The 115,343-nt window shown below is 58.9% G+C and carries 94 protein-coding genes and 1 pseudogene (2 of these 95 cut by a window edge); 30 read left to right on the top strand and 65 right to left on the bottom strand.

Annotated elements, in window-relative coordinates; all coding sequences use genetic code 11:
- The 11 genes from C8C92_RS24160 to C8C92_RS24110 all read left to right on the top strand — a co-directional run.
- Positions 1-4,358 carry the 3' portion of a DEAD/DEAH box helicase gene (locus C8C92_RS24160; RefSeq protein WP_116745445.1) on the top strand. The gene continues 2,026 nt to the left of window position 1, outside the view, so 4,358 of the gene's 6,384 nt are visible here — the last part of the coding sequence; its start codon lies beyond the left edge, outside the window; it ends in the stop codon at positions 4,356-4,358.
- Between the two features lie 9 nt (positions 4,359-4,367).
- A complete protein-coding gene (locus C8C92_RS24155; protein ID WP_116745444.1) occupies positions 4,368-6,458 on the top strand; it encodes a UvrD-helicase domain-containing protein in 2,091 nt (696 codons plus the stop codon).
- Positions 6,459-6,548: 90 nt separating this feature from the next.
- Positions 6,549-13,820, top strand: coding sequence for a hypothetical protein (locus C8C92_RS24150; protein ID WP_116745443.1), 7,272 nt, complete (start codon positions 6,549-6,551; stop codon positions 13,818-13,820).
- Positions 13,790-14,098, top strand: a complete 309-nt coding sequence (locus tag C8C92_RS24145) for a hypothetical protein (protein ID WP_116745442.1) — start codon at positions 13,790-13,792, stop codon at positions 14,096-14,098. The genes C8C92_RS24150 and C8C92_RS24145 overlap by 31 nt, the downstream gene beginning before the upstream one ends.
- Entirely contained in the window at positions 14,095-16,752 is a 2,658-nt protein-coding gene (locus C8C92_RS24140; RefSeq protein ID WP_207781042.1) for a DEAD/DEAH box helicase, read from the top strand. The genes C8C92_RS24145 and C8C92_RS24140 overlap by 4 nt, the downstream gene beginning before the upstream one ends.
- A gap of 47 nt (positions 16,753-16,799) precedes the next feature.
- Positions 16,800-20,645, top strand: a complete 3,846-nt coding sequence (locus C8C92_RS24135; RefSeq protein WP_243420343.1) for an AAA family ATPase — start codon at positions 16,800-16,802, stop codon at positions 20,643-20,645.
- A gap of 551 nt (positions 20,646-21,196) precedes the next feature.
- Positions 21,197-25,105, top strand: a complete 3,909-nt coding sequence (locus tag C8C92_RS24130; RefSeq protein WP_116745441.1) for a DEAD/DEAH box helicase family protein — start codon at positions 21,197-21,199, stop codon at positions 25,103-25,105.
- Positions 25,102-27,495 carry a PIN domain-containing protein gene (locus tag C8C92_RS24125; protein WP_116745440.1) on the top strand — a complete coding sequence of 798 codons (2,394 nt, stop codon included), beginning with the start codon at positions 25,102-25,104 and terminating at the stop codon, positions 27,493-27,495. The genes C8C92_RS24130 and C8C92_RS24125 overlap by 4 nt, the downstream gene beginning before the upstream one ends.
- Positions 27,492-28,571: a hypothetical protein gene (locus C8C92_RS24120; RefSeq protein ID WP_116745439.1), complete on the top strand. Its 1,080-nt coding sequence runs from the start codon at positions 27,492-27,494 to the stop codon at positions 28,569-28,571. Before C8C92_RS24125 ends, C8C92_RS24120 begins: the two co-directional genes overlap by 4 nt.
- The gene (locus tag C8C92_RS24115) at positions 28,568-30,412 is read left to right on the top strand and encodes an AAA family ATPase (RefSeq protein ID WP_116745438.1); all 1,845 of its coding nucleotides are present in this window, start codon (positions 28,568-28,570) and stop codon (positions 30,410-30,412) included. The genes C8C92_RS24120 and C8C92_RS24115 overlap by 4 nt, the downstream gene beginning before the upstream one ends.
- Positions 30,413-30,416: 4 nt before the next feature.
- Positions 30,417-31,001, top strand: a complete 585-nt coding sequence (locus C8C92_RS24110) for a 4Fe-4S single cluster domain-containing protein (protein ID WP_116745437.1) — start codon at positions 30,417-30,419, stop codon at positions 30,999-31,001.
- A gap of 217 nt (positions 31,002-31,218) precedes the next feature.
- Here the strand turns inward: C8C92_RS24110 and C8C92_RS24105 are convergent, their stop codons facing one another.
- From C8C92_RS24105 to C8C92_RS24040, 15 genes are all read right to left on the bottom strand, one after another.
- The gene (locus C8C92_RS24105; RefSeq protein ID WP_165829538.1) at positions 31,219-32,244 is read right to left on the bottom strand and encodes a radical SAM protein; all 1,026 of its coding nucleotides are present in this window, start codon (positions 32,242-32,244) and stop codon (positions 31,219-31,221) included.
- Complete coding sequence (locus tag C8C92_RS24100; RefSeq protein WP_116745435.1) at positions 32,244-33,134, bottom strand: cupin domain-containing protein; 891 nt, start codon at positions 33,132-33,134, stop codon at positions 32,244-32,246. Before C8C92_RS24100 ends, C8C92_RS24105 begins: the two co-directional genes overlap by 1 nt.
- Complete coding sequence (locus C8C92_RS24095; RefSeq protein ID WP_165829537.1) at positions 33,118-34,326, bottom strand: hypothetical protein; 1,209 nt, start codon at positions 34,324-34,326, stop codon at positions 33,118-33,120. The genes C8C92_RS24100 and C8C92_RS24095 overlap by 17 nt, the downstream gene beginning before the upstream one ends.
- Before the next feature lie 14 nt (positions 34,327-34,340).
- The gene (locus tag C8C92_RS27605; protein ID WP_165829536.1) at positions 34,341-34,511 is read right to left on the bottom strand and encodes a hypothetical protein; all 171 of its coding nucleotides are present in this window, start codon (positions 34,509-34,511) and stop codon (positions 34,341-34,343) included.
- 58 nt (positions 34,512-34,569) lie between these two features.
- Positions 34,570-36,210, bottom strand: coding sequence for a hypothetical protein (locus C8C92_RS24090; RefSeq protein WP_133250823.1), 1,641 nt, complete (start codon positions 36,208-36,210; stop codon positions 34,570-34,572).
- A gap of 10 nt (positions 36,211-36,220) precedes the next feature.
- Positions 36,221-36,817 carry a hypothetical protein gene (locus C8C92_RS24085; RefSeq protein ID WP_116745432.1) on the bottom strand — a complete coding sequence of 199 codons (597 nt, stop codon included), beginning with the start codon at positions 36,815-36,817 and terminating at the stop codon, positions 36,221-36,223.
- On the bottom strand, positions 36,818-37,003 hold the full coding sequence (locus C8C92_RS24080) for a hypothetical protein (protein ID WP_116745431.1): 186 nt from the start codon (positions 37,001-37,003) through the stop codon (positions 36,818-36,820). It lies immediately after the preceding gene.
- Positions 37,004-37,126: 123 nt separating this feature from the next.
- On the bottom strand, positions 37,127-38,344 hold the full coding sequence (locus C8C92_RS24075) for a hypothetical protein (protein WP_116745430.1): 1,218 nt from the start codon (positions 38,342-38,344) through the stop codon (positions 37,127-37,129).
- Positions 38,345-38,445: 101 nt separating this feature from the next.
- Positions 38,446-39,282, bottom strand: a complete 837-nt coding sequence (locus tag C8C92_RS24070) for a hypothetical protein (protein WP_116745429.1) — start codon at positions 39,280-39,282, stop codon at positions 38,446-38,448.
- Positions 39,283-39,299: 17 nt separating this feature from the next.
- On the bottom strand, positions 39,300-39,941 hold the full coding sequence (locus C8C92_RS24065) for an XRE family transcriptional regulator (protein WP_116745428.1): 642 nt from the start codon (positions 39,939-39,941) through the stop codon (positions 39,300-39,302).
- A 749-nt stretch (positions 39,942-40,690) separates the two neighbouring features.
- Complete coding sequence (locus tag C8C92_RS24060; protein WP_116745427.1) at positions 40,691-41,188, bottom strand: hypothetical protein; 498 nt, start codon at positions 41,186-41,188, stop codon at positions 40,691-40,693.
- Between the two features lie 39 nt (positions 41,189-41,227).
- On the bottom strand, positions 41,228-41,431 hold the full coding sequence (locus tag C8C92_RS24055) for a hypothetical protein (protein WP_116745426.1): 204 nt from the start codon (positions 41,429-41,431) through the stop codon (positions 41,228-41,230).
- Positions 41,432-42,194: 763 nt separating this feature from the next.
- Positions 42,195-43,028 (bottom strand): HNH endonuclease signature motif containing protein, encoded by an 834-nt coding sequence (locus tag C8C92_RS24050; protein ID WP_116745425.1) that lies wholly within the window; start codon positions 43,026-43,028, stop codon positions 42,195-42,197.
- Between the two features lie 1,115 nt (positions 43,029-44,143).
- A complete protein-coding gene (locus tag C8C92_RS24045) occupies positions 44,144-44,533 on the bottom strand; it encodes a type II toxin-antitoxin system death-on-curing family toxin (protein WP_099762282.1) in 390 nt (129 codons plus the stop codon).
- Positions 44,530-44,757 (bottom strand): transcriptional regulator, encoded by a 228-nt coding sequence (locus tag C8C92_RS24040; RefSeq protein WP_099762283.1) that lies wholly within the window; start codon positions 44,755-44,757, stop codon positions 44,530-44,532. Before C8C92_RS24040 ends, C8C92_RS24045 begins: the two co-directional genes overlap by 4 nt.
- 184 nt (positions 44,758-44,941) lie before the next feature.
- Here C8C92_RS24040 and C8C92_RS24035 point away from each other — a divergent pair, with 184 nt between their 5' ends.
- A complete protein-coding gene (locus C8C92_RS24035) occupies positions 44,942-45,265 on the top strand; it encodes a DUF1496 domain-containing protein (RefSeq protein WP_165829535.1) in 324 nt (107 codons plus the stop codon).
- Between the two features lie 273 nt (positions 45,266-45,538).
- Positions 45,539-45,874: an FKBP-type peptidyl-prolyl cis-trans isomerase gene (locus C8C92_RS24030; RefSeq protein WP_099762285.1), complete on the top strand. Its 336-nt coding sequence runs from the start codon at positions 45,539-45,541 to the stop codon at positions 45,872-45,874.
- Positions 45,875-45,965: 91 nt separating this feature from the next.
- On the opposite strand, the gene C8C92_RS24025 is transcribed toward C8C92_RS24030, so the two are convergent.
- Positions 45,966-46,679 carry a YjjG family noncanonical pyrimidine nucleotidase gene (locus C8C92_RS24025; RefSeq protein WP_099762286.1) on the bottom strand — a complete coding sequence of 238 codons (714 nt, stop codon included), beginning with the start codon at positions 46,677-46,679 and terminating at the stop codon, positions 45,966-45,968.
- A gap of 128 nt (positions 46,680-46,807) precedes the next feature.
- Here C8C92_RS24025 and C8C92_RS24020 point away from each other — a divergent pair, with 128 nt between their 5' ends.
- Both C8C92_RS24020 and C8C92_RS24015 read left to right on the top strand, forming a co-directional pair.
- Positions 46,808-47,542: a pyridoxine 5'-phosphate synthase gene (locus C8C92_RS24020; protein WP_116745423.1), complete on the top strand. Its 735-nt coding sequence runs from the start codon at positions 46,808-46,810 to the stop codon at positions 47,540-47,542.
- Positions 47,539-48,054 (top strand): DUF2947 family protein, encoded by a 516-nt coding sequence (locus C8C92_RS24015; protein WP_165829534.1) that lies wholly within the window; start codon positions 47,539-47,541, stop codon positions 48,052-48,054. Before C8C92_RS24020 ends, C8C92_RS24015 begins: the two co-directional genes overlap by 4 nt.
- 15 nt (positions 48,055-48,069) lie before the next feature.
- Here the strand turns inward: C8C92_RS24015 and C8C92_RS24010 are convergent, their stop codons facing one another.
- On the bottom strand, positions 48,070-48,561 hold the full coding sequence (locus C8C92_RS24010) for a DUF4265 domain-containing protein (protein ID WP_099762289.1): 492 nt from the start codon (positions 48,559-48,561) through the stop codon (positions 48,070-48,072).
- Positions 48,562-48,683: 122 nt separating this feature from the next.
- On the opposite strand from C8C92_RS24010, the gene C8C92_RS24005 reads away from it, so the two are divergent.
- Complete coding sequence (locus tag C8C92_RS24005) at positions 48,684-49,076, top strand: GFA family protein (RefSeq protein ID WP_099762290.1); 393 nt, start codon at positions 48,684-48,686, stop codon at positions 49,074-49,076.
- A 108-nt stretch (positions 49,077-49,184) separates the two neighbouring features.
- Here the strand turns inward: C8C92_RS24005 and C8C92_RS24000 are convergent, their stop codons facing one another.
- Both C8C92_RS24000 and C8C92_RS23995 read right to left on the bottom strand, forming a co-directional pair.
- Positions 49,185-49,847, bottom strand: coding sequence for a hypothetical protein (locus C8C92_RS24000; RefSeq protein WP_180287867.1), 663 nt, complete (start codon positions 49,845-49,847; stop codon positions 49,185-49,187).
- Between the two features lie 176 nt (positions 49,848-50,023).
- Positions 50,024-50,743, bottom strand: a complete 720-nt coding sequence (locus tag C8C92_RS23995) for a Crp/Fnr family transcriptional regulator (protein WP_035828139.1) — start codon at positions 50,741-50,743, stop codon at positions 50,024-50,026.
- Between the two features lie 550 nt (positions 50,744-51,293).
- On the opposite strand from C8C92_RS23995, the gene C8C92_RS23990 reads away from it, so the two are divergent.
- Positions 51,294-52,973, top strand: coding sequence for a methyl-accepting chemotaxis protein (locus C8C92_RS23990; RefSeq protein ID WP_099762291.1), 1,680 nt, complete (start codon positions 51,294-51,296; stop codon positions 52,971-52,973).
- A gap of 8 nt (positions 52,974-52,981) precedes the next feature.
- Here the strand turns inward: C8C92_RS23990 and C8C92_RS23985 are convergent, their stop codons facing one another.
- Positions 52,982-53,200: an oxidoreductase-like domain-containing protein gene (locus C8C92_RS23985; protein ID WP_116745421.1), complete on the bottom strand. Its 219-nt coding sequence runs from the start codon at positions 53,198-53,200 to the stop codon at positions 52,982-52,984.
- Between the two features lie 375 nt (positions 53,201-53,575).
- Here C8C92_RS23985 and C8C92_RS23980 point away from each other — a divergent pair, with 375 nt between their 5' ends.
- Positions 53,576-55,141 (top strand): DEAD/DEAH box helicase, encoded by a 1,566-nt coding sequence (locus C8C92_RS23980; RefSeq protein ID WP_116745420.1) that lies wholly within the window; start codon positions 53,576-53,578, stop codon positions 55,139-55,141.
- A gap of 411 nt (positions 55,142-55,552) precedes the next feature.
- Here C8C92_RS23980 and C8C92_RS23975 read toward each other — a convergent pair whose 3' ends face one another.
- The 20 genes from C8C92_RS23975 to C8C92_RS23885 form a co-directional block, all read right to left on the bottom strand.
- Entirely contained in the window at positions 55,553-56,776 is a 1,224-nt protein-coding gene (locus C8C92_RS23975; protein ID WP_099762294.1) for a lipopolysaccharide biosynthesis protein, read from the bottom strand.
- A gap of 270 nt (positions 56,777-57,046) precedes the next feature.
- Entirely contained in the window at positions 57,047-58,987 is a 1,941-nt protein-coding gene (locus C8C92_RS23970; protein WP_099762295.1) for a nucleoside-diphosphate sugar epimerase/dehydratase, read from the bottom strand.
- A 445-nt stretch (positions 58,988-59,432) separates the two neighbouring features.
- On the bottom strand, positions 59,433-59,918 hold the full coding sequence (gene rfaE2 / locus C8C92_RS23965) for a D-glycero-beta-D-manno-heptose 1-phosphate adenylyltransferase (RefSeq protein ID WP_099762296.1): 486 nt from the start codon (positions 59,916-59,918) through the stop codon (positions 59,433-59,435).
- Between the two features lie 58 nt (positions 59,919-59,976).
- Positions 59,977-60,537, bottom strand: coding sequence for a sugar transferase (locus tag C8C92_RS23960; RefSeq protein WP_099762297.1), 561 nt, complete (start codon positions 60,535-60,537; stop codon positions 59,977-59,979).
- Positions 60,534-61,493: an NAD-dependent epimerase/dehydratase family protein gene (locus C8C92_RS23955; RefSeq protein ID WP_099762298.1), complete on the bottom strand. Its 960-nt coding sequence runs from the start codon at positions 61,491-61,493 to the stop codon at positions 60,534-60,536. The genes C8C92_RS23960 and C8C92_RS23955 overlap by 4 nt, the downstream gene beginning before the upstream one ends.
- Positions 61,490-62,488, bottom strand: a complete 999-nt coding sequence (locus C8C92_RS23950; protein WP_099762299.1) for a hypothetical protein — start codon at positions 62,486-62,488, stop codon at positions 61,490-61,492. The genes C8C92_RS23955 and C8C92_RS23950 overlap by 4 nt, the downstream gene beginning before the upstream one ends.
- Before the next feature lie 21 nt (positions 62,489-62,509).
- On the bottom strand, positions 62,510-63,043 hold the full coding sequence (locus tag C8C92_RS23945; protein ID WP_099762300.1) for a serine acetyltransferase: 534 nt from the start codon (positions 63,041-63,043) through the stop codon (positions 62,510-62,512).
- A complete protein-coding gene (locus tag C8C92_RS23940; protein ID WP_279340948.1) occupies positions 63,040-63,900 on the bottom strand; it encodes an NAD-dependent epimerase/dehydratase family protein in 861 nt (286 codons plus the stop codon). Before C8C92_RS23940 ends, C8C92_RS23945 begins: the two co-directional genes overlap by 4 nt.
- On the bottom strand, positions 63,875-64,174 hold the full coding sequence (locus tag C8C92_RS28015) for an SDR family NAD(P)-dependent oxidoreductase (protein WP_279340947.1): 300 nt from the start codon (positions 64,172-64,174) through the stop codon (positions 63,875-63,877). Before C8C92_RS28015 ends, C8C92_RS23940 begins: the two co-directional genes overlap by 26 nt.
- Positions 64,171-64,746 carry a D-sedoheptulose 7-phosphate isomerase gene (locus C8C92_RS23935; RefSeq protein ID WP_099762302.1) on the bottom strand — a complete coding sequence of 192 codons (576 nt, stop codon included), beginning with the start codon at positions 64,744-64,746 and terminating at the stop codon, positions 64,171-64,173. Before C8C92_RS23935 ends, C8C92_RS28015 begins: the two co-directional genes overlap by 4 nt.
- A gap of 1 nt (position 64,747) precedes the next feature.
- Positions 64,748-66,028, bottom strand: a complete 1,281-nt coding sequence (locus C8C92_RS23930; protein ID WP_116745419.1) for an O-antigen polymerase — start codon at positions 66,026-66,028, stop codon at positions 64,748-64,750.
- Positions 66,025-67,215 carry a glycosyltransferase family 9 protein gene (locus C8C92_RS23925; RefSeq protein ID WP_116745418.1) on the bottom strand — a complete coding sequence of 397 codons (1,191 nt, stop codon included), beginning with the start codon at positions 67,213-67,215 and terminating at the stop codon, positions 66,025-66,027. The genes C8C92_RS23930 and C8C92_RS23925 overlap by 4 nt, the downstream gene beginning before the upstream one ends.
- Complete coding sequence (locus C8C92_RS23920) at positions 67,208-68,443, bottom strand: oligosaccharide flippase family protein (protein ID WP_165829533.1); 1,236 nt, start codon at positions 68,441-68,443, stop codon at positions 67,208-67,210. Before C8C92_RS23920 ends, C8C92_RS23925 begins: the two co-directional genes overlap by 8 nt.
- Positions 68,444-68,450: 7 nt before the next feature.
- Positions 68,451-69,446, bottom strand: a complete 996-nt coding sequence (gene rfaD, locus C8C92_RS23915) for an ADP-glyceromanno-heptose 6-epimerase (protein ID WP_099762306.1) — start codon at positions 69,444-69,446, stop codon at positions 68,451-68,453.
- 8 nt (positions 69,447-69,454) lie between these two features.
- A complete protein-coding gene (rfaE1, locus tag C8C92_RS23910) occupies positions 69,455-70,390 on the bottom strand; it encodes a D-glycero-beta-D-manno-heptose-7-phosphate kinase (protein WP_099762307.1) in 936 nt (311 codons plus the stop codon).
- A gap of 67 nt (positions 70,391-70,457) precedes the next feature.
- Entirely contained in the window at positions 70,458-71,321 is an 864-nt protein-coding gene (gene rfbD, locus C8C92_RS23905) for a dTDP-4-dehydrorhamnose reductase (protein WP_099762308.1), read from the bottom strand.
- A complete protein-coding gene (gene rfbC, locus C8C92_RS23900) occupies positions 71,318-71,863 on the bottom strand; it encodes a dTDP-4-dehydrorhamnose 3,5-epimerase (protein WP_099762309.1) in 546 nt (181 codons plus the stop codon). The genes rfbD and rfbC overlap by 4 nt, the downstream gene beginning before the upstream one ends.
- 3 nt (positions 71,864-71,866) lie before the next feature.
- Entirely contained in the window at positions 71,867-72,760 is an 894-nt protein-coding gene (gene rfbA, locus C8C92_RS23895) for a glucose-1-phosphate thymidylyltransferase RfbA (protein ID WP_099762310.1), read from the bottom strand.
- Positions 72,760-73,842, bottom strand: a complete 1,083-nt coding sequence (gene rfbB, locus C8C92_RS23890; protein WP_099762311.1) for a dTDP-glucose 4,6-dehydratase — start codon at positions 73,840-73,842, stop codon at positions 72,760-72,762. The genes rfbA and rfbB overlap by 1 nt, the downstream gene beginning before the upstream one ends.
- Positions 73,843-74,326: 484 nt before the next feature.
- Positions 74,327-75,223, bottom strand: coding sequence for a sulfurtransferase (locus C8C92_RS23885; protein WP_165829532.1), 897 nt, complete (start codon positions 75,221-75,223; stop codon positions 74,327-74,329).
- A 137-nt stretch (positions 75,224-75,360) separates the two neighbouring features.
- Between C8C92_RS23885 and dnaE the strand changes: the two genes are divergently transcribed.
- Entirely contained in the window at positions 75,361-78,900 is a 3,540-nt protein-coding gene (gene dnaE, locus C8C92_RS23880; RefSeq protein ID WP_243420342.1) for a DNA polymerase III subunit alpha, read from the top strand.
- A gap of 63 nt (positions 78,901-78,963) precedes the next feature.
- Here dnaE and C8C92_RS23875 read toward each other — a convergent pair whose 3' ends face one another.
- From C8C92_RS23875 to C8C92_RS23860, 4 genes are all read right to left on the bottom strand, one after another.
- Positions 78,964-79,194, bottom strand: a complete 231-nt coding sequence (locus C8C92_RS23875) for a DUF6139 family protein (RefSeq protein ID WP_071075660.1) — start codon at positions 79,192-79,194, stop codon at positions 78,964-78,966.
- Between the two features lie 111 nt (positions 79,195-79,305).
- Positions 79,306-80,304, bottom strand: coding sequence for a VirK/YbjX family protein (locus tag C8C92_RS23870; protein ID WP_099762313.1), 999 nt, complete (start codon positions 80,302-80,304; stop codon positions 79,306-79,308).
- Positions 80,305-80,347: 43 nt separating this feature from the next.
- A complete protein-coding gene (locus C8C92_RS23865; protein ID WP_099762314.1) occupies positions 80,348-80,641 on the bottom strand; it encodes a hypothetical protein in 294 nt (97 codons plus the stop codon).
- A gap of 88 nt (positions 80,642-80,729) precedes the next feature.
- Positions 80,730-81,551, bottom strand: a complete 822-nt coding sequence (locus C8C92_RS23860) for a MipA/OmpV family protein (RefSeq protein ID WP_165829531.1) — start codon at positions 81,549-81,551, stop codon at positions 80,730-80,732.
- Positions 81,552-81,707: 156 nt separating this feature from the next.
- Between C8C92_RS23860 and C8C92_RS23855 the strand changes: the two genes are divergently transcribed.
- From C8C92_RS23855 to C8C92_RS23840, 4 genes are all read left to right on the top strand, one after another.
- A complete protein-coding gene (locus C8C92_RS23855) occupies positions 81,708-82,394 on the top strand; it encodes a response regulator (protein ID WP_034786469.1) in 687 nt (228 codons plus the stop codon).
- Positions 82,391-83,779, top strand: coding sequence for an ATP-binding protein (locus C8C92_RS23850; RefSeq protein WP_099762316.1), 1,389 nt, complete (start codon positions 82,391-82,393; stop codon positions 83,777-83,779). Before C8C92_RS23855 ends, C8C92_RS23850 begins: the two co-directional genes overlap by 4 nt.
- 119 nt (positions 83,780-83,898) lie before the next feature.
- On the top strand, positions 83,899-85,494 hold the full coding sequence (locus tag C8C92_RS23845; RefSeq protein ID WP_116745416.1) for an ATP-binding protein: 1,596 nt from the start codon (positions 83,899-83,901) through the stop codon (positions 85,492-85,494).
- A complete protein-coding gene (locus C8C92_RS23840) occupies positions 85,484-86,092 on the top strand; it encodes a response regulator (protein ID WP_207781041.1) in 609 nt (202 codons plus the stop codon). The genes C8C92_RS23845 and C8C92_RS23840 overlap by 11 nt, the downstream gene beginning before the upstream one ends.
- Positions 86,093-86,107: 15 nt before the next feature.
- On the opposite strand, the gene C8C92_RS23835 is transcribed toward C8C92_RS23840, so the two are convergent.
- From C8C92_RS23835 to C8C92_RS23820, 4 genes and pseudogenes are all read right to left on the bottom strand, one after another.
- Complete coding sequence (locus C8C92_RS23835; RefSeq protein ID WP_099762317.1) at positions 86,108-87,208, bottom strand: glycosyltransferase family 9 protein; 1,101 nt, start codon at positions 87,206-87,208, stop codon at positions 86,108-86,110.
- 40 nt (positions 87,209-87,248) lie between these two features.
- Positions 87,249-88,976 (bottom strand): lipid A export permease/ATP-binding protein MsbA, encoded by a 1,728-nt coding sequence (msbA, locus tag C8C92_RS23830; RefSeq protein WP_116745415.1) that lies wholly within the window; start codon positions 88,974-88,976, stop codon positions 87,249-87,251.
- A gap of 51 nt (positions 88,977-89,027) precedes the next feature.
- Positions 89,028-90,242, bottom strand: a complete 1,215-nt coding sequence (locus C8C92_RS23825) for an O-antigen ligase family protein (protein WP_116745414.1) — start codon at positions 90,240-90,242, stop codon at positions 89,028-89,030.
- Between the two features lie 251 nt (positions 90,243-90,493).
- Positions 90,494-91,732 (bottom strand): annotated as a pseudogene (locus C8C92_RS23820) (malic enzyme-like NAD(P)-binding protein); the annotation flags it as partial.
- A gap of 206 nt (positions 91,733-91,938) precedes the next feature.
- Between C8C92_RS23820 and C8C92_RS23815 the strand changes: the two are divergent.
- Positions 91,939-92,964, top strand: a complete 1,026-nt coding sequence (locus C8C92_RS23815) for a LacI family DNA-binding transcriptional regulator (protein WP_116746107.1) — start codon at positions 91,939-91,941, stop codon at positions 92,962-92,964.
- A 429-nt stretch (positions 92,965-93,393) separates the two neighbouring features.
- A complete protein-coding gene (locus tag C8C92_RS23810) occupies positions 93,394-93,933 on the top strand; it encodes a hypothetical protein (protein WP_243420341.1) in 540 nt (179 codons plus the stop codon).
- Here the strand turns inward: C8C92_RS23810 and C8C92_RS23805 are convergent.
- From C8C92_RS23805 to C8C92_RS23740, 14 genes are all read right to left on the bottom strand, one after another.
- Positions 93,909-94,535 carry a LysE family translocator gene (locus C8C92_RS23805; RefSeq protein ID WP_099762321.1) on the bottom strand — a complete coding sequence of 209 codons (627 nt, stop codon included), beginning with the start codon at positions 94,533-94,535 and terminating at the stop codon, positions 93,909-93,911. The genes C8C92_RS23810 and C8C92_RS23805 overlap by 25 nt on opposite strands.
- Positions 94,536-94,614: 79 nt before the next feature.
- A complete protein-coding gene (locus tag C8C92_RS23800) occupies positions 94,615-95,403 on the bottom strand; it encodes an AraC family transcriptional regulator (protein ID WP_116745413.1) in 789 nt (262 codons plus the stop codon).
- Positions 95,404-95,405: 2 nt separating this feature from the next.
- Entirely contained in the window at positions 95,406-96,869 is a 1,464-nt protein-coding gene (gene rng / locus C8C92_RS23795; protein WP_010401074.1) for a ribonuclease G, read from the bottom strand.
- A gap of 43 nt (positions 96,870-96,912) precedes the next feature.
- Positions 96,913-97,533 carry a Maf family protein gene (locus C8C92_RS23790; protein WP_099762324.1) on the bottom strand — a complete coding sequence of 207 codons (621 nt, stop codon included), beginning with the start codon at positions 97,531-97,533 and terminating at the stop codon, positions 96,913-96,915.
- An 8-nt stretch (positions 97,534-97,541) separates the two neighbouring features.
- Positions 97,542-98,012, bottom strand: coding sequence for a 23S rRNA (pseudouridine(1915)-N(3))-methyltransferase RlmH (gene rlmH / locus C8C92_RS23785; RefSeq protein WP_034747108.1), 471 nt, complete (start codon positions 98,010-98,012; stop codon positions 97,542-97,544).
- Positions 98,013-98,018: 6 nt separating this feature from the next.
- Positions 98,019-98,705, bottom strand: coding sequence for a ribosome silencing factor (gene rsfS / locus C8C92_RS23780; protein ID WP_071075674.1), 687 nt, complete (start codon positions 98,703-98,705; stop codon positions 98,019-98,021).
- Positions 98,706-99,389, bottom strand: a complete 684-nt coding sequence (gene nadD, locus C8C92_RS23775) for a nicotinate (nicotinamide) nucleotide adenylyltransferase (RefSeq protein WP_279340946.1) — start codon at positions 99,387-99,389, stop codon at positions 98,706-98,708. It lies immediately after the preceding gene.
- On the bottom strand, positions 99,386-100,300 hold the full coding sequence (gene hemF, locus C8C92_RS23770) for an oxygen-dependent coproporphyrinogen oxidase (RefSeq protein WP_116745411.1): 915 nt from the start codon (positions 100,298-100,300) through the stop codon (positions 99,386-99,388). The genes nadD and hemF overlap by 4 nt, the downstream gene beginning before the upstream one ends.
- A 101-nt stretch (positions 100,301-100,401) precedes the next feature.
- Positions 100,402-101,205 carry a hypothetical protein gene (locus tag C8C92_RS23765; RefSeq protein ID WP_099762327.1) on the bottom strand — a complete coding sequence of 268 codons (804 nt, stop codon included), beginning with the start codon at positions 101,203-101,205 and terminating at the stop codon, positions 100,402-100,404.
- Positions 101,202-101,849 (bottom strand): hypothetical protein, encoded by a 648-nt coding sequence (locus tag C8C92_RS23760; protein WP_099762328.1) that lies wholly within the window; start codon positions 101,847-101,849, stop codon positions 101,202-101,204. The genes C8C92_RS23765 and C8C92_RS23760 overlap by 4 nt, the downstream gene beginning before the upstream one ends.
- Positions 101,850-101,853: 4 nt before the next feature.
- Positions 101,854-103,128 carry a hypothetical protein gene (locus C8C92_RS23755; RefSeq protein WP_099762329.1) on the bottom strand — a complete coding sequence of 425 codons (1,275 nt, stop codon included), beginning with the start codon at positions 103,126-103,128 and terminating at the stop codon, positions 101,854-101,856.
- A gap of 75 nt (positions 103,129-103,203) precedes the next feature.
- A complete protein-coding gene (locus tag C8C92_RS23750) occupies positions 103,204-103,614 on the bottom strand; it encodes a hypothetical protein (RefSeq protein WP_116745410.1) in 411 nt (136 codons plus the stop codon).
- Positions 103,615-103,702: 88 nt separating this feature from the next.
- Positions 103,703-104,971 (bottom strand): phosphoribosylamine--glycine ligase, encoded by a 1,269-nt coding sequence (gene purD, locus C8C92_RS23745; protein ID WP_099762331.1) that lies wholly within the window; start codon positions 104,969-104,971, stop codon positions 103,703-103,705.
- 71 nt (positions 104,972-105,042) lie between these two features.
- Positions 105,043-105,768: a YebC/PmpR family DNA-binding transcriptional regulator gene (locus C8C92_RS23740; protein ID WP_010401062.1), complete on the bottom strand. Its 726-nt coding sequence runs from the start codon at positions 105,766-105,768 to the stop codon at positions 105,043-105,045.
- A gap of 144 nt (positions 105,769-105,912) precedes the next feature.
- Between C8C92_RS23740 and C8C92_RS23735 the strand changes: the two genes are divergently transcribed.
- The gene (locus C8C92_RS23735; protein WP_243420340.1) at positions 105,913-108,396 is read left to right on the top strand and encodes an alkaline phosphatase D family protein; all 2,484 of its coding nucleotides are present in this window, start codon (positions 105,913-105,915) and stop codon (positions 108,394-108,396) included.
- 52 nt (positions 108,397-108,448) lie between these two features.
- Here C8C92_RS23735 and C8C92_RS23730 read toward each other — a convergent pair whose 3' ends face one another.
- Together C8C92_RS23730 and C8C92_RS23725 are read right to left on the bottom strand one after the other, a co-directional pair.
- Positions 108,449-109,333, bottom strand: coding sequence for an IS3 family transposase (locus tag C8C92_RS23730; protein WP_243420400.1), 885 nt, complete (start codon positions 109,331-109,333; stop codon positions 108,449-108,451).
- A 17-nt stretch (positions 109,334-109,350) separates the two neighbouring features.
- Complete coding sequence (locus tag C8C92_RS23725) at positions 109,351-109,701, bottom strand: transposase (protein ID WP_099759988.1); 351 nt, start codon at positions 109,699-109,701, stop codon at positions 109,351-109,353.
- Between the two features lie 133 nt (positions 109,702-109,834).
- Here C8C92_RS23725 and C8C92_RS23720 point away from each other — a divergent pair, with 133 nt between their 5' ends.
- From C8C92_RS23720 to C8C92_RS23710, 3 genes are read left to right on the top strand one after another with little or no spacing between them, the layout of a single operon-like run.
- The gene (locus tag C8C92_RS23720; RefSeq protein WP_116745408.1) at positions 109,835-110,755 is read left to right on the top strand and encodes an EamA family transporter; all 921 of its coding nucleotides are present in this window, start codon (positions 109,835-109,837) and stop codon (positions 110,753-110,755) included.
- 29 nt (positions 110,756-110,784) lie between these two features.
- Positions 110,785-111,174 (top strand): methylglyoxal synthase, encoded by a 390-nt coding sequence (locus tag C8C92_RS23715; RefSeq protein WP_116745407.1) that lies wholly within the window; start codon positions 110,785-110,787, stop codon positions 111,172-111,174.
- A 23-nt stretch (positions 111,175-111,197) separates the two neighbouring features.
- Complete coding sequence (locus C8C92_RS23710) at positions 111,198-112,187, top strand: quinone oxidoreductase (protein ID WP_116745406.1); 990 nt, start codon at positions 111,198-111,200, stop codon at positions 112,185-112,187.
- Positions 112,188-112,491: 304 nt separating this feature from the next.
- Here the strand turns inward: C8C92_RS23710 and C8C92_RS23705 are convergent, their stop codons facing one another.
- A complete protein-coding gene (locus C8C92_RS23705) occupies positions 112,492-113,121 on the bottom strand; it encodes a DUF4136 domain-containing protein (RefSeq protein ID WP_116745405.1) in 630 nt (209 codons plus the stop codon).
- A 197-nt stretch (positions 113,122-113,318) separates the two neighbouring features.
- On the opposite strand from C8C92_RS23705, the gene pepN reads away from it, so the two are divergent.
- A protein-coding gene (gene pepN, locus C8C92_RS23700; RefSeq protein WP_116745404.1) for an aminopeptidase N crosses the window boundary here: on the top strand, positions 113,319-115,343 show its 5' portion. The gene runs 630 nt beyond the window's last position; only the first 2,025 of its 2,655 coding nucleotides appear in the window; the start codon lies at positions 113,319-113,321; its stop codon lies beyond the right edge, outside the window.

The following is a 115,343-nucleotide window of genomic DNA, read 5'->3' as shown; positions in this document are numbered from 1 at the left end:
CGACACCTTGCGTGACATGGTCGGATTTCCTGGCAGGGTTGATCGAACTGACCGGCAAGGAGGGTTCGTCCCTTTGCATGAACCGCGAAACATTGGTGGCCGAATTCATCGGACCGAACATGACTTGGCAGCGCGATTGGCATGAAGAGATGGTGGGCAAGGGCGCGCTGCCGGCCAACAGCCGCTTGCCAGATCGGGTGCGCAAGCGCTTGGGCTGGCAAGCGGTGTCGGAATTTACTTATCTGAGCCATCGCGGCCGCAATCTGGAACGGGTCGGCAAAGCATCGCTGGCCCCGCCCATCGCCACCATCGAAGCCTGCGCCGCGCAATTGACGCCTGTGTTGCGAGAACAGTTCGGCGCTCATGGCCTGGACGAGGCGCTCGTTACCCAATGGTTATGGGGATTTTTGGCGCACTTGCGCCGTAGGGGCGCCGTGTTTCATGCGGAATTAGGCAACTTTGCCAGCGACGGCAATCTGTTCGGCTTTCTTCGGGGGCGTAACGAATGGATGCCGTCTATCGGGAGCTGGACGCCCAAACCCGTCTTTCTGACGCTGGGCCAGCACAAGGAGTTCGACAAGCTCACTGGTCGGCAACAGACCTGGTTCGACCTTTGGGCTGCGGCGACGCTGGGCCGGCAAATGCTGCTGGGCGCCGGCCAAGCCGAAGCAATGTACCTCGAAGCGATAAAGCAGCTGGAGTCGCACGGCTTGCTGGTGCGTACCGTCAGCACGCAGGGCAGCAGCATTGCCCTCGACCCTAACCGCCTGACCTTGTACTCCAGCGTTGCGACGCTGGTGTCGGACCGGGGGCGGCGACGCTTGACCGTGCCCAAGGACGCGGTCGCAGCACTGCTCGGCATGCCTTGCCTGGATGCGATGCAGGAATCCTACGACGACGAGGAGGCCGCCGGCGGCTGGCTGGCCGAGCGCTTCAGCCACGGCGATTTGCGGCGCGTGGTGTCGGCCGAACACACCGGCTTGCTGGAGCGCAGCGAACGCGAAGCGCTGGAAATTCGCTTTAAGTCGAAGTCGCCCCAGCCTTGGTTCGAAAACCTGTTGTCGGCTACGCCGACGCTGGAAATGGGTGTTGACATTGGTGACCTGTCCTCGGTCTTGCTTTGCTCTGTGCCACCGAACCAGGCCAGCTACCTGCAGCGCATAGGTCGGGCCGGCCGACGCGATGGCAATGCGGTGACGACTACGCTGGCCGATGGCGCGAGTCCGCACGATCTGTATTTTTTCGCGGAGACGCAGGAAATGATCGCTGGCGAAGTGACGCCACCCGGTGTATTCCTGAAGGCGGCCGAGGTACTTCGGCGCCAGCTGTTTGCATTCTGTCTCGATGACTGGGTGGATACGACGACCAGTCTGACTGCGTTGCCTGACAAGACCTCGGTCGCCCTGGATGCGGTGGAGAAGGCCAACAGCGAGAGGTTTCCCTATACTTACACATCTCACGTGCTGAAGAACGAGCCTCGCCTGCTGCAGGCGTTTGTCGCCTTGCTGGGCGCTGACATCGATGACAGCGTGACCGACAGACTGACGCAATTTATCCAGGGCACCGGAGATAGCGACGGTTTGCGCATGCGGCTGATGAAGCTGCTCGAAGAGCAGATGGAGGAGCGCAAGCAGCACAAGAGGCGGGCCGAGAAGATCAAGGCCCAGGTCGCTGTCATCAAGCAAAAACCACAGGACGAGTCCACCATAGCGGAAGTCGATCAGCTTACACGCGAGCGCGACAATGTGCTGGAATTGATCAAGGAAATCAACCAGCGCGAACTATTGAATACGCTGACCGACGCAGGGTTGTTGCCCAACTATGCGTTCCCGGAAGCCGGCATCGAACTAAAATCGGTGCTGTGGCGTAAAAAATCGACCGACGATCAAGGCGAGAGGGCTTATGTTGCCTTGCCGGCCATCAAATACGAGCGGCCCGCCAATTCGGCGCTGTCGGAATTCGCGCCGGAAAATCGGTTTTATGCCAATCAGCGGCGGGTCGAAGTCGATCAGATCAACATGGGGCTGGCCAAGCTGGAATGGTGGCGTTTGTGCCCTTCGTGCCATCACATGGAAAACCTTGAAATCCACGCGGACGCTCATGACACTTGCCCAAATTGTGAAGAAGTAATGTGGTCTGATCAGGCGCAGCGCCGGCAGTTGCTGCGTTTTCGCCAGGCGATCGCGAACAGCGACGACACCAAGGTACGCATCGACGACAGCGCGGAAGATCGTGAACCAAAGTTTTACGTGCGCCAACTGTTGGCCGACTTCATCCCAGGGGACATCAAAGAAGCGTGGAGCCTGAAAGCCGCTGACTTGCCATTTGGCTTCGAATTTATCGCAAAAGTAAATTTCCGCGACATCAATTTCGGCGAGTTGAGCAAACCTGGTGACGCCTTCAAGGTGGCGGACCAGGAAACGACGCGCCCCGGATTCAAGCTGTGCCGTCATTGCGGCAAGGTGCAAACAGCCCCGCGCAACCACGCCACAGGGCCGGTTCAGCAACATGCGTTCGATTGCGAAAAGCGAGACCTGGACGCGCCCGAAAGCATCATCGATTGCCTGTACCTGTATCGTGAATTCAATTCCGAGGCGCTGCGCATCCTCGTGCCTTACACCCGTACCGGCATGGATGAAGAAGTGATTCAATCCTTCATGGCCGCGTTGCAGCTGGGCTTGAAGAAACGTTTTGGTGGCAAGGTGGATCATCTGCGCCTGATGCTGCAGGACGAGCCCGGCCGCGATGGCGGGCCGCGTCGCCAGTACGTGGTGCTGTATGACTCGGTACCGGGTGGCACCGGCTATCTCCATCAGTTGCTGGCTCAGGATGCAGGGACCCTGGCCGATGTGTTGCGATTGGCGCTTGCCGCAATCGTCGGCTGTGGCTGCAATGCCGATCCTGAAAAGGATGGCTGTTACCGCTGCCTTTACCAGTACCGTCTGGGTCGCAAGATGGACCTTGTCTCGCGCGACCGGGCAAAAGACGTACTGACTGAACTGGTGGGGGCGTTGGATCAGTTGGTGAAGGTACCGACGATCTCGGATATTTTCATCAACCCGCATTTTGATTCGGCGCTGGAGGCGCGATTCATCGAAAGCCTGCGTCGCCTCGGGGGTGTCAATGGCTTGCCGCTGGTCAAGCTAGTGCAGGAAATCGTGAATGGCAAATCGGGCTTCTTGCTGGAAGTAGGTGAGCGGCGCTATTGGGTGGAGCCGCAGCATGACGTTGGCCCCGACGACGGGGTGGCAGTCGCCAGCCGACCTGATTTCATTCTCTGGCCTGCGCAAGAGAAATCATCACGACGGGCGATCGCCGTCTTTTGCGACGGATGGGCTTATCACAAGAACTCGATGCGGGAGGATGCCAGGAAGCGCAGCGCGCTGGTGGCGAGCCGGAAGTTCTGGGTCTGGTCTGTGACCCATGACGATGTGAAGGCCGCGCTGGCAGGGGACACCGCAACGGACCTGGAATCTCCGTTGACCGCGTTGAACCGGCACGACGGTGCTAATGCGCCCGCCAGCCTTCCCCGTGCGGAAAACCAGGCTTTTGCACGCAATGCGGTGGCCCAGTTGCTGGGCTGGCTCGCTTGCGATGCCGGCGAACAGGCTGACCCAGTTATCGCCCAGCTGCAACGCAACAGCGCATGGGCGACATTTTTGATGGTTGCGATGCCAGGCAGCCCGGCCTTTGATGCCGTGAAGGCGCAACTGGCAGCGTTGCAAACACAGTTGCCTGAGTGGATGCATGGCGTGCCAACATCGCACGTTGCCGCGAGCAGCCGGGACGATGCCCATCCAGCAGTGAAGTTCTGGTGGCCCGCCGCATTGGCAAGTGGCGCGATGGCGCAGGGGCTGACGCCGGGCCTGTTGATCCTTGACGATGACGATGACACCCCAGACGCTGAGCAACACCAGCGCTGGCGGCGCTGGCTGGCCTTGTTCAATACGATGCAGACCCTGCCTGGTTTCCTGATGGCGACGCGGCAAGGAATTGCTGCTGGCGATTGCGCGTTGTTGGCGCCCGCTGTTCTTTCATCGCCTTCCGGCAATAATCAGGGCTCCGCGCTTGCCGCCGCCTGGGTCTATGCGCTGGAGATGGCGGTTGGGACGGTTAAGGATGGCCTGTTGATGCTGGCAAAGGATCACTTTGATGTGCCCGAGGTTGGTTATGAACATGTCGACCCGCGCGGGCAAGTGGTGGCCGAGGCGGAACTGGCTTGGCCTGCTAAAAAGCTGGTTGTCGTGCTCGATGCACAGCATGAATACGATGCTGTGTGGGTTGATGCAGGATGGACATCTGTTTCGGCCCAGGGTGACTGGGTTCTTGCCGTAAAAGCACATTTGATGCACCAATAAAAGGAAATCATGAGCATGAAACCCAAGGTTGCACTGTCCCAGGACTTTTTGATGAATCTGGCAAAATTACCTTCCTCGGTGCACAGCAAGGTGCTGAAGTGGGCCATCAGATTCCAAGCGGACCCTACGTCTACCGGTATCAACTACGAGAAAATTAACGGAGCAAAAGACAATAATCTCAGATCAGTTCGCATAGACCAGGACTGGCGAGGGATTGTGTTCAAGCCCGACAAGGGCGACGTTTACGTGTTGCTGTATGTCGACCACCACGACGACGCATACCGCTGGGCAGAAAACAGAAAATTAGCGATCAACCCTGTGACCGGCGCGATGCAGATGGTAGTGCTGGAGGAAGTGATTGAACAACAGATCAAGCAACTGATCGTTCCGGTCGAGCCCGGCCATCCTGAGAGCATAGCGCCCGCGCTCGCACTGTTTTCCGGATTGACAGACCGGGAACTGATGAGCCTAGGCGTCCCGGAGGAAAGCATCGCACGGGTCAAGGCGATCTGCTCTGAAGCCGAGCTTGACCAAATCCAACCATTTTTACCTGTCGAAGCCTATGAGGGACTGTTCTTGCTAGCGGCCGGAGATACCGTAAACCAGGTGATCGGAGCGCGTGAGACCCGGATCGACCAGGTCGTCGATACCAGCGACTTCTTGAGTTCCTTAGGCACACCAGAATCCCAGGCGCGCTTCGTTGTCGTCGACAGCGATGCTGCACTGACGGCGATTATGAATGCACCATTGGCGCAGTGGCGGGTATTTTTGCACCCGACGCAGCGCAAACTGGCTGCCGGCGACCGCAGCGGGCCGGTGCGGATTCTTGGTGGGGCCGGGACCGGCAAGACGGTGCTGGCGATGCACAGGGCCAAATGGCTGGCGGAGAATCGTACGCCGGATGGCAAGAAGGTTTTGTTCACGACGTTCACTCGAAACCTGGCGTTCGATATTGAAGAAAATCTGAATTCCCTGTGTTCGCCAGCGACGATGAAGAAAATCGAAGTGCGCAACCTCGATTCGTGGGTGCACGGGTTTTTGCGTTCGCAAAGCTACGAGCACACGATCGTGTATGACCGGCGCAAGGACGCAGAAGATGCTTGGCAACGGGCGCTTGCAGTCAAGGATGGAGCGATCGGTATGACGGATGAGTTTTACGGGGAGGAGCTTGACCAAATCATTCTTGCTCAGGGAGTGGGCACAAAAGACGAGTACCGCGCCGCTCGTCGCACTGGTCGCGGCGTCGTCCTCAGTCGCAGCAAGCGCGATGCGATTTGGCCGGTGTTTGAAGAGTACCGTGCCCAACTGGCAAGTCGTAAGCTCAAGGAAGTCGATGATGCTTACAAGGACGCCGCGCTGCTGCTGGCCAATTCATCGGTGGAAAGTGTCTACAGTGCCATCGTAGTCGATGAAACACAGGATTTCGGCCCGCAGGCACTGCGGCTGATCCGCGCGATGGTGCCGGCAGCGCCTAACGACCTTTGTTTCGTAGGCGATGGTCACCAGCGAATTTATAGCCGTAATCGTGCAGCGATGAGCCGATGCGGCATTGACATCAGGGGCCGCTCGAAAAAACTTTATCTCAATTACCGAACGACCGAGCAAATCCGCCTCCAGGCGGTGGCGCTACTGCAAGGCTGTGAAGTCGATGACCTCGACGATGGGCAAGATGAATCCGTACGTTACAAGTCGCTGTCCAACGGCGCCGTCCCTACTGTTGTTACCGAGGTCGGACTCGAATCGGCGCTGGACAGCGCCCAAAAAATTGTCCTCGGCTGGGCGCAGGGGGCTGACGAAGAGCATCCGGTGACCACCTGCGTCATTGCGGCCAGCCGCGCCGTGCGCGACCGCGCTGCGAAACTGTTCGCCGACAGGGGCATGAAGACGCACGTGATCGAGGTCAGCAAGAAGGATATTTCAGATCCCGCAGTCGTGCGTTTTTCAACGATGCACAGGGCAAAAGGGCTGGAGTTCGACCAAGTGCTGGTGCTGGTGCCAGCGGCCTATCTGGAGGCGCCTGCTGATACGGTCAACGAGAGAAAGCTGCTGTATGTCGCCATCACCCGAGCCAAGCGGGCGGCTGGGCTGGTTGTCTATTGAGTTGCAGCGGCAGCAATCTGAGCAAGAAGTCAAGCTCATAGACAGACGCAATATAGAAGTAATCCGGTCCGACCGGCAACGGAGAAGAGCTTGGCAAAGTTTACAACTGATTACATCAATCTGATCGCGAGCAATCTCCGCGATCGCTACAAGACCGGCTTTCCGATTTTAAAAGAGCTGGTTCAAAATGCCGATGACGCTGGCGCGACCGCGCTGGGATTCGGGTATCACTCCGGTTTTTCCGCCTCCGCGGATCATCCGTTGTTGCAGGGGCCTGCATTGTGGATATTGAACAATGGACGCTTCCTGGCGAGTGACAGAGAGGCGATCCATTCCTTCGGGCTCAATGGCAAGGCTGCTGAATCCGGGGCCATCGGTAAGTTCGGGCTTGGCATGAAAAGTGTATTTCATCTTTGTGAAAGCTTTTTTTATGTCGCGCACGACGGTCAAAAGATATTTCGGGAAATTCCGAATCCATGGCTTCAGGATTCGGGGAGCTCAGCGATGCACTTGCAATGGGAAGACATCACCGAGCGCGACCTTGCTTGCTTGCGGGCTGTGGCCGATGCCCAACCGGAAGCCAAACCGGGGACGACCTGGTTCTTTTTGTGGGTGCCATTGCGCATGCATGCCCATATTGCGGTCGACGATGGCCGGGAAACGGCTGCGATCATCGACCGCTATCCAGGCGAGAGCGGCGGGCAAGATCTTGATTTTTTCACCGAACCCAATATTGATCAGCGCATAGGCGCTCTACTTCCGTTGCTGCGTAATCTGCAGCGGGTACGCTTTTGTGGAACTGCTACCTTGCGTGCATTCGATGTGCGACTGGAATTGAGTGCCGGTGCCAGACGCCTCGATCATGTAACGGATGGGGTGCAGATGGCCGGTGTGGTTTGCGATGATCGGCCAGATAACGAAAAGCTACATTTTCTGGCCAGGCAGTACGCTCCGGCACGCGTCGAACCATTGGCCCTGCTGCTGGATGCTCCTGGTTGGCCCAAGTCGATGGCAATGTTGGGAAATGGGAAGCGTGGCCAGGTGCCCGATAAGGCAAGACCGGAAGGTGCAGTACTGCTAGGACACGCTGATAAACGGCAAGGTCGGCTGATATTGCAGTGGGCCGTGTTCCTGCCCACTGAAGAATTGCGTTTCAGCTATGAGGCACGCATACCCAACAGCTTTCGCGAGTACCGCATTGTATTGCATGGCCAGTTCTTCGTTGACGCAGGTCGGCGCGGCATCGAAGACATGGAGGTGCTGCACCAGCCATATGAAACGCTGCCTGTCAATGCTCCGCAGTCTTTGGTGCTGCGCCGCTGGAACCAGACACTGGCGCAGGAAGTGGTTTTACCGCACCTGCTTGAATCATTGTCAGAGTATGTCGCTGCGCATCGACTCAAGGATGACGAGATTCGGGGGCTGACGCAGGCCCTGAAGGACTGTACGACAGCAGGAGATGTTGGAGGCGGCTCGTCATTCTTTGGCCTGTTTCGGAAACATGTATGCCGCGACCATGCGTGGGTGCGGCAGCTTGGTCGCACTGGTGCATCTTGGGATCTGGTGATACCGACAGTACATCGGTTGTTGCAATTGCCGCCTCCGGCAAACCGTGATCACGAACGGCCATGGAGAGCACTGCCCGGGCTTGCGGGCTTGCGCGACACTATTTTTGTCGACAGCACCGCCCCCAGACTGGTCGACTCGATGGACAATTGGGAACCCTCCATGGTGCTCGATGCGCTCGGTGTCTTGAGTGCGGAGACATTGAAGAGCGGTCTCGATCTTGAGTACCTGGTCCAGTTTCTAGAAATGGAGGCGGAGCGCGCATTGAAGACTGGTGACGTTCAGGACGCACTGGTTGACATGCTGCGCAAGGCTCTCCAGCAAGTGTCGCTGACAGAAGTCCGGCAAAATAGAAGTATTTTCAGACGACTGGTGTCGCTGCTGCCAGTGGAGCGGCGTTTCGCATTGGGTACGCGTGATGTCGGGGCGAAAGGTGCATTGTCTGACGCGACTTACCGCGAACTGGTGGCGCGGCCAACCCGGGCGTTGCTGCTGTCGGCCGATCTGGCCCCGGATAGTCCCGCAGGCACGGCGAGCGAGGCCGACCTCGACGAATGGCTTCAGGGCTTGGCCCGTAATATGGAAGTTCAGTCGTCAGAGATGGTCGCCGATGCGGATTCAATTTTGGCGGTAGCGGAGAGTTTGATCAAAGCGGCCGGCGATGTGTTCGCACAGACAGATTTACTGCGACGCAACACGTCGCTGCGTATTTTGAAGGCCATCGATGGCCGCAGTGGCAAGAACATTGCCGTATCGCTGTCCGAACTGGTTGCGATGAACCGGGATCGAAGGTTGTTTAAATTCAATACTCGCAATGAACCACTCAGCCTGATTCTTGATCTTTGCTTAGCATTGCCCGAAGCAAAAGTGCTGGCGGTGTTTGTATCGATCGCAAAATTTGTGGAGTCGGCTGCTGAAACAGGTGCCCATAAAGTTCCAGGGCATGAGGATGCATCGGCGATCTTTGCAGCGGTGGGCTGGACCGATGGAGCACCGTCGCTGGGAGGAAACGATGCACGCTCCAGGTTGCTTGCGGTGGCCGCCAGTGCTGATCTTGGCGATCCATCGATCGTTCGTGGGCTGCGCTACCTGCTGCACGGTTCGTCCCAGCACTATGGCGACACGTCATTGCTGTGGAAGGATCCATCAAGCCAGCAATCTCCATGGATAAAGCTATGGCGCATGGTGGGAGAGAGTACATGGAACGTCTTGCCCTATGACTTGTGCGCCATCATTGCGGATAGGTGCTCTAAGGCGCTACGGATCCAATCGGTCGATGAGGTTTCGGTATTAAATAAATTGAAGGTTTGTCGTGACTTCAGCCAGGTGCGGACCGACGATTTTTCAGTTGAAGATCTGGATCTGATTCTCGGGCGCGTTACCGACGAGATGGCGTGGCGCAATCTGCCGCTGCATCGCGATAACCTCGGTCGCTTCGGCCCGGTGGACGCATCTTGCCACCTTGGATCGGTGCCGCATTTGCCAGCAGGCATTGGAAACGATTTACGGTTCATCGAGCGCTCTGCAGATGAGGCGCATTATCGGCATCAGATCAAGTGGATTTCGCGCTGGACGCCAGCTATTGCGGCACAGGTCGTGTTGAATTCGTCGCATTATGCTCAGCACTGGCGCTTCCTTTTGGATCAACTCGACGTGGACAACGATTTGTGGAAGCATCCTTCGAACGAGTGGACGAGTATTGCCTGGCTGCCGTTAAAAAACGGACAGAGTATCGCTCTGGAAAGCCTAATCGATCTGAAAGGTCTTCAGCCAGACATCACAGAACTAGCCCGGAAGTGTGATTTTTCCTATGCTGGCCTGGATGACTTGGACGATGAAGTTCTACGGCATGCTGGATTTTCGCGTTTGAAGGAGCAAGTGGCGAGCGGCGAACAGGCCTTGCCGATTTTTGGCCAGATGATGTCCGCAGCCGGCCTTTCCATTGGGCACTCGCTGGCACACTTGCCTTCCGGTGGCGCAAACGTCTTGAGCATCTTGAGTCGCCTGAATAACTTGCCTGCATGGACTATCCTGGCAAAGGTCGCGAATTTGATCAGTGCAGAAGCGGTTACCATGCATTTGATGGGTGAAGTCGCCACGCAGCTGTCGACTGATCAAGCGCAGAGTGTGCTGGATGAATTCCAAGGGTTGGGTTGCGATGGTAAGGTGCGCGAGTTGTATTTGCTCTATTTGCAGGAGTGGTGCCGCAGCGGCTCTACGGCCGATATCAAGGACCGGCTGTCGGAAATGCCGCTTCTCTCCGCGGCAGGCACATGGCAGCCCGCAACACTGCTGGTGAGTGGCGTGTTCGGTGTTGAACCTGCCAGGCTACTGGATGAAAATGCGGCCAAAGTTCTGGGAAACTTGATTGTCACCAATAACGAGGCACCGCAAGATGCTCTGCTCAACAACCCTGCCATCCTTGATGGACAGGATGGCGCGACGCTCGGGCAAGACCTCGAGATTGCATTCGATTCGCTGCTTCAGAGCAGCGCCCAGGCAGCGGCCGGCGCAGTGATCGGGCTATTTGGCAGAGCGGCGACGGGACTGGCTACGACTTGGATGGGTGCTATTGCCTATGAGGATTATCTGAGTCATTTGGGATGGATAGATCCGGGTCACGAGAGTGGCTTTGATCAAAAGCCGAAATGGATGAGCGGCAAGACGGTGCTGCAGGCGATGGCGACGTTGAAACCGATACTTAAAATCTTGGCAGGAGACCGTGTCAATGTGCTGTCCGTCTTTGGGGAGCAGCTTGAGGTAACCATGTTGCCCGTCGATCAGGCGAAAACACTACTGGTGGGCAATGTGTGGTGGCAGGGGAGCAATGGGGTGATTGTTAGCGTGCGTCCGCCGGCAACTTTGCTTGATTGTGATCCCGGCGAGCAAAAAATCATACTTCAGCGGACCGCCGAGGATTTGCTTGGTCAGCTTTACAACCAGCCGCACGCTAATCTGTCTGGGCTTTGGGCGTTGTTCGAGAATGCGGATCAGGTGACTCTCGATGTGGCAAGGGCGATGATTCTTGATGGTTTGCCGCAATCGTTGCGCCAACTGGGCAGTGCCAGCAAAAACAAAAAAATTAGTGTGATGCTCAGCGACATGGACAGGGCGCGTCACGACCTGGCGAGTGCCAAAAATGCCCGCCGTGCTACTTCTGGCCCGCAAGACAACATCGACGAGGTACTTTTGAAGCTTGCCGGGTTGGTCGAAAATGATGACGAGGTTCAAGCGGCATTGCTTTCCGGCATACGAGAGCGTGTGTCTCACAACCAATACGAGGTTGACAGTATTCCGTTCGAGTTATTCCAGAATGCGGATGATGCTGTCTCTGAATTGCAGCAGATGCAGCAGGCAGAGGGGCGCCCGGACTTTGACTCTACGATGATAGGGCGTTTTGTGATGCAGCTCAGTCTTAGCATCGTGCGCTTCATGCATTGGGGGCGGCCGGTCAATTACGCCGGGCGTCATGCCAGCCATCGCCCTGATTTTGCCAATGATCTAGAGCGCATGCTGATGCTGGGAGCATCATCGAAGTCCGGCGAGGACGATGTGACGGGTAAATTTGGACTGGGTTTCAAGAGCGTACTGTTGGCAACCGACAGGCCACGTGTGTGGAGCGGTGATTTGTGCTTTGAAGTACTGGCAGGGTGTTTACCGCAGCGCTGGACGGCGAGCGCTGAAACACGGCAGTTTCAGCAAGCACAAAACTCCACTGGTGCGCTGGCGCGGCGCAGTACGCTGATTGAACTGCCTTTGGATGCTGATGGGGGGAGGGACAATCTTGCCCCCCGCTTCACCGCGCTGGCCGGGGTGGCCACGGTATTTTCGCGCCACATTAAACATATCGTGGTGGATGGCGTGTCGCATAACTGGTCACCCACCGTCGTGCTGAAAGCTGGTTTTTGTCGGATTGAAACTGGCGACGTGCAGTTGCCGACTAAAACGGGCTCCTTGCGATCGCGCTTGCTCGTCTTGTGCTCCAGGGACGCCACCATCGGACTGCGCCTGGATGCTACTGGCATCATTGCGTTCGATCATAATGCAAAGCATCCGGTGCCAGCAATATGGGTAACTGCGCCTACGCGGGGAACCGCTGCAAAAGGCTTGCTGATCAATGCTGCTTTCCACATCGATACAGGCCGAGCCAGTTTGGCGCTAGGTAAAACGGCTCAGCGCAATCGGAAATTGATTCGATCGATTGCGGATGATCTTACAGAGGTGATGGTCGCGTTGCAGTTGCGAGTGGAGCAGGACTGGCCTGCTCTTTCCGTCGAGCTTGGATGTTCTCAGCAAATTTCAGGGACAGGGTTTTGGTTTAGCCTTTGGAAGGTGCTTTTTGCTCAGGAACCGGGTCAGGATGCTGCAGAAGACTTGCTCTTAGTTGACGCATTCGTCGGGCGCTTGTTTAGCCGCACTGTTGGAAAGACCGGCAAGGTCGCGACGGGAATGGCTGGTGAAGCAGGTAATTTCATCGGGATCGCTCAATTGTGTCTTTCTCTTAAGCTTGAGCGTATGGGGGCGGTCGTGCCTGCACTGCGGGAATGGCCTGCTTTCCTCGCAGTGTATCCGGTCAATGGCTGGTGTGCCGAGGAAGTGCACGACTGGCTGCAAAGGTCGGGTTTGCGAGACGATCAGCCGCCCCCTCCCAAGCTCGATCCGGCAACCATTTTGCAAATACCGGCACTGGGGCAACTGAGCCCAGAACAGCTTGCCCATTTGGCTAAAGTCATGATGGTGTGGCCCAAGGGGTCTCTAGAAGACCTTGCTTGGGCGGACTTCGGAGATACAAGACTGCATACCAGATCTGGTTCTTGGATGCCGTCCAGATGCCTGCTTCATGGTGACGTGCCGCATTTTGATCTTTTGGCCCGATTTGTGCCGCAAAGTGTTCTGTTGGATGATGAGTATGACTGTAGCTCGCTTGAATGGCGGTTTATCCAAGGCCATTTCCCCAGATTTCATGCTGACTCAAGCAGTTTCGCAAACTGGTGCCTATTTGCTGTAGAAATGGACGCGCGATCGGCGGTGGTGCAATGGTTGCTGCGCAATCAGTATGAGCCGGTGATCGAATTGGTTCGCCGCCGCCGTTTTGAAGCAAGCTGGATCGTCGAACTCAATATGGAGCATGAGTTGCTGCAAGACTTGCCTGACGAGGACTGCTGCTCGTTGCTGGCAAAGCTTGGACTGCTGGATGACAACCTGGCGATCGACGAACCAGTGGTCGAGGTAATCGATTTGCACACCATCCATCGTTGGTGGCAGCAGGCGCGTGAATGGCATTTACCGGAATATGAGAAAAAGCTGTGGCCTGCTCGGGTTGACCGGATGTTGCTGGCTGAAGATCCCTATGATCGAACCGCATGGATGACCCTGTTCAGCTTGGCTATTTTTCGCAGATATGGCCGGACGACCGATGAACAGCATCGCGGTTTCCTGGATTTCTTGTATGCACGTGGCTGGTGGGAAACGGTGTGCCATGTGGCACCTGACGTGGCACCAGACGCCTGGATGAGTATTCTGCGCGAGTATGGGGAGAGCCAAATGTCCACACCTCTGTTCGAACAGTGGATGGATAGTTTTCCACGCCTGTACCGGGTGGCGCGATGGCTGGAGACTTATGTTCATCTGTTTCAAACGCTCGATATGCGTACTGAGAAAGAGGCTGCCGAATTGCTGTCGCCTGGGATGGATGCATCCATGAGCGGCTCTGGCATTGATGCGCCTACCCTCACTGGCATGCTGCGCTTGGGGGGAGCCTTGTCGTGCGCGAACTCCTTCGTGCCGAAGCGCTGAATTCGCCGCTGGCTGAAAGTCTGGCTTACATGCCGCGCAGCAGCCTGCTGACGCTGATGGAAGAGATGGGGTACGTTGAATTGCAGACCAGCCAGGACATTCATGCGGTTCTTGTCAGCGAACTGGGCGAGGACAATGCACGCTTCAACGGCGACTACGACATACCATTGCAATTGCTCGCTTCCAGCCCGCAATTGCAACAGAAAGTATTAGCTTGGGCGTGCGACGAGCAATGGGCCGACGACGAAGACGATTTCATCGAAGAGGAAGTGATATGAGTGACATGAAGTCCGCAGCACCAAAGGATGCAGCAGTCATGCATGCGCGTCACGGGCAAGGGACCGTCATGATGACGGATCGTGATACTTCCGTGGTGCGGTTTGCGCATGGCATCGAACAGGTGTTTACGATCGACTTGGTTGCCGTCACATCGGTGATGGCGGCAGCGAAAAAAGTAGACATTGCTTCGTCGTTGGATGTCGGGTTGAGGGTGCAGGCTGAAGCGGTGATGTCGGTCAATGATGCGTGGGGCGTATTCACGCGTTCGCGGATTTCCTTGCTACCCCATCAATTATGGGTGTGTCATCGTGCCCTTCGCAGCTGGCCATTGCGGCTGCTGATTGCTGACGATGTCGGGATGGGCAAGACGATAGAAGCGGGTTTGCTGCTTTGGCCATTGTTGGCGAGCAGAAAAGCTCAGCGTGTATTGATTCTTGCGCCGGCGAAGCTGGTAGAGCAATGGCAGTCCCGGATGAAAAAAATGTTTGATATTCGCGCTGCCGTGTATCACACGGACCTTGATAGCGAACGATCTGATTTTTGGGGAATTCACCCTATAGTCGTTGCATCGCTACCCACTCTCAGGGCTGATAGGCAGGGGCGCCACGACCGGCTGATTGATGCTGCTGCCTGGGATATTGTGATCGTAGACGAGGCACACCACTTGAATGCGGAGGAGGAATCGGGAAAAACGCTGGGCTTCGAATTGGTGGAGAAGCTTCAGCTTGCAGGCAAGGTTACTTCATGTGTACTTTTCAGCGGCACACCCCATAGAGGCAAGAACTATGGTTTTTGGTCGCTGATGAGCCTTCTGGATGCCGAAGTTTTTGGACCGAAAAAAAATGAGGCGTCCATGTTGGGTGCCTTGCCACGCTATTTGATTAGGAATGCTAAGCAGAAGGCGACCGACATGGACGGTAAGCTGCTGTTCAAGCCTGTGGAACAGTACCCTGAAACTTTCAGATATACCCAGCGGGAGGATGCGTTCTATACGCTTATGTCCGAGTTCATCGTGGCCGGAAAGGCCTATGCGACGTCGTTAGGCAGGCAAGAGGGTGGCCGCGTCATTCTGGTCTTGATCGCATTGCAAAAATTGGCGTCAAGCTCGATCGCCGCCGTAGTCGCAGCTCTCAAGACGCGGCAGGGACGACTGGCCAACGAGGCTGAGAAATCGAGAGCCGAACTGGAGTCAAATTTCGCTATTGAAGGTGAAGACGCGACACCAGAGTTCAACGAGTGGCTCAATGCTGGCAAGCTCGAACGGCTGCAATTGGTGGAGGATGAAGGTCGTCATCTCGGCGACCTGCTGGTAGCCGGTGAGGCTGTCGGCGAGGAGACCCGGATACTGCGGATCATCGATGTCATCAAGGAGCGGTTTTCAGAAGAACCGGTGTTGCTTTTTACGGAATACAAGCGAACGCAGGCTCTTGTGGTCAGCGCATTGTTGGCTGAATTTGGCGCTGGCTGTGTCGGCTTCATGAATGGGGATAACAGGCTGGCAGGCGTTCACCTGCCTGACGGTCGCGTCACTCAAATGGCTGCGCGGCGCGACGATACTTGTGATGCATTCAATGCTGGCAGGTTGCGGTTTCTTGTTTCCACCGAGGCGGGCGGCGAGGGAATCGATCTGCAGGAGCGATGCAGTGCGCTCATTCATGTGGATTTGCCATGGAATCCGATGCGTTTGCACCAACGGGTCGGTCGCCTGAACCGATATGGACAAACTCGTCCGGTAAAAGTCGTTTCGTTGCGTAACCCTGACACGGTCGAATCGATGATATGGGGCAAGCTCGAGGAAAAGCTCAATAGCATCATGCGCGCCATAGGCTCTGCGATGGACGAACCGGAAGATCTGATGCAATTGGTCCTGGGGATGAGCGGTGAGGGTATGTTCCAGCAATTATTTTCCGGTGCCGCAGGTATCAAGCGGGAGAAACTGGATGCGTGGTTCGATCAGACTTGTGGCACTTTAGGTGGAACTTCTGCCATTCAGGCGGTAAGGGATTTGGTCGGCCATGCCGAGAGCTTTGATCTGTCTGCGTTGAAAGATGTGCCGCCGGTGGATCTGCCCGATTTGCTACCATTTTTTCAAAATATTCTTATTTTTAACCGGCGACGCCCAAAAGTGGAAGGGTTGGCGCTGTCTTTCAAGACACCTGACGATTGGCTGACTAGTCATGTCATCAAGCGTTCTTACGATAATCTGCTCTTTGACCGGAAGGCGCAACCTAGCGCGGGTGATTTAATGGGTATCGGACATCCTCTGATGGAAAAGGCGATAAACCAGTCGGTTCGTCTTGACGGTGCTTTTTGCATTGTCGACGGCCTTAAGGCATCTGTCCTAGTGATTGAAGTATCCAGCCTTGTGACCGATTATGCGGGCCAGTCGCGGCGCATTGTTGCTGGTATCACAAGCCATGAAAATGTTTTTGTACTGTTGCGTGATTGGCAAATCTTGCGGATAGTGAATCAATGCAACCTCAAACCAGACGTTCAAACACTTGCCGTCGATGACGTGGAGACGGCGCCGTCGGCGTGGCTGTCAGCAGCGATGGCATCTGCGCCATCGCTGCTCACCCAAATTGAATTGCAATTTGAGTCCGTGCTGATCAAAGAGATTGCTTTGCTTTGGTCGCCCGGATCGAAGATCTGAAAGTAATTTTACGCCAACAAAATCGAAACCATTCGGTAAGGAAAAACATGATTCAAGGTGCCCGCAGTCTGCCCGTTCAACATCTGACTATTCGCGTGCCTTGGCACGACTCAGGCTGGAAGGGCAGCATCTGCCAGCAGTGCTGTGCGAATACGAGTTGCACGGTGCTGCCGCGAATTGCTACAGGTCGCGACGATGCATTTGAAACCCTGCACGCTGGAAAAAGTATCGAGAATTTTGAGCGCGCACAGCTTCCCCCCTGCGTGGATGAACATGGTACTTTCATGGCAGCGTTTCCACTGTCAATGCAGAAGAAGCACCCTTACGCGGAAAGCGCCACTACCACCCATGGCCATTTTACTGATACTCCTTACACAATCCGCCCCTACTCTGCGGCGGGAATTCCGTTTCGATGGATGTTGCGCGAGAAGGTAGAGGGAAATGATAAATACGGGGTAAGTAGCCTAAAGGACACTCTGCAGATTGCGTATCAGGCAGAGCGTGAACCGGATCTCACCTTGAACAAAGGTTGGGAAAAAGACAGCAAGACCTGGGTCCAGGAAGGGGCTAACCAGAGCATTATCTTGGATACCTTTTTCAGTGTTGCTAAGCCAAATGAATCGTTGGTGTTCTTCTATGCCAAACGCACGCCGCTAGTTGAAGATACCCGTCGCGTGATCGTTGGCGTGGGCCGGGTCAAATCGGTAAGTGCTCCGATCGAATACCGCTATGTTGGTGGCCCCAGACCTGCAGGCAAAATCAGTGGCTACCTATGGGAGCGGAATGTTGAGCATTCGATCCGCCCTCAGGGGCGAGATGGCTTTCTGCTGCCATACCAACAGCTGCTGCTGGCCGCTGAAACGGACGAGTCCATTGATCTTGCCGCCTGTACAGCTTTCGCACCGAATGAATACTTTGGCAGCTACTCTTACGGCACCGAGCACCTCGCACATGATGGAGCCATCTCATCCCTGCTGGCCATCGAGAAAGCCATCAAGGCGATGCGCCAACATTTGGCTGACGCACCTTGGAACGAGTATCTGGAATGGATCGATGCCGAGCTGAACCGGCTATGGAGAGTACGCGGAGCCTTCCCCGGACTGGGCGCCGCACTGAATGCATTTGGATTTCCTCATGGCAATCTTCTTGCATGGTATTTGGTCAGTCAGGGGGATGATAAATTTGATCCATGGCCAGCTTTGACTGACGTTCTGAAGAAGCCGGACAGCCTGCCGGAGTATTTACGCGACGGCATTGGCGACGCCATGCGCAAAAAATGGGACAAGCTGCCGCAAGAACGTCGTGCTCTGCTGATGCTGTTGGCACGCTTCAACCTCACTGATGCGCAAACCTTGCGCTGGTATCAGCCGACTGAGCGCGAGAAGGTGAACATCGCCATCAATGATGCGGCAATCCTGGCGAACCCCTACCTTGTGTACGAGGACGACCGGCTACAAACTGATCCTATTGCTTTCGAAATAGTGGACCGTGGACTTTTCCCGGTTGAGTCGATTCGCGCAGATTTCCCGCTGCCAGAACCAAGTCGCGTGCGTGAAGCAATTGACCAACGTCGTGTACGCGCGGCGATGATCCTTACACTGGAAGAGGCGGCGTGTAACGAAGGGCACACTTATCTGATGGCCAACTGGGTGGTGCAGCGCATTCGAGACCGCGCGCTGCAGCCGGAATGCCCGCTAGACCTGGATGCGCTTTCAATCATGGAAGACTGTCCGTTACTCAAAATTGAACTTATCCAGGACAAGGATGGCGTTGTGGCCTACCAACTGGATCGTTACGTCAAAACTTCCGCGCTGATCAGAACCAAGATCAGCAAACGCAAGACCCGCAAGCCAAAAGCCGGTGAGCACAATTGGGCAATGCTGGTTAATACAGCGATTGATGCAACCAGGGATGAATGCGTCCCCAAAACGAAGCCCGGCAAGCGCGACCTTGAAGCCAGGAAAGAGAAATCTGCCGCCCTGGAAGTGCTTTATAGATCTGGGGTTTCAGTGCTCATGGGTGCTGCTGGCACGGGCAAGAGCACGCTGCTGAAGGCATTATGTAGCATTGACAGCGTCAAGAGTGGGGGTATCCTGTTGCTGGCACCCACCGGCAAGGCGCGCGTCCGGCTGGAGCAGACAAGCGGCATGGCTGGCCAGGCAAAAACCGTCGCGCAGTTTTTAAATGGACTGGAGCGTTACGAAGGAAAGACTGGACGCTACTATGTCAACGACAAGGCCGATACTTCTGCTGTGCATGCCACAGTCATTATTGATGAGTGTTCTATGCTCACCGAAGAGCAACTAGCGGCGGTGCTGGATGCGGTGGAAAAAGTTGATCGGCTCGTTCTCGTGGGTGATCCCAATCAGTTGCCGCCGATAGGCGCCGGTCGCCCGTACGTCGACATCGTCAATTACCTGAAACCGGCGAACATAGAAAGTCTGCATACCCGTGTTGCAAGCTGTTTTGCTGAGCTGACAGTGACGATGCGTCAAGACGCAGAAGACGGCGTTGTGCGTGATGACGTGCTGCTTGCGCAAGCCTTCAGCGGACGCCCATTGGATGCGGGAGCAGACGAAATATGGCATACCGTTGCAATGGGGCAATCGAACTTCGTGAAGTTGGTCCGCTGGAACAAACCGGACCAGCTTCATCAATTACTTCTGAGTGAATTGAAAACCGAACTGAAGCTGAAATCAATTTCTGATGAGGTAACATTCGAATGCTCTCTCGGAGGCGTTTATTCGGAATACGACGGTGGATCAACCGTATTTTTTAACACCCAGTACGGAGATCGACCGGGGGCATCAAAGAAGGCGGAAGCCTGGCAGATACTGTCCCCTGTTAAACAATATCAGGCCGGCGTCACGGCGATCAACCGGGCCTTGCAGCAACATTTCAGGAAGACCTTCCTCAACATTGCGTCGCAGACCGGATGGAACAAAAAAATCCCTAGCCCAGCAGGTTCTGAAGGGATCATCTATGGCGACAAGGTCATCAACGTCGTCAATAGTAGCCGGCGCGAAATTTATCCAAGTAAGGATGATGCTTATGTCGCCAACGGCGATATAGGCATCGTCACAGGCCATCGGAAGACTGCTGCCAAAAAATGGAAACCGTATGAAATCGAAGTTGAGTTGGCCTCGCAGCCTGGATTTTCTTATAAGTACAAACCATGGGAATTTGATTCGCAGGAAGGTACGCCCCCTCTGGAGTTGGCCTATGCCCTGACGGTGCACAAGACCCAGGGTAGCGAGTTCGGCACCACCTTCGTGGTGATCCCGAATCCGTGCCGTAACCTGACGCGCGAGATGCTGTACACAGCTCTGACAAGACAAAAAAATAAAGTCATCATCTTGCATCAGGGCGACTTCAAGGAAATGAGGCATTACAGCCAGGAGGCAGCGTCAGAAATCAACCGGCGCATGACGAACCTGTTTGCACCGTCTTCTCCGGTGGAAATAAAGGTGCGCAACAAATCTGTTTTCCTTGACGAAAAATTGATCTACCTGACCGAAAACGGAGATCTGGTGCGTTCAAAATCAGAGTGGATCATTGCGGACAAGCTGAGAGCTGCGGGGATCAAGTACCAATACGAGCAGCCGTTAATGCTTGATGGAATTGAGCGTTTCCCTGATTTTACGATTCGAGACGACGATTCAGATACGGTCTGGTACTGGGAGCACAATGGCATGCTCTCGAATGACGAGTACAAGAAACGTTGGCAACGAAAGGAAGCGGGGTATCACAGGGCACGGATTCTGCCTCCACCGCTGCCGCAGGAAGGCGACGAACGAGAAGGCACGCTACTTGTGACTGAAGAGCACGAAGGTACCGGGTTGGACCTAAATGCGATTATCTCTAACATTAACCTGATTCTTAGACGTGTTTGATACATACAGAAATAAATTTTACGATTGATTGTTGGCGCCGACCGAAAACTGACCCAGCGGGGGGGCGGCGTAATACTTGGACTACTTTTGCCTAATTATTCGGCGGGAGAGCAATGCGATCCGCCAAGGCACGATGCCGCCGCCGCCGCCGCCGCTGGTGGTGTTTTTCGACGGCGTCGACTTCTGGCTGGCGGATACCACCGCTTCCACGCCTACGCGCGGCTGGCTTCTACCAAGTAGGGGCCGAAGTGTGCCCGGCTCGCGACGCGCTGCGGTGCTGTATTCGATTAGCGCCTGCTCCGCATTGGCCTTGTCGAATTCTCCGGCCAGAAAAAGGGGCCGTCGAACGCGGCGCGCAGGGCGTATTTCAATTCTTCCGGAACCGGCGGTGTGCCGCATCTACGATAAAAATGGTTGGATTGTCCGCCGTTTAACCACGCAAATCTGCAAGATTGCTATTTAAGCAGCGCAGGTTGTAATTTGTGAAAAACGGATAGTCTTGAGGTCCGATTTCCTGTTTATAATAAGTTTTTTCTTTTAGGCAATTTTCGATGGGTGACGCCGCTATTCCAGTGCGCGCAGAATTCCTGTACTGGGACTGCACCAATGCTCCCAGCGCCAGGAAAGATGTCCGTGACAGCATGCACGCGAGCCTGAGCGCTTTGGCAAAACGGTACCGCCGTGGCGGGTTTATGCCCGGATGCGACACCGTGGAGCAAATGCTTGACGGCGTATTTTCGCTATTGCTGCCCGAGCGGCGGCCGGTCGATTTTCTTGTTTCCAGGCTTGGTGAGGACCAACTTATGTTTCGCCCGGCAGTATCTCTGCCGAGTCATCAAGGCGCGTGGCCCGACGGTATCGTGTTGGCATTACGGGGACGGGTGGATCGGCGCGCGAAAATGCTGCGCGTGAACGGCTTGGTCAGCCTGCATGACCACCATGCACGCGATTTCGAACAAACAGTCACAGTCGTGCCTGTGCGCGACAGCATTCAGGCGCGCAATCCTGCAGATAACCTGCTCGCTTCGACTTGGTTCGATTCGTTGCTGTCGATGGGGGAGGTTACCAGCACCAAGCTCCAGGAGTGGAGCGACTACCTCGAATGGAAACGCAATCTCATTGATGCTGGAGTTGCTGGCGCGCGCTACGTGTCGCGCTCCCTGGAAATGGACGGTACCTGGACGTTTACCACTGTGCTGGACGATTCGCCCAAACGCAAGTCGATCGAGAAATCACTGAAAAAACGCGATCTGTGCGCCTTTTCGCTCGATCACTCGGAAATGCTGTGGGAACTGAAGTGGGCGGATACGAAGCGCGGTACCCGTTGCTCTCTGGGGGAGATGCATGGTACGCCGACATCTGCTGTCAACGCCGAGGCTTTGCCGCTTGAACTGCAGGAGGCGTTGCCGGCGGCCGAGTTGCACCTGTATCGCTACCTCCTGTCCGACCTTGATAAAGTTGAGTTCGAGAAACTCTGCGAACAGCGCGGCGTGGAAGACGCCTGTAAGACCATGGAAGCGCGCGTCCCCGAACAGGGCTTCATCGCTACCAATGCCGAAGGGGATCGCTCGCTGGTCAAGCGCCAGCAGGGCGAGATCAAGGAATTGCGCGACAACCCGGGGCAGGCGCCATTTCTATCGGCCTACTTGTTCAATATTCGGCGGGCACAGCCGCCCGCTGAAGACGACGACATCGGCGCAGACGGGTGGCTGCGCGAGGGTATGAACGCCGACCAGCAGGCGGCAGTGCGGATGATGTTGAATACGCGCGAGATTTCCTTGATCCAGGGGCCGCCCGGAAGCGGGAAGACCACAATGATCGCCGAAGCGATCTACCAACTGACGCGTCGGGGGAAAAAGGTGCTGCTGGCATCACAGGCCAATTTGGCGGTCGATAACGCGCTAGAGCGTCTGTCCGATGTGCCCAGCATCCGGGCCATCCGCCTGGGAACCAAGGCTGATCAGACTCAGCCTTTCGCGGAGTCGAACGCGGCGACCAGCTATTGGAAAACCGTCGCAACGGCTTGCCAAAAGCGATATGTGGGCGCCTGGGATGCAGACGAAGCGCGCATGCAGGAGTTACGCATGCAGGTCGACCAACTGGTGCTGTTAAGAGACGACATGGCCGTCGTCTTAGAAGGCCGTAGCAAAGCCAGCGAACGCGTGGCAACAGCTGCCGGGTCCCTGACGACGGCACGTCAGTCCCTTGCAGATGCGCGGAAGGAGCACGGCCTCCTGGAAGACGCCCGCCATTTCCTGCGCTGCGTGAATGACACCGATGCGCTTTGGAGTGGCTGCCTTTCGCCATGGCTGTGCGCGCCTTTGCATGCGCAACTGAGCGACGCAAGGCGCTTACTCGATGGCGCAGGCGTCCTTGCCGGTCAACCGTTAGGCATGCTGGATCCTTTGGCCGTGGCTGCGCAATCGCAGGATATGTTCCTGTTCGCCCGCCATCTCGTTCGCCTGGTTCAGATGGTGCCCGGCATTCGTAACGAGATGCAGCGGCTGACGCAAAACACATCCGGGCAGCTACTGACTGCAGAGCAGGAACGTCGGATCTACTGGTTGAAAGAAGAAAAGACCCGCCTGATCCACTGCTTTGCCAGCGGCGACTGCGCGCCCGACCTGCAAACGCGCATGAATGCCTGTAGTGCCGAACTACGCGCGCTCGAATTGTCCGGTGGCTTGGACCGGGACTGGTACGCGCGCGTGTTCCGGCCCGGCCAGGATGTGTTCGACAAGGCAGCGACGCCTGCCCAGATTGCGAACCGTTTGGAGCGTGGAGCGGCGGCAATTGCGGCTGCGCAGGTGCTACTGGCACAATGCTTGGAACATGCGCAAAGCTTGATCGAGAAGACGGCTGAGGCAGCAGGGGGAGATGCGAATTTGTCGGGATTGGTAAGTGAGGTCGCACAGGAAGAGCGCCATTTGCGCGACGCCCATTTCGATGCCGAAACCGGGCATCGGCATCTGGAGGCAGTCCTGGCACGCCTGCGCCGGATGGTACCTGACCTGCCCGTTTCAAGCGACATGGCGCAGAAAACGTGCGAAGACATACTGCGTCTGGCCCGGGAATCGTTCGCTGGTTGCATCGCAGCCCGGCAGCAGAATGAAAGCGTGCGCACCGAGTGGGCGCCGATCTTGCACGAATGGATCTCCAGCCTACAGAAGAGCGCGTCCGGTGTCGCGAGCGGCTATCTGGGTGATACGTTCAAACAGAACTGTAATGTGGTGGCGGTGACCTGCAATGAGTCGCGCCGGACCTTGAACGATGCCGGCCACCACAGTTTCGATGTGGCGATCATCGACGAGGTTAGCAAGGCGACGCCGCCCGAACTGTTGATGGCAATGTCGATGGCGCGGGCGATAGTGCTGGTGGGCGACCACCGCCAGTTGCCCCCGGTATTCAAGGAAGGGGGCTCTGCACAGGAGTTGCTCGAGGAGATGGAAGAACAGGCGGCTGAAGGTGACGCGCAGGAGCGGCAGGAAGTGGCGTTGACGGCCGAGAACATCAAACGCTACGAGCACTTGGTATCGGCCTCGCTGTTCAAGCAGCATTTCGAAGACGCCGCGCCATCACTCAAGGCCTTCCTGTTGACGCAATACCGAATGCATCCGCAGATTATGGATGTCGTCAATAAATTCTACGAGAATCGCTTGAAGTGCGGCCTGGCGGACCCCGACGGCCGGCTCCCTGGCACGCGCAAGCAGGATGTGCGGCTGCATGGGCTGACGCTCGATGGTCCTGGTGGCGCAGCATATTTGTCCCCGGACCAGCACGTCCTTTGGGTCGATTCGAGTCTGACGCCGGCGGGAGAGCCGGCCCTAGAGTCGAAGAGCCTCAGCGGAGGCAAGTCGAACCATACCGAGGCAGCGCTCATCGTCAAGATGCTGCGCGACCTAGATGGCGCCTGCCACGCCCAGGGTTACGGTGTGGGTGGCGTCGCGAAAAAAGATGTCGGCGTGGTCAGTTTTTATAACCTTCAGGTCCGTATCATCAAAGATTTGATGGGCAAAGTCACCCGTGGTGCTCAAGCATTCAAGGCGATCAAGGTCGAGGTCAATACCGCCGACAACTACCAAGGCAAGGAAAAGCCCATTATTCTGGTTAGCCTTGTGCGTAACCCGCCGCACCGGCTATCCGGCAAGGCCAATACGGCGCGCTTCGAACGGATTAACGTGGCTTTTTCGCGGGCGCAGGAGTTGCTGGTGATCGTCGGTGCCGCCGAGAAGTTCCGCAATTATCCAGTAACGTTGCCGAACCTTGACCGCCAGGGGCAGACCACCAAACACGTGTATGGCCAGATACTGGACGAAATCAGTCTCGGCGGCGGCTTCCTGCACCCGATGCAGGTCATCGAACACGATGCATACAGGCAACTTGTTCCTGGGGCATGCACGCCGCATGCACCGCATGCGCCGCGTGACCGGCGTCCATCCAACAAAAGGAAGCAACCATGACCGGAACCGTTCGCCTGAACTTGGGCGTGCCCGTGCAACGCTTTAGCGTCACCGTGCAACATGCGACGCCGCGCGTGCCGAACGCCCTTGAAGCCGCGCTCATCCACATATTGGTCAGACTGGGCGGCTTGCCGCACTATAGCGAGCGTACGCTCGTGCACATGTTCACCGAGATGCTGTGTATTCCGCAACCGGCGTTGTGGCTGGCGCCAATGCTGCAGGAACTCACCGATATTCGTCTGCTTACTTGCAAGCGGAACCTGGACGATGTCAGTGCGATTGTATTGGGCGATCTTGCTTTGACTGAACGAGGCCAGGTAATGATCAGCAATGGCAAGCTGTTGGGACGTCCCCAGCTTATCAAGTTCGCCTGGTGCTGGGACCCGGTCGCGCTGGAAGTGCGCAACGCGCAGCATTGGGACCGGCTGATCAAACAGGCGCCCGCGCTGGCGCTGCCAGCTGATTTTTATCAGGACATGTTCCCGATGGACGCTTTTCGGGTGGACCTGGTCAGCGCCTCTTGGTATCGCGATGGCGAGACGGAGATCGAGGCGGTCACGGTGTCAGTCGGGTCCGAGGTAGGCTGGGAGCTAGTCAGCGTGGATGCAGTACTGGAGGGTACGCGCCTGGCGTGTTCGACGGCGCGACCGGCAGTGCACCAGTACTTGCAGGACCAGAGAGACCCACAGATCACAGGCCGGCTAGCGGCCGCTATGTTCGGCGAGGCCTATGCCGATTTCGATGATTGGGAGCAGGTCATCTCGTCTGACAGCGAGCGCTTCATTAGCCTGGCACAGCTCGCCGAGCGGCTCGGAGTCGCGCCCGAGGCGGCATTCGACAATGTTGCCCTCAATCTATTCGACGGGATCGAGGAAGCTCCGGCCGGCGGTTTGCGAGTGCACTATGCCGACACCAGCGAGCCCCCCGAGGCGGAGCTAGGTGCGGAGGGCGAATACATCATCGTCAGCGGGCAGGCAATGTTGGCATCCGAGTGTAGCGTCGTCGTCGATGGCCATACTTGGCGCCTGTGCCGCGTCGCGGTACAGATCGGCCGGGCAACGGTGGCGGTACCGGTGGCGTTGCAGGTGCAACGCAGCCAGTCCGTGGCCGATGCCGCGCTCGCGCACTCTTTGTTGGAAACGCGCCAGGCCACGCAGATCGGTGCGGCACTGAGGCTGGATGCAGCCACGGCCTGGCCCGTGTTGTTGCACGGCCTGCGCGGTGCAAATCGTGGCAAGGCATGCTTAGACGTGGTGCTGGCATGGATGGTGGAGATGGTGCGGCACAACCCCCGCGCCGCCGCGGTTCTGGACCGCACTGTGTTGCAGGACGTCTTTGCGCAAGCGCTGCGCGAACACGGGCGCATCGACGCGGCCGGCGAACTGACCACCTGGCGCATTGCTCTGCAGGCACTTGAGCCGCCCGTGCCACGCGCTGCGCTGGAGCAGTTGCTGGAAGCTGCGTATCCCGCCGTCAGTATCGTGGCACTGCACGGGATGACTGGCGAGGCCCGCCTGGTCGCAAAGGATTACTGCATCCCGTACAGCCCGGCCAGTTATGGCAAGCCGCTGGTGGCGGAACTGTTGGCACTTGGGAGTCTGGATGGGGTGGAGCGCGCGCTGCGCAATCCGAATCCGTTCGAGCGCCAGTTGCGCGCCGTGTGGAGGGATGGCGTGGCGCTTGGGCGCCTGCTCGGTACGCCGTTTCCGGTAACGGCGCCGGCGCCGCAAACCATGGAGAAAATCCTGCGCGAACGTAAAAGCGATGCCTGCATTGGCGCCATCGGGCAATGGCGCGAACTTCTGGACGGCTTGTACCGGCTGGCGCAGGTCGACGTGCCGGAGCCGGCCAGCCCGCTGGAAGCAAGCCGCATCAGCCTGCAGGCGTGGGAAGAGGAACTTGTGCGCGCCGCTGCCAACGCGTCGGGTCATTTCGATTACGTGTTTGTCTCCGACACGAACGCGCTGATCAACCTGCCGGAACTGCCCCTGAAAATGACAGGGAATGTCCTGCTGGTCGTGCCGCAGGTCGTGCTGGACGAACTTGACCGCAAGAAGCGCGATCCCGCACTGACGCAGGTGTGCAACCGGGCGGTGCGGCTGTTACTCGAGATGCCAGCCGCGCGCCGGCGCTTCGAGGAGAGCGACCTGGCGCGCCTGCCGGCCGACTTCGAGGACTCGCCCGACAACCGCATCCTGTCGGTTGCAATGAAATACCACCATCCAAACCTGCGCCTTGTCACCGACGATACCATTCTGTTTGCCAAGGCGGAGAGCATGAAGATTATCGCCGTGAAGATCGATCGCTTTGGCGCCAGCCATGCAGCGCGCGCGCAGCCCCCACGCCAGGGCGGCAAGCCCGGCCAACACAAAAAAGGACAAGCCGCATGAGTCATTCAGCCGAATATGAGTGGCGCCAACGCCAGGAAGACCGCCGCCGCCAGCACCTGAGCCGTATCCGCGCAGTGACGGCGGAATTCGTCACGCGCTACGAAAGCGTGCTGGACGATTTGCGCCGGCAGGGCCTCGACACGGCCACCCCTGCGGAGTTCGCGTCGCTGTCGCGCCAAGTGTCGGAACTGCGTCAACTGCTGTTGAGCGACCCGGAACGCGCACGTGCCCTCAGCCTCGCGCTTGGCAACGAAGTGCATGCCTTGCCGCGCTTGGCACGCCAGGCGCGTCAGCATGCCGACGCGCAGGCGGCCCGGCGGTGCCAGGAACTTGGCAGCGAGCTTGTCTCCGTACTGGAGCAGACATTTCGGTCGATTGCCGATCCGGTGGTGCGCGATTTCGCGTACGTTGCCGCCGCAGGCATCGAAGCGGAAATCAAGGCGCGCGTTGCGCAGGGCGCGCAACTGGAAAGCTTCCATGCAAAACTGACCTCGCGCATGACGCAGATTGTCGCCCAGGCCGAGGCGGATTCAGTCCAGTGGAAGCGCGTGCAACTCAGCGCGCAAAAAGACGCGGTACGCGCCGACGTCGTGGCCGATGTCACAGCCGTCGCTGGCGCACAGACGCGTCTGCAAACCGCCATCGACCAAATCCTCAGCTACGACGATGCCGGTTTCGATGCCGCCGTCGAAGCCGCACTGGCCGATGCCGACCGGGCCGTGGTGGACGAGGAATCGCGCCGCGCGGCGGTACGGGCAGTGTACGAGTCGCTGATGCAGGCCGGCTTTGCCGTTGACCAGCCGTACCTGGAGGAGGGCTGCGGCGGCAGTGTCGTGGTCAGTGCGCGCAAGCCGTCCGGCGGCCATGCCCAGTTCAGGATTGGCGCCGAAGGTGGGCTGGTCTATAAATTCGACCACTACGAGGGCGCCGCCTGCAAGCAGGACTTACAACAGGTTTTGCCAATGCTGCACGATATTTACGGAATCACGCTCTCTAGCGAGCGGGTGTTGTGGGATAACCCGGACCGCTTGTCTCGTGACGCGCGTCCGCTGGACGACCAAGAAGCGCAGCGATGAGCGAGCGCAACGTACCTTTATGGCTGCAAAACCTCACGCGCCAGGCCGGCATTCGCCGCGCCGTCGTCTTGCACGGTAACACGCTCGACATCAGTCTCGATCCGCAATCGGGCCAATACATCGGTGTACCTGACCTCGCGGGCGCGGCACTACGTCAGGCCGGATTTGACCAGATCGTCCTGTGGAATCGTACGGACGGCATGCGTGGCATTTCGGCCGAGCAGCAGCAAGCCTTGTATGCCGACGCAGCTGGACCTGCGCCGGCCAGGCCGTCTGGCGCAGGCACGTACGAGATGGGTGCGCCCGTGGCCGTGGCAGCGCCGAAAGCGGTCGATCCCTTAGATTTTTTCCGTCTGGTCCAGCAACGCATGTGCCGCCCGACGCGTCAGCGCACCGCGTTTATTATCGAATGGTCGCAATATTTGTTTGGCAACGCCAATGGGTTGAGCGAGGCAGAGCGCCAATGGCTCCTGTTGTTGACCACGGCCACCGCGGTGCCAGTCGAGATCGATACCGACAACCTTGGCCGACCTTCTGATTTGCTGGTTTTTGTGTGCACCCGCAGCGCGGCTTTGCCGCCGTCTTACATCCACGGCAATCCGGCGCTGGCCGAGATCATGGTGCCCCATCCGACCCGCCCCCAGCGTGAAGAGTTTGTCAGGCGCAACCTGGACCGATGGTTCCTAGACGAGCCCCTCGTGCCGGGCCAGGCGGCCTTCAACGATTTCATCGATAGTCTCGAAGGCCTGACGTTGCGCGACATGCAGCAGTTGATCAAATTGTCACGACAGACGGCGCCGGAGCGCCTGAAACCGGAAGCGCTGTGCAACCTGTACAAGTTCGGCGACCGCAGGAGCCCGTGGGAAGAACTGAGTCGTGACAAGCTCCGGTCGCTGACCGATCTCATCGGCCAGCGCGTGATCGGCCAGGCACAGGCCGTTGCCAAAGTCCGTCAAGTGATTATTCGGGCCTTCACAGGCATGAGCGGTTTGCAACACTCGCGCAAGCAGCGCATGCCTAAGGGCATCCTATTCTTTGTCGGACCAACTGGTGTTGGCAAAACGGAACTGGCGAAGGCGCTGGCTGGTTTCCTTTTCGGGGACGACGAGGCCTGCGTGCGTTTCGACATGTCCGAGTTCAACCACGAGCACAGCGACCAGCGCCTAGTCGGCGCGCCGCCCGGGTATGTGGGCTACGAGGAGGGTGGCCAGCTGACTAATGCCGTCAAGCGCCGTCCCTTCTCTGTGCTGCTGTTCGACGAGATCGAGAAGGCCCATCCGCGCATCCTTGACAAGTTCCTGCAAATCCTGGAAGACGGGCGCCTGACCGACGGCAAGGGCGAGACGGTGTCGTTTGCAGAGTCGGTGATCATTTTTACGTCGAATATAGGCGCTGCCACGATTCCGGACGATGGTGCGTCGGAAGAGATCCAGCAACAATTTATCGCTGCCGTGCGTCGTCATTTCGTAGAAGACATGAGGCGTCCGGAGTTACTGAACCGGATTGGCGACAACGTCGTGCCGTTTAACTTCATCAAGGGCAGCAACTTCCTGGTGAATATCGCGCGTGCTAAACTCGAGCCGCTGCGTCGTGGCCTCAACGAAAAGTACGGTGTCGTCGGATTGCATTTTGTCGATGAAGCCGCGGCCTTGACGGCAATCGCGAGCAAAGTGGAGTCGCGCAACGGTGGACGCGGAGTGCTGACCGCACTCGAAAAGTACCTGCTCGACCCGCTTGCCGAATATTTGTTCGACCAGGGCGTGGATCCGCACTTCGCCCGTGGCAAGGTACTGCAAGTGCACCAGCGCCCGGGTCCCGAATTCCTGTTCTTCCTGGACTGAGCAGATGGAAACACCGATGTTGAACTTGGCAGCCTGGGTCGCGTGCACGGAAATGGAAGGTCCGGGACGGCGTTTCGCCATTTGGACCCAGGGGTGCCACTTACGCTGCAAGCACTGCTGCAACCAGAGTTACCTGCCGCTGGTGCCGCGAGAGATAGTCCCGGCACTGCACTTGCTTCCGGCAATCCTCGAAGCCCGGGATCGGCAGGGTGTCGAGGGCATCACGCTTCTCGGTGGTGAACCGTTGATTCAGGCGCGTGGGCTGAGCTTACTGGCGCAAGCTGTACGGGCAAACGGCATAACGGTCATGATGTTCACCGGCTACGTCCTTGACTCACCTGCGCAGGCAATGCCCGACGGCGCACAGGACTTACTCGCGGCCTGTGATGTCGTCGTTGATGGTCCATTTGTCGCAGCCAGGGCCGAGCGCTCGCGCAACTGGGTCGGGTCGACCAATCAGCGCTTCCACTATTTCACCGATGCATACGACACCGCGATCGAGACCGACATTCGTTACCGAAATGGCATCGAAATACGTTTCGAGCAGTCTGGTACGTTGCGAGTAAATGGATTCCCTTTTCTAACTTAGGTACTAATGTGTTGGTGCCGACGTCGAATTGACCCATGCTGCCGAAATTTATTGATCCAAACTGCGAGGCGCAAACTTAGACCCAGTACGGGTTTCGTCAGAAGAGCCTGGGTCACACAAAATCGGCGCTTTATGTCAATCCTTTCAGCATCGGTGCCAACCGTAGCTACGCTAATGGGGAGGGGGGGGCGCCAGCCTGACTGTCTGATCCTGACGCTCAGGCCGGAGCCAGGCCGATTCTAATGGTGCGCGGCGTGTTTGCTGTGCGCGGACATCGGGGATCGGCCTGGCCCAGTTCACCGTGATATTTGTAACCGCTGCCCAGGCAGCCGCCCCGGCAAAGCGCCATGTAGCGGCAGCTACTGCATGACGCTCCCTTGACCTGCAAGGGCTGAAAACCTTGAATCAGGTCTTGCAGGCTCGCCGTAGCCAGGTTCCCCATCGGCAGATCGCGAAAACAGGTGCATGAACAGACATTTCCGCTAGGGTACACATACACTTTAGCGACACCGGCACCACAATTGACTGTGGATGGATTGGGGGTGATACCGGCCAGCGTGCTGTCATCGATCCGGTCCAGAATTGAAAAATCGTACATTGGTTGAATGATGATCGGCGTTACCGTCGACATCTGGCGCACGTGGCGTACCTCCTCATTCCATGTTTGCGTATCGAGCTCGCTGCCATCGGCCGCTCTGCCCGCGTAAGTCACGCGCTTGATGGAGATATGCCGCAGCCCCTGCCCATCGAGGTCGCCGATGAATGCAGCAATATCGGCGAAGAAATTCTTATTCATTACCGTTGCCGAAACCGTGCATTTGATGTTGAGCGCACGCAAATTGCCGATCGTCCGCAGCGACTTTCGATACATGCCGCGGCCGCGGATCTGGTCATGTGCAGTCTCCACGCCATCAAGCGATATCTGAAACGCCAGTCGCTCGTAGCGCGGCAGGCGGCTCAGGTTCTGCTCGCCGAAAAATGACGTGGCACCGTTGCTGTTAACAATGATGTCCAGCTTGAGGCCGATGGCATGCTCCAGCACCGCCATGAAGTGCTTATAGATCGTCGGCTCCCCCCCCGACAGCAAGATGGTGGCCTGCGGGCATAGCGTAGCGATTTCGTCAAGCGCACGCGTCACCATGTCCAGTTCGGCCATTTCATCGCGCCATGGCGACGATTCGCGTATGCAGTGGCTGCAGCTCAGGTTGCATCGCTCGGTCAGGACAAAATAAATTTGCTCCATCAGTCGAGCTGCAGGTGGGGACGCAAGGTGATTTTTGGTTGGGCTGGCTGGCATGCATTTTCCTGGAGAAGATCGACGAGTTGTTTCAGTTTCTGGACGAGCATTTGAGGGGCATGGCCGCGCAGGTCTTGCACATATTCCTCCAGCAGTTCCGCCACAGGCAACTTTTTTTCCTGATCGGTGAGCCAGTCCTTAAGCGTCATCGGATACAGGCCAACGGCGATGTGCGCCGATTTTTCGTCTTCCGTCTGTGTGAAATGCCACATGCCGCGCGGGCAGTAAAACACATCGCCTTGTTTCACCAGCACCGAATCCCAGCCCGTGCGCGCCTCATCAATCACGGGCGTGGCTTGCCGACGCATAGGTTGCGACAGCACATGCTGATCTTTTTTGAAATACCAGCGTTTGCTGCCATGAATTTGCATCGCAAACACATCGTGGCGGTCAAAATGCGGATTCACACCCAACTGGCGATGGCTGGAGTAATAGCCATTGGCGGTAATACCCGCGCCCAGCTCTTCCTTGATGCGATCGATGAAGCACTCAAGTTCAGGCACATGCGTGTGGATGCGATCGATTACCATGGTGCCGCCGCGGGCAATGGCGCGCATCAGTTTTTCACCATTGATTTCGTTGTTGACGTTATTGGCGTAACGATCCTGGTCGGTGATCAGGTCGTATTTGTGTATGGTGTTGTGATGATCAGTGACGCGCACTTGCGGATAGCTGAGCGGCATGTAATTCAGCAGCCGGTTCAGCTCGTCCAAGGAGAATATATGCGAAAACTTCGTTGACGAACCTTCAAACAGGTACGCCTCGCGCTGATAAATGTCACGGAAAAACCACTCGCGATTCAGGTCGCCCAATAAAAATTCAAATGCGGACTGCATGTTGTTCCTTCCCTGGTTCCAGAATAATGTTCACCCCACGCGACGCCAGCGCCTGTATCTGCCGGCAGGGGATCAAATGCTGCATGTGACTGAGGTCCACTTCCTTTAGCTGCGGCATATCCTGCAACCAGCCGGGAAGCGCGCGCAATCCGGTCCGCGCCAGGCCGAGGAACTGGAGTTGGCGCGCATGCTGCAATGTCTCCGGCAGGCTGGTGATGGGATTGGCGCCCAAGTTCAGCTTGACCAGATCCGTCTGGTCAGCGGGCAGTTCAAACGTGGTTAAACGATTACGGTACAGGCCCAGGGATCGTAACCTGCAGGCCAGCCCTGCCGGTAAATGTAGCCTGTCTATCGCATTTTTATGCAGATACAAGTGCCTGACTGAAGAAGGGCACAGGCCGGTATCCACCACTGACAATTCATTCGCCGCCAGATTCATCCACTCGACATCCGGAAATGCTGTCCACACGCTCGAAAAGTTGAGGCGGTTGCCGATCAAATTTACGTGTCTGGTGATATAGCGACGCCCGCGCAGCTGTTCCGGCTGCAGCAATGCATGATTCAGTTCCAGGCTGTTGAGCGCGATTTTCTGGACTATGTCCTGCACCGCATCCGCCACCCCGGCCGCGACGGCGACAAGCTGGCTCTGTCCTGTTGCGCCATCGTAAAAACCCAGGTTTTTCTGCTGCGCTTGCCAATGCGGTCGTTTGTTGAGCAGGAGCGCAATCCGCGCAATTCGTTCCGCTTCGGCACAGGGCGCCACGTTGAGTGCTTCTACCATAAAGCGTGCAACTACCCCGACCGAATCCGCATCCAGCTTTTCCGGGCAAATACAAAATGCGCCGGAGTAAAAAAACATCGATTTCAGTTTAGCGTAGATGGGACAGGAGTCATCCGCTTCATCCCATACATGACGATCGCCGTGCAGCACAAAGATCAACTGCCGGCGCAACAATGACGCATGCCGGGCGACCACACGCAACTGTGCAAAGTGCGTGTCGAGCAGGTCCATATCGCCGCGCACCGGGAGGATGAATACCAGCGGTAAAGCACTACTGTTACCGTCCGCGGCAAAATCGGCGAGCACCGTTGCGTTGTTCAACGCGAAGCCGAACGCGGCAAGCTGTTCGATCAGCAATCGCTCCGCTCGGACAGGCGCAGCGAAAGCCGATACTACATCGATTGGTTTCAAGCTGGAACCGCTGCTTAGCTACTAATATCCTTGTCGCAGTGGTCGGTTTCCTTCCAAGCGCCAAACATATTGTGAATGTCGGTCAAAGTCACCTGTTCAAAATCGGCGATCTTGATCACTTCACGCTTAGGCACTTTGGCGGTTTGGACATCGTTGTGCATCATTTCTGCGATGGCATTTTCCATAAAATTCTCCGTTTGGTTGAGGTGGTGAAAATTATAACTTAAAAGTTTCCCATTGGCATTAAGTTGCAATCAGCAACAAGCGCTGCAGGTGGCCGAGCTGCTGTTCGGTCGCCGCGATCCGCCCATCAAGCATGGCGCCGACCTCGCGGTCATGCGCCAGCTGTACGGTGCCGAACAGGTCAAGCTTATCGACCAGGTATATCGCCAGCGCCATTACAATCGCCATCAGCGAGCCGACGATGACGGCGGTGGCACCCTCCCCGAGTGGCCCCAGCACCAACAGCTGTTTGCCCACGACTTCCTCCAGCACGATGCCGCCGCCGACCAGCAATCCGCCGATCACGATCTTGGACGCCGCGTGCAAGGCCTCGCTGCGGGACATGCCGGCTGGGCGAAACACCAGTAGCCGCACTGCCTGCATCAGCGACAGGCCACCCTCGCGGATCATGCGCACCGCGCGCTTGCCTGTCGTCAGAAAGGCATTGACGACCGTTGTTACCAAACTGGAAAGCAGCCCGGAGATGAATCCTTCCTTGAATGCCTTGTGCACGGCCTCCCACTTGCCTGCAACGCGAGCGGCGATCGGCCGCAGGCGCACGCCTGCCTCACGGATATAGCTGTCCTCTCGCATGCCGTGGCTATAGAGGTCGCCGATCTCGTCGAACAGCGCCGCAAAGAACTCCACCAGCACAATGCCCAGCGCTTGCTGCACACCCATTTTCGTGCCTTGGACCACGCTGGCGCTAGCTGCGCTACACAGGAACTTGCCGCTGCCGTAGTAGGTGCGGTTGACCTTGGAGTCGATGGCAGCCTTGGCTTGGGCTTCGGCATCGCGCACACGCCTGGCGTCCACTTTGTCCAGCTTTTTCAGCTTGGTCAACTCTTTGCGGTGCTGGTCCATCATCGGACCAGGTTTTGTTTCCAGCTCGGCGATACGCGCCGTGCGCGCGGCTTGGGTGGTAGCCAGACGCTGCAGGTTTTGCTCGGCCGTGCGGTCCTTGAACGCGCAGTTGATACTGGCGCCCGTCGCTTTTAGATTGGCCTCGGTGGCGGCCAGCGCTGGGCCATCGAGTTCCGCCAGAATGCGGCCGCCATCGTCATGTACCCTTTTTGCCGACACCGCATGTTCAAGGTGCGGCATGCGCTGCCTGTCGTTTTTATCGGACAGATGAAAGACTTCGCCGGTGTATGTGTCGGTCAGTGTGCCCTGCTCCAAACTGGCGGACATGCTCCGGTGCGCCGCGATATAGTCGGAGTGCTGGTGATAGCCGGTGCTGTCATAGTTGCCGCGCTCGCCGTAACGGCGAGCTTCCTGCTCCGTGGCGTAAACACCTTGGCGCGCATTGTGTACAGTGTTCACTGCGCCACCGGTCTTGTCCAGCGCGCTGACCAGCTTGCCGACGCCGAACTGGCCGGCGATATTCTGCATCACCGTGCTGCGGATGCCGTGCAGGGTGCCGGTCCAGCGCTGTCCATCCAGCTGCGCCGACATTTCCGCCAGCAGCGCCTGCATCTCGGCTGGAGTCACGTCCGCATGCGGCGGCAAGCGGGTGCCGAAGAATGGCGCATCGACATATTCCGGGTCGACATCCTGCGCCTGTATCTCACGCACGGCGGCCGCTGGAGGCAGCAATACCAACGTGGAAGCCGACGCGCGTGCGCGCCGCAAAGCCTGATAACGATCTACACGTCCACACATGTTTTTCTCCTCAGGCCGCGCGCATCTGCTGCCATACCGCTGCGTGGCTGGCCGATGGATCCAACGACTGTACTAAATTTACCATTTCATCGAACAACGCCATTGAGTCGCCAGCTACCTTCCCGGCGCGTGCATACGCGGATTTGATGTTGGGCGGATTGGCGACCAGGCGGTCGATCTTGTTTAGTATCTGCCTGGGCAGGAACCCCATCGCTTGGCCACAAGCAAACTCTTTCACCGCTAATGCGGTCTCGCTGTCGGCGGCATGCGGCCCGGCGCAAGCCATGCCGACGCCGACTAGTGACAACATGACCTCCACATGCAGGGAATTTGCGGCTATATGTATGGTGGCGTTTTCATATTGCTTGATGAGTTCCTGCAGACGCAGTTGATACTCGGTCTTGGCTTGCGTACGTCCACGCGTTTCGCCGCGCGCTTCCTCCACCGCAACCGCGTCATTGCTAGCCCACAAGCCCATGCCGCCGCCAAGACTGGCGCCAAGAAGTGCACCACCTGCCGTGATGGCGCCGATTGATCCGAACACTGGCAATGCCACAATCACTACTACGCCGCAGGCGGCGCCCCCGATCATTTTCCACGCATCCATTTATGCCTCCTTGGCAAGGTTGGCCTGGTGGGTGCCGCAGCGCTTCATCCATTGACCATACAGCGATACCGCCGCCAGCGACACTGCGCCGGCCACGAACGAGATTGCATACGAAGCCAAAGTCTCCAATGGCGACTGCTGATTGAACATGGTCTTCTCCTCTGAAATCAAAGTGGGCTGTTTCATTCAACTGTTTTTTCATCCGCGCCTTCTACCGCATGTAGGCGATCTGCATCACACAGGACACCGTGCGCGGTAGGCTGGACTGGCCAGGTCATAAGCGGTTCAGATCGCCGTCAGCACCATGGTTCATAGTAGCGATGCCTCGATGTCTAGATCCGGGATAGCCGCCATGTTATTCAGAACCGCATGCGGCAGGATCTTGCGCTGCCGTACACCTTCCTTCTCCCCGTAGTCGCGGAAGTTGTCATTGCTGATCACGTAAGCATGTGGCTTGCCTTCGACGAACTTAAGCACATAGGGATCGGCCGACATGCCACGTGGGAGGAAGTACACGCGTGCGTGGGGAAGGCGCTCGCGGATCTCAGCGCTGCTCAGGCCCACTTTGCGCGGAAAGCCGGGGTCGAAGTTGATAGTCACCTCGTACCTGGCGGCCAGGGATGGCATGACCGCTTCAAGCGCCCGCAGCCCGATGAACTCTGCGCCGTGGTGCGCCATATTGCTGCCGTCGATGATCACTTCGCGTACATCAAGCTGGGATTTCCGCACCGCTTCCGCGATGCGCTTCTCAAGCTTGGCTATCTCGCGCTTCTCGAATTCGAGCTTACGCTTCAGGTTACTCTTCACGCGCCCCGGACTGCCGTCGCCGAGCTCGCGCTCGCAGGCCTCATGAATTGCTGCCCTGTTTCCATTCGCAGTGCCAAGTGCGGAGCTGAACTGCTCGGCCTTGCGCACATCACATTCAATGAGCGCCTGTTGGGCGAGTCTAGTTTGCAGGTTTTTCCAAGGTTCGGCCAGCTCACGATCCAAGGTAAGCTTGCGTAAGCGTGCCCGCGCCAGCTCTGGCTCCAAGTGCGCGAGCTCGTCTTGGCGCATGGCGATCTCGGACTGGGCTTGAAGCACATCGAAGCTGTGATAGGCCTTAAGTTCTTGATGCAGAGCAGTTGCCAGTGCCCGTATGTCCTCGCCCGCCTCCGACTTGGGTGTGGTCAGCATCGTAATCTCGATCTCAAGCTGCGTTATCTGGCTGCCTAGTTCGAGCACCTTGCGCTTGGCGATTGTCCGTTCGGGTGAAAACAACGAGCGCGGATCTAGTTTGATGCGGGCCTGCTCCTCGGTGGCCCGCTGTGTAGCCCGCAGGTGTTGCAGGCGCTCCCGCATTTTGGCCTGCAGCTCGGTGGTGGTGGAGAGTGACCGCCCAAGTGCCAAGTAGCGGGCGTGGGTAGCCTCCGGCACGAAGCCGCGATACCAGTCGAGCTGGAGGGACAGCTCCGGGATTCGCTGGGTGGCGGCCGCTTTTGCCGTTTCCATCTCCTCGACCTGGATATTGAATGGGTTGATTTTCACGATTTTTCCTCTTACTGTTCGCTGCCGTGCGGATGCCTCGGTAACGCGTGCTTTATTGGATATCAATGTGTGGCCCGGGCAAGACGCTGCCCGCACCGGTATTAGGCGGAGCTTGCGCTGTATGGAAGGGCCGGATGTTGTGCGAGCGGCGCGCCGCAGCTGTTGCAGAAGCGCGCCCCGGCGGCCGGCGGCGCGCCGCAGCGGCGGCATGCGTTGGCGAACTCACGCTTGCGGCGCATATATGCCAGATGGATCACGCACGGCACGGTAATCCGGTAAGCGGGGCTAGTAAGGCCGTACAGTCCCCAGATCACCGACAAGGCAAGGGTTACCGGCGCGACTAGGGCTGCGCTCCCCGCAACCGAGCCCAAGCTGACGCCCAGCCCGCGGCCGAGCAGTGCCTTGACCACACCGTTGGCAATGAGGGTGGAGAGTTGGTAGCCGGTCGAGTTGGACGCGACGATTCTAGCCACCAGCCCGGCAGCCACGGCCACGCCGGAGCCGGCCGCGTAGGGTATCCCGAACTGCTTGAAGAATTCGACCTTTTCGTTTTCGCTCATCTTGCTCAGCGACTGTTCGGTCAGTTTTTCCAGGATCGCCATTTCGAGCGCTGCTACGTCGCTGCCGGCATGGTGCGACGCCTTCAGGTGGTCGGCCACGTCGCGCGCTATTTCACGGTAGCTGACGCCGCCGCCGCCGCGAAATAGATTCATCAGTGAGTTGCCGGCGAAGCGACTGAGCTCTTCTACGATCAGGGCGCGTGCGCTCTCGCCGACTTGGCCGCTCTCCTTGGCGCGCATCAGTGCCGCGCAGGACGAAGCGGCGAGGGAGATTCGTCCCTCTCCCTTGTCGGTTATATGGTCGATCAGAATGCCGAGGTCGTCGACGTCGGCATCCATCAGGACACTGGCGAGGTCGGGGTCTTGAATGAGGGGCATGCTTGGCTCCGTTGTACTTATGATTGCTGATGGTCGGACTGTACTTGGCCGTCATAGCTGAGTTGATGGGTGAGCGAGGCAGCCAGCGCGGTCAGGAGTACCTTGGCATCGCGGTCAAGCGAGCCACGCAGCATCAGACTGCCCAGCACATGGCTGGTCCGACGCCGTTGTTCGTTACGCTGCATGATCCGTGCCATCTCGGCGGAATCGGCAGACAAGCCGTACGGGACGGACTCGGGCTGCAGGCTGCATTCTCGCATCACACGTTCAGGAATGCCGGCCAATACGGGCAGCTCGGTGTGGACGATCAGCTTCTCGGCCGCACACATCGGATCGCGCATGTTATTGATCGCCTGGCAAAGGGTGCGCCAATCTTTTGGACGCATCAGGAGAAATGCCAGCGGCATATCCAGTGCCTCCGCCAAGCGTGATAGCGTGTGCAAGTCGGGATTCGGGCCGGCTTCGCTGCTGGAATCGGTCAGTGCCCGCAAGGTGCTGCGTGCTATACCAGTACGCTGTTGCAGCGCGACCGAACGCAGCGGACGAGTATTGCCAGCGGCGTCGGCCGGACCAGCGACGTGCAGGGCGTTCCTGACGTTAGTGGCAAGTTGGCGGGCGAACGAGAGCGTTTGATGCCGGGTATATCCAGTGGTGGTCATGCTTGTCTCCTTGCGTTTAGGCAAGATTACAACGTAACGTCATCCAATGGAATGGACTTATGGAGTTCTTGCGCTCCATAAGATAAAAATGTAGTCCTGTCGCTCCATTTTCGGCGACTGATAATTTGGACGGATGAACGCACTGACCGGAGTGTGCGGCGTCTACTTCCTCACCATGCGGCTTGGGCAGTCGGCGCATAAAATCTACGTGGGGGAAAACAAAGTCCCTGCCGCGCCGGCTGGCGGATTATGGAAAGGCGTTTCAAGTGCATGCCTCGAATGATTTCACACTTCGTGCGCTCCAGGAGTTCATGTAGCATCACTTCCCTAACGCGGCGTTCGGTCGGTACTTTGCTAGGGAGTCAGGACTCGACTACAGGAAGGTCGAGACAGTCGCGGTGCGGCTTTATCTGCCCCTAGTCAACGAACGCGCGAAAAGAGTGTGGACGCCAGACTGGCCATGCAACAGACGTGCTAAGCACACTACGCGGCGGTCTTTACGCAAAAAATCGGTAAGGAGTAGCGCTGCCGGGGGGCACCTTGACCACGCCGCCAGAGAGAATCGCCAACCCGGCGGTGGGTTCGCCGATATGAGCAGTTATTTGCAATTGGTGTGAGTATGGGCATACCGTCATCTGCAGTTAATTCGAGCCGAAATCGGCGTCACTTACGAGCCCCTACACCTGCGTATGAGATTTAGGATAGTACTTGGGCACCTAACATGTTCAAGGAGACGGTCATGGTGCAACTCACAGGAAAGGTTCCCTGATCGCAAGCTTACTGCCCGCTAAACTTGATCGGCATCGGACGCGATGTGCCGGATGTTGGTGGCAGTCGCTGAAATGGAACGTGACTTGTAGGTGGAGCGCACGCAAGCTGGCTTGGCACGAGCCAAGGCGGAAGGTAATGCGCTCGGGAGACCGCCTAAAACGACCGTAGCGCAGCGCCAAGCGACGATGGATGCATGGGAACGGCGATAGAATTAGCAGCTTGGCGCGACGCTGCAACGTGTCCCGCTCCACAGTATTGACCGCCTTCACGCCTAAGGATACTTGATGAAGAACCGCCTTTTCAATATGTGCCGCTTCGTCATAGGCTATGTGCGCCGAGGTCGCCTGGATGCCCTGCACCGCCGCACCAGCGAGAATGGTATGTGGCAAGTCACCCAATATCCGGACTTTCTCAATCGATACCGTCAGTGCCCGTCCGAACTGCTCTGCGAAGGAGCCGCTGACGCGTGCGATCACATGGTCCAGCTCGGCGCTGCTGATGGGCGCATGTGCTTCTTATTTGACGGCGTTCGGGTCGTCTGCCTTGGCGCGCGCGAATTGCGAACTGCTCATGTCTATTAGGCCGACCAGAGGCTTTTCCTTCAACAGCAGTTCCAAGAAGGGCGAGGCGTTCTTGCCGGTCGGCAGGAGGACGCGCTCGTCCCAATTATTGCGTTCGATGAACACGCCCAAGGGCGGCGCTAAGCCATCCTTCGTCATGATCACACTGCGGCAAGTTTTCCCCTGTTCGTCGATTTACTCAGTTTGCACAAAGTTGTGCCTACTGAAATCAGCCGAAAATTTCAGCTTGTCGTGGGCGAGTAATACCGTTTGGTGCTCCTGTTCAAATGCCTTCGCCATCACGCGCGAAGCGAGCACCAACTAGTGTTCTGAGTTGGTAATTCGCAGACAAAGTCGCTCGATGCTGGCCAGTGTTGGCGCCGACGAATTTTTGACCCAGGTTGCCGATTTTCGGTGACCCACGTCCGTAGTCAGCAAATCCGCGTGCAGCAACGGTTTCAGATGTTTTTAGTTGGGTCAGTTGGAATCGGCAGCCTGGATCAATTTGACTTCGGCGCCAACACTGATAGTCCAGCTCGCGTACCTGCGAACCGGCGTAAACGGTCATCCGTCGGCGTGAATACGCCGCCCGCCAGGATTATACAATCTGACCGCAAGGGGTGGCGATGTCCCTGGCGTCGTAAAACTTACGCCTTGAATGGACCTTATGTAGAGCTCCACATAAGATCCAAGTTCGCCGCCGCGTCGTCGGTGGGTCAATATTCAATCGGCGCTAACAGTCGGCACCAACACCTGTTGGCGCCGATGCCAAATTGAACCAAGTGGCCGAGATTCATTGCCCCAGGCGAATTCGCGCAAACGCAGGCTCAGTGCGGCTTTCCGTGCCAGAGCCTGGGTCAAGCCAAATTGGCACTGTGGGTCAATTTGGTGTCGGCGCCAACACGGAGGAGAAAGTGTGCGACTAGCCTTGGGCTTGCCAACCGCCATAGTGCCGCATCAGTGCTGACGGGTCCGGCTGCAAACTTTGCTGATCGGGGAGGCGAAGAGTTCTGCCATTGAAGTATTGATATGTCGAGCTGAGGCGGTTTGAAACGACCACTGTCCCCGAGCGCGGGTCAATTGACAAAAGATATAGGTCAAACAAGGTATGGAGGTCAGCACGTAAAAGGAGTCCGTTGGAGGGATTGTAGTTTTGAGTCTCGGAATGCGCCGTGATGTGAGCAGCTTCCAGTACAGGAAGGTCAGGGCAGTCGGAAATTGCACAACGTGCGCCGTATGCATCTATCAGGTTTGCTCGAAACTCCGGTTGTCCTCGACGGGTCCAGATTTCGCGCTTAACCCTTTCGTCAACTTGGTACTGATTGTTCATTATAGTTGGGTCGGATACGGTCTGCCCCGTTTCGACTTCGTGTGGTGCGGACGCAGATAATTCGTCAAACGAATGAAAAAAAAGTTGGATATCACTGATTGAGCAAATGCTGATTCGTGGCCAATACTTGGGAGACTTCATTTTAGCGGGATGGAGAAGAAGCTCTATCCTTTTGACCCAGGCGGAGATATCGCTTGGTGGACGACTCAGTTCGGTGGCGATGTTTTCCCAGCCAATCGCCAGTTCGATTTGACCGTAGTTTCGGTCATCTAAGCGGTCGTGATACACCGTAAAAACCGTGTCATTAAGGTGATTTTTATATTCTATTCCATTGCCACTATCCAGCAGCGGGTAGGGGGAAAGCTGATTACGCTCTGCAAATTCCGCAAGTATCCGGTGAGCATTGAGCTGGAAGTCGTTTTGCATTGTCGTGGGCTTTCAACGTATGAACTGGTACTTCGATTGATCAAATGCCAGTTAATTTTTTCCAGATTGTCTGAGTGAAGCGAATGAATGGGGAGCTGGAAGCTGTTCACTTTACATCTTGGATCCGAAGAAGTTGATTAATTCTTGCAATAATTTAATTATTGACGATAGCTGTTTAGAGTTGGGTGACATATTCGGAATCGCAGCTTGCTCTGCTTCAAAACCAGGCATCTGTTGATTCCTGTCACCCTACCGCCAGCGCTATGAGCCAGGCCCTTCGCAGCCAATTTTGTACTCTGTAGCTGATTTGTGACGAAATCCTCAACTCGAAACTTCTTCGATGGGAACTGGCCGAGTGTTACGATGTGAGCCGTCTGACGCTCCGCAAATGGTAGAACCTCGATAGCACCGGGGACCGTTCGCACCGTCCTCACGCCGTGCACACGACGCTTTCAGCTGTCAGAAACTGGTCGTCGTTGCGCTGCGCACTACGCTGCGCCTGCCTACCGACGATCTGATGGCAATCACACGCGAGTTCGCCAACTCAGCTCTCTCGCACTCAACGTTGGGGCGTTGACCTCCAGATCGAAGAGCTAGAACTGCGGCTGGAAGACCTGAAAGCGATCGAGGGCGAGGGATGTGTAATTTCCGTGTAATCGTGCAGAGATATCCCAACATAAATCGAGAAAAAAATAGAAGTTTAGTCTATGCTTTTAAGATGTAACTAATTGATTAATAGGTTATTTTTGTATTTTTCAGAAAAACATAGAATGCTCTCCAAGAATACTCATAATCCGTTGGTGCCGTGTTCGACTCACGGGAGGCCCACCAGAATTAGCAGCAATAGAACGAGCCCCGGCGGGTGACTGCCGGGGCTTTTTTTGCGCGTGACAATCAGCGCAAGGTTTGGTCTGTGTCAGAACCAGTCTTACCGCTTTTTCCCGAAGCTCCGGTGTATAGGTTTTTGAGCGTGTCATCAGTTCTCCAGTTGGTGAAGTTTACCAAACTAGAGTGTCCGAAAAAGTCAGGGTGCCTCAGCCAGCACAGCGCTGACCCTTGCAAGGTATCAGGCAGTTACGCGGGCCGTGGGTGTTGTTGGGGATTTTCCTCTTGCTTTACGTCGTGATAAGGCGCTGTCGTATCCAGTCGGCCGTCTGCGGCTCCGTCAAATTGCCGGCGGCGACGGCCAGCATGAAATTGATGGCATCGATCTCACTGAACACAAGCGTCTCCCCATTGATGGCAAGGAACAGTCGACCGATCACCCAGGCAGTACGCTTGTTGCCGTCACTAAACCCGTGGCTGGTTGCGATGGCGTAGATGTAAGCTGCTGCAAGGTCGGCAGCATCCGGGGGCGGATTGCCATAGACGTCGAGGTTCGGTGCCCGATTGAGCGCCGACTCTACGGTGTTGAGGTCGCGTACGCCGGCCAATCCACCGTGCACTGCGAGCTGCTTGTCGTGGACCGCAAAAACGGTGTCTCGCTGCACCCATTGCCAGCTCATTTAGCGAGCACCCGCAGGATCTCGCGGTCGTCGTGCATGATCGACTCTGCCAAGGCCATCTGGCGCTCAAATTCAGGGTTGTACGGCGTGATACGCATCGCGCCGTCCGGGGCCTCGGTCAAATACAGGGTATCGCCTTTCTGCACGTTCAGGATGCGCTTGGCCTCCTTGTTCAAGATCAGCCCCTCAGATCCACCTACAGTTGTTACTTTGAATGCAAGCATGATGCCCTCCTTTTTCTATATAAGTTTTATTATATACTTGGTCTTGGGCGTGTCAAGCAGAGCGATCAGGCCGAAATTGTGTTTGCATGTTTTTGGGCGTTTCACGACATCTTGCTAAAGTTGATTTTTTTTACTCATTCCATGCAATAATTCTTTCTGGCAACATTAATTTGAGGAGTCAATTTTGCAATATTTCGCAGCGATTTTCTTGTTTGTGAGTGCCGCAGCTGGCGCTCAAAGTATCCAGCCCGATGCGGTCAATCCAGCCGGAGTCGAGAAATCGAAGATTTCGAAGTCCGATACTCGATATTGTGTGTACGATGACAAAAAGTATACTGAAGGTGCAGTCAAGAGCGTCGATGGGCAGATGCTGATTTGCATGGTAAGGAGTGGTCTATCTGTCTCACTTGAGGGTGGCGTCCGGGAGCCGCGCGAGCTTGTTTGGGAATTGGGGAGTTCATTACGTGGCAAGACTGCTCTCAAGACCCCGGCCAGCGTATTTAAATGACAGTACCCCACGAGGGGCAACGAAGGTTCAACGGCATAGTCATGCAATGACAGGATATAGTTACGGTTCCGGCTCTAAGTCATTGTAATGTAAGGTATTGTTGGATGATGTTACACGTTGAGAAGGACTCATAATCCGTTGGTACCGTGTTCGACTCACGGGAGGCCCACCAGAATTCAGCAAGAATAGAACGAGCCCCGGCGGGTGACTGCCGGGGCTTTTTGCATGCTGCCGTACAATCGCGGCATGACGATTGACGAAGGATGAAACGAGATGACGGCTGAAGTGAAGATTGACGATATCGTCGTGGGTGACGGCAAGGCGGCGGCGCGTGGCGCGCTGGTGACGGCGCATTACCGGGGCTGGCTGGAAGATGGCACGGAGTTTGACTCGTCGCATAAGCGGGGCGAGCCTTTTCGCTGCGTGCTGAGCAACAACAAGGTTATCCAGGGCTGGATTCTGGGTTTGTATGGCATGCAGGTCGGCGGCACGCGCAAGCTGTGGGTGCCTGCGCATCTGGCGTATGGCGAGCGGCAGGTGGGATTGATACCGCCGCATTCCAATTTGATCTTCCAGATTGAGTTGCTGGAAGTGCTGACGCGTGACTGATCTCTTGACGCGTAATCAGGCGGGCAGGGTACTTGCCGTCACTCGTGCTTTTGCACGAGCAGTTGCTCGACACCGGTGCGCTTGTGGAAGATCAAGCCTGTTTCAGCTTGACTTGCATCATGCCCAGCGCTGGCACGATGTCGTGCAGGCTGGCCACCTCACAAGTGGGAATGGCCGCCGAGGTGTTGGCCATGCTGTCCGGATTGAACCAGCAACTGGCTATGCCGTAGCGGTTGGCGCCGAGGATGTCGGCGTCCAGGCGGTCGCCGATGATGATGGTTGTATCTTTGCGGAATGCGCGCGCCATGTTGGCGGCGTATTCGAAGAAGCGCACGTCCGGCTTGGCGTGGCCGCACGCTTCTGAGGTGGCGACGAAGGAGATGTAGTCGCTCAGGCCGGAGGCGGCGATGCGGCGGTTCTGGATGGATTCGACGCCGTTGGTGATGATGCCCACTTCGCCGATACGCGACAGCGTTTCGCACACTTGCTTGGCGCCATCGATGAGTACGACCGTATCCGGCAGCGATTCCAGATACAAACGGCTGGCCAGGTCCGGGTCGATGGCGATGCCGTTCAGCGCAAACGTCTTGCGGAAGCGCTCCACCTTCAGGAAGTCCTTGCTCACGGTGCCCATTTCGAAACGTTTCCACAGCTCGACGTTGATCGCCTGGTACTGGGTGAACAGGCTGTCGATGTCATCGCGCAAGCCCAGTTCGTGCATGGTGTGCAGGAACGAGCGTTTTTCGGACGCCCTGAAATCGAGCAGGGTATCGTCCAGGTCAAACAGGAATAGCTGGTAGGTCATGGTATGTATTGATAGCGTGGAACTTGTCTTGCATCGTAGCACGTAGCGCCGAGTTCGGTTGGCGGTGCCCCGAGCGGGCGATCCGCTACAATCGCTGCCACACCCGTCACCCTCACGCCATTTCCGCCATGACCCAGCTCTCCGTCAACGTCAATAAAATCGCCCTGCTGCGCAATTCGCGCGGCCGTAATTTCCCCGATCTGCTCGCGTTTTCCGCGCGCTTTCTCGATCTGGGCGCCGCCGGCATCACCTTGCACCCGCGCCCGGACCAGCGCCATGCGCGCTACGATGATGTTGCTCCATTGCAGCGCCTGTGCGCGGAACGCGGACGCGAGCTGAATGTGGAGGGCTATCCGGCGGCGGATTTTTTGGATGTGGTGAAAAAGGTCCGCCCCGCGCAATGCACGCTGGTGCCCGATATGCCGGGGCAATTGACGTCCGATCACGGTTGGAATATTGAACAGCACGCGGCGCTGTTGCGTCCCGCCATTGCGCAATTGAATGACCTGGGCATCCGGGTCAGCCTGTTTGTCGATGCCGATTATCCGGCGCTGGAATGGGCGCGCGAAGTGGGTGCGGCGCGCGTTGAACTGTACACGGAACGGTTTGCGGAAAGCCATGGCAGCGCGCAGGGCGATGCCGTGTTTGAGACGTATCTGCAGGCGGCGCGGCGGGCACAGGCGCTGGGCCTGGGCGTGAATGCCGGGCACGATCTCGATTTGCACAATCTGGCGCGTTTCCTGGACATTCCCGGCATCCTGGAAGTGTCGATCGGCCATGCGCTGGTGGTCGAATGTCTTGAACTGGGCATGGATAAGGTGCTGGGCCGCTACCTTGAAATATGTCAACCTTCGCATTCTTGAACGGCTACGGCAGCCTTCCGCTGCAAGCTGAGCGGGACTGGGCCTTCTTCGACGCCGATTTCGCTATCTCGGCAGAAACGCTGGCGCAGGTGCAGGCGCTGACGCCCGATGCGGCGGCGCAACTGTGGACGCGCCATGTGTCGGTCCATGCCGATGAAATACACCCCATGCAGTTGCGCGAGGGACACCGCTTGCAGCCGACAGTATCGGGGCCGGACTGGCTGGCCGAGTTCGATTCCGTTTCCAGCGAGGGTCAGGTGCAGGCGGGTCGCATGGCAAGGTTTCTCTCTTCCCATTTTCATGCTGCAGAAGCCGCACCCGTTTTTTTCATGGCCAGTCGCACGCTTGCTTATGCGCTGACACCGGCCGCGCTTGCAGCATGCTGGCCTTGCTTGCTGGCCATTTCTGACGAGGGGCCTTTGCTGTACCAGCCAGTCACGGGCAGGTTCGTCTGGTGCCGGCCACCGGGGGCGCTGGCGGGCGGTGAGGATGGGCGGGCGCCCTCTCCGTGACTGCTTGAGCAGCGATTACCTATCCACCCACCACTTGAGCAATGTTTCATCATCGTCGTCATCGAGGTTGGCGTAGATATTGGCGAAGTACCATTCCACGCCCGTTGCCGTGCGGAAGGCGTCGAAGGGACCGTTGACGTTGTAGATGCCGTGGTGTCCCGGCACGCTGAAGGTGAGATTGCCCTTGTACTGGCCATCCATGGTGCCGCCCAGTTGCTCCTGCACGTCGCGCTCGAGCTGGTCGACTGCTTCTTGCGGCACGTCGTCGGCATAGATCTGGATGCAGAAGTTGCCGCCGCGCTTTAAGACTTCGGCGGGGGCGAGCGGGTCGGCGATGCTGACGATGTCGCCGCGTGCCAGGTTCAGGGTCAGGCCGGGCGAGGCCAGCAGTTCGTAGACGTGTTCGTCGATCTGGCGCGCCGGCAGGGATTCATACACGGGGCCGTCGGTGTTTTCGCCTGCCAGTACGCGGATGTGCGGCAAGCCTTCGCAATTGATGTCTTCCATTTATTCTTTCATAGTGCCGGCGCGCTGCGTTGCGGGTCGCGCCAGCGTGGGGTTTCATGGCAATATTGTACCGGGATCGTGCCAGCTGGCGGGGTACGCAACGGTGCAAACGAGGAGACGCAATGGAAAATGCGGTGCAGGCAGGCGGTTGTTTATGTGGCGCCGTGCGCTTCGAAGTAACAGGCGAGGGCAGCAATCCGCACAGCTGCTCGTGCCGAAATTGCCAGCAGCACACGGGCGTGCCGACGGTGGCGTGGGTGGAGTTTGCGCGCGATCAAGTACGCTGGACGGGCACGGCCGGCGCACCTGCCACTTACCGCTCTTCCGACTATTCCAGCCGGGCCTTTTGCGCTGCTTGCGGCAGTTCCATCGGCGCCATCGACGATGCGCCGACGGTAGCCTTGCTGGTGGGCAGTTTTGATGATCCAGGCCAGGCCGCGTTTGCGCCCGAATACCACTCGTTTGACGATGCCAGGCCGGGCTGGTGGCCGGTCGCCACCGTTGCCGCCGGTTAGACGCGGCGTGCCGCAGTGCCTGGCCCGCAATGCTTTTCAAGTGCCAGGGATATAAAAAAGGCACGCCGCAGCGTGCCTCGATATCGTGCCTGGCGGATTGGTGCCAGCTTAGAAGCGGTAGCTGGCACTGATGCGCAGCACCGGATACGCCTTGAAATCCTTGACCTTGTCGGCCAGTTTGTCGTTTTCAGCGGCCACGTCCGTTTTCAGGGCAGCACACACCAGCGGGTCGCAGCCAGTATTGCGCAGCGCGGTTTTCGGCGCACCCTGGAACAATACGCCGATGTCGCTGGAAATGCCCCAGCCGGCTTCTTTCACAGGGTTGCCCCAGCCGATGCCGATGTAGGGCGCGACCTTGCGGAAATCGATGGTGCCGTCCAGCTGGCCAGCGCTGGCTGCCGTATAGGTGTTGCCGTTCAGTGTATAGCTGCCGTTTTTGTTCGGCTTGCCTTTGGCATCGATTTTGTTGCCGTTGTACACGACGCCGGCGCTCACGCGGAACGCGCCGTCCATGGGGAAGTAGTCGAGCAGGGCGTCGAAGGTGCGCAGCTTGAGTTTCAGCTTGTAGTCGACGTCGTCGGTGCTGGAGTCGTAGGAGTAATTCAGGAAGCCGACGCCAAAACGGGCATTCAGATTCGATTGCAGCGGCACGCTCAGGTGCGCGCCGACGCCAGTCGTACCCAGGTCAGCCGCGATGGCTATATCTGCCTGGGCTTGGCTAGCGCAGAACATGCCTGCCAGCAAGGCGGCGATCAGGTGGTGCTGTTTCATGCTTACGGACTCCAGTTGTTAGTCAAACACCGCGTCAAGTGCACCCATGGAAACTAGGGTTTCCATGGGGAAATTTCTACGAGGATGATAGGGGCTGGGGAGACGCAAGGCAAGACTGGCGGTGCAAGGTGTTGCTTTCCTGTCGCAACGCCCTGCACTTGTTTACTTCTGGCTACTTAGTTATGTGCGCTGATGCCGCTACGGAATTGTTCGAAACCGGCGCGCGCGGCCTTGTAGCAATTGCCGGCGGCCGCTTCCAGGCCTTCGCGGTCGAGCACTTCGACGGTGCCGCGGCGGTACTGGATCAAGCCTTCGTCCTGCAGTTTGCGCGCCGTGACGGTGACGCTTTCGCGGCGCACGCCCAGCATGTTGGCCATGGTGTCTTGCGTCACCTTCAGCTCGTTCGACAACGAACGGTCGAGGCGGTCCAGCAGCCAGCGGCACAGTTTCTGTTCGATGCTGCAATGACGGCCGCCCACCACATTCTGTGCCATTTGCGCAAACATGGCGCTGGTGTAGCGCATCAGCAATTGCGCCAGCGCGCCGCCTTCATTGAATACTTCACGCAGGAAAGCCGTTTTCAGGCGGTAGCCGTAGCCGGCCGTCTGCACGATGGCGGTGCAGGTGGCGCGCTCGGCTTCGTACAGCACCACGCCGGCGACGCCTTCACGGCCGATGACGGCGATCTCGGTGGTGGCGCCGTCTTCCATTACATACAACAGGGAAACGATGGCGTTGGTGGGGAAATACGTGTATTCAATCTTGCCGCCGCAATCGAACAGGTGCTTGCCGGCAGGCAGAGCGACCAGTTCCAACTGGCAAAACAGGCGCTCCAGATCGGCGCGCGACAAGGCGCGCAGCAATTCGTTCTGTTGCGCGCCCGTGATGCTGATCATGGGTGCTGCCGGCGCGGCTTGCCAGTTGTGCTGGGCGGCGGCGTGGCTATTCGTTGCTGGGGTCAGGTTGCTATAAGCTTTGTACATGGTAGGGCCTCGTCTTCTGATTTTGTTGGATGGCGCTGCTTTTCTGGCTTGCTAGCGTTGTGCTGAATCTTGTATCCACTATAGGACCAGGGGGCGTGGGTGTGCATCGGATGAGCCGACGCGCTTATGTAGGCTAGGAACATTGCCTCGTGTCATCCGACTCCTACGCCTGCTTGTGTATTTTCCCTGCGGAAACAACGGTGTCTGGGAAATAATGCGACACGCGGCCCGCTACACGCGAACTTTGGACGCAGGCAGCGGTCAAACCACTCTGCGTGGCAGCACGACGGTGATAAAATGTTGCCTTGCGGAAATTTGATGCGCGTTTCGATAGAAGTTGCTGCGCTTGCTCTTCAACCCTGGTCACTTCCGCTTCACCCTGCCCTCATTGCCCGCGCCGTGCATGTGCCGGTGCGCGCACCTGTCTTGTCCCGTTTACCCGTTTAATGAAGGAAAGCAACGCATGAAATGGTTTTTTGATTTGAAAATTGCCACCAAGCTGATCTTGTCGTTTGGCGCCGTGCTGTTGTTGACGGCGGCGCTGGGCGTGTCAGCGATCTTTTCCATGGCGCGTATCAATACCGCGTCGACGGACCTGTCCACCAACTGGATGCCCAGCGTGCTGGCGGCGATGTCCATGCGCAGCGATGTCAGCGATTTCCGCCGCTGGGAACTGGCGCACATGCTGGCCGCGCAGGATGCCGACATGGCGCTGAACGAAACGCGCATGACGGAAACGCAGACCAAGCTGAAGGCCGATGGGGACAACTACCGTCGCCTGATTTCCGAACCGGGTGAGCAGGAAGCCTTCGAGCGCTTCCTGACGCTCAACGATGAATTCATGCGCCTGCACGCAACCATGCTGAGCCTGTCGCGCGAGATGAAGAAGGAAGAGGCGCGCGCGCTGGCCGTGGGAGCGTCGGCCAAGGTCATGGCGGACATGATGGTGGCCCTGGATAAACTGGTGTCGATTAACACAGAAGGCGGCGTGCGCTCGAGTGCCAGCGCCGATGCGACGTATGCGGCTTCGCGCGCCAGCTTGATCGGCTTGCTGGTGGGCATCGTTGTCATCGGCATGCTGCTGGCGCTGTGGGTGGCGCGCAGCGTGGCGCGTCCGCTGATCGCGGCCGTTGGCGTGGCGCGCCAGGTGGCGGCCGGCGATTTGACTGCGCATATCGTTGTGCAATCGCAAGACGAAACGGGGCAATTGATGCAGGCCCTGAAAGACATGAATGCCAGCCTGCAGAATCTGGTGGGCCAGGTGCGCAGCGGCACCGATACCATCGCTACGGCGTCGAGCCAGATTGCCGCCGGCAACCAGGATTTGTCGTCGCGCACGGAAGAGCAGGCCAGTTCGCTGGAAGAAACGGCTTCCTCGATGGAAGAGCTGACCTCGACCGTCAAACAGAATGCGGACAATGCGCGCCAGGCCAACACCATGGCGCTGACCTCGTCGAGCATCGCCATCGAGGGCGGCAAGGTCGTCAGCGAAGTGGTGGGCACGATGGCGTCGATCAATGCCTCGTCGCGCAAAATCGTCGACATCATCGCCGTCATCGACGGCATTGCCTTCCAGACCAATATCCTGGCCCTGAATGCCGCCGTCGAGGCAGCGCGTGCGGGCGAGCAGGGGCGCGGCTTTGCCGTCGTGGCCACCGAAGTGCGCAACCTGGCGCAGCGCTCGGCTGCGGCGGCCAAGGATATCAAGGTCCTGATCGGTGATTCGGTCGAGAAAGTCGAGGCGGGATCCGTACTGGTGGACCAGGCGGGCCGCACGATGGATGACATCGTTGCCAGCATCACCCGCGTGACGGACATCATGAGCGAGATCACTGCCGCCAGCAGCGAGCAGAGCGCCGGTATCGAGCAAGTCAACCAGGCCATCGCCCAGATGGACCAGGTGACGCAGCAAAATGCGGCCCTGGTGGAAGAGGCGGCCGCGGCGGCTGAATCGATGCAGGAGCAGGCCGCCAGCCTGAGCGAAGTGGTCAGCATCTTCAAGCTCGATGTGGCCAGCACCGCCGTGAGCCGGCCGCGCGCGCCAGTCAAGGCGCAGGCAGTCGTCGCGCCCGCACCGGTGTCGCGTCAGTTGGCCAGCACGGCGCGTCGCACGGCGCCAGTGGATGAGTGGGAAAGCTTTTAATTAAGAAATTAGGCGCGCTTGCGCGGTTTCTTGATGCTTGGGGTGGCGGGGGCGGCAGCGGTTTGCTGGCGCTGCTGCCACGCCCTCAGGGCCTCTTCGTAGGCGGCCAGGTCTTCCTGGTACATTTCCAGCACGCAAAAGGTGCAACCGCTGTGGCAACACTCGTCATTGCCCGGCTTGCTGGGCGCTTGCGGTTGCGGATCGTGGGGGAAAGGCGGGGTGGGCATGGTGAGGGCAGGCGACGGCGGAGCTGGTATCGGAGCGGGCATAGGAGTTGGCATCATACGGCATTCCGGCGTGCCATTGCTGGAACGCTTTTTGCTCAAAAATCACGGTTTCCGTGTACAGTTGCGGTGAATTAGGGTATCGTTTACAGCACTGATATTGTATCTTCTGCGCGCGATGTTCCGCCGGCGCGATCTCCGCCGCCATCGCAGCACATCTCTTCGACGCTCCCGCATACGCCATACAGCATGTCCCGGAGCACGGAGGTGCCGCAAGAACGATGATCCATGGCTTGCAAGACGGAGCTGCCTGTGCCCCGAAATGTTGTTTATTGAGAAAGCATGGCTTCCGCAGTGCGGAGGCACACCAGAAAATTTATGTCTGAAACCGAATCGACTCCTACGCCCAGCCCGGCGATTGCCCCTGAAGCGGCGCCCGCCGCTGCACCTGCACCTGCACCTGCACCTGCAGCATCCGCTGCCCCCACCCTGACTTTCGCCGACTTTGGCCTTGCGCCTGAAATCCAGCGCGCACTGACCGATCAGGGCTACACCCGTCCGACACCGATCCAGGAGCAAGCCATTCCCGTGGTGCTGCAAGGGCGCGATGTGATGGGCGCTGCGCAAACGGGTACCGGCAAGACCGCCGGTTTTTCCTTGCCGATCATCCAGTTGCTGATGGCGCATGCCAGCAGCAGCATGTCGCCGGCGCGCCACCCGGTACGCGCGCTGATCCTGACCCCGACCCGCGAACTGGCGGTGCAGGTGGCAGAAAATGTCAAGGCCTACGCCAAGCACACGCCGCTGCGTTCGACGGTCGTTTTCGGCGGCATGGACATGAAGCCGCAAACGGTCATCTTGCGCGGCGGCGTGGAAATTGTCATCGCCACGCCGGGCCGTTTGCTCGACCATATCGAGCAAAAGAATATCAGTCTGAGCCAGGTGCAGATGCTGGTCATGGATGAAGCCGACCGCATGCTGGACATGGGCTTCCTGCCGGACTTGCAGCGCATCATCAACTTGCTGCCGAAGCAGCGCCAGAACCTGATGTTCTCGGCCACGTTCTCGCCAGAAATCAAGAAGCTGGCCGCCACCTTCCTCAACGATCCGCTGACGATCGAAGTGGCGCGCAGCAACCAGACGGCCGACAAGGTCACGCAAGTGGTCTACAAGGTGACGGAAGACCAGAAGCATGCCCTGGTCGCCCATCTGCTGCGCCAGCGCGACCTGAAACAGGTCATCGTCTTCTCGAACACCAAGATCGGCGCCTCGCGCCTGGCCCGCGTGCTGGAGCAGGAAGGCATGAGCGCCACGGCGATTCATGGCGACAAGAGCCAGCAAGAGCGCATGGCGGCGCTGGAAGCGTTCAAGAAGGGCGAGATCGACGTGCTGGTGGCGACCGACGTGGCGGCGCGCGGCCTGGATATTTCCGACTTGCCTTGCGTGATCAACTTCGACTTGCCGTACAACGCGGAAGACTATGTGCACCGCATCGGCCGTACGGGCCGCGCCGGCGCCTCGGGCGACGCCATTTCGATCTATTCGGATAAAGACGAGCGCTTGCTGGTCGATATCGAGAAACTCATCAAGCAAAGCATCAAGCGCGGCGAATTGACGGGTTTCAATCCGGCTCCTGCCCGCAGCAGCAGCAGCAGCGACAGCGAGCGCCGTCCGCCGCGCCGCACCGAAGGTAGCGAGGCGCGCCCCGCGCGCGCGCCAGAGAGCCGCCATGCTGGCGACAGCAGCCGCGACAGCCGCTCCGCCGAGCGCGGTGCACGTCCCGCCTTTGGACCTGGCGCCCGCCGCGAAAAGGCCGATCCCTGGTTCCTGAAGCCGTATGAGCCAGCCAAGGCAGCGGCTCCCGCTGCTGCCAGCATGGCGCCAGTCGCGGCCAAGCCGAAGCAGAAAGTGGCAGCGTTGTTGGGTGGCTTGCTGAAGCAATAGGGACTGATGGTGCCTGTACGTCGGGTATAGGCAATATCCTGTATGGAAATGCAGAATATTGTCGAACGGGAATAAACTGATGCGGGGTAACGATGAACGGCCTGATCGCCTTGTGCGATCAGGCCGTTTTTCATTCAGTATCACATGCAGCATGCCGGCGCTGCAGTGTGCGAGGAGCGTAATGCCAGCACGATGCGCGATCTCCTGATGAAGACCTTGTAATGGCCAGATATGTCGCCGTGCGCGCCAGGGAGCGGTGCTGGAGAAGGGGCATGGTATCGCCAGGGACCGGTGCGCCGCGAGCACGAGCGAGCGAGGTCGTGGCGTAGAGTGGTTTCTAGCAAAGAAAATGCCGCTTAGTTTTTACTGAGCGGCATCTCGGAATGCTGGTCGGGCAGTTTGATACCAGACTCAGGTCTTGCTAAACATTTTGCGTCCGAAGATGACGGCCAGGGACAGAATGAAACCGGCAAACAGGCTGAACAAAATGGTGACCGACAGACGCAAGGACAGATTTTCTGGCAAGCTAGGACCTGCAATGAAGCGGCTTTTTTCCAGGTACTGGCTGATCGCTGTTTGATTGTCGATAGTGATCTGATTAAAGACCTCCTTGACTGTATCGTCTTCCATGTTCTTGTTTTTGAAGACTTCAACCTTTACCGGTTCCAGGCCGCGCAAGATATCTTCGCCGGATTTCGTATTGTCGACCAGGATTTTTGCCTTGTCGTAATACTCGCGCAACAGCAAGTTCTGCTGCTGTTCGCGGCGTGCCTTATGTATTTTTTCGGTCGCTTCCGACGCCAGTACTTCTGTGGTCATCAATTGCGTGACTGGCGGCAGATAGCGCGCGGTTTCATCATTGACCGAAACGATCTGACGCGAAGCCTGGCCAGCTATTTCTGGATAGCGCGATACAATTTTCTTTAAATCATCACCGCTGCGACGGAAGTAAGCAAGGCGCTCATTATTTACAATAATTTCATTTTCCAGCGCCGTGATCTTGGCCGTCATTTCGACATGCTTGAAGCGCAGGATATCTGTGTAAATGATATACACGATGGTATCCATCGTGTAGCGGCCCAGTAGTCCAACGATGTTTTGTGCTACTTTTGGATCCTTATCGTCATAGCTGATGCGTAAGCCAATGACGTTGTTGTTGCCATCCTTGGGATCTTCCAGTAATTCCTTGGCATCAAGTTTGGTAAACGGGAATACCGGATCGATCCACTTCGAAACGCCTTCGCGCGAGGCAAAGGACCGGCGTAATGACTCGGTGCTGGCGCTTTGTTCCAGTTTGTGTTGAGCGAGGAAGTCCGTAAAGCGCTCGTTCGATTTGAACGCCGCAGCATAGCGTTTGTAGTCAGCCAGTTTGATGCCAGGGCTTGGTTCCTTTTCCTTTTCTTTTTCCTTGTCAGCGTTTTTCTTGACCATGGGAATAGCCCCGCCAAACTGGAAGAAGCCTTCACTCTTGTAGTCGGAAAATAACATCCGGCCTGCCAGGCCCGCGGCCACAGCAAGCAAGGTAATCGCCAGTAAAGTCCGGCGTCCCTGCCATACGGTCGTCAGCAAATCGGTGACGGGAAGAATATTTTCATCGATCTCATCCCCTTCAATCATTTTTACTTCTTTATACATAATTTCTCATTTTAATAAATGCTTGCTGCAGGAGTTTCAAGTATGTGGTTTATATCTGGGGCGAGGCGCATGGTGCTGATTCCACCTGAGCTTGCCTTTGTTAGGTCGATGTCTGCCAGGCGAAGAGTAACGTTGTCATGATGGCTAAACAACGCGCAATTCTTTATATTATAGCGTTTCAATTCTGCTGCGCCGTGCCTAATTGTGACAGTTTGTATAGCCTCACTGTCTGGCGCGATCCGGAGTTTGCGCCAGCCAGCCTTGCCAGTGTTACAACATGACGGATGCGCCAGGGGTTTCCTGCAATGGACGAGACTGTTGCGTACGCTGCTCCAGCCAGATAAAGTCTTCAATGCCACATTGCGGGCTGTATTCCTTGATGATGGTGCGTAGTGAGGTACGGACCCCTTCGTAGTCGAACTGGCTGCAGGCGCGATCCATTTCTTTCAGCATGGCGTGCAATTCGGCCCAGGCAATTTCAGATTCCTGGGCCCGCATGATCAGCGGGTGGCTGGTTCCTTCGACATTGTCGCCGATCAGCAATTCCTCATATAGTTTTTCACCTGGACGCAAGCCTACATGTTCAATGGCAATGCCATCCGGCGCTGTCTTGCTGCGCACTTCCAGGCCGCTGAGATGGATCATCCGTTCCGCAAGGTCGATGATCTTGACCGGTTCGCCCATGTCCAGCACGAAGACATCGCCGCCTTCTCCCATGGCGCCCGCCTGCAATACCAGTTGCGCCGCTTCAGGGATGGTCATGAAGTAGCGCGTGATTTCAGGATGCGTCAGGGTAATGGGGCCACCCGCTTCGATCTGTTTGCGGAAGAGGGGCACGACGGAGCCGGACGATCCCAGGACGTTGCCGAAGCGAACCATGCAGAAGCGGGTGTGCTTCTGGTTGCGGGCGAATGCCTGCAAAATCAGCTCGGCCAGACGCTTGGTCGAGCCCATGACATTGGTCGGTCGCACGGCCTTGTCCGTGGAAATGAGCACGAAGCATTTGACGCCGCTGGCAATGGCCGCGTTGGCGATGCTTAAGGTTCCGAACACATTGTTGCGCACGCCTTCGATCGGGTTATGCTCGACCAGCGGCACGTGCTTGTAGGCAGCCGCGTGGTACACCGTATCGACGACGTAGGTCGTCATGATTTTTTTGCATTTTTCAGTGTCGAGCACGCTACCGAGAAAAGGCAGTAAATCAAAATGCAATCCTTGGGACGACTTTATTCCCAGCAATTCCTGTTTGATGGAATATAGGGCAAATTCCGACATCTCCAGCAGGATCAGGCGTGTCGGACGCAAGGTAACGATCTGACGGCACAGCTCGGAACCGATCGAGCCCCCCGCACCGCTGACCATGACGCATTTGCCGGTAATGCAGGCGGCAATCAGCCCGGCGTCTGGCGTGACCTGGTCGCGTCCCAGCAAGTCTTCAATTTCGATGTTGCGGATATCCTGGAGGCGCAGCTCGCCGCTGACCAGACTTTCCACCGGAGGCGTGACTTTGATATGCACTTTTAAAGGCTCGAGCTTGTCGAGGATGCGCTTTTGCCGGTTTTTTGAAATGGACGGCATGGCCAGCAGGATTTCGCTGATGCTGGTACGGGCGATCACATCGGACAAGTCGGCGGTGCCGTACACCTTCATGCCAGAAATGGTAATGCCATTCAGTTCGCTGTTGTCGTCAATGAAGGCCACGGGCAGGTAGTCATGGCCGGCACGCAAGGCGCTGGCCAGTTGCGTGCCAGCCCTGCCGGCCCCATAGATGGCCACCCGCACCATGCCCTGGCGTTTGCTTGGGTGTAACAGGAAGCCGCGCGCCAGGAAGCGGCTGGCCACCACGTAAGCGATGGCACTGATCCAGTAAATGCCGAACACGCCGCGCGACATGCCGACCATGTGGGTCATGAAGGCCGCCAGCGCGACCAGCAGGGCCACTGAAATCGTGACACCGAGAATGACCGAGAAAATGATTTTCTGATCGATGAAGCGTATCACCGCCCGGTATAGGCCCAGTCGTATAAATATGGGCAGAGAAATGAGCGGCACAGCGACGATCAGGTACAGATAACTCATGAACAGAGCCGTATTGACCGAATCGTAGCGTAGCAGGATGGCGATGCAGAACGTAATCGGCAGAAGAATTAAATCTGCCGTTGCCGCGATCATCTGCTTATGGAACCGAGATAAATCAAGAATGGATTTCATTGTTTGGCTAAAAATTATTGTGATTCGACTCGATAAGCCTGTTTTTTTCTGCGCAATATCCGCGCATGGCATATGTCAGAAGTATTATCGATGTAAACATCAAGGTAAGAAAGGGTGGATTTGATACGCTTGATGTTAAAAAACTTTCGATGAATATTCTTCACCGGATAAATTCAAAAAAAGTATGGTGATTGTCAAACCAGGCAAGGAAAAATTCTTGCGGTATTTGCAATCACACTGGCGTGCATGTTAATGGAATGGCTGAAAACATGGCGCGCCTGCCTGCTAAGTAGGTCGTGGGAAATTATTGTGAAGTTATGACGAACAGAGCCGGATGCTCTGCAAGGCGCCCGCTGCGACGCAGTGCGAGCACTGCTAGCAGCGGGCAACACCACAGAGCGCCGGTTATGGAAGTCAGAAATCACAATAATTTCCCACGACCTACTTAGCCTGGCGCCTGGCTGCGCACCTTGGCCAGCAGCTTGGAGGTCGAGCGGTCATGCTGGAAGTCGATTGCCACCGCCTGCCCTCCATAGGCGAGCACTGCCTGCCCTTCTGGAATGGCCTCCATCTGGTAATCCCCGCCCTTGACGTAAATATCGGGATGGGCCTCGCAGACGACTTGTAACGCGGTATCGTCCTCGAATGCCACGACCAGGCTGACCGATTCGAGCGCTGCCAGCACCGCCATGCGGTCCGGGCAGGCATTCAGCGGGCGGTCATCTCCCTTGTTCAGGCGCTTGACGGAGGCGTCGGTATTTGCCGCCACGACCAGCGAGCCGCCCAAGGCCCGTGCCTGTGCCAGATAGGTTACATGCCCGCGGTGCAGGATGTCGAACACGCCGTTGGTCATGACGACTGGCTTGGGAAGGGCCGCAACGCGTTGTTTCAGCTGTTCCAGGGAGGCGATTTTTTTTTCGAATTCAGGCATGGTAGACAGAGAGAGCTAGGTTAAATACACCTGCCGCGCAGAGGCGCGGCAGGTCGTGTCAGTGTGTGACGCCGTCGCGTTTGATCACTTTCAGGAACGTCAAAAAGATGATTTTGATATCCAGTGCCAGGGACTGCTGTTTCAGGTATGCCAGATCGAGTTGCACTTTTTGTGGAATGGGCAAGTCGTCGCGGCCATTGATCTGGGCCCAGCCCGTCAAGCCCGGCAGCAACCGGTCGACGCCGTGTTCCGTGCGCAAGGCGATCAGGTCATCCTGATTGAACAGGGCAGGCCGCGGTCCGACAAAACTCATGTCGTTGACAAGGATGCTCCACAGTTGCGGCAGTTCATCGAGGCTCGACTTGCGCAGGAAGGAGCCGACGGGCGTGAGAAATTGCGCGGGATTCTGCAGCAGGTGGGTGGCTACTGCCGGTGTGCCGATACGCATCGTGCGAAATTTTGGCATCTTGAAAATACGGTTGCGTTGGCCCACGCGATCCGACCAATACAGGACAGGACCTGGGGAGGTCAGGCGTACTGTCAGGGCGACGATGAGCAGCGGCAATGCGAGGATGACGGTCGCCATCAGGGCCAGCAGGAGGTCGAATAGTCGTTTCATGATGTGTGTGTGTATTCCTTACCAGTTTTAATCAGGGCCTCGGCCGTTGTGTAGGGCGCTTGCCATCCCAGTTGCCGTTGTGCCTTGGCGATATCGACAGTCAATCCGGCGTCGAGCTTGTCAAGCATCTGACGCTTGCCAACCAAGGTGCAGGCCAGCACAAGCAATGACCTGGGAATGGCCAGCAGGCGCGCGGTCTTGCCCATGCCGATGGCCAGATGGCGGAAAATTTCGGGCAGGGTCACCGTTTGCGCATCCGCCGCCAGAAAAACGTCGTGCAGCGCTTGCGGGCAAGTTGCGCAGGTGCGCAGGAAATCGGCCAGGTTCCACACGCTGATCAGGTTGCGTTTCGACTGCAGGCGCCCGAACGGCAGCGGCCAGCCTTTTGCGGCGAGCCTGAGCAGGATGCCGAAGTTGCCGGGGGCTTCCGGTCCGTAGACCAGTACTGGCCGTACGATGGCATACTCCATGCCGCATTGTTGTGCCATGTCTTGCACCAGCTGTTCGGCTTCCAGCTTGCTGATGGCATACAGGTCATGCGGCGCCAGCGTGTCTTGTTCCGAAAAGGGCGTGATATTGCGGTTTCCATTGACGCCGATCGAACTGACAAAGACAAAGCGCTTGACGCGCGCATCGGCTGCGCGTTCCAGCAAGCGCCTGGTCAGCCCGACATTCACGCGGCGAAATTCGCCAAGCGGATCGGCGGCGGTATCGTGCATCACGTGGGCGCGGCCGGCCAGGTGGATCACGACATCGCACTGTGGCAGCACCGTGTCGAGCGCGTCGAGGTTGGCGAAATCGGCGATGCGCACTTCCTGCGCCACGCCAGGGATGGCGCGGCCGCCGTCACGCACCAGGGCGACCACGCGGTGGCCATGCCCGGCCAGGTGGCTGCAGAGCCGGCGTCCCACAAAACCCGTGGCGCCGGTCACCAGGATGGTCTGGCTGGTACTCATGGCGCCACCGAAAACACGTCGCGCAGCCAGCCGTCGATCGAGTATTTGTCATACAGCGCGGCAGGCAGGTCGACATACGGCGTGGTCAGGAATGCCGGATCGATCTGGGGCGTTTCCCTGTCGATCACGGCGATGTTTTCCGGCCGATAAAAATCGTACTTCCTGACATTTTGATTCGTCGTGATCAATTTCTTTCGGGCGCCCACCATTTCGATAGTGCGCATCGTCAGGCCGATCTGATTCGGATGCTGGAAATCAAGAATGACATTCGACTTGGCGATGGCTGCCATCACCTGCGCCTTGTTCATCGGCGCAAAGGAAAATTCGGAGATTTTCGATTTGAAGAAAGCTGGCACGAACAGCTTTTTCAAGCGATAGATCACGATGCTGGGAATGAACAGGAAAAAGAAATTCGGCTTGCCATTGGGTGGTAGCGCGGCGCTGATCTTCTTCACCAGCGCATAGCGGTCGCTGTGCGCCGTGCCGATAAAGGTGACGTTATAGCCGATCTCCGTGCGCGGCAGGTCGCGGTATTCGTTCAGGAAAAACAGCGGCCGCAGGCGGATGCCGGGAATCGTCTGGGCATCCTGGTCATCGAAGGTAAACGCGCTGTCGAACTGACCGACGGATTGCCGGAAATTGCCATTGTTTTTCACCGAGTCATACGAATAGTAAATGAACTTGGCCTTCGCATTTTTTTCGCGCAAGGCTTGCAGGATATCGGCCGGCATGCATTCCATCTTGATGATGAACACAAAGTCGTAATTGCCGTGGTTGCTATCGAGCAGAACTGAAAAATAGCGGTGAATCGCCTGCTGTTGCGTACGCGGCATGACACGGATGGCGAACTTCGACCAGGCGCTGGTGGACGGACGATCGTCGTGATAGTCGACGTGCGCTCCCAGCTCTTCGAGCCGTTTCTTTATTTCGCGTTCATACCCAAAAAAAGCCGGGGCGATAAACAGGATTTTTTTCCCGTTAAAAAAATTTTCCACTGTACTTAATCAATCAATTATTTAGATGGGTGCGGCGGGAATGCCGACCACGGTCAAGCCAGATGCCACATCCTTGAGAACCACCGCGTTGGCGCCGACGCGTACGTTGTCACCGAGGACGACGGCACCGAGTACCTTGGCGCCGGAGCCGACGATCACATTGTCGCCGACCACCGGGCGCGAAGTGTCGTGGTAGCCGATATCGATCTCGCGGGCGCCAAACGTGACGTTATGGTAAATCGTTGCATTCATGCCGATGCGCAGGGCGCCGATGACCGTGCCCTGCGTATGCGGGAAATACAGGCCTGGTCCGATTTCGCAGCGGACGGCAATTTCCAGGCCGAAGACGACGAAATTAATCAGGGACGCCAGCTTTGCCAGCGGCGACAAACGCTTCTGGAAAAACCAGTGAGACAGCCGAAACAGCACCACCGGCATGAAACGCGGCGAGAAAGACGTCAGCAGCAGGCGTCCGAAAGTCGGTTGCCGGTCCGGCTGGCCGGCATAGAAATATTGCCTGGCCAGATCGGCATACAAGGTGGTGCGCAGACTCATGACATCATCTTACGTTTTTTCAGCTCTTCATTTGCCTTGTCCAGGCCGTCTTCCGGCAAGGGCTGGGAGCTGACCCAGGCAGCGAATTCCTCGATACCGCGCGCCAGCGACACCTGCGGCGTGAAGTTCAAGGTCGCCTTGATCTGGCTCAAATCGGCGTAGCAATGGCGGATGTCGCCCAGGCGATACTGGCCGGTCACTTCCGGACGGACGGTGCCGCCCAAGGCATCGACGAGCAGATTGGCGATGTCGAGCACCGAGGTCGGTTCGCCGGCGCCGACGTTGAGCGTGGCGCCGCTGGCGGCGTCGCTTTCCATGGCCAGCTGAATCGCTTGCACGATGTCGTTGACGTGCACGAAATCGCGGCTTTCCAGGCCGTCCTCGAAAATAGGCAAGCTCATGCCGCGCCTGATGCGGGTCGAGAAAATGGACAGGATGCCGGTGTACGGATTGTTCAGCGACTGCCCTGCGCCGTAGACGTTCTGGAAGCGCAGGATGGCGGTGCTGATGCCGAGCGAGTCGCCAGCAATACGGATCAGGTCTTCTTGCGCGTACTTGGTTGCGGCATAGATGGACGCCGGGCTGGGGCGCGCTGTTTCCGGCGTCGGAATGGCGCGCAATGGGCCCTTGCAGGCGGGGCAGAGCGGATCCCATTGGTGGTTTTTCAGCTGTGCCGCACTGCGGGCACCCGGATAGACCGTGCCATGGGTCGGGCAGGCATACGCGCCTTCGCCATAAATCGAGCGCGACGAAGCGAGAACGATCTTTTTCACCGTATTCGGTTTGTTCGCCAGGATGTCGAGCAATTGCGCGGTCGCCTGCGTATTGACTTCATTGTAGTGGGCGATCTGGTACATCGATTGCGCGGGTACCTGTTTCGGCCGCCAGATGGACGACCGTGTCGACCGTTTGCAAGGCTTGCTCGAGCACGCCGGACTGGCGCACATCGGCGCGAATGAAATGGATGCGGCCGTCGCGCAGCATGGCTTCATCGAGTTGCGGGTAGGGGCCGTGAATTTGCGGCGACAGATTGTCCAGCACGGAGATGCGATAGCCGTCGGCCAGCAATTTGCGGCTCAGATTGGTGCCAATGAAGCCGGCGCCACCGGTGATCAAGATATGTTTGTTCATGCGGACTCCCATTTGCCGTAACCCAGGTTTTTTTCGATCATGGCACAGATGGTGTGCCCGATGAAGATATGTGCTTCTTGAATGCGTGCCGTGACATTGCTTGGCACGATCATCGGAATATCGACCATGCCGGCCAGTTTGCCGCCATCTTTGCCAAGCCAGCCGGCGGTTTCAATGCCCATCGTCTTTGCCATGTCGACCGCATTCATGATGTTTTGCGAATTACCCGACGTGGAAATAGCGATCAGCACATCACCGGGCTGACCTACGCCGGCCAGTTGCCGTGAAAATACGTGATCATAGCCATAGTCATTGGCGATACAAGTGAGGGCAGAGGTATCCGTCGTCAGCGAAATTGCCGCCAGCGCACGGCGGTCGTCCACCAGACGACCGACCAGCTCGGCGGAAATGTGCTGCGCGTCGGCAGCGGAACCACCGTTGCCACAGAAAATGACTTTGCGCTTGTTGCTGATTGCGGTGCTGCAGACGTCGGCAATCTTGATAATTTCATTCTCAATTTGCGGCAGGCGCTGGAATAGTTCGATATGTTCTGTTATGAATTTTTGTAACATTTTATTTGAAAAATTTCTTTTGAATTGAATAGAGAATAAAAGGAATCAGGAAAGAATTTTCGAAAATATTCTTCACGATTGATACGGAAAATGGATCGCGGTTGAACGTGAATGTCATGCAGGCACAGATCAGGCTATAGATTACTATTTTCTGAGTGCTGACGGTTTTCCGGTAATTTCCCATCAAATAGCCAACCGCCGCAAAAAATACGGCAGCGCCAGTGATGCCAAAATTAATCAGTAGTGATACGAAAACATGCAGGCCGCCGAGCGGCATGGCGAAGTCATAGCCAAAATTTAGCGGATTGAGCAGATAGTTAATCTTCCCCGGGAAGATGACCGAAGGAATCAGGTTAATGAAATCACTGATCAGAAACGACGGGAAATTGATTAATGGAAGCTTTCCGCTGGTTAAGAACGAAAAAGATGAAATAGAGGTGAGCAACGGTTCCTGCGCAAGATTCAACGCCATGTTGAACAGCGAAAAATCGCTGCCTGCCCTCAATACCCCCCACATTGCCGCACTGCCGATACCTGCCAACCCCAACACGAAAAATTCGCTGAGCTTTACTCGCCAGGAAAAGTAGGTCGAGAAGAAGATAATTACAGTGAGCATATTGGTTGCAAAATACAGGCGTCCACCCAAAGAGAGCGCCAGAATCGCAAAGAAATAGTACGCAAGCATGAATGGATCGGTCAATACAGGCAATATCTTTTGCATATGTCCATGCTTCATGACCGCGCGCATGAATGCCATGGAAAACAGAATCGAGGTGGACGCGATGAACGTTCCACGTGGCAAAGCATCCTGCACCACGCCATCCTGGTAGTTTTCAAATAATGCAGCGTCATAGCCTGTAAAGAAATAATGCTTGATGGGGATGGCCATCAACGCTGCCAAGCCAATGCCAAGGCAGCTCATGACTGACCAGAAACGTATGGCCCGTTCCGATTTTTGAGTGATCGGCTTGCGCGGCGACTTGCCATTGAAGCTGACGTAATAAAAAAACGTGAAGATGGCATAAAACAGAAAGGACAATACCAGGTATGTCAGGCTGGTTTCATCGGTAATCGAAACAAAGCGCTCAATGACTATCTGCAATTCTTCCGGCGCCGTCGAACCTAACAAAGACGATAGGAAATAAGGCGTCAGCCAATAGTAGGCATAGCCGACGGAAAAGAAGAAAAATCCGTTCAGGCTGATAGTCCCATTTTTAACGCAAAAAATGTAAACTGAAAACAGGATCAACAGATAATTTATCAGGCACAGGAATATGATCATTTGTATATCGCCTTCATGATCGCCAGTGGCAATAAATCATCCATGCATTTTGGTGAAGCATAAATGCAGGTATTGCAACGATCTATTATGTGGCCACGCCCGCAGGGGCCGCACTCCAGTTCCAGCGAGACTGACTGGCAGCGTTGTCCCCAAGCACTGAAACGATGATGGCAGCTTGAGCCAAATATGCCGGTGACATTGATGTTTGACGCTGCCGCGATGTGCATGGCGCCAGAATCATTGCCGATGAAGCGATCACAGTGCCTGAGCAAGGCCGCCATCTGCGCGATGCTGGTCTTTGCGATCATATTGACGACTTTGCCGGGGAAATTCGCTTCGAATTGCGCGCCCAAAGCCGTGTCATCCTTGCCGCCGACGAGCAAAATAGTGAGTTCCCGCTCCGTGTGTTTTTCTTGTAACAGGCTAGCCAGTTCCACATAATACTGCAGGGGCCAGCGCTTCAGGATGGAATAGCCGCCGGACAGGCCCAGGCCGATGAGCATGCTGCCAGCGGGGACGTGCTCCTTGAGGAGCTGTTGTGCATAGGCATCGTCCTGTGCGGCACCCCAGAATTCCAGTGCCGTATCGGCCGGCTGAAAACCCAGGTGGCGCACGATATCGAGATTGCGTTCGACTTCATGCTTCAGGCCAAGCGCAGGCAGGATGTCAGTGTACAACATGTCAAAGCCGGCATTGAGCACCTGCTTGCGTTGCGTCGCTTTTTCCGTATAGGCGATGCGCCGCTTTGCCCCGCTGAAGAGGGCGATGAAGCCCGCATGATGATCTTCGTCAAAGCGCGGGACGATGGCAATATCCGGCTGTTGCAAACGGAAGTGGGTCCAGCAGAACTTGAGGCTCAACCAGTGCCGTATCAACAAGCTTTTCGGCAGCGAACTGCCCCAGTCGTACGTCGTGATATGGTTGACGTACGGACAATGCTGGACCATCGCCTGGATGCGCGGATGTACGATCAGGGTGATGTCGGCATCCGGATAGGCACGCCTCAGTTCGCGCAGCAAGGGCGAATTCATGGCACTGTCGCCCAAGGTCTGGTCCAGGCGCACGACGAGCAGGCGCAAGCCGGCATGGGGCTGCCGGCGCGCCAGCAGCGCCAGGATGCGCGCGCAGAGCAGGCCCAGGAGGACGCTCAAGACCATGAAAGTACGGATAGCGGTATTTTTAATCATCTCTATTATTGCTCTTTTGTAATTTTCTTAAAAGAATATTTTGAATAAGAAAATTAAGCGATTCCATTGCCAGTATCGAAAACAAGGCGCCATAAGCACCGAAGCGGGGTACCAGCAGCAGCATCGCAACGGACAGGAAGGTAAAGTTCCAGACCGCGACCGAGGTGATGAATTTATACTTCCCATGCGCCTGGATGGCAGCGGTACTGATCAAGTTGCCGCACTTGAAAATCAAGATACATCCGATCACATTCAGCATCGCTTGCGCGGCAGCATATTGTTTAAACGTATACAGCAACAGGACATTCGCCAACAGCAGTACTGCCAACAGGGCCAAGCCAGCGTACAGGGCCATGACTTTGCGGTAACGGGCATTTACTGCCGATGCCGCCGCCACCGAGGTTTTCAACGAGCTGGCGATATGGCCATAGGCATTGACGGCCAATGCGCCCGCAATAAATTGAAACGGTTCCACCAGACGCACGGCAAACGCATAGAGTCCCAGTTCTTCAGCGCTACGGAATTTCTCCAGGAAAAACACATCCATGCGTCCATAGGTGATGCCCAGGATGGTCGCGGCGGCAATCGGCAAGGTCATTTTCAGCAGTTTCAGCATGCCCGGGAAATTCAGGCAGGCCAGGCTACCGCGCATGACGGGCACCTTCGCAATCAGGAACAGGCCAACCAGGGCTTCGGCCGCAGGAATGGAAAAGAATGCCAGCGCCGGATTGCTGGCAAACGTGAACAAACCATAAAAAACACCGAGTGACAACAAGCCCGCCATGGCCACGAACGGCGCGATATGGCGCCCGCGCATCTTGGCGATAAAAAAATTGATCGGCAAGTTCATCAGCAGCGGCGACATGACCATGAGCGCAAAGGGCAAGGTCGAGCCAAGCTCGCCAGGCCGCAAATGCAGCATGACGACCGTGCTGGCGATGGCCACCAGCAAACCCAGCACCAGCTTGGCGCTCATCGCCGCACCTATCGTCTGACGCAGCACCGCCTTGTTGCGATGCGATGCATACTCGCGCATGGTGTACGTATCGATGCCGAAATCGGCCAGCAGGCGTCCAATTTCGGCAACCGTAAAGAACAGGGCAGTCGTGGCAAAATATGCCGGTTCCGAATAGCGCGCCGCAATCAGGAGAGCGAATATCCGCACGCCAAATGAGGCACCCCGTATTAATGCTGTGAGTATCGAGTTCTTTAGTATGTTCTTTAGCAAGATAATCTCATCGGGCGTGCAGCCAGTTCCGGATGTACCTGCTCACTCCCTCCGAGACGGAGTAGAACGGTGCGTCATAGCCGGCTGCCCGCAGGCGCGAGATATCTGCCTGGGTAAAGGATTGATACTTGCCGATCAATGCATCGGGAAACTTGATGTATTCCAACATGCCTTGTGCCACCATGTCTTCACGGGTCAGTGGCGCCAGCGCATCGAGTTCGCGGCAAGTGTTGACGGCAGCGACGGCGATGTCATTGAACGGCTGCGATTGTCCGGTACCCAGATTGAAAATGCCGGACTGTTGCGGGTGATCCAGGAACCACAGATTCACCTTGACGACATCCTCGACGGAAACGAAGTCGCGCAACTGCCCGCCATCGGCATAGCCATCGCGGCCTTCAAACAGCTTGACCTTGCCATGTTCGCGGTATTGATGGTAGTGGTGGAATGCCACCGATGCCATGCGTTGCTTGTGCTCCTCGCGGGGGCCATAGACGTTAAAGTAGCGGAATCCGACCACCTGGGAAGTCAGGTCGGCCATGCGTTCGCGTACGATCTGGTCGAACAGGAATTTCGAATAGCCATAGATATTCAATGGCTTTTCAAACTCGCGCTCTTCCTTGAAGATGCTGCCCGTGCCATACACCGAAGCGCTGGATGCATACAGGAAGGGAACTTTATTTTCTTGGCAGTAATCGAGCAAGGCCAGCGAATAACGGAAATTGTTTTCCATCATGTATTTGCCATCCGTCTCCATGGTGTCGGAACAGGCACCCTGGTGAAAGACGGCGCTGATCTTTCCTGCGTATGCAGGGCTGGCCAGCTTGCTCAAGAACTCCGTCTTGTCGATGTAGTCGCTGATATCGCAATCGACCAGATTGCGGAATTTATCGCCGCGCGTCAAGTTGTCAACTGCGATGATTTGGCGATGGCCACGCGCATTGAGCGCTTTGACGATATTGGAACCAATGAGTCCTGCAGCACCTGTTACAACGATATACATACTTTCTCCTAGCAGAACAGTTCTTCTTGGCTTACCACTGCCGTGCCCAGCTTGCCGACAACGATGCCGGCCGCGCGGTTGGCGATGCTGATAGCTTCTTCATAGCCATACCCGGCCGCCAGCATCAGGCCGAGCGTGCCGATCACGGTATCTCCGGCGCCGGAGACGTCAAAAACCTGGCGCGCAACCGTGGGCTGGTGCAAGACCTCGTCCTTCTGGTAAAGGGACATGCCTTCTTCGCTGCGCGTTACCAGCAGCGCGTCGAGCTGGAGCTCCTGGCGCAGCGCCTGGGCTTTTTGGGTCAGCGCGGCTTCGTCGGACCAGTTGCCCGCCACGGCCTGGAATTCCATGCGGTTAGGTGTGAGCAGCGTCGCTCCCTTGTAATGGCTATAATCGCTACCCTTGGGGTCGACGAGGACCGGCTTGCCCAGCGCACGCGCGGCAACAATCATTTTTTCCGCATAGCGCAGGCATCCCTTGCCATAGTCGGACAGAATCACCAGATCATGTTCGCTGACCAGCTTGGAGTAGATTTCGAGCTTGTTCGTCAAAATCTCGTCCGTAGGAATTTCCTCGAAATCAATGCGCAGCAATTGCTGTTGACGAGACAGCACGCGCAATTTCACAGTCGTGGAAATATTGCTATCTCGATATAGCTGTGTATTGACGTCATTTTCTTTGAGTAAGCTTTCCAGAGTATCGCCTGCCTCGTCCTGGCCTATGACTGAAAGTAACGTCGCCTGGCCGCCCAGGCTGGAAATATTACGCGCCACGTTGGCCGCGCCGCCCGCGCGGTCTTCGCGATGGGAAATCTTCGCGATGGGAACCGGTGCTTCCGGGGAAATGCGATTGACTTGTCCAAACCAGTAGCGGTCGAGCATAACATCGCCGACGACCAGAATCTTTGCTTTGGATAAAGTATCTTTATAGCTATGGTTAACCATGATATGAGTAATTGGAGTATGCGATGCCGGAGGCCGCTGAGCCGACGAGCGTTAGGCAGGGGCAGAGTCAGGATTGACACAACCTTAAAGCGGCGTCCCATTGTGGTAAGGGACCAAAGCGGTCGATCAGCTTGGCGCAAGAGAGCAGAGAATACATGGGGCGCCTGGCGGGCAAGGGATAATCGGTCGTGGCGATGGCTTGAACGTGTACAGGTGCGGCCGGCGGGGTGTTGCGCAGGATTTCTTCCGTGAAGCCGGCCCAGGAGGTGCTGCCTTGCGACGTCAGGTGATACAGTCCGCCATTTTCCCGCCACCAGCCATGGTCGCCGGTGCGCGACTGGCTGACGATGTGCGCCGTCACGTCGGCAATCGTGCGGCACCAAGTGGGCGAACCGGTCTGGTCGCCGACAATGCGCAGTTCGCTGCGGTCCTGCGCCAGACGTTGCACGGTCAACAGGAAGTTCTTGCCGCGCGTGCCATATACCCAACTGGTACGCAAGATCAGGTGCGCTGCACCCGAGGCGGCGATGGCTTGTTCGCCTGCCAGCTTGCTCTTGCCATAGATGTTGAGCGGATTGGTGGCGGCCGTTTCCACGTAGGGTGTCGTGGCCGTGCCGTCAAACACATAATCGGTGCTGTAATGGATGAGGGCTGCGCCCAGCCGTGCGGCTTCCTCCGCCATGATGCCCGGCGCCTGCGCGTTCACACGCATGGCCAGTTCCTCGTCGGTCTCGGCCTTGTCGACAGCCGTGTAGGCGGCAGGATTGATGATCAGGTTTGGCTGGATTTTGCGGATAACGTCGCGTACCTGATCCAGGTCGCTCAAGTCCATCTCGCTGCGGTCGACAGCGATAATATGACCGATGCCCTGCAGGCTGCGTTCCAGCTCATAGCCGACCTGGCCATTTTTTCCGGTGATGAGGATTTTCACGCGAACACCTCGGCGTCCGCCAGCAGTTTGCCCAGCTGGTCTTTGCTCGACAGCATGGGCTCGCCATCGCCTGGCCAGGTGATGCCTAGAGCCGGGTCGTTCCAGAGTATGCTGCGTTCGAATTCAGGCGCCCAGTAATCGGTCGTTTTATAGAGGAACTCGGCCGACTCGCTCAGGACGATGAAACCATGCGCAAAGCCTTCCGGAATCCAGAGCTGGCGCTTGTTCTCGGCCGACAGCGTGACACCGACCCATTGCCCGAATGTGGCCGAGCTGGCGCGCAAGTCCACCGCGACGTCAAAGACTGCGCCTGCGGTAACGCGCACTAGCTTGCCTTGCGGTTGCTGGATCTGATAGTGCAGGCCGCGCAGGACATTCTTGCTGGACTTGGAGTGGTTATCCTGGACGAAATTGTCTGCAATACCCGTCAAGTCGGCAAAGCGCTGCTGGTTGAAGCTTTCGTAAAAAAAGCCCCGGTCATCGCCAAATACGTTGGGTTCGAGAATCAATACGTCGGGAATGGCAGTGGTTTGAATTTGCATAGCTTAAAAAATCGTATCATTCAACAGGCGTAACAAGTATTGTCCGTAACCGTTCTTTTTCAGCGGTTGGGCCAGTTGTTCCAACTGGGTGGCAGTAATGTAGCCTTTGCGGTAAGCAATTTCCTCAGGGCAGGCAACTTTCAAGCCCTGGCGATGTTCGATGGTGGCAATAAACTGGCCCGCTTCGAGCAGTGACTCGTGCGTCCCCGTATCGAGCCAAGCCATGCCGCGGCCCATGCGTTCCACCTTGAGCGTGCCGCGCTTCAAATAGACGCGGTTGACATCGGTAATTTCAAGTTCGCCCCGGGCGGACGGCTTGATCGATGCAGCGATATCGGCAATGTCCTTGTCGTAAAAATACAGGCCGGTGACGGCATAATTCGACTTTGGCTGCAAAGGCTTTTCTTCGATACTGATGGCTTGCTGATTGGCGTCGAATTCCACCACGCCATAGCGCTCCGGATCTTGCACATGATAGGCAAATACGGTCGCGCCGTCGGTGCGCTCGGAAGCGGCAGACAAGCTCGATTCGAAATCATGGCCATAATAAATATTGTCGCCCAGGATTAATGCCGAGGGCGCATCGCCCAGGAACTCGCGGCCGATGATGAACGCCTGTGCCAGACCATCGGGTGATGGCTGTACCGCATAGCTCAGGTTAATCCCCCATTGGCTGCCGTCACCAAGCAACTCCCGGAAACGGGGCGTATCGGCGGGCGTGGAAATGATCAGGATGTCGCGTATTCCCGCCAGCATCAACGTTGTCAGCGGATAGTAAATCATCGGCTTGTCGTACACGGGCAACAGTTGTTTCGAGACCGACATGGTCACGGGATACAGGCGTGTGCCGGACCCCCCAGCCAGGATAATGCCCTTGCGAGCCAGTTTGGCTTCCATCAAGCCTCCGTATTCTGTTCGGCGCGGGCCGTATAATTTTTTTCAAGCCACGTCAGGTAGGCGCCGGACTGGACGTCGCGCACCCATGCATCGTTGTCCAGATACCACTGCACCGTCTTGCGGATGCCCGTATCGAAGGTTTCTGAAGGCTTCCAGCCCAGTTCGCGCTCAATTTTGCGCGCATCGATGGCATAGCGGCGATCATGACCTGGCCTGTCGGCAACATAGCTGATTTGTTCGCGATAGCTGCCGCCAGTTGTCTTCGGTTGCAGTTCATCGAGGATGTCGCACAGGGTATGGACGACGTCGAGATTGGCTTTTTCGTTCCAGCCGCCGATATTGTAGGTCTCTCCCGTGCGTCCGCTTTCCAGTACCCGTCGAATGGCCGTGCAGTGATCGCTGACATACAACCAGTCGCGCACCTGCTGGCCATCGCCATAGATAGGCAAGGACTTGCCTGCGCGTGCGTTGGCAATAATCAGGGGAATCAGCTTTTCCGGGAAGTGGTAAGAGCCATAATTATTCGAGCAATTGGTGGTCAGCGTCGGCAAGCCATAGGTGTGATGATAGGAGCGCACCAAATGGTCCGAGGCTGCCTTTGTTGCCGAGTAAGGGCTGTTGGGCGCATAAGGTGTGGTTTCTGTAAACGGCGCATCGTCCGGGCCCAGTGTTCCGTATACCTCATCGGTCGAGACATGCAGGAAGCGGAATGCCGCGCGTTCTGCTTCAGGCAGTGCTTGCCAATGGACTCGCACTGCTTCCAGCAGGCTGAAGGTGCCATTGATATTGGTGCTGATGAATTCTGCTGGTCCATGAATCGAACGATCGACATGGCTCTCCGCCGCGAAATGCACGATGGCGCGTGGCTTATGCTGTGCCAATAACTGCGCCAGCAAGGCGCTGTCATTGATGTCGCCTTTGACAAACATGTGACGCGGGTCGTTTTGTACCGCCAGCAAGTTATTCAGATTTCCTGCATACGTCAGCTTATCCAGATTAATTACCGGTTCATTACTTTGCGCGAGCCAATCCAGAACAAAATTCGATCCGATAAAGCCCGCACCACCTGTCACTAAAATCATCTGAGCTTCCTGTGCAAAAAAATACAAATAAGAGGTACTGCTTAATTCATTTCTTTAAAAATAATAGGCAACGAGAATCTGTCTATCCAAGATGCGTATATTTCATGATGTTAATAACTGAAAAAATCAATCAATCCTTAACTCTTGATTATAATTCAGAACCCCCTAAATTGCCATGTTTGCAGTAGTTTGGGCACGTCCTGGTCAACGCTTTCCGCAAGGTATGTTGTTCTTTTTCCATAGGCAAGCCGCATGGGGGCAGGTCGGCACGAAGCCGCCGCCGGTTGAATCTTTCGCATGACTCACTGAGGCAGGGGACGCCAGTGTTTATGAGAATGGCAAACAAATCCAATATTGTTACATTTGTTTGCTTTTTGAGCCGCCTGGACACTGCCAAGCCTGGCAGAAAAAATGCTGATCAATTGCCATTGTGAAATTGATTTTTTAAGGATGTCGCCTGGGAAATGGCGACATCAGAAGCACATCACGGCATCGTTTTATCGTGGCAATGCGGGCAAGACACCTCATACACGTATTCCGGCGCCAGTTGCTGGCGCGGCGTGACGACGGCGCGGCAGACGAAGCATTGCACCGTTTCCGTCGGTTCCAGTTTCGGGTTCAGGGCCGTGCGGTAGTCGAACACGAAACAGTCGCCCGTATAGTGCTCGCCGCCCACTTCCTCGAAATATTTCAGGATGCCGCCGTCGAGCTGGTACACGCTGTCGTAGCCGATTTCCTTCATGTGGATGGCGGCCTTTTCGCAGCGGATGCCGCCCGTGCAGAAGGTGACGACGGTCTTGCCTTCCAGTTCTTCCTTGTGCGCGGCGGCAACGGCCGGGAATTCCGTAAACTTGTCGATACGGTAATCGAGCGTGTTGTTGAACGTGCCCACGTCCACCTCGAAGGCGTTGCGCGTTTCCATCATCACCACGGGTTTGCCCGCGTCGTCGACGCCGGCGTCGAGCCAGCGCTTGAGCGTGTGCGCATCGACGGACGGGGCGCGGCCCAGTTCCGGCTTGATCAGCGGCATGCGCATGGTGATGATTTCTTTTTTTAGCTTGACCAGCATGCGCTTGTGCGATTGCTCGTTCGACAAGCTTTCCTTCCATTCCAGATCGGCCAGACGCTCGTCGCTGCGGACCCAGGCGAGGAAGCTGTCGATATGCTCACGCGTGCCCGACAGGAACATATTGATGCCTTCCGGTGTCAGCAGGATGGTGCCCTTCAGTTCCAGCGCCAGGCATTGCTCCTGATACAGGGGACGCATGGCTTCCGTATCGTCGAGCGTGATGAATTTATACGCGGCGATATTGACAAACGTGACGGCCAGCGGGTTGACAGCGGCGGAAACGGCGGGTGTTGCTGTGGTGATGGCTTGCATGATGGCGATCGGCTTAGACTGAACAGCCGATATTATAAGCCCGACGGGCCAGGCCGGATACCCGGTCCGCACGCGCGACGCGGTAGAATAGACCCCATTGAATTTTGCACGAAACGGTACACAGGATGGAAATGGTAATGCAAGAGGCCGGCGCTCCGGCAGGTTCACAGCAAGCGGTGCAGGCCGGTCCCGCCTTCGTCCACTTGCGCGTGCACTCGGAGTACTCGATCGTCGATGGCCTGGTGCGCATCGACGACGTGGTCAAGGCGGCGGCGAAGGACAAGCAGGTGGCGCTGGCCGTCACCGACTTGTCGAACCTGTTTGGCATGGTCAAGTTTTACAAGGAAGCGCGCGGCAAGGGCATCAAGCCCATCGTCGGGGTCGACGTGTGGATCACGAATGACGACAACCGCGAAAAACCGTCGCGTTTGCTGTTGCTGGCGAAGAATCGCATGGGCTATTTGCAACTGTGCGAACTGCTGTCGATGGCCTGGCTGACCAACCAGTACAAGGGACGTGCGGAGCTGCGCACCGAGTGGCTGCAGGCGCTGGCGACGAATACCTATGACCTGTACCCGGGCGAAAGCGCGGCGAATGGCTTGATCGCCCTGTCCGGCGCGCATTTCGGCGATGTTGGCATTGCTATCGAGAATGGCAACCTGGCCTTGGCCGAACGCAACGCCCAGCGCTGGGCCGAGATTTTCCCCGGCCACTTCTATGTCGAAATCCAGCGCGGCGGCCAGGCCAACCAGGAAGCGCAGGTGCGCCATGCGGTGGCGCTGGCGGCCAAGCTCGGTTTACCCGTGGTCGCCACGCATCCCGTGCAATTTATTTCCCCAGAGGAATTTATTGCCCACGAAGCCCGCACCTGTATCGCCGAAGGCGAAATGCTGGCCAACGCCAAGCGCGTGAAGCGCTTCAATGACAGCCAGCGCTTCCTGTCGCAGGCGGACATGGCGGAATTGTTCGCCGACTTGCCGGTCGCATTGGCCAATTCCGTGGAAATCGCCAAGCGCTGCAACCTGACCTTGACCCTGGGCAAGCCACAACTGCCGAACTTCCCCACGCCGCCCGGCATGACGATCGACGAGTTCCTCGTTGCCGAATCGCAGGCGGGCCTGGAAAAACGGCTATTGCAGCTGTATCCCGATCCCGAGCGCCGTGAAAAGGAGCGCCCGCGCTACGAGTCGCGCTTGAAATTCGAGACGGACACGATTTGCAACATGAAATTCCCCGGCTACTTCCTCATCGTGGCCGAGTTTATCCAGTGGGCCAAGGAAAACGGCGTACCCGTCGGTCCGGGCCGCGGTTCGGGTGCCGGTTCGCTGGTGGCGTATTCGCTGCTCATTACCGATCTGGATCCATTGCAATACAACCTGCTGTTCGAGCGTTTTCTCAATCCCGAACGCGTCTCGATGCCCGACTTCGATATCGACTTTTGCCAGGAAGGGCGCGACCGCGTCATCCAGCACGTCAAGGATTTGTATGGCAAGGAGGCCGTCTCGCAGATCGCCACCTTCGGTACCATGGCCGCCAAGGGCGCGATCCGCGACGTGGGCCGCGTGATGGACTTCGGCTACAACTTCTGCGACGGCATCTCGAAGCTGATCCCGTTCAAGCCGGGCAAACCCGTGTCGATCGCCGACGCCATCGAGGAAGAGCCGTTGCTCAAGGAGCGGCTGGAAAACGAGGAAGAGGTCAAGCAGTTGCTGGAGCTGGCGCAGCAAGTCGAAGGCATCACGCGCAATATCGGCATGCACGCGGGGGGCGTGCTGATCGCCCCCGGCAAGCTGACAGACTTTTGCCCGCTGTACACGCAGGGTGGCGACTCGGGCGTCGTGTCGCAGTACGACAAGGATGACGTGGAGGCCGTCGGCCTCGTGAAGTTCGACTTTTTGGGTCTGACTACGCTCACCATCCTCGACCGCGCCGTACGCTACATCAAGCAGCTCGATCCCGCGCAAGCCGATTTCGACCTGGCCACCTTGCCGCTGAACGACAAGCCGTCGTATGACTTGCTGACCAAGGCCAAGACCGTGGCCGTGTTCCAGCTCGAGTCGCGCGGCATGCAGGGCATGCTGAAAGACGCGCGTCCCGACCGTTTCGAAGACATTATCGCGCTCGTGGCCCTGTACCGTCCGGGCCCGATGGACCTGATCCCCGACTTCTGCAAGCGCAAGCACGGCGAACGCTTCGATTACCCCGATCCGCGCACGGAAGCGATTCTGTCCGAAACCTACGGCATCATGGTGTATCAGGAGCAGGTGATGCAGATGGCGCAGATCGTCGGCGGCTACTCGCTGGGCGGCGCCGACATGCTGCGCCGCGCCATGGGTAAAAAGAAGGCCGAAGAGATGGCCGAGCACCGCGAGATCTTCCGTGCCGGTGCGGCCAAGGATGGCTTGACGGCCGCCAAGGCCGACGAGATCTTCGACTTGATGGAAAAGTTCGCCGGTTACGGTTTCAACAAATCGCACGCCGCCGCCTACGCCTTGCTGTCGTACCACACGGCGTATTTGAAGGCGCACCACACGGCCGCCTTCATGGCCGCCAACTTGTCGCTGGCCATGGATGACACGGACAAGATCAAGATCCTGGTGGAAGACTCGCTGGAAATCTGCAAGCTGACCTTGTTGCCGCCGGATATCAACGAATCGGACTACCGCTTCACGCCGAGCGGCGCGGCGCCGTCCGTGAGCGGCAAGAAAGTCACGCAGATCCGCTATGGCCTCGGCGCCGTGAAGGGTTCCGGCCAGAACGCCATCGAAGCCATCATCGCCGCGCGCGAAGCGGGCGGACCCTTCACCAGCCTGTTCGATTTCTGCAAGCGCGTGGATAAAAAGCAAATTAACCGCCGCACCATCGAGTCCCTGATACGCAGCGGTGCCTTCGACTGTCTGAAGGTCGACCGCGCCATCCTGCTCGCATCCGTGGCGTTCGCCATGGAATGCGCCGATCAGGCCGCCAAGGCGGCGAATCAGGTGAGCCTGTTCGGCGGCGACGACAGCGACATGGTGGCGCCGCCCGAGTACGTCAAAGTGCCCGTGTGGAGTGACAAGCAGCGCCTGACGGAAGAAAAGATCGCCCTGGGCTTTTACCTGTCCGGCCACCTGTTCGATTCGTATGCGCCCGAGGCGCGCCGTTTTGCGCGCACGAAACTGTCTGAATTGTCGCCGTCGCGCGAACCGCGCATGATGGCGGGCGTCATCACGGGCTTGCGCACGCAGATGACGCAGCGCGGCAAGATACTCATCGTCACCCTGGACGACAAGAGCGGTACGGTGGAAGTGACCGTGTATGGCGAATTGTTCGATGCCAACCGGAAAATCTTCAAGGAAGATGAATTCCTCGCCGTCGTGGGCAAGGTGTCGGAAGACCGTTTTTCGGGTGGCTTGCGCATTACGGCCGAGAGCGCCTTCGACATCATCGCCGCGCGCGTGCAGTATGGCCGCCAGTTGGGCCTGACCTTGCCGGCCACGCTGGATGCCAAGCGTATCCGTGACGTGATCCTGCCGCACCGGGCCGAGACGGGCTTGCCGATCGCTGCGCGGGTCAGCCCGCAAGGCGTCAGTTGCGTGCTGCAGTTCGGGGACGAGTGGAAAGTGGCGCCATCGGATGAATTGCAGATGGCACTGGAGCAAATGCTGGGTGCGCAAGAGGTGGCGGTCGAATACTGACCGGCACCGCCCGGCGCAGACAACAAAGCCAAACTGCAGACATGCTGGTTTGGCTTTTTTCGTTTACATGTCTTTCAGGCCCGTGATCGCGTAACCCTTGGCGGCGATCTGCTGGTGCGGCTGTTCGATATGGTAGTCGGGCAAGATCTCGGCATCGTCGGCCACTTCGCTGGCGCGTACTTCGAGTTGCCAGTCGGTATTGGTCACCTCTTCAGGAATGATCTTTCCTTCCGGCACGGCGAGGTAGGAAAAAATGCCGTCGTGCTCGGCCCGGCGGTAGATGTCTACGCGCATGAATGCCTCCTAGTAAACGTTGGGGGAACCGGCGCACCGCAGTGCGTGCCGATAGTGCTAGCGTAACAGGATTGTGCCGTGCGCGGGTTGAAGCGTGTGCCGCAGGGGGGCTCAGGCCGCAGCGTCAGCGTAGTCGTTGTCTTCCAGGTCGGTCGCTTGCCGTGCCTCGTTGGCGGCTGCCGCAGTGCCTGCCGTGGCGACCTGCACCGGGCTGCGATGGGCGTCGAGGCCGCTACGCAGACTGCCGATCATGGCCAGCGTCAGTTCGTGGCGTTTGCGTGCTTCCGAGCGTTTTTTTGACGGAATGTCTTCCAGGGCAGGCAGGGGCAGGTTTTCGCATGGCAGCTCAAAATCGCCATCCTTGCGTGCCTGGGCGCCAAGTTCTTGCCAAAGGGAATTGTAGTCGGCGAACAGCCGGCCCTTTTTGGCGGAATGGTGGACGGCGCGGTTGGCGTTGCCTACAAGCACCATGTTGCGGCAGCCATGTTCATGTCCCAACTGGCGCACCAGGCGTACCATCAGGGCCTTGGGGCGCATGCCATGCAGGTCGCGCGTGGCTTCGCGCACGCGGCGCAAGCCTTCCGCGCCGCGCGGACCCTGGATGCAGCCGATGCCCACGCCCATGCTGGCGCGTGCGCGGGAACCGAAAAAGGAAAACGCGACCGAGTAGATCACATCATCGCCATGCGCCAGTTGCAGCACCATCTCGCCTTCGCGGTCCATCGGTTGTAGCGAGCACAGCTGCAGGTGGTAGGGCGCACCCGATTTTCCCAGTACGGTACCCAGACGCACGGGCGCGCGCGCCGCCTGCGTCATCAACTTGCCCCAGCCTTGTTGCAGGATGAAATGATAGTGCTCGACCAGCAAGGCGACGCGCTGGCGGCATGACAGGTTCGTGCTCAGGTAATGGCGGTACACCTTGTGCATCATGCGCGGATAGGCTTGCAGCAAGTCCTTGAACACGGGATGGGAATTGAGCAGCTGTAACCAGATGCGCGTCTGCCGGCGCTGAAGCTGCGCCCGCAATTGCAGCTTGAGCAGTTCGCGCACGCGTGACATGCCCGGCTGCATATTGCTCAGGCCCGCATGCAGGGTAATAGTTTGTGTCATCAAAGAGTTTCCATGTGTGTGTATGGCGGGCGCCGGCGGCGCTTCAGGCAGGCGGCGGCCCGCTCATGCCGTCGGTATCGGCCAGCAAGACCGTGGCGCTGCGCGTGGCGCGCGCCAGCTTGCGTGCCAGCGCGCCGGCAAAGCGGCGCTGCCAGGGGCCGTGCCGCAGGGCCGGCGGGACGATTTCGTGGCAACCGAGCAATTCAGCCGTATCGAGGATCGTAAACAGCAGCTCGCCGGCGACAATATGCGTGCTGAAGGCGAGCTGCGAACGGTCTTGCCGCCCGCGCCTGCGGCGCTGTCCCGGGCGCGGTGCATGCATGGAAGGGATGGCCATAGTCGGAAAACCATGCCATCTTATCCATGCTGTTCCCCTCTGTAAATTAGCGAAACAGCGTACGGGGTCCCCTTATGTCGCCCCGGTTTTAATAGCGGTAGGTGACATACACGGCGCCGATCGGGGATGTCTTGCGCTGCACGATGGGGCTCTTGGCCGCGTCGCCCATGCGGTGCTCGACGCCGACCAGGGTATTGATGCCCCAGCGCGCATCGAAGCGGTGCTCCCAGTTGACGGTGGCCTGTGCTTCATAGAAACCGCCCTTGGGCGTGTATTGCTTGAACGAAGTATTTGCGGCCTGGGTGGCCGTTACGCCATACATGGTCTGCACGTACTTGCGCTCGCCCCAGCCCAGCTGGCCACCAATGCTCACGCTGTCCTGCTGCACACCCTTGGCATCGGCGCGGCCGTAGATCTGGCCTGTTGCGCCGAAATGCACGTTCGCGCCATTTTCGCGATTCGACAGGGGAATGTCGCTCGACACGCTCAGCGACAGGCCCGGCAATGGCGAATAGCCTGCGCTGAGCAAGGCGCTGGCGTTGCCCTTGACCTCTCCCATGCCCTTCAGATAATCGCTGCCACCCCAGCCGTTGACGCCCGTGCGCTTGTGGTCTTCGCGCTTGCCGCGGTAGCCCAGCGCGGCTCCATAACTGAAGGACCCAGCCTGGCCGCCATAGCCGATGCCGCGCGAGGTGCTGATGAACAGGCCATTGGCCATGGCATAGTCGAGGATGATCAGCGGCGAAGCCGACAGTTTGTCGGAGCCGGAATAGCTGGACACGGCGGCGACGCCGCCACCGATGGTGAAGACGTTTTCCGCAGGCGGTTCGGCCGCCACGGCGGCCAGGGGGGTGAAGATCATGCCGCTGGCAAGTGCCAGCGAGGTCAGCAGGGTTGTGGGTGCGTGCATGGGTTTTCCGTCAGGTGGAGAACCGAGTCCGGAGTGGCTCGATTGACTGCTGACAGTATCGGCCTGTGCCATGAAGGAAAAATGAGCCTTTTATTAAGATTGCATGAAGAGCGTGTCTTTACCCATTCTTCAGCTTGTGATGGTTTAATACTCACCATGAAGATACTGCTGATTGAAGACGACATGGACCTGGGCAACGGCGTGCGCATCGCCTTGCGCGACCAGGGCATGCAAGTGGTGTGGGTGCGCAGCCTGGAGGATGCTGCGCGCAGCATCGAACACGACAGCTGCGAACTGGTGCTGCTGGACCTGGGCTTGCCGGACGGCGATGGCCTCGACTTGCTGGCCCGGCTGCGCGCAGCCCGCCTGCCGGTGCTGATCCTCAGCGCCCGCGATACGCTGGAACAGCGCCTGCGGGGTCTGGACGGCGGCGCCGACGATTACCTGGTGAAGCCGTTTGTGCTGGCCGAACTGCTGTCGCGCGTGCGCGCGCTGGCACGCCGCAGCTATGGCTTCGATGGCGACACCATCGAGTTGCGCGGCCTGTTGCTGCAAGTGCCCACGCGCCGTGTCAGCGTGCACGGCCGGCCGGTGGAGCTCACCGCCAGTGAATATGCCTTGCTGAAGACCTTGCTGATGCGCGCCAACCGCGTCATTACGCGCCGCGTGCTGGAGGAACATATCCTGCCCGGCGGGCTGGCCAATGCCAGCAATACCCTCGATGTGCATATGGGTAACCTGCGCCGCAAGATAGGCGAAGGCTATATCCGTACCGTGCGCGGCGTTGGCTATGTCATCGACCAGCAAGGCGAAACATCCACTCCGCCGGGTGCCGGCGCATGATGGGGCGTTTCTGGGCCATGCTGCGCCGGCCTACCCTGGTGCGCCGCCTGATGCTGGCGCAGATGCTGATGCTGACCGTGCTGTGGAGCCTGGCGGTCGCGTATGTGCTGATCGAGGGTACGGGCGAAGCGAGCAATGTGGGCCGTGGCGTCTTGCACGCCATTATCAGCGTGGCCGATAACCTGGCCGAGCAGCCGCCGCGACAGGAGCAAAGCTTGCGCGCCATCGACGAAGCCTTGCGCGAAGAGTTTGAAATGGGGAAAGTGCCGGAACTGGCGCCGCGCATCCTGGTCTGGCGCGAGGGCACGCTGGTCTACAAATCCCCCGCAGCACCCAGCGGTATTCGCAGCGCCGGCCCCGAGCAGATGGAAGTGATCTACATCAAGGGACAGGCCTGGCGCAGCCGTAGCCTGACTGAGGGGACCACGCGCGTGACGGTGCTGGAAGTGGGCGGGCCCTGGCAGTTTTTTATCACGATCAATTCACATGGCTATTACCTGTTGCCGCTGCTGATCAGCCTGCCGTTCTTGCTGGTGCCGGCCTGGCTGTCGATCCGCCTTGCCATGCGCCCGTGGCGCAAGGTGGCGCAGGAGGTAGCGGCGCGCGGGCCGCAGGATTTGCGTCCGCTGGCGTTCAAGCCGCCGCATGGCGAACTGGCGGCATTGGTCGACAATATCAACGCTCTGCTGCAACGGGTCGATGCCAGTGCCGCGCGTGAACGTAGCTTCATCGCCGACGCTACGCATGAGCTGCGCACGCCGCTGGCGGCCATGCGCGTGAATGTCGAGGCCTTGCAGGGCCAGGCACATGACGCACGCCAGCAAGAGTTGCTGGACGGTATCTTGAACAGTGGTAACCGTGCCGCGCGCCTGGTGGGGCAGTTGCTGCAACTGACGCGCAGCGAAGTGCAGGCAGGTGCTGGCGAGCTGCCGCGGCGGCAGGCGCTCGATACCTTGCTGCAAGATCGGCTGGCGGCCCTGTCCGGCCTGGCCCAGGCGGGCGATATCGAGCTCGAGTTGCAGGCCAGCGTTTCGCTCAGCGTGCCCGGACAGCGCGAGAGCCTGGTGTCGCTGATCGACAATCTGGTGGAAAACGCCATCAAGTACAGTCCGCGCGGCAGCAGCGTGACGGTGTCGCTGCATGCGGAGCGGGGCCAGGCCGTGTTGCATGTGGCCGATCAGGGGCCGGGTATCGCGCCGGCGCTGTATGCGCGCGTGTTCGATCGCTTTTTCCGCGCGCCGCAGCAGGTACAGCCGGGCAGTGGCCTGGGCTTGTCCATCGTCGCTTCTGTCGTACGCCAGCACGGCGGCACGATTCAGTTACATAGCGGTAATGGCGGTATGGGCTTGCTGGTGGAGGTCAGGTTGCCCTTGGCCGATGCCTGAGTGCGCTGGGGAGCTTTGTGATATGGCATGAAGATTATTGCATGTGCTTGTAACGCAAGATGACATGGCGTGGCGCGCGCCTGCGATGCATAATGCGGGACAGTTAAAAAAACACCGTTATGCGCCCATTCCTGTCCCGCTACATGCCGTATCCGTCCTTTGTCGGCCTGTATCTGCTGTTTGACTGGGCCACGTATATCGACCCGATGTACGGGCTGAACATCACCCCCTGGAATCCCGATCCCGCGCTGGGCCTGGTGTTTTGGCTGATCCACGGCCGCAAGGCGGCTCTGCCGTGGTTTATTGCCTTGCTGGCTGGCGAGGTGCTGGTGCGCGGCATGCCGGCAGGTCTGCCCCTGACCTTGCTCTGTTCGGCGTGGCTGGTGCTCGGCTATGGCGGTATCGGCGCTGCTTTGCGCCGCAGTTTCAGCAGCGGCGATATCTTCGACAACCGGCGCCGCCTGAGTACCTGGGTCGCCATCGTGCTGTTGGGCACCGTGCTCAATGCGCTCGGCTATATTTCATTGCTGTCGTTCACGGGACGCATACCGGCCGGCGAGTGGGGCACGGCCGTATGGCGTTTCGGCATCGGCGACACGGTCGGGATGCTGGTGTCGATGCCGCTGATCTGGGTACTGTTCAGCGAGCGCGGGCGGGAGCGCCTGCATGCCGCCGTCTGGCGCTGGGAAACCCTGGCGTATCTGGCCCTGGCCAGCTTTGTGCTGTGGAGTGTCTTCGGTTCCATCGTGCGTTCCGAATACAAGCATTTCTATTTCCTGTTTCTTCCCGTGATCTGGGCCGCCTCGCGCCAGGGCTTGCATGGCGCCGTGCTGGCCGTGTTTGTATTGCAACTATGTATCATCACCCTGGTGAAATGGACGCATGCGGTCGATATTCAGTTTTATGAATTGCAACTGCTCGATGCTGTGCTGGCCCTGGTGGGATTTTTTATCGGCATCGTCGTCGATGAAATGCGCCAGGTGGCTGACGAACTGAAACACACGATGCGGCTGGCGGCTGCCGGCGAGATGGCAGCCGCGATCGCGCATGAGCTCAACCAGCCGTTGACGGCCTTGTCCACTTACGGCAAGGCGTGTGAATACCTGCTGGAACGGGGCGAGAACGGCGCCTTGCTGCAGAGCGCCATCGGGCACATGATCGTTGAATCGGGACGCGCCGCGGACGTGGTGCGCCGCCTGCGCGACTTTTTCCGTACCGGCGCGATGCAGCTCGAGGCGGTGGAGGCAAGCGCCTTGATCGAAGGCTTGGCGCGCCAGTTCACGCCGCTGTTCCATGAACATGGCATCGAGCTGCTGCTGGCGCCGCCGTCGCCGCTGGCCGTCAATGCGGACCGCCTGCAAATCGAGCTGGTACTGCGTAACTTGCTGGCCAATGCACAGGATGCGGTGATGGGCCAGCCGCGCGGCCAGCGCCGCATCACGGTCTCGGCCGAGCCCCTCGACGGCGGTCGGCTGCGCCTGTCCGTGGAAGATAGCGGGCCCGGCATTTCCAACAGCCTGGCCGCACGCCTGTTCGAACCGTTTGTCTCGACCAAGGCCAGCGGCCTGGGGCTGGGGCTGGTGCTCAGCCGTAGCATCGTCGAAGCGCATGGCGGCCAGCTATGGGCCGAAGTGGGCAAGCATGGGATTTTTCGTTTTATCCTGCCCTTGGCGCACGCCAGTGCAGCCGCGACGGGAGAGTGTGGTGACAAGTAATTTGACGGTATTTATCGTGGACGACGATCCCGCCGTGCGCGATGCACTGGGTTTGCTGTTGGGTATACGCGGCTATCGCACGGCCCTGTTTTCCTGTGGCGAGGATTTCCTGCACAGCTGGCGGCCCGAGTGGGCCGGTTGCCTGCTGATCGATATCCGCATGTCGGGCATGGATGGCCTGAGTCTGCAGCGCCGCCTGCTGGAGCTCAACTGCATGCTGCCCGTCATTATCATCACGGGGCACGGCGACGTGGCGCTGGCACGTCAGGCATTCAAGGCGCAGGCCAGCGATTTCCTGGAAAAACCATTTGACCACGACAAGCTGCTGGCCGCCATCGATGAAGCGTTTTCGCGCGAGGCGCACGCACGCGGCCAGTTGCAGCGTCAGGTGGAGGGCCAAGCTTTGCTGCGCGCCTTGACGCCGCGCGAGCGCGAGGTGATGCAGTTGGTGGTGACGGGTCAGCACAACCGCGATATCGCCCCGGCGCTCGGCATTTCCGTGCGTACGGTGGAAGTGCACAAGGCGCGCCTGATGGACAAGCTCGGTGTCGATAATGTGGCCGACCTGGTGCGCATCAGCATGCTGGGCACCGGTTAGCCGCTGCGGCGTTGTCTAGGCGATGGTCTGCAATACCTGATCGACCGAGATCGCCTTGACCCAGTCGCTGCGTCGCGCCACCGTGATGACGGTGCTGTTGGCGCTGTCGAACGGGGCCCATTCGGGATTTTTCTTGCGCATCAGCGCCACCACGGGCACATGCACGGCGTTCGCCAGATGCATGATCGACGTTTCCACCGAAATAATCAGGTCACATTGCGCCAGCATGGCCGGCAGCTGGAAAAAGTTGTCGACGGCGCTGAAGGCTTGCGTGCGCGGCAAGCCATGCGCTTGCACCACGGCATTCACCTTGGCCAGTTCCTGCGGCATGGCATTGATCAGGAAGCAGGCATTTGCCCACTTCGGCATCGCCTGCATGCGTGCGATCAGCTCGGCAATGCGCTCCAGCGGCCAGCCGCGCTTGTGCGATTTGGCGAACGGATTCAGGAGTACGAGCGGACCCTGGCGCGGGGCGAAGCCCCAGGCGTTCAACTGTTCCTGCGCCTGCTGCAACGCGAGTTCGGGAACGTGCACGAAGGGATAGCGTTCTGCCACGGGAATGTCGAGTCCCGTCAATTGATGGAACCAGTCCGCATACACGCTGCTGATATGGTGCTCGCCGGCATCCTGCCCCGCATACGACGCCAGCACGGCATCGATCTTGCGGTAGGCCAGGTAATGCCAGGGGCGTAGCGGGCTGAACGGTTTGCGCGTGCCGATCACCAGCCCACGCGGGCTGATCGCGCGGGCAAGATCCGCGTACTGCTGCGGCCGTACGTGGGCCAGCGACACGACGACAGGATAGTGCTCCGCCTGTGCTTCGCGCAAGGATTCTTCATAGAGCGCGGGGCTGTAGGTCTTGCGGTACACCTTGGCGAACAGGCCCGACTGTTCTACCCAGTCATACAGCGAATAGGTGCGCAATCCTTCCCATTGCCTGGCGTCGGACGTACGGCGGACTTCGTCGACCCACAGGTGGATCTGGATATGGGGATAGGCCGCAGCAAAGGCGCGGAAACCGTTTTGCAGGTAGGTAAAGTCTCCCAGCGCCAGATGGGCGATGAAAAGAATTTTGTCCGTCTTTTGTAGAAGTTCGGCGGGAATCAGAGGCGTCATGTATCAGTACGATTTCAGGTATTCATTCGATGGTGTCAAATTACTGCTGGGAAAATTGCAGGCGATGCAGATTGGCATACGCGCCGTTGGCATCCAATAATTGCTGGTGACAGCCGGTTTCCATTATTTTCCCATGTGACAATACCACGATACGGTCCGCACGTTCAATTGTTGATAGCCGATGAGCAATAACTAAGGTGGTTTTACCTTGCATCAGGTATTCCAGTGCCGCTTGCACGGCCCGTTCCGCCTCCGTATCCAGTGCCGAGGTGGCTTCATCAAGGATCAGGATGGGCGCATCCTTGTAGATGGCGCGGGCGATGGCCACGCGCTGGCGCTGGCCGCCGGACAGGCGCGAGCCGTTGTCGCCCAAGCGTGTTTCCAGGCCATCGGGCAAGCCGTCGATGACGTCCGACAGGAAGGCGGCCGTGGCGGCCGCTTCGATGCGCTGCTGGTCCGGGGCCGCATCGCCATACGCGATATTCGCGGCCAGGGTATCGTCGAACAGTACCACCTGCTGGCTGACCATGGCGATCTGGCTGCGCAGGCTGGTCAGGGTGATGGCGTCGATATTCTGACCATCGAGCAAGATCTCGCCACTGCTGGCCGAGTAAAAGCCGGGCAGCAGGCTGACCAGAGTCGATTTGCCGCCGCCGGACATGCCGACAAAGGCGACCGTTTGTCCTGGCGCGATGCTCAGATCGATGTGCCGCAGGGCAGGCTCCTGATGTCCAGGGTAGGCAAAGCTCACGTCCTTGAATTCGATGCGGCCTTTGCTGCGGTCAGCGAGCGGCTTGCCACCCGTGCGTTCCGGCGTCTTGTCGATCAGCTGGAAGACTTCCTCGGCGGCGGCCATGCCGCGCTGCAGGGGGCCATTGACTTCGGCCAGCTGTTTTAACGGTGTCAGCAGCATCAGCATGGCCGTGATGAAGGAGACGAAGCCGCCGACCGTGATTTGGCCCTGTTCCGACTGAAACAGGGCCATCACGATGACCAGGGCCACGGCGGCGGCCGTGATCACCTGGGTGATGGGCACGGTGGCGGAAAAGGTCGTCGTCATGCGCATGCTGTAGCGGCGCAATTGCTCGGCACGCTCTTCGAAGCGCGATTTTTCGTAGTCCTGGCCGCCAAAGATCTTGATCACTTGCTGGGCGCGCGTGGTTTCCTCGATGACCTGGGTCAGCTCGGCATTGACGGCCAGCGAGTCGCGGTTGAGTTTTTTCAGGCGCTTGCCCGTGGTGCGCACGACGACGGTCAGCAGGGGCAGCAGCACCAGGGTCACCAGGGTCAGCACCCAGTTCAGGTACAGCAGCCACGCCAGCAGGCCCAGCACGGTCAGCGAGGAGCGCACGATCGACGTAAACACCTTGGTCACCATTTCGATGATCTGCTGCACTTCAAACATGATGGAGTTGATGACTTTGCCCACCGTGTGCGTGTTATAGAAGTCGATGGGCAAGTTCAGCATGCTGGCAAACATCCTGCGCCGCAGTTCGTTGAGGATGCGTGTGGAGACATAGCTCATCAGGTAACTGCTGGCAAACGTCGATGCGCCGCGGATGGCAAAGATACCGATGACGATCAGCGGCACCAGCCAGAAGGAAAAATTCACCTTGCCGCCAAAGCCATTGTCGAGCAGCAGCTTGAGCGCATACGGCAACAGCGGCTCCGTGGCCGCCGTGGCGACCATCGCCAGCAAGGCCAGGGCCAGATGTTTCTTATAGGGCGCGTGCAGCGCGGTGAGGCGCTTCAGGTCGGGCGTGAGCATCGGTATGGTTCCTTGCAGGGGACAGCAAAAACGGTCAGGCGGAAAACGAGCTCAGGGAGTGCGTTCTTGCTGGCGCAGCATGGACCACAATATCACCATCGGGAAAACCAGCATGATGATGCCGATATTTAAGGTGAGCGAGCTCGTTGTCAGGCCAAAAATCATGTAGCACGCGCATAGCACCACGCCGGCCAGCGCATAGGGCTGGGCCGCAGCGCTGTCGCGCCGCAAGGAGCGCGCGAAGAGCGCCAGCGGCACCAGGAACAGGGTTAGCAGGGCCAGTACGCCGGTGATGCCGCGCTTGACCAGCACATCCAGGTAATCGTTATGGGCATTTGTATAGTTACGGATCACTGCAGTCATTTTCCCCTCGTCCGCCAGCGCATATTTTCGCGCCAGGTAGCCCGTGCGTCCCATGCCTGTCCATATATTATGCGCGTCGACCATTTGCAGGGTCATGCGCCACATTTCCAGGCGTTCTCCGATGGAAGTGTTGATATTGTCATTGTTGTCGAACTTTTCCAGCTCGCTCATGGCGGTGGTTGTACGTTCGCGTAATGTCGAGTTCGGCATGAGATAGGCTGCGGCCCCTATGGCGAACAGGAGCGCCAAGGCGCCGCCAAGGTAACGTTGTCCATGTGCCTTGGCGTAGTGGACGGCGATGCAGCAGATACATATGGGTAGGGCGAGCCAGCCACTACGACTGCCGCTGATAAGGGAACCAAGGATGCCTGCCAGGCCGGCAGCGAGCAATAGAAGCGTCCAGGCCGTGCGCTGGCTCTGCGCGCGCGCCCAGCCCAGGCCGCATAGTGCAAGCATACCGAACAGCATGCTGACATTCCCGTAATGGATGGCATTGCTGGTTGCGGCCAGAGGACGTTCCATCTGCAGCGCGAGCAGCTGCCAGGTCGCCAGCATGACGCCAGCGATGGCACCGATGGACAGGCCGCCCCACCAGGCAGCGGGCGCAGGCGGATATGCAAGCAGCAGCAGCAGTACCGGCACGGCCAGCAGCGCCCTTAATGGTATGTCGAATTCGCGTCCAGGATCGCCGTGATACAGCATATTGGCGGTGAAAATAAGGAAATAGGCCAGCATCACGCCCATCAGCAGATAGTCCCGTCGCTGCAGATGCAGACGGGGGCGTTTCCAAAGCAGCCAGCTGCTGGCCAGCAACAGCACCAGCGCGCCAAGGGAGTATCCGCTGTTGACAGCCAGCGCCAATGCCGAAAAGAGAAAAACACAAACAGAGGTCAGGCCGAGCATGAAAATCCTTGGTAACGCACGTCATCGCCATTCTGGCAACTGTAGCAACATAAAGTAGGCGTCATTGTAATCGAAGGTGGCTGCAAAAACGCCTCCACGGAATTTGCTTTTTGATAACTATGTGCGCAATCTCAAGGGCGAAATGAAAAAACCATGGTTTTCAGCCATGGTTTTTTTGTAAGCAATGGTAACTTGCTGCTATTTTGCCAAGCCCGGCAGACCGCTCATGCGTTTCAGGCGCTGGCCGGCACGCGCGTGGCCACGCCGGTGGCGATGGCCGCTTGCGACACGGCAGGCGCGACCCAGCTGCGCAGGCGCTCGTCGAACGGCGACGGTATCAGTTGCAGCGGGCTCAAGGCGCTGGTTTCGTGGCCCGGCAATGGTTCTTTTGCCAGCGCGGCGATGGCGCGCACGCAGGCCAGCTTCATCTCTTCGTTGATGGTGGTGGCGCCCACGTCGAGCGCGCCGCGGAAGATGTACGGGAAGCACAGCACGTTGTTGATCTGGTTCGGGTAATCCGAGCGCCCCGTGGCCACGATGGCGTCGTCGCGCACGGCATGCACCTTTTCCGGGGCGATTTCCGGATGCGGATTGGCCAGGGCGAAGATCAGCGGCTTGGCGGCCATCGATTCGACCATCTGCGCGCTGACCACGCCGCCCTTCGAGACGCCGATGAAGATGTCGGCGCCGAGCATGGCGTCGGCCAGGTCGCGGTCGCTCGTGTCGTTCGCGTAGCGCGCCTTGTTCTCCTCCATATTGGCATCGCGGCCCGGGTAGATCACGCCCTGGCTGTCGCACACTTTCAGCAGCGACTTGTTCAGGCCCAGCGAGACGAGCAGGTCCAGGCAGGCGATCGAGGCGGCGCCTGCGCCCGAGACGGCCACTTTCACATTGCCGATATCCTTGCCCACCAGTTCCAGGCCGTTCAGGATGCCGGCTGCGACGATGATGGCCGTGCCGTGCTGGTCGTCGTGGAAGACGGGAATGTTCATGCGCTTGCGCAATTGCTGCTCGATATAGAAGCAATCGGGCGCCTTGATGTCTTCCAGGTTGATGCCGCCGAAGGTCGGCTCCATGCGCACCACGGTGTCGATGAACAGGTCGGGATCGTTCTCGGCCAGTTCGATGTCGAACACGTCGACGTCGGCAAATTGCTTGAACAGGCAAGCCTTGCCTTCCATCACCGGTTTGCTGGCCAGCGGGCCGATATCGCCCAGGCCCAGCACCGCCGTGCCATTCGTGATCACGGCCACCAGGTTGCTGCGCGAGGTGTAGATGCCGGCCGTGCGCGGATCTTCCACGATGGCTTCGCAGGCGAAGGCCACGCCTGGCGAGTATGCCAGGGTCAGGGCGCGGGCGTCGCCCAGCGGTTTGGTTGGCGTCACGGAAATCTTGCCTGCGCGGGGTTCCGCGTGATAGGCGAGGGCGGCTTCTTTCAGGTTGAAGGTTTCGCCGTTCTGTTCGGCGTGCTTGCTGTGGGAAGTAGACATAAGAATTCTGGGAAGGGCAACCAGGCCCGAGTGGTCAATCCGGGCCATGTTATGCAAGCGTTTGCACGCTGTCAAGGCTGGATTGTACTTAACAGTCTCAAAACCGCTTTGGGCAACGGCATTATTTCAATGCAAGCGTTTGCTCGGTTTTTGACGGCATGGGCATTTTTTGCGATAAAATCAGCGTATTGCGATCCGGGAAGCCCATGACAAACAAGAACCCCACCTTAAGCGACGTCGCGCGGGCCAGCGGCGTGCACTTTTCCACCGTCTCGCGCGTGATGAACCCGGCAACGCGGCAAATGGTCAGCGCCGAGGTGGCGACGCGCGTGCTGGCCGAAGCGGGCCGGCTCGGTTACCGGCCCAACCGCGCCGCCTCCACCCTGGTCACGCGCAAGTCGCGCATCATCGGCGTAGTCTTGCCCGACATAACCAACGCGGTATTCCCGCCTATCCTGCTGGGCATCGAGGAAGGCTTGCGCAAGCATGGCTATCTGGCCATCGTCGCCAACGTGGGTGCCGACGAGCAAGAGCAGCTGTTCGTCATCAACCGCCTGCTGGGGCAGCAGGTCGACGGCCTGATTTTGGCTACCGCACGGCGCCACGATCCCGTCATCAAGATGTGCATCGACCAGAATGTGCCTGTCGTCACCGTCAACCGCAGCGACGAGACGGGCGTCGCTTCCTGCGTCGTCAGCGACGACGTGGTCGGCATGCGCCTGGCCGTCGAGCACTTGCTGGCGCTGGGCCACCGCCATATCGCGCACATTGCCGGCCCGGAAAACCTGTCCACGGGGCATGTGCGCCGCCTCGGTTTCCTGGCCGCCATCCAGGCCAGCGAGCTCGATCCCTCGCACGCCTTCGTGTTTGAAAGCAGCGGCTATTCGCGCGAATGCGGCAAGGCGGCCCTGCTGGCGCTGTTGCGCCAGTCGCCGCAGACGACGGCCGTGGTGACGGGCAGCGACCTGGTGGCCCTCGGCTGCTACGATGCCATCCGCGAACTGGGCTTGAGCTGCCCGGACGATATTTCCGTGGTGGGCCACAACGACATGCCGTACATGGACATGATCCGTCCACCGCTCACCACTATCCGCATCCGCCACCACGGCATCGGCACGGAAGCGGCGCGGCTGATCCTGCAAACCATCGCCTCGCCCGATTCCGCGGTGCTCGACGTGCGCCTGAAACCCGAGCTGGTGGTGCGCGAATCGACGGCGCCGCCGCGCGCTTGAACCGCCTCCGTTCCCCGGCTTGCCATTCCACTGGCGAACACCTGCTGACATGCAGGATCGTCCTGCGCCATCTGCTATAGTGAAATGCCAGACGCTATCGTTGGCCTGGCATTGCCGGCTGTGTTGGCCGGCTCAACGATGGTCATCTGTGCTCAATCTCACTTGACTAAGGAACTACATTGAAAACACCTTCTCCCCGTAAGATGCGCATGGCGCTCCTCGTGTTCAGCGTCGCCAACTTGCTGATGCTGTCAGGCTGCACTTGGCCGATCTTTAGAAACTGAGCCATCGGCGCCTGGCACGCGCACCAAAGGTGTCGCACCGTCCTGCTCCCGCCTGGCATGGCATGAAAGCGGCCGCAAGGTGTGCCGCTGCTGCCGCATGGTGTTAAACTGGCGGCCCTCATTGTTTCCCTTGCCCTCCATCGCCATGACAAAAACCACCACGCCTTCCCCGAAACGCCGCGAAGAGGGCGTCGCCAAGCTGACCGTCAATCCCTTCCTCGACGCCGAGTTTTACGCACGCATGCGCGATTACACGGAGCGCGATGCGGCCATCATCAAGGAATTGAAGGCGATCGCCGAAATTCGCGCTGGCAACAAGCAGCCCGATCCCCGCCTGGCGCCGTCGCTGCAAGCCCTGCGCGATACCGTCAAGAAAGGATTGAGCTTTGGCGAGATGCTGGAGCGCATGGCCGCCGGCAAGGAAAAAGGCCTGTGGGAACCGTGGATGACGACCTTCGGCATCGAGATCCGTGCCGTCAACTACGGCGCCGGCCCGCGCAACGCCTGCCTGGTGCTGGACCTGGCTGCAAATGCCCCCGCGCACGCGATGTTCGCCAAGGCCGGCATCCAGAACTGGCGCAGCCTGGCCGCCGACGACTGCTCCGTCGTGCGTTCGGAAAAAGCCACGGAAACGTCGCCACTGAAAGTGTACGCCGTGTTTTACCTGGATCCATTGCCGGCCTGATCCGCCAACAGCACCACCGCCAGCACGATCAGCATCACGCCCGACAGCCGCTCCAGCAGCGGCAGCGCGCGCGCAAAGCGCTGCCGCAGGGCGCTGCTGCCGATGGCCAGCGCCACCGCCATATCCCACGCCAGCACGGCAACGATCATCCACGCGCCATACGCCACCATCGCCACGGGACTCGTCTGCCTGGCGGCCAGCACGGTGGCCAGGCTGACGTAGAACAGCGCATTCTTCGGGTTCAGGATGGCGGAGACAAACCCCATCGCGACACCGCCGGGCCAGCGCGCCTTGCCGGTGGCGGGCTTGGCATCCAGGCGGCTCTTGCCCGCATGGCGCAGGAACAGCCAGCCCAGGTACAGCAGATAGGCGCATCCGGCCAGCCGCACCAGCATGAATGCCGTACTGCCTGCCTTGAGCACCGATAGTCCCGCAAACGCCGCCACGATAAACACCGCATTGGCCAGCGTAATGCCCACGCATGTGCCGGCTGCGCCGCGCCAGCCGTGGGCCAGCGAGGTGCGTGCGATCAGGAAAAAATCGGGACCGGGCGACAGCAGGGAAAGAAAGTGGGCGGCGGCGATGAAGAGGAAATCGTGCATGGAGGTTGGCTCCGGCAATGGCGATGCGCGAGTATGCCGGGGCTGACGACAGCCTGTATTGAAGAAAATTGCGGGCGCCTCAGCTGCCCTGGCCGCGATAGCGTCCCGGCGTGATGCCCGCATGCGCCTTGAAGACACGCTGCAGATGGCTCTGGTCGGCAAAACCCAGTTCATGCGCCAGCTGCGCCAGCGCCGTGCCTGCCTGCAAGCGGCTGCGCGCGCGGTTGACGTGCATATTCAGCTGGTAGGCATGCGGCGTCATGCCCGTGGCGGCGCGAAAAGCGCGGATCAATTGATACGGGCTCAGGCCCGCCGCTTGCGCCAGCTGCTGCAGGCTGGCTGAAGGGCGCGCCTGCAGCGTTGCGAGCACGGGCGCCAGTTGCAGCGGCAGCGGCTTGCGTTCCGAGGGCAGCAGGTCTGCACGGGTATCGGCGCAAGCGCCCAGGAACGCCAGCAGCGCCGCCTCCTTCTCGGCCGCGCCGGCGCTTGAAAACAGCAGCGCATGCATGGCGCAAAACTGTGCGTACAGCCGCGGGCAGTGCAACACCGTCGCCGTGTCGCCATCGAGCGCCGGCGCGTGTGCTTGCAGCCACCGCGCATCGAGATGCAGCATCTGGTAGCTCCAGAAGGCGTCAGGCAGGGGATTGCAGGCGTGCACGCAGCCGGCCGGCACCAGCACCAGGCTGCCATTGCCGAGGGCGACCTGGCCGTCTTTGCTGCCCGTAAAGATGCTGCCGCCAGCGTCGACGGCACCAATCGAAAACGTGGGATGGCTGTGCGGCTTGTAGCACGCCCGGCTGTGGCAGGCGCGCCGGCTCTCCACGTGGGGCAGCGCCGGGTCGCGCCAGAAGGCGGTGGTGCCCGGCATGGCTACATCAGGATCACGTCGTACTGCTCCTGGTGGTAGGCATTTTCCACCTGCAGCGAGATTTTCTTGCCGATGAAATCACCGAGCATGGCCAGGTGCTGCGATTCTTCCTCTAAAAACAAATCCACGACTTCCTGCGAGGCGAGGATGCGGAACTCGCGCGGGTTGAACTGTTTTGCTTCGCGCAGCAGTTCGCGCAGGATTTCATAGCAGATCGTGCGCGAGGTCTTGACTTGTCCCTTGCCGGCGCAGGCGGGGCACGGTTCGCACAGGATGTGGGCGAGCGATTCGCGCGTGCGCTTGCGCGTCATTTCCACCAGGCCCAGCGGCGAGAAATTGCTCACCGATACCTTGGTGCGGTCGCGCGACAAGGTGCGTTTCAGCTCGGCCAGCACGGCGTTGCGGTGCTCGGCATTGTCCATGTCGATGAAGTCGAGGATGATGATGCCGCCCAGGTTGCGCAAGCGCAGCTGGCGTGCGATGGCGTGCGCCGCTTCCAGGTTGGTCTTGAAAATCGTGTCGGCGAAATTGCGCCCGCCCACAAAACCGCCCGTGTTGACGTCGATGGTGGTCATCGCTTCCGTCTGGTCGACGATCAGGTAGCCGCCCGATTTCAGGTCGACCCGGCGCCCCAGTGCGCGCAAAATTTCTTCTTCCACGCCATATAGATCGAACAGGGGGCGCTCGCCCGTGTAGTGCTGCAGGCGCGTCAGTTCGCTGGGCGTGTAGATTTCCGCGAATTCGCGCAATTTCACATAGTTTTCGCGCGAGTCGACCTGGATGGTGGCCGTTTCATCGCCGACGAAGTCGCGCAGCACGCGCTGCGCCAGGCTCAAGTCCTGGTGCAGCAGGCTGGTGGCGGGACGCGTGCGCGCACCGTGCGTGATGGTGCTCCAGGTCTTGCGCAGGTAGTCGACGTCCGCCTTCAGGTCCGCGTCGGACGCGTCTTCGGCCATGGTGCGCACGATGTAGCCGCCCTTTTCATCGGGCGGCAGCAGGCTTTGCAGGCGCACGCGCAATTGCTCGCGTTCCGCTTCCTTCTCGATTTTCTGCGAGATACCGATGTGCTTGTCTTGCGGCAGGTACACCAGCATGCGCCCGGCGATGGAGATCTGCGTCGACAGGCGCGCACCCTTGGTGCCGATCGGGTCCTTGATCACCTGCACCGTCAGCACCTGGCCGTCAAAGAGGATTTTTTCAATGGGAGCGGGCGTGGTGTTCTGGCCATCGTGGCCGCGCGCTTCCCAGATATCGGCCACGTGCAAAAACGCGGCGCGCTCCAGGCCGATGTCGATGAAGGCCGATTGCATGCCCGGCAACACCCGCACCACTTTGCCGGAATACACATTGCCGGCCAGGCCGCGCGTGAGCGTGCGCTCGATGTGCAATTCCTGCACGGCGCCCTGGAGGATGAGGGCGACGCGGGTTTCTTGCGGCGTGATATTGATCAGGATGTCTTCGTTCATGGAGGCGGGGAAGTGGAGGCAACGAATGACATCATACCCGGGATCAGGGCAGGGGCAAACCTGCTTCACGCAGCAATTGCGCCGTCTCGTACAGGGGCAGGCCCATGATGCCGGAATGGCTGCCTTCGATATGCTCGACGAACAGCGCGGCGCTGCCCTGGATGCCGTAGCCGCCGGCCTTGTCGTACGGTTCCGGCGTGGCGCAATACGCGGCGATGGACGCGGGCGAGAGCACGCCGAAGCGCACTTGCGACACCTGCGTACGCTGCTCGGCGAAGTTTTTGTAGTGCACGGCGATCGAGGTGAGTACCTGATGCGTGCGGCCCGACAGTTGCTGCAGCATCGCCACGGCTTCCGCGCGGTCGGCCGGCTTGCCGAGGATGATGCCGTCGATGGTGACGGTGGTGTCGGCCGCCAGCACGGGGCGCGCTGTCAGGTGGCGACGGCGCACCAGGTCCCAGGCGAAGGCGGCTTTTTCATTCGACACGCGGGCGACATAGTCGAGCGCCGACTCGCCGGGAAGGACTTCCTCGGTGACGTCGGCGCCGCGCGGGCCGTCGCTGCGCAGTAGCAGCAATTCGAAATCGATGCCGATCTGACGCAGCAGTTCGCGCCGGCGCGGACTTTTGGAAGCGAGGTAGATCTTGTGATCAGCCGTTTTCATGGGGGAGTTCAGACGCGGTGATAGGGGTGGTTTTGCGTGATCGACCAGGCACGATACAGCTGCTCGGCGAGGATCACGCGCACCACGCCGTGCGGCAGGGTCATGCTGGAAATGCGCAGCATGCCTTCGGCACGCGCCTTGAGCTGCGGATCGAGGCCGTCGGCACCGCCGATCAAAAAGGCGGTGTCGCGGCCATCCTGCTGCCACGCCATCAACTGCTGCGACAGGCCGACGCTGGTCAGGTCCTTGCCGCGTTCGTCGAGGGCGATGATGCGCACGCCCTTGGGCAGGACGGCTTCGATACGTTCGCGTTCCAGCGCCATCGCCGTAGCGGCGGTCTTGCTGCCGGAACGCTCCACCGGCTTGATTTCTTTCAGCACGATGCGCAGTTCCGGCGGCATGCGCTTCGCGTATTCCGCGAAGCCCGTCTCTATCCAGGCCGGCATTTTATGGCCGACCGCAGCGATGATGAGCTGCATCGACGCTTACGCTTCGACTTTTTTGATACGCTTGATCACGGTTTTTGCCGGTGCAGCATCGGCTGCCGGTTTGGCCGCGCGCGGGGTGCGCACTTTTTTCTCTGGCAGCGCTTTCAAGGCTTTCACGGCAGCCGCTTCGGTCTTGGTCGGCGCGATTTTCACGGTCTTGCCGACAGCTTTCGAGGCGGCTTTTTTCGCCGGGGCTTTCTTGGCGGCGGTGGCTGCCGTGGCTTTCTTCGCTGGTGTTTTCTTTTCGATCACGGGCGAAACTTCGACCTTGGCTTTGCTCGCTGCCAGATGGCCGCTGATTTTCTTCGGCTCGTCGTCGCCGGCTTTTTTCGGCGCACGCTTGGCGGCACCCAGCTTGATCGGGGTATCGCCCCAGATTTCTTCCAGGCGGTAGTAGGCGCGGATAGGAGCTTGCATGATGTGGACGATCATGTCGCCCAGATCGACCAGCACCCATTCACCCGTTTCCTCGCCTTCCATGCCGATGATCTGGCCGCCGGCGTCCTTGACCTTGTCGCGCACCGAGGCGGCCAGCGCCTTGGTTTGACGGTTCGAGGTACCGGAGACGATCGCGATGCGGTCGAACAGGCTGGTCAGGTGACTCGTTTCGAAGACGGCGATGTCTTGGCCTTTGACGTCTTCAAGGGCGTCAACGACGAGGGTTTGCAGTTTTTTGATGTCCATTTAGCTTTTGTATAAATTATGTTGTTCAATATAGTCTAGCACTAGCGGGGAAACAAGCGAGTTTGCCCGATTCCCCCGTTGTAATGCCGCACGTATTTCGGTGGCGGAGATATCCACCGCGAAGTCCTGTGCCAGATAAGTCAGACCGTGCGGCGTGTTGCGGATGCTGTCCAGCGACCCCAGGCGGCGCGAAAACTCGTCGGCGACCACTTGCGGTACTGCTGTGTCATTCAGCGCGAAGCCTGGGCGGGCCGCGACGCAGATATGCGCGTATTCAAATAATTGCTGCCATTCGCGCCATGTCGCGAGCCGCTGCAGCTGGTCGGCGCCCATCAGGAAAACGATGCAAGCGCGCGCTCCCAGCTCGGCGCGTACCTGGCGCAAGGTATCGATGGTGTAGCTGGCCTGGCCATGTTCGCTGCGCTCGATTTCCTGGCGGTCGATCACCACGGGCAGGGGCAGGCCGGCAAAAGCCAGGCCGGCCATCTCGGCGCGCTGCTGGCCGGTGGCGCCCAGCTTGCTCTTTTGCCAGGGCGCGCCCGCCGGAATCACGCGCAGCTCATCGGCGTGCAGCAGGCTGGAAAAATGCGTGCCCAGCGCGACATGGCCCATGTGCACCGGATCGTAGCTGCCGCCCAGCAGCGTCACGCATGCCGTACTACCCGCCGTGCCAACTTCGGTCACGCCTGCAGCCAGTCGCGATGCACGAGGAAGTCAGTATACAACGCCGCTTCGGGACTGCCCGCTTCCGGGTGCCAGTCGTAGCGCCACTTGACCACGGGCGGCATCGACATCAGGATCGCCTCGGTGCGTCCGCCCGACTGCAGGCCGAACAGGGTGCCGCGGTCAAACACCAGGTTGAACTCGACATAGCGTCCGCGCCGGTAGCACTGGAAATCGCGTTCGCGTTCGCCGTAAGGCGTATCCTTGCGCCGCGCCAGGATCGGCACATAGGCGTCGATGAAGGCGTCGCCGGCGCTGCGCATCATCGCGAAACTGTCTTCAAAGCCCAGGGCATTGAAGTCGTCGAAGAAGATGCCGCCGGCGCCGCGCGCTTCGCGCCGGTGCTTCAGGTAGAAATAATCATCGCACCACTGCTTGAACTTCGGATGCAGCTGCGCGCCAAACGGCGCCAGCGCATCATGGCACACCTGGTGAAAGTGCTTCACGTCGCCCGCGTCGCCGTAGTACGGCGTCAGGTCCATGCCGCCGCCGAACCACCATACGGGAGCGCCATCGGCATTCACGGTGCTGAAAAAACGCACGTTCATGTGCACCGTGGGCGCGTAGGGATTGCGCGGATGCAGCACCAGCGACACGCCCATCGCTTCCCACGCCTTGCCACCGAGTTCAGGGCGCGCGGCCGCTGCCGATGGCGGCAGTGCGGCGCCGGTGACGTGCGAAAAATTCACGCCGCCACGCTCGAACACATTGCCTTCCTCGATCAGCCGCGAAATGCCGCCACCGCCCTCGGGGCGCTGCCAGGCATCGGTCAGGAAAGGCTTGCCGTCCTGCGCTTCGAGCGCCTGCACGATACGGCTTTGCAAATCGAGCAAATAGGCTTTGACGGCCGAAGGAGAGGGAGTTGACGACATCGCGTGGGCCGACGAGGCCGAAATAAAAAAGTAAGGACGGATTGTACCCTGTAACGGATTTTTGTGATAGCAAAACCGGCGATGCTGTTGCCGGCCCTGCTTTACTGAGGCGGCTTGTCCTGTATGACCTGCACCTCGAATTGGGGCGCATCCGCGCCTGGCTGGCGGGCGCCCTCCAGCATGCTTGCCGCGCGCTGTTGCAGGTCCGTGCGTTCGATCGTGTCGGCCGGCTGCGCCAGCGGTGCCACAGGCACTGCTTGCTCGCGCTTGAACCATGCGCGTCCTGCATACGTCAGCATCGTCAGTATCGCCAGCAGCAGTGCCGCAGCCATGATGGTGGAAGGGCGCGGGCGGGGCCGGCCATATTGAGTCGGCGGTTTGCCTGCGGCGTCGACGATCAAGCGCGCCAGTTGCGAGCCGTTCGCGCGCGTGCGCGCTTGCAGCTCCTTGTATTGCAGCGGCGATAGCGTGCCCTGTTTCAGCATGTGGCGCAAGGCCGTGACGGGCGTGGCGGCAAGGTGATCGGCAGGCAGGCTGTCGTGGGCGGCGTCGCGCTGCCAGGCGTTGATCAGGTTCTGCTGGTGCAGCGCATCGACGGCTTGCCGGTTCACCTGCCGCAGCGCGGCGCTGGCCAGTTCCCGGCGTGGTTCATCGGCGGGCAGCTTGCGCAGCATCCTGAAAAAACGCTCCTCGGGCACCAGTTCGGCGCCCAGCAGCCAGGCCAGCGTCTTGATCTGGTCGGCACTCATCGCCAGTTCGGGCACATCGATGTCTTCGGCGGCGTTGTGCGCGCGCTGGATCTCAATGATCTGCAGCTCGGCCAGCGTATCGTCGTATTCGTCGCTGGTGATCAGGTCCAGTTGCCGCAGTTCGCCGAGCGGTTTGAGGCGCGGATCGGTGCTCATGGCCGCAGGCCTCCGGTCACAACACCGTAAAGCACGGACATCACCAGGATCATGCCCAGCACGATCAAGGCGCCTTTCCAGGCCGGTGGCCGCTTGTACGGGATGCGGTCGTGACCATGACGCAGCCTGGACGCTTCCATGATTTCGCGCGCCAGTGCGCTGCCATGTTCACGCACGTGCGCTTCCAGCGCCTCGAACTGCGCCGTGGGCAGGATGTCGTTTACCACCAGCCAGCGCATGGCGATCCACGGCGTATACAACATGCGGTCGGCCGGCACCGCCGCATGTGCAGCATCGCGCTGGAACTGGTTCAGCAAATCGAGCTCGTACAAGGCGTCGACCTCGCGGCGGTTGTAGTACCGCACCCCCTCTGCTGCCAGCGCCTGTTGCCGGGGTGGCAGTGTGGCCGCGCGCTTGTCGAAGTCATTCTTGGGCAGCAGATCGGTCAGCAGCAGCCAGCCCAGGGTGGTGGCCAGGTCGGCGTCCTGCGCCAGTTCCGGCATGTCGACCGGCTCCTCTGGCGGGTGCAGGCGCTCATGGGCGGCGACATCGCGTTCCGAGTTGGCCTCGTCGAGTTCCTGCGCGGTGATCAGGCCCAGCTGGTGCAGCTGGTCCAGCGATGCGTGGGGCGGTTCGGTATGCATGAATTTACTCTTTTATTTTGGCCTGGCGCAGCTCCAGGGCAAATTGTGGCGTGACCGACCAGCCATTGCCGGCAGCGTCGCGTTGGAAGGTAAACTCGCCTTCCTGCATCACTGCCGTGCCGCCGTTGAGCATGCCCAGCAAGGCGTCATTGCGTTCGATCAGCAGGCGGCAGGAATAGACGCCCGGCGAGATTTCCTTGCATGGTGCCAGCGGTTCGATTTCGGCGATTTCGCGCGTGCGCTCCATCGATTGCGTCAGCGAAAACGCTTGCCGTGGCTGGGGCATGATGCGCGCACCATCCATGCCGTCGCGGAAAGCCTTTTCCAGCGCCTCGCGCCCCAGGGGCTTGGCTTGCTGGGCAAAGTCGCCATCGCGGATGGTGCCAAAGCGCGCCTGGACCAGCAACGGTTGCGCACCCGTATAGCTGATGCGGCTCTTGCTGCCGCTGTCGTCGCGCGCGACGGTATAGGCATAGCCCATCTTCCTGCCATCGAGTGCTATCGTGGCCAGGCAGCCACGGATATGTTGTGACGAGGCGTAACCGGCTTCTTTCACATCGTGCAGGCTTGCTTTGCCCGTGCCTTCCGGCGCCGCCTTGTTGAGCATGCGTGTCATGGTGGTGAGCGTGTCGGTGGAGTCGCACTCGGGCACGGAATTGCCGCTCATCACATACCAGACCATGCCGGCCAGCGCCAGCGGCGCGCCGATCAGCCAGGCCAGGCGCGAGCCGGGAAACAAACCGTCGAGGACCACGCCGCGTACCGCCTTTTTATGCTCATCCTGGCGCGCTTGCGCATGCCGGACCACGCGCTTTGCATCGTCGCTGCCGCCGGCCTCGATGCGCTGCACCGTGGTCTTGAACTGCGCGCGCGGCAGCAGCCCCACATGCAGCATCCAGTTCAGCGCTTCGCCCGGCGTGGGCAGCAGAACGTCGCCGGGCAGGTGCGGCAGCGCCTGTTGATAAAGCTCTGGCGTAATGATCGCTTCGTCGCGCAGATGATCGAGCGATTCGCGATTGAGCACCTCCACCACCTGCTGCAAGATCGACAAGCGCAGTGCCAGCTCGTCGCCGCTGAAGTGGCGCGCCACGCTCGACGACAGGCTCGTCACATCCTCGGACGTAACGATCTGGCGCCGGTACAACCACAGCAAGGTGTCGGGTAGCGGCGTGCCGATGGCAAGCTGCGGCAAGTCGGGATGCGCCAGCGCCTGCTCACGCTGGCGGCGCGTGAGCAGCTTCAGCACATGCAGCGCCTCGACGGAAGTATGCGGGGACACGGGGAGATTGCTTGCCATCGGGAGTGGGTTGATCAGGAATTAAGATGATAAACTTTACAATGCAATCTCGTTTCCCTAGCGCACTATTGAATTTGTGCCTGATCCAGTTCTGTCCTGAACTGCGGGATTACTGGCCAGTTCTTGCCATTTCACCGCCTCGCGCCCGATGGGCTGGCCCTGCTGCGCAAAGCCTCCATACCAGGCGAGGTGGCCAAAACGCGTTTGCACGATACCCGGATGCGCGTGGTCATACGCCAGGCGGCTTTTGCGGCGGCCCTCCACGCGCGTAGTGGTCCATGCGAATTGCAGCAGCTTGCCGTCCGCGGTGACGGTGGCCTGGCAGCCAAGGGTTCTTTCCGACCAGGCATACCTGCTGAACCAGTACCAGGCCAGGCCGGCAGCGAGCAAGGAAGTGAGGATCAGCCAGATCAGGGGACTCAGCGGGGCATCCTTATCAGGTGCGGCAAGGCCGGCAGCAGTGGTCAAGGAGAGGGATGGGCAATGACAATCAAAATGAAAACGGGCCGGGGCGGATGATTCCGCGCCGGCCCGCCGTGTGATCACTATGGGGTGATCAATGCTTCAAACCGCGCCAGCCGATGTCGCGGCGGTACTGTGCGCCGTCGAAATGGATTTTTTCCACGGTTTCATACGCCTGCTTTTGCGCCATCTTGATGCTGTCGCCCAGACCGACCACGCACAACACGCGCCCGCCGTTGGTGACCAGGCGCTCGCCCTCGATGCGGGTGCCCGCATGGAAGGTGACGGAGTCGACGGTTTCGGCCGGGATGTCGCCAATCGGCGTACCCTTGACGGGATCGTCCGGATAGCCGGCGGCGGCCATGACGACGCCGACAGCCGTGCGGCGGTCCCATTCCAGTTCCACCGCGTCGAGCGTGCCGTTGACGGCGTGCTCCATGACGGTGACCAGGTCGGTCTTCAGGCGCGCCATGATCGGTTGCGTTTCCGGGTCGCCCATGCGGCAGTTGAATTCCAGCGTCTTCGGCGTGCCCTTGTCGTCGATCATCAGGCCGGCGTACAGGAAGCCCGTGAACGTGATGCCATCCTTGGCCATGCCCTGGATGGTCGGTACGATGATTTCGCGCATGACGCGCGCATGCATGGCCGGCGTGACGATGGGTGCCGGCGAGTACGCGCCCATGCCGCCCGTGTTCGGGCCCTGGTCGTGATCCTTCAGGCGTTTATGGTCCTGGCTGGTGGCCAGCGGCAGGATGTTTTTGCCGTCGCACATGACGATGAAGCTCGCTTCTTCGCCGGCGAGGAATTCCTCGATGACGATGCGCGCGCCGGCGTCGCCGAACTGGTTATCGGACAGCATCATGTCGACCGCCTGATGCGCTTCTTCCAGGGTCATGGCAACGACGACGCCCTTGCCGGCGGCCAGGCCGTCGGCCTTGATGACGATCGGCGCGCCCATGGCATCGATGTAGGCATGCGCGGGGGCGACGTCGGAGAACGTCTGGTAGGCGGCCGTCGGGATGCCGTGGCGCTGCATGAAGGCCTTGGCGAAGTCTTTCGACGATTCCAGCTGCGCCGCTTCTTTCGTCGGGCCGAAGATTTTCAGGCCGCGCGAGCGGAACAGGTTGACGATGCCTGCCGCCAGCGGCACTTCCGGGCCGACGACGGTGAGGCTGATGTGTTCCTGCTGAACGAAGTCGGCCAGCAATTGCGGGTCGCTGATGTCGAGATTGACCAGGCGCGCATCGCGCGCGGTGCCGCCGTTGCCCGGCGCGACATACACCATCTGTATGCGTTCGGACTGGGCCAGTTTCCAGGCCAGGGCGTGTTCGCGGCCGCCAGAGCCGACTACCAGAATTTTCATAGGGACCGTTCGTTCAAGGTGGGTTGCAGGGCGGCGGTGCCGCCCTTGAGGTGTACAGCTGTATTTTTTGCTTAGTTTTCGATCAGGGCATTCGTAAACACTTCCTGGACGTCGTCCAGCAGCTCCAGCGCATCGATCAGCTTTTGCATCTTGATGGCGTCGTCGCCCGCGTAGACGGTTTCCGTCGCCGGTTTCATGATGACTTCGGCCACTTCGGCCTTGAAGCCGGCCGCTTCCAGCGCTTCCTTGACGGTGGCGAAATCGTGCACGGGAGTGAGCACTTCGAAGCCGCCTTCTTCATCGGCGATGACGTCGTCGGCGCCCGCTTCCAGGGCCGCTTCCATCAGCTTGTCTTCGTCGGTGCCCGGCGCGAACAGCAATTGACCGCAATGCTGGAACATGAAGGCGACGGAGCCTTCATTGCCCATGTTGCCGCCATTCTTGTTGAAGGCGTTACGCACTTCGGCTACCGTGCGCACCTTGTTGTCGGTCATGCATTCGACGATGACGGCCGCGCCGCCCACGCCGTAGCCTTCGTAGCGCACTTCTTCATAGTTGGCGCCATCGACGCCGCCGCTGCCGCGGTTGATCGCGCGCTGGACGTTGTCTTTCGGCATATTCGCGTCAGCCGCCTTGTCGACCGCCAGGCGCAGGCGCGGATTGGTGATGGCGTCGGCACCGCCCATGCGGGCCGCGACCGTGATTTCCTTGATCAGGCGCGTCCAGATTTTGCCGCGCTTGGCATCGGTGGCAGCCTTTTTATGCTTGATATTGGCCCATTTGCTGTGTCCTGCCATGTCGAATCTTCCTTAGACTAGGTGTTCAATTGTGGCCGACATTTTAGCATATCGGCCCCCGGCCAAGCGGCATGGCCCCGTCATCAGGATGACACAATCTGTTGCTAAAGTGACGCGCTTTCACCATATCGAGGGCGCGACATCATGGCAAGTCAAATGGACAGGCGGCAATTTCTGAAATTGGGTGGCTTTATTACCGTGTCGGTGGCCACCGTCGGCCTCGCCGCCTGCGGCAGCACCGATTACAGCGATCCTGGCGTGCCGCTGGCCTCGGGCAGCGACTGGAAATTCCCGCAAAGCGTGGCCTCGGGCGATCCGCGCGCCGACAGCGCCATGCTGTGGACGCGCGTCGTGCCCGCCAGTTTCGACGCCGTCGCGCCCGCCGTGGCCGGCAAGTCCGACGTGGCCGTGCGCCTGATCGTCAGCGCCACCGATAATACGGCCGCCCTGGGCGGCAACACGGCCCTGGCCGGCACGCCCATCGTCGACGCCAAGCTGCCGCTGAAAGCCGATTTCGACAATACCCTGCGCCACAAGGTAACGGGCTTGCAGCCGGGCCAGGTGTATTTTTACCAGTTCATCGCCGGCGACGTGCGCTCGAACGTGGGCCGCTTCAAGACGGCGCCCGCCGCCACGGCCGAGGTAGCGCAGCTGCAGTTCGCCTACCTGACGTGCCAGGACTGGAGCATCAACCACTGGGGCGCGCTGTCGCACATCGCCGCCAACGAAGCGCTCGACTTCATCGTCCACCTGGGCGATTACATCTATGAAACGGTGGGCGAGGCCTTCCAGAGCGGCGCCGTGGAAAGCCGCCACGACCAGCTGAAATTGCCCGATGGCACGTTCAAGAGCGGCACGTCCGGCGCGAAATACGCGACCACCGTGGCCGATTACCGCTACCTGTACAAGAAATACCGCACCGATACGCGCCTGCAAGCCGTGCACGAGCGCTTCGCCTTCATCGCCATCTGGGATGATCACGAATTCACGGACGACGCCTGGCAGGACGCGTCCACCTATGAAGGCATCGTGGCCGCCGACGGCAGCGATTTGCACCAGCCGGCGCGCCGGCGCAGCGCCAACCAGGCCTGGTTCGAATACATGCCGGCCGACGTCACGTTTGACGCCGCCGCGACGACGTTCCAGAACATCCAGATCTACCGCGATTTCCAGTTCGGCAAACTGATGCAGCTGGTGATGACGGACGAGCGCCTGTACCGCGCCGACCACGCGATCGCCGAATCGACCATCAATCCCGCCACGGGCAAGCCGCTGGGCAGCATCGGCAGCCGCTACCTGGTGCCGCAAGCGCTGTTCGACAGCGTGGAAGGGCAGAAGATGGCGGCCGCCACCAAGGCCGGTGGCGATCCGCTGGCCGCCGTCGGCATGCTGGGCACGACCCAGCGTGACTGGTGGAAAAGCAAGATGAAGGCGGCCACGTCGACCTGGAAGCTGTGGGGCAATGAAGTGTCCTTGCTGCGCATGGGTCTGAATGGCACGGATGCGATTGCCACCTTGCTGGCCTTGAGCGCCATGGCTAACGTGGGCAAGGCCATCGCCAGCACCCTGCCACTGGTGGGCGGCAGCGTGGCGCTGGCGTCCGCCATCGTGGCCGCTTCGACGGCGGGTGCATCGTCTGGCGTGGCGCAGGCTGCGGCCATGGCGATTGCCGGCGCGGCGGCGAACGCCGGCGCGCAGGGCGCCGCCGCCGTGGGCGCCGGCTTGAGCGCGGCCCAGGCCGGCATCACGGTGGCCGCCTACAACAGCGGCTCGCCGGCCGCCGCCGCGCAAGTGATCGCCTTCGGCTGGATCAAGCCCGACGTGCAGGCCAAGGGCGCCGCCTCGAGCTTTGTCGCCGCTTCCGGCCAGCAAGCGGCGCTGGCGCCGTTCTTCACGCGTTTCCTGCTCAATTGCGACCAGTGGGATGGCTACAACAGCGAGCGCAAGCATCTGATGGCATACCTGAAAAACAATGCCATCGGCAACGTGGTGGCGCTGACCGGCGATATCCACTCCTTCTTTGCCGGTACCGTCAGCGATGATTTCGACGCCGCTGGCGGTGGCACGCCCGTGATGGTCGACCTGGTGTCGGCCGGCGTCAGCTCGGATTCTTTCTTCAGCTACCTGAAGTCGGCCGCCGGCACGATGGGCGACATCGGCACCCTTGTCAGCTACCCGCTGGCCATTCCCGTCACGGGCCTGGGCACGGTCAATCTCGACGTCAACTTGCTCGACTACACCATGGGCAAGGCGGCGCCCACCGTCGACAGCTTGCTGGAGCAACTGCGCGTGCAGCTGCGCGGCGCGCTGGCCGCCAAGGGCGTGCCGGAAGCGCAGCTCGACGCGACGGTGGCGGCCGTGCAGGCGGGCTTGAAAGCAAGCACCGACTTCAGCGCGACCTTGCTGGGCCTGGCGCAGCAATTGTCCGGCCTGGGCAACAATCCGTGGATCAAGCATCTGAATACGGATGCGCAGGGTTATACGGTGGTGACCTTGACGCCTGGCAAGCTGGTGGCGCAGTTCAAGCAGGTGAATAAACTGATCGGCACGGCGGCACCAAGCAGCGTGATTGCGCGGGTGACGACGGCGACGGTCAATGCAGGGGCGGCGGCGGTGGTTATTTCCTAACCCAAAATGCAAGGGCTGGGGTCGGACCCTCAGGGTCTGAGGTGTCCCGGTTTTAATGGAGAGTCACTCCCTCGCGGTGCGGGGGATTTTTAATCGATGCGTAATGCACCTCAACCTCGATTGGGGTGCGGTATTTCAAGCTTTGATGCAAGCGCATCCGATTGTAATACACCTCGATGTAATCGACGATAGCAGCCTTGGCCTCTTCGCGTGTGGCATACGTCGTATTGTGCGTGATTTCGTTTTTCAGCTGCGAGAAGAAGCTCTCGGCCACGGCGTTATCGTGGCAGTTACCACGCCGGCTCATGCTGGGCCGCAACTGATGCTCCTGCAGCACGCTGCGATAGGCCGCCGATCCGTACACACTGCCCTGATCGGTATGACAGATCAGATTGGCAGGCGGCTTGCGCTGCGCAATGGCCATCCTCAAGGCCGCGATGGGTAGCATGGCAGGCTGCGACGTATCCATCGACCATCCCACCACCCGGCGTGCAAACAGGTCGAGCACGATGGCCAGATGCAGCCATCCTTCACGCGTACGTATCGACGTGATATCGCCCACCCAGGCCGTATTGGGCGCGGCAACATTGAACTTCCGTTGCAACAAATCAGGCGCTGGAGGCTCGGTGTGTTGATGTGTCTGCATGACACGAAAGCGCTGCCGGCGCATCGACGTAATGCCATCGAGCTTGCGCAGGCGTGCCACGCGGTGCTTGCCGCAGATGATTCCCTGCGCATGCAACAGCCGCCAGGTCTTGACCGCGCCCGGCGCACAGCGATGTTCTGCATGGAGGCGCTTGATGTCCTCGCGCAGCGCCAGATCGACAGTGTCATGCAAGCTGGGCAACCGTTTCGCGGCCGCATAATAACTGCTGGGACTGACCTGCAGTACCCGGCACATCGCGGCGAGCCGAAACTCGGCTTGGTGCGCGGTAATGAAAGCGTACTTGTGCTTTAACGCCGCGTTAAGTACGCATCGAGCTTTTTTAAGATGGCGTTCTCCTCCAGCGAAGCCTGCAGTGCACGCTTTAAACGGACATTCTCTTTGGCCAGATCCGTGGTCGAGACAGGCGTTACCACTTTCGGCGCCGGCAGTTCGCCAGCTTGCTTGAGCGCGGCAGCCCACTTGTACAGCTGATTGCGGCGGATGCCCAGTTCCAGCGCCAAGGCGGCCGGGCTGCAGCCAGGTTCCTGCATGCGCTCTACAGCAGTGAGTTTGAACTGCCTGGAGAAAACGGTGCGTTCCCGCCGCACTTGCGTAGCGGGAACAGCGTCTGATACGGCAAGCGATGGCTTCTTGGTCATGATGGATTCCTTTGGATGTCACTATTTTCTCAAATTAGTGACCCTCCATCAAATCCGGGCTAGCTCAGTCCGACCCCGGTATTTGCCGTTGGGGTTATCAGCTTGCTTTCGCTTTTGCCATTACAATCTGGGCATGAGCTCCAGTTCCCCGCAAGCAACCTCTCCATCCATTCCCCGTTCCGTCTACCTCGGTGGCCTGGCCATCGCCGTGGGCGGGGCGGTGCTGTTTTCCACCAAGGCCATCGTCGCCAAGCTGCTGTACCGCTACCAGATCGACGCCGTCACCCTGATCGCCTTCAGGATGATTTTCTCTTTGCCCGTATTCGCCGTCATCGCCTGGTGGAAGATGCGCACGCAGCCGCCACTGTCGACCAGCGACCGCTGGCGCCTGGTCGGGCTGGGTCTCGTCGGCTACTACCTGTCCAGCTATCTGGATTTCCTGGGCCTGCAATATATTTCCGTGGGGCTGGAGCGGCTGATCCTGTTTCTCACGCCCACCTTCGTGCTGCTGATTACCACCGTGTACTTCAAGCAGAGCATCAGCCGCTTGCAGTGGCTGGCCTTGCTCACCTCGTATTGCGGCATCGTGCTGGTGTTCGTGCATGACTTGCAGGGCGGCGCCAGCAATGTGGCGCTGGGGTCGACCCTGGTGCTGGGCTCGGCCTGTTCGTATGCCGTGTATCTGCTCGGTTCCGGTGAGCTGGTGAAACGCATCGGCTCCATGCGCCTGGTCAGCTACGCGATGTGCGTGGCCAGCTTTGCCTGCATCGCCCAATTTTTCATCTTGCGCCCCGTCGAGCTGCTGATCCAGCCCATGCCCGTGTATGGGCTGTCTTTGTTGAATGGCATCTTTTGCACGGTGATGCCCGTCTTCATGACGATGATCGCCGTTGAACGCATCGGCGCGCCCGTCGCCTCGCAAGCGGGCATGATCGGCCCCGTGTCGACCCTGTTCCTGGGCGCCATGATTCTCGATGAACCGATCACCAACTGGCAACTGGCTGGCACCAGCCTGGTATTGGCCGGGATTTACTTGCTGTCGAAAAAGAAATAATTCCCCCACCCACTGAAAATGCTCTCAACATGAAAACACGCATCGCCCTGATTGCCCACGACAAGAAAAAAGATGACATGATTACCCTGGCGGGCGAATACCTGGACTTTTTGAAGGGTTGCGAATTGTCGGCCACGGGTACCACGGGTGGCCGCCTGATCAACGAGCTGGGCTTGCAAGTGGAGCGCAAGCATTCGGGCCCCTTCGGCGGCGACTTGCAGATCGGCTCGCTGCTGGTGGAAGGCATGATCGATTGTGTGATCTTCCTGCGCGACCCGATGACGCCGCAGCCGCACGAGCCCGACATCAACGCCCTGGTGCGCGCCTGCGACGTGCACAACGTGGCATGCGCGACGAATCTGTCGTCGGCGCACCTGGTGCTGTCGCAGCTGCAGGCGCGGGCCGTTGCTGCCGCCTGATTCACCCAGACAAGGAGATGAGCATGAGCGCAACGATTACCACCAAGGCCATCCGCGTACAGCGCGTGGGCGGCCCGGAAGTGATGGAATACGTGGATGTGGAACTGCCGCCGCCCGGTCCCGGCGAAGCGCGCGTGAAACACGAGGCGATCGGCCTCAATTTCATCGACGTGTATTTCCGCACGGGCCTGTATCCGCAGCCGCTGCCCAATGGCCTCGGTGTCGAGGGTGCGGGCATCGTCGAGGCGGTGGGCGAGGGCGTCACGGAAATCAAGGTCGGCGACCGGGTGGCGTATGCGGCGCGCATCAATGGCGCGTATGCGCAGCAGCGCAACTTGCCGGCGGCCCTGCTGCTGGCACTGCCCGAGCGCATCGGTTTCGATACGGCCGCCGCCATGATGCTGCAAGGCTTGACGGTGCAATACCTGTTCCACCGCACGGTGGCGCTGAAGGCGGGCGATACCATCCTGTTCCACGCGGCCGCGGGCGGCGTGGGCCTGATCGCCTGCCAGTGGGCCAAGGTGCTGGGCGTGAACCTGATTGGCACGGCCGGTTCCGATGAAAAGGCGGCGCTGGCCAAGGCGCACGGCGCGGCCCACGTCATCAACTACAACACGGAAAACTTCGTCGAGCGCGTGCGCGAGATCACGGGCGGCAAAGGCGTCTCCGTGGTCTACGATTCCATCGGCAAGGATACGTTTACGGGCTCGCTCGACTGCCTGGCGCCGCTGGGCATGATGGTCAGCTTCGGCAACGCGTCCGGCCCCGTGCCGGCGTTCACCCTCAGTGAACTGGCGTCGCGCGGTTCGCTCTTCATCACGCGCCCCGCCTTGTTCAGCTATGCGTCGAACCGCGCGAACCTGGAAGAGATGGCTGCCTCGCTGTTCGGCGTCGTCAGCAGCGGCGAAGTCAAAATCGAGATCAACCAGCGCTACAATCTGGCCCATATCGCCCAGGCGCACACGGACCTGGAAGGGCGCAAGACGACCGGCTCGACCATCATCGTGCCATGAGCGGCGGCAGCGGAAACGACGGCGCGCCGAAATTCGGCCGCCTGCTGATCGTGCTGTTATTGGCCGTGGCGCTGATCGGCGCACTCACCTTTGCCGCCGAGGCGTATTATTCTTAGATGAAAAAAACCGGCTGGCGCATTGCTGCACCAGCCGGTTTTTTTAAAGTACTCCAGACTTCTCGCGCCTGACAAAACCGTAGCGAGCGGCAGTGATTTGTGGCCGAGAAGCGCAACCGTACTTTAGTACGGTGAGCATCGCCGGCCGCAAAGCGTGACGCGCAGTAGGTTTTGGCTGGCGCTCTCAGTTACTCTATTTTGACTTCCACCTTGCGCGGCACGCCGCTCTGGCCCGGGAAGTCGGCAAAGGCGCTCGCTACCATGGCCGGCATCACTTGCGACGTGGCGCGCTTGTTGCTGGTCGATTGCACGGTCACGTCATACAGTTTCTTGCCGCTGCGGTCATTGATCGTCACGCGCAGTTCGCGTTCGTATTTATGGCGCACGCTTTCCTCGACATCCATCGGACCATACCAGTAAGGGTTGTAGCCGAAGCGGCCATAGCCTGGCCATGCGCCGTAGCGATAGCCGTAGCGGCTTGGCCAGTAGCCGGGGCCATACCAGAATGGATCGGTGGCTTGCAGCACGCGCTCAGGATAGTCGACGGTGGAAAACTGCATCGCCACGCGCAAATTGGCTGCGGCAGGGCCGGAAGCTTCACCGAAGCCGTGCTTGGCCAGTTCCGCGCGCACCAGGTTCTGGTAGCTGCGGTATTCCAGCGTGTCGTTTTCCGCCGCTGGCGCTTCAAACGCATACGATTTGTCCTGCAATTGCGCAGGCCACTCGTGGAAGACGGTCACATCGCTGCGTATGGTGGTGGCACATCCGGTCAGCAACACGGTCAATGCGGCCATCATGATGGTGAGATATCGTTTCATTGCATGATCTCCTGTTAGTAGACGCAATTCATCGCTTAGTATTATAAGAATAGTTCTATTTGTTTCCATGCATTATTACAGAATGTTACCTGGTATGTCGGCGTGTAAGGGAATCCAACATTCCTGAGCCGAATCGCGACTATCGGGGGGCTGGTGTTGGTAAAATAGGTTTTTGCCTCCGCTCCCACCCATTCCCTATGCGCACAGACAGCCCTCAGACGATTTACCGCAAAGATTACACGCCGCCCAGCTTCCTGGTCGACAGCGTCGAACTTGGTTTCGATCTTGATCCCGCCCGCACAGTGGTGGCGAGCCGGATCCACATGCGCCACAACCCCGCCAGTACCAGTCGCAGCATCGAATTGCACGGCGAACACATCGAACTGGTGATGGTGCGCCTGAATGGCAAAGTGCTGAAACCGTCGCAATACAAGCTGACGGCCGGCATGCTGACCATTCCCAAGGCGCCGGACGACGTGCTGCTCGAGATCGAGACCGTACTGGCGCCACAGGACAACACCTCGTTGTCCGGCCTGTATGTGTCGAACCACAATTTCTTCACGCAGTGCGAAGCGGAAGGTTTCCGTCGCATCACCTTCTTCCCGGACCGCCCGGACGTGATGGCCAGGTACACCGTCATGCTGCGCGCCGACAAGGACAAGTATCCGGTGCTGCTATCGAATGGCAACCTGATCGAAGAGGGCGACCTTGGTGACGGACGCCATTACGCCAAGTGGGAAGACCCGTTCAAGAAACCATCCTACCTGTTCGCCCTGGTGGCGGCGCGCCTGGTGTGCCAGGAAGAGCGCTACACCCTGAAGTCCGGCCGTGAAGTACTGCTGCAGGTATGGGTGGAAGAGGGCAACCTCGATAAAACCGACTACGCCATGCAGTCGCTGAAAAACTCGATCCGCTGGGACGAGGAGCGCTTCGGCCTGGAGCTGGACCTGGACCGTTTCATGATCGTCGCCGTGGGCGATTTCAACATGGGCGCCATGGAAAACAAGGGCTTGAACATCTTCAACACCAAGTATGTGCTGGCCAATGCGCGCGTGGCGACCGACGTCGATTACGCCGGCATCGAAGCGGTGGTGGGCCACGAGTATTTCCATAACTGGACGGGCAACCGCGTGACGTGCCGCGACTGGTTCCAGCTGTCGCTGAAGGAAGGCTTGACGGTATTTCGCGACCAGGAGTTCTCGGCCGACATGATCGGCACGGACACGGGCCGCGCCGTCACCCGCATCGACCAGGTGCGCACCTTGCGCCAGGCGCAATTTCCCGAAGACGCGGGCCCGATGGCGCATCCCGTGCGTCCCGATTCCTTCGTCGAGATCAATAACTTTTATACGGTCACCATCTACGAAAAAGGCGCCGAAGTGGTGCGCATGTATCAGACCCTGGTGGGCCGCGACGGTTTCCGCAAGGGCATGGACCTGTACTTCGAGCGTCACGATGGCCAGGCGGTGCAGTGCGACGACTTCCGCGCCGCCATGGCGGACGCGAATGGCCGCGATTTTAGCCAGTTCGAGCGCTGGTACAGCCAGGCCGGCACGCCCATCGTGAAAGCATCCACGCGCTACGACGCTGCCAGCCAGACGTTTGAACTGACGCTGGCGCAAAGCTGCCCCGCTACGCCGGGCCAGCCGAAAAAACTGCCATTCCACATTCCCGTCACCGTCGGCTTGCTGGCTGCCGATGGCCGCGACCTGCCGCTGCACGTGGATGGCGTGGCATCGCATGGCGCCACCAGCGTCGTGCTGGAATTGACCGAGGCGTCGCAAACCTTCCGCTTCACCCAGGTGGCAGAGGCGCCCGTGCCATCGCTGCTGCGCGACTTTTCCGCGCCCGTGGTGCTGGAGTACGACTATACCGATGCGCAGCTGCTGCACCTGTTCCGTCACGACAGCGATCCCGTCAACCGCTGGGAAGCGGGCCAGCGCCTGGCCATGGAGCGCCTGCTGAAACTCACGGGCGCCGTCGCCGCCGGCGAGCCCCTGGTGCTGGACGAGACCTTTATCGCCGCGCAGCGCGCCTTGCTGGCCGACGCAACGCTCGATCCTGCCTTCCGCGAGCTGGCCCTGATCCTGCCGTCGGAAACCATCATCGCCGAGCGCATGGCGCAAGTCGATCCGCAGGCGATCCATGCGGCGCGCCAGTTCATGCGCACGACCATCGCGGCAGCCTTGAAGCCCGAATTGCTGGCGCAATACCACGCCAAC

It is taken from the genome of Janthinobacterium sp. 78 (assembly GCF_003096775.1).
Taxonomy (GTDB): domain Bacteria; phylum Pseudomonadota; class Gammaproteobacteria; order Burkholderiales; family Burkholderiaceae_D; genus Janthinobacterium; species Janthinobacterium tructae.
This window is presented reverse-complemented; position numbering and strand designations above follow the sequence as displayed.

What these genes read in the sequence shown, in the direction of transcription:
- C8C92_RS24155 (WP_116745444.1), top strand. Translation starts at nt 4,368, where the DNA reads ATGAGCATGAAACCCAAGGTTGCACTGTCCCAGGACTTTTTGATGAAT.
- C8C92_RS24140 (WP_207781042.1), top strand. Translation starts at nt 14,095, where the DNA reads ATGAGTGACATGAAGTCCGCAGCACCAAAGGATGCAGCAGTCATGCAT.
- C8C92_RS24135 (WP_243420343.1), top strand. Translation starts at nt 16,800, where the DNA reads ATGATTCAAGGTGCCCGCAGTCTGCCCGTTCAACATCTGACTATTCGC.
- C8C92_RS24130 (WP_116745441.1), top strand. Translation starts at nt 21,197, where the DNA reads ATGGGTGACGCCGCTATTCCAGTGCGCGCAGAATTCCTGTACTGGGAC.
- C8C92_RS24125 (WP_116745440.1), top strand. Translation starts at nt 25,102, where the DNA reads ATGACCGGAACCGTTCGCCTGAACTTGGGCGTGCCCGTGCAACGCTTT.
- C8C92_RS24120 (WP_116745439.1), top strand. Translation starts at nt 27,492, where the DNA reads ATGAGTCATTCAGCCGAATATGAGTGGCGCCAACGCCAGGAAGACCGC.
- C8C92_RS24115 (WP_116745438.1), top strand. Translation starts at nt 28,568, where the DNA reads ATGAGCGAGCGCAACGTACCTTTATGGCTGCAAAACCTCACGCGCCAG.
- C8C92_RS24110 (WP_116745437.1), top strand. Translation starts at nt 30,417, where the DNA reads ATGGAAACACCGATGTTGAACTTGGCAGCCTGGGTCGCGTGCACGGAA.
- C8C92_RS24105 (WP_165829538.1), bottom strand. Translation starts at nt 32,244, where the DNA reads ATGGAGCAAATTTATTTTGTCCTGACCGAGCGATGCAACCTGAGCTGC.
- C8C92_RS24100 (WP_116745435.1), bottom strand. Translation starts at nt 33,134, where the DNA reads ATGCAGTCCGCATTTGAATTTTTATTGGGCGACCTGAATCGCGAGTGG.
- C8C92_RS27605 (WP_165829536.1), bottom strand. Translation starts at nt 34,511, where the DNA reads ATGGAAAATGCCATCGCAGAAATGATGCACAACGATGTCCAAACCGCC.
- C8C92_RS24090 (WP_133250823.1), bottom strand. Translation starts at nt 36,210, where the DNA reads ATGTGTGGACGTGTAGATCGTTATCAGGCTTTGCGGCGCGCACGCGCG.
- C8C92_RS24085 (WP_116745432.1), bottom strand. Translation starts at nt 36,817, where the DNA reads ATGGATGCGTGGAAAATGATCGGGGGCGCCGCCTGCGGCGTAGTAGTG.
- C8C92_RS24080 (WP_116745431.1), bottom strand. Translation starts at nt 37,003, where the DNA reads ATGAAACAGCCCACTTTGATTTCAGAGGAGAAGACCATGTTCAATCAG.
- C8C92_RS24070 (WP_116745429.1), bottom strand. Translation starts at nt 39,282, where the DNA reads ATGCCCCTCATTCAAGACCCCGACCTCGCCAGTGTCCTGATGGATGCC.
- C8C92_RS24065 (WP_116745428.1), bottom strand. Translation starts at nt 39,941, where the DNA reads ATGACCACCACTGGATATACCCGGCATCAAACGCTCTCGTTCGCCCGC.
- C8C92_RS24055 (WP_116745426.1), bottom strand. Translation starts at nt 41,431, where the DNA reads ATGACGAAGGATGGCTTAGCGCCGCCCTTGGGCGTGTTCATCGAACGC.
- C8C92_RS24050 (WP_116745425.1), bottom strand. Translation starts at nt 43,028, where the DNA reads ATGCAAAACGACTTCCAGCTCAATGCTCACCGGATACTTGCGGAATTT.
- C8C92_RS24045 (WP_099762282.1), bottom strand. Translation starts at nt 44,533, where the DNA reads ATGAGCTGGCAATGGGTGCAGCGAGACACCGTTTTTGCGGTCCACGAC.
- C8C92_RS24040 (WP_099762283.1), bottom strand. Translation starts at nt 44,757, where the DNA reads ATGCTTGCATTCAAAGTAACAACTGTAGGTGGATCTGAGGGGCTGATC.
- C8C92_RS24030 (WP_099762285.1), top strand. Translation starts at nt 45,539, where the DNA reads ATGACGGCTGAAGTGAAGATTGACGATATCGTCGTGGGTGACGGCAAG.
- C8C92_RS24025 (WP_099762286.1), bottom strand. Translation starts at nt 46,679, where the DNA reads ATGACCTACCAGCTATTCCTGTTTGACCTGGACGATACCCTGCTCGAT.
- C8C92_RS24020 (WP_116745423.1), top strand. Translation starts at nt 46,808, where the DNA reads ATGACCCAGCTCTCCGTCAACGTCAATAAAATCGCCCTGCTGCGCAAT.
- C8C92_RS24010 (WP_099762289.1), bottom strand. Translation starts at nt 48,561, where the DNA reads ATGGAAGACATCAATTGCGAAGGCTTGCCGCACATCCGCGTACTGGCA.
- C8C92_RS24005 (WP_099762290.1), top strand. Translation starts at nt 48,684, where the DNA reads ATGGAAAATGCGGTGCAGGCAGGCGGTTGTTTATGTGGCGCCGTGCGC.
- C8C92_RS24000 (WP_180287867.1), bottom strand. Translation starts at nt 49,847, where the DNA reads ATGAAACAGCACCACCTGATCGCCGCCTTGCTGGCAGGCATGTTCTGC.
- C8C92_RS23995 (WP_035828139.1), bottom strand. Translation starts at nt 50,743, where the DNA reads ATGATCAGCATCACGGGCGCGCAACAGAACGAATTGCTGCGCGCCTTG.
- C8C92_RS23990 (WP_099762291.1), top strand. Translation starts at nt 51,294, where the DNA reads ATGAAATGGTTTTTTGATTTGAAAATTGCCACCAAGCTGATCTTGTCG.
- C8C92_RS23985 (WP_116745421.1), bottom strand. Translation starts at nt 53,200, where the DNA reads ATGCCCACCCCGCCTTTCCCCCACGATCCGCAACCGCAAGCGCCCAGC.
- C8C92_RS23980 (WP_116745420.1), top strand. Translation starts at nt 53,576, where the DNA reads ATGTCTGAAACCGAATCGACTCCTACGCCCAGCCCGGCGATTGCCCCT.
- C8C92_RS23975 (WP_099762294.1), bottom strand. Translation starts at nt 56,776, where the DNA reads ATGTATAAAGAAGTAAAAATGATTGAAGGGGATGAGATCGATGAAAAT.
- C8C92_RS23970 (WP_099762295.1), bottom strand. Translation starts at nt 58,987, where the DNA reads ATGAAATCCATTCTTGATTTATCTCGGTTCCATAAGCAGATGATCGCG.
- rfaE2 (WP_099762296.1), bottom strand. Translation starts at nt 59,918, where the DNA reads ATGCCTGAATTCGAAAAAAAAATCGCCTCCCTGGAACAGCTGAAACAA.
- C8C92_RS23960 (WP_099762297.1), bottom strand. Translation starts at nt 60,537, where the DNA reads ATGAAACGACTATTCGACCTCCTGCTGGCCCTGATGGCGACCGTCATC.
- C8C92_RS23955 (WP_099762298.1), bottom strand. Translation starts at nt 61,493, where the DNA reads ATGAGTACCAGCCAGACCATCCTGGTGACCGGCGCCACGGGTTTTGTG.
- C8C92_RS23945 (WP_099762300.1), bottom strand. Translation starts at nt 63,043, where the DNA reads ATGAGTCTGCGCACCACCTTGTATGCCGATCTGGCCAGGCAATATTTC.
- C8C92_RS23940 (WP_279340948.1), bottom strand. Translation starts at nt 63,900, where the DNA reads ATGTACCAGATCGCCCACTACAATGAAGTCAATACGCAGGCGACCGCG.
- C8C92_RS28015 (WP_279340947.1), bottom strand. Translation starts at nt 64,174, where the DNA reads ATGAACAAACATATCTTGATCACCGGTGGCGCCGGCTTCATTGGCACC.
- C8C92_RS23935 (WP_099762302.1), bottom strand. Translation starts at nt 64,746, where the DNA reads ATGTTACAAAAATTCATAACAGAACATATCGAACTATTCCAGCGCCTG.
- C8C92_RS23930 (WP_116745419.1), bottom strand. Translation starts at nt 66,028, where the DNA reads ATGATCATATTCCTGTGCCTGATAAATTATCTGTTGATCCTGTTTTCA.
- C8C92_RS23925 (WP_116745418.1), bottom strand. Translation starts at nt 67,215, where the DNA reads ATGATTAAAAATACCGCTATCCGTACTTTCATGGTCTTGAGCGTCCTC.
- rfaD (WP_099762306.1), bottom strand. Translation starts at nt 69,446, where the DNA reads ATGTATATCGTTGTAACAGGTGCTGCAGGACTCATTGGTTCCAATATC.
- rfaE1 (WP_099762307.1), bottom strand. Translation starts at nt 70,390, where the DNA reads ATGGTTAACCATAGCTATAAAGATACTTTATCCAAAGCAAAGATTCTG.
- rfbC (WP_099762309.1), bottom strand. Translation starts at nt 71,863, where the DNA reads ATGCAAATTCAAACCACTGCCATTCCCGACGTATTGATTCTCGAACCC.
- rfbA (WP_099762310.1), bottom strand. Translation starts at nt 72,760, where the DNA reads ATGGAAGCCAAACTGGCTCGCAAGGGCATTATCCTGGCTGGGGGGTCC.
- rfbB (WP_099762311.1), bottom strand. Translation starts at nt 73,842, where the DNA reads ATGATTTTAGTGACAGGTGGTGCGGGCTTTATCGGATCGAATTTTGTT.
- C8C92_RS23885 (WP_165829532.1), bottom strand. Translation starts at nt 75,223, where the DNA reads ATGCAAGCCATCACCACAGCAACACCCGCCGTTTCCGCCGCTGTCAAC.
- dnaE (WP_243420342.1), top strand. Translation starts at nt 75,361, where the DNA reads ATGCAAGAGGCCGGCGCTCCGGCAGGTTCACAGCAAGCGGTGCAGGCC.
- C8C92_RS23875 (WP_071075660.1), bottom strand. Translation starts at nt 79,194, where the DNA reads ATGCGCGTAGACATCTACCGCCGGGCCGAGCACGACGGCATTTTTTCC.
- C8C92_RS23870 (WP_099762313.1), bottom strand. Translation starts at nt 80,304, where the DNA reads ATGACACAAACTATTACCCTGCATGCGGGCCTGAGCAATATGCAGCCG.
- C8C92_RS23865 (WP_099762314.1), bottom strand. Translation starts at nt 80,641, where the DNA reads ATGGCCATCCCTTCCATGCATGCACCGCGCCCGGGACAGCGCCGCAGG.
- C8C92_RS23860 (WP_165829531.1), bottom strand. Translation starts at nt 81,551, where the DNA reads ATGCACGCACCCACAACCCTGCTGACCTCGCTGGCACTTGCCAGCGGC.
- C8C92_RS23855 (WP_034786469.1), top strand. Translation starts at nt 81,708, where the DNA reads ATGAAGATACTGCTGATTGAAGACGACATGGACCTGGGCAACGGCGTG.
- C8C92_RS23850 (WP_099762316.1), top strand. Translation starts at nt 82,391, where the DNA reads ATGATGGGGCGTTTCTGGGCCATGCTGCGCCGGCCTACCCTGGTGCGC.
- C8C92_RS23845 (WP_116745416.1), top strand. Translation starts at nt 83,899, where the DNA reads ATGCGCCCATTCCTGTCCCGCTACATGCCGTATCCGTCCTTTGTCGGC.
- C8C92_RS23835 (WP_099762317.1), bottom strand. Translation starts at nt 87,208, where the DNA reads ATGACGCCTCTGATTCCCGCCGAACTTCTACAAAAGACGGACAAAATT.
- msbA (WP_116745415.1), bottom strand. Translation starts at nt 88,976, where the DNA reads ATGCTCACGCCCGACCTGAAGCGCCTCACCGCGCTGCACGCGCCCTAT.
- C8C92_RS23825 (WP_116745414.1), bottom strand. Translation starts at nt 90,242, where the DNA reads ATGCTCGGCCTGACCTCTGTTTGTGTTTTTCTCTTTTCGGCATTGGCG.
- C8C92_RS23815 (WP_116746107.1), top strand. Translation starts at nt 91,939, where the DNA reads ATGACAAACAAGAACCCCACCTTAAGCGACGTCGCGCGGGCCAGCGGC.
- C8C92_RS23810 (WP_243420341.1), top strand. Translation starts at nt 93,394, where the DNA reads ATGACAAAAACCACCACGCCTTCCCCGAAACGCCGCGAAGAGGGCGTC.
- C8C92_RS23805 (WP_099762321.1), bottom strand. Translation starts at nt 94,535, where the DNA reads ATGCACGATTTCCTCTTCATCGCCGCCGCCCACTTTCTTTCCCTGCTG.
- C8C92_RS23800 (WP_116745413.1), bottom strand. Translation starts at nt 95,403, where the DNA reads ATGCCGGGCACCACCGCCTTCTGGCGCGACCCGGCGCTGCCCCACGTG.
- rng (WP_010401074.1), bottom strand. Translation starts at nt 96,869, where the DNA reads ATGAACGAAGACATCCTGATCAATATCACGCCGCAAGAAACCCGCGTC.
- C8C92_RS23790 (WP_099762324.1), bottom strand. Translation starts at nt 97,533, where the DNA reads ATGAAAACGGCTGATCACAAGATCTACCTCGCTTCCAAAAGTCCGCGC.
- rlmH (WP_034747108.1), bottom strand. Translation starts at nt 98,012, where the DNA reads ATGCAGCTCATCATCGCTGCGGTCGGCCATAAAATGCCGGCCTGGATA.
- rsfS (WP_071075674.1), bottom strand. Translation starts at nt 98,705, where the DNA reads ATGGACATCAAAAAACTGCAAACCCTCGTCGTTGACGCCCTTGAAGAC.
- hemF (WP_116745411.1), bottom strand. Translation starts at nt 100,300, where the DNA reads ATGTCGTCAACTCCCTCTCCTTCGGCCGTCAAAGCCTATTTGCTCGAT.
- C8C92_RS23765 (WP_099762327.1), bottom strand. Translation starts at nt 101,205, where the DNA reads ATGAGCACCGATCCGCGCCTCAAACCGCTCGGCGAACTGCGGCAACTG.
- C8C92_RS23760 (WP_099762328.1), bottom strand. Translation starts at nt 101,849, where the DNA reads ATGCATACCGAACCGCCCCACGCATCGCTGGACCAGCTGCACCAGCTG.
- purD (WP_099762331.1), bottom strand. Translation starts at nt 104,971, where the DNA reads ATGAAAATTCTGGTAGTCGGCTCTGGCGGCCGCGAACACGCCCTGGCC.
- C8C92_RS23740 (WP_010401062.1), bottom strand. Translation starts at nt 105,768, where the DNA reads ATGGCAGGACACAGCAAATGGGCCAATATCAAGCATAAAAAGGCTGCC.
- C8C92_RS23735 (WP_243420340.1), top strand. Translation starts at nt 105,913, where the DNA reads ATGGCAAGTCAAATGGACAGGCGGCAATTTCTGAAATTGGGTGGCTTT.
- C8C92_RS23725 (WP_099759988.1), bottom strand. Translation starts at nt 109,701, where the DNA reads ATGACCAAGAAGCCATCGCTTGCCGTATCAGACGCTGTTCCCGCTACG.
- C8C92_RS23720 (WP_116745408.1), top strand. Translation starts at nt 109,835, where the DNA reads ATGAGCTCCAGTTCCCCGCAAGCAACCTCTCCATCCATTCCCCGTTCC.
- C8C92_RS23715 (WP_116745407.1), top strand. Translation starts at nt 110,785, where the DNA reads ATGAAAACACGCATCGCCCTGATTGCCCACGACAAGAAAAAAGATGAC.
- C8C92_RS23710 (WP_116745406.1), top strand. Translation starts at nt 111,198, where the DNA reads ATGAGCGCAACGATTACCACCAAGGCCATCCGCGTACAGCGCGTGGGC.
- C8C92_RS23705 (WP_116745405.1), bottom strand. Translation starts at nt 113,121, where the DNA reads ATGAAACGATATCTCACCATCATGATGGCCGCATTGACCGTGTTGCTG.